82 protein-coding genes (1 of these 82 running past the window's edge) are annotated in these 85,716 nt (G+C 36.2%); 51 read left to right on the forward strand and 31 right to left on the reverse strand.

Going from position 1 to position 85,716, the window contains the following annotated elements; translation table 11 throughout:
• From ACM6F9_RS19960 to ACM6F9_RS19970, 3 genes are all read left to right on the forward strand, one after another.
• Positions 1–53, forward strand: partial view of a bacteriocin-like protein gene (locus ACM6F9_RS19960; protein ID WP_255813880.1) — the end only. 112 nt of this gene lie to the left of the window's left edge; the window shows 53 of its 165 coding nt (coding positions 113–165); the start codon falls outside the window, past its left edge; the stop codon is at positions 51–53.
• Positions 54–84: 31 nt separating this feature from the next.
• The gene (locus tag ACM6F9_RS19965; RefSeq protein WP_105703840.1) at positions 85–267 is read left to right on the forward strand and encodes a bacteriocin-like protein; all 183 of its coding nucleotides are present in this window, start codon (positions 85–87) and stop codon (positions 265–267) included.
• Between the two features lie 116 nt (positions 268–383).
• Positions 384–989: an IMPACT family protein gene (locus ACM6F9_RS19970; RefSeq protein WP_414847304.1), complete on the forward strand. Its 606-nt coding sequence runs from the start codon at positions 384–386 to the stop codon at positions 987–989.
• Here ACM6F9_RS19970 and ACM6F9_RS19975 read toward each other — a convergent pair.
• Complete coding sequence (locus tag ACM6F9_RS19975) at positions 986–1,696, reverse strand: zinc metallopeptidase (RefSeq protein ID WP_185126212.1); 711 nt, start codon at positions 1,694–1,696, stop codon at positions 986–988. The genes ACM6F9_RS19970 and ACM6F9_RS19975 overlap by 4 nt on opposite strands.
• Positions 1,697–1,801: 105 nt before the next feature.
• On the opposite strand from ACM6F9_RS19975, the gene ACM6F9_RS19980 reads away from it, so the two are divergent.
• The 18 genes from ACM6F9_RS19980 (at position 1,802) to ACM6F9_RS20065 (ending at position 20,367) form a co-directional block, all read left to right on the forward strand.
• Complete coding sequence (locus tag ACM6F9_RS19980) at positions 1,802–2,932, forward strand: GTP cyclohydrolase (protein ID WP_414847305.1); 1,131 nt, start codon at positions 1,802–1,804, stop codon at positions 2,930–2,932.
• A 53-nt stretch (positions 2,933–2,985) separates the two neighbouring features.
• A complete protein-coding gene (locus ACM6F9_RS19985) occupies positions 2,986–3,162 on the forward strand; it encodes a hypothetical protein (protein WP_165790554.1) in 177 nt (58 codons plus the stop codon).
• 272 nt (positions 3,163–3,434) lie between these two features.
• The gene (locus ACM6F9_RS19990; RefSeq protein ID WP_047428392.1) at positions 3,435–3,806 is read left to right on the forward strand and encodes an NADH-quinone oxidoreductase subunit A; all 372 of its coding nucleotides are present in this window, start codon (positions 3,435–3,437) and stop codon (positions 3,804–3,806) included.
• 92 nt (positions 3,807–3,898) lie between these two features.
• Positions 3,899–4,459: an NADH-quinone oxidoreductase subunit B gene (locus ACM6F9_RS19995; RefSeq protein WP_002983540.1), complete on the forward strand. Its 561-nt coding sequence runs from the start codon at positions 3,899–3,901 to the stop codon at positions 4,457–4,459.
• A 6-nt stretch (positions 4,460–4,465) separates the two neighbouring features.
• Complete coding sequence (locus ACM6F9_RS20000; RefSeq protein WP_414847306.1) at positions 4,466–4,960, forward strand: NADH-quinone oxidoreductase subunit C; 495 nt, start codon at positions 4,466–4,468, stop codon at positions 4,958–4,960.
• 77 nt (positions 4,961–5,037) lie between these two features.
• Positions 5,038–6,261, forward strand: coding sequence for an NADH dehydrogenase (quinone) subunit D (gene nuoD / locus ACM6F9_RS20005; protein WP_414847307.1), 1,224 nt, complete (start codon positions 5,038–5,040; stop codon positions 6,259–6,261).
• 105 nt (positions 6,262–6,366) lie between these two features.
• Positions 6,367–6,876: a complex I 24 kDa subunit family protein gene (gene nuoE, locus ACM6F9_RS20010; protein WP_034693429.1), complete on the forward strand. Its 510-nt coding sequence runs from the start codon at positions 6,367–6,369 to the stop codon at positions 6,874–6,876.
• Between the two features lie 110 nt (positions 6,877–6,986).
• A complete protein-coding gene (gene nuoF / locus ACM6F9_RS20015; RefSeq protein WP_414847308.1) occupies positions 6,987–8,345 on the forward strand; it encodes an NADH-quinone oxidoreductase subunit NuoF in 1,359 nt (452 codons plus the stop codon).
• 5 nt (positions 8,346–8,350) lie between these two features.
• Positions 8,351–9,226: a hypothetical protein gene (locus ACM6F9_RS20020; RefSeq protein ID WP_414847309.1), complete on the forward strand. Its 876-nt coding sequence runs from the start codon at positions 8,351–8,353 to the stop codon at positions 9,224–9,226.
• Between the two features lie 41 nt (positions 9,227–9,267).
• A complete protein-coding gene (locus ACM6F9_RS20025) occupies positions 9,268–10,266 on the forward strand; it encodes a 2Fe-2S iron-sulfur cluster-binding protein (RefSeq protein ID WP_105703835.1) in 999 nt (332 codons plus the stop codon).
• Between the two features lie 98 nt (positions 10,267–10,364).
• Positions 10,365–11,429: an NADH-quinone oxidoreductase subunit NuoH gene (gene nuoH / locus ACM6F9_RS20030; protein ID WP_105703834.1), complete on the forward strand. Its 1,065-nt coding sequence runs from the start codon at positions 10,365–10,367 to the stop codon at positions 11,427–11,429.
• A gap of 151 nt (positions 11,430–11,580) precedes the next feature.
• Positions 11,581–12,138: a NuoI/complex I 23 kDa subunit family protein gene (locus ACM6F9_RS20035; protein WP_040996950.1), complete on the forward strand. Its 558-nt coding sequence runs from the start codon at positions 11,581–11,583 to the stop codon at positions 12,136–12,138.
• Complete coding sequence (locus ACM6F9_RS20040) at positions 12,138–12,635, forward strand: NADH-quinone oxidoreductase subunit J (protein ID WP_105703833.1); 498 nt, start codon at positions 12,138–12,140, stop codon at positions 12,633–12,635. The genes ACM6F9_RS20035 and ACM6F9_RS20040 overlap by 1 nt, the downstream gene beginning before the upstream one ends.
• 4 nt (positions 12,636–12,639) lie before the next feature.
• Positions 12,640–12,969 (forward strand): NADH-quinone oxidoreductase subunit NuoK, encoded by a 330-nt coding sequence (nuoK, locus tag ACM6F9_RS20045; protein ID WP_414847310.1) that lies wholly within the window; start codon positions 12,640–12,642, stop codon positions 12,967–12,969.
• 2 nt (positions 12,970–12,971) lie between these two features.
• On the forward strand, positions 12,972–14,885 hold the full coding sequence (nuoL, locus tag ACM6F9_RS20050) for an NADH-quinone oxidoreductase subunit L (protein WP_414847311.1): 1,914 nt from the start codon (positions 12,972–12,974) through the stop codon (positions 14,883–14,885).
• 2 nt (positions 14,886–14,887) lie between these two features.
• On the forward strand, positions 14,888–16,381 hold the full coding sequence (locus tag ACM6F9_RS20055) for a complex I subunit 4 family protein (RefSeq protein WP_414847312.1): 1,494 nt from the start codon (positions 14,888–14,890) through the stop codon (positions 16,379–16,381).
• A gap of 16 nt (positions 16,382–16,397) precedes the next feature.
• The gene (locus ACM6F9_RS20060) at positions 16,398–17,777 is read left to right on the forward strand and encodes an NADH-quinone oxidoreductase subunit N (RefSeq protein WP_414847313.1); all 1,380 of its coding nucleotides are present in this window, start codon (positions 16,398–16,400) and stop codon (positions 17,775–17,777) included.
• A gap of 277 nt (positions 17,778–18,054) precedes the next feature.
• Positions 18,055–20,367: a GAF domain-containing protein gene (locus ACM6F9_RS20065; protein ID WP_414847314.1), complete on the forward strand. Its 2,313-nt coding sequence runs from the start codon at positions 18,055–18,057 to the stop codon at positions 20,365–20,367.
• Between the two features lie 8 nt (positions 20,368–20,375).
• On the opposite strand, the gene ACM6F9_RS20070 is transcribed toward ACM6F9_RS20065, so the two are convergent.
• The gene (locus tag ACM6F9_RS20070; protein ID WP_414847315.1) at positions 20,376–21,299 is read right to left on the reverse strand and encodes a bestrophin family protein; all 924 of its coding nucleotides are present in this window, start codon (positions 21,297–21,299) and stop codon (positions 20,376–20,378) included.
• A 16-nt stretch (positions 21,300–21,315) separates the two neighbouring features.
• Complete coding sequence (locus ACM6F9_RS20075) at positions 21,316–22,491, reverse strand: Pycsar system effector family protein (protein WP_414847316.1); 1,176 nt, start codon at positions 22,489–22,491, stop codon at positions 21,316–21,318.
• A 26-nt stretch (positions 22,492–22,517) separates the two neighbouring features.
• Here ACM6F9_RS20075 and ACM6F9_RS20080 point away from each other — a divergent pair, with 26 nt between their 5' ends.
• Both ACM6F9_RS20080 and ACM6F9_RS20085 read left to right on the forward strand, forming a co-directional pair.
• Positions 22,518–26,234: a metallophosphoesterase gene (locus tag ACM6F9_RS20080; protein WP_414847317.1), complete on the forward strand. Its 3,717-nt coding sequence runs from the start codon at positions 22,518–22,520 to the stop codon at positions 26,232–26,234.
• Positions 26,235–26,542: 308 nt separating this feature from the next.
• Entirely contained in the window at positions 26,543–27,262 is a 720-nt protein-coding gene (locus ACM6F9_RS20085) for a hypothetical protein (RefSeq protein ID WP_414847318.1), read from the forward strand.
• 98 nt (positions 27,263–27,360) lie between these two features.
• Here the strand turns inward: ACM6F9_RS20085 and ACM6F9_RS20090 are convergent, their stop codons facing one another.
• The 5 genes from ACM6F9_RS20090 to ruvX all read right to left on the reverse strand — a co-directional run bounded on the left by ACM6F9_RS20090 (position 27,361) and on the right by ruvX (position 30,963).
• The gene (locus ACM6F9_RS20090; protein ID WP_414847319.1) at positions 27,361–28,233 is read right to left on the reverse strand and encodes a hypothetical protein; all 873 of its coding nucleotides are present in this window, start codon (positions 28,231–28,233) and stop codon (positions 27,361–27,363) included.
• Positions 28,234–28,289: 56 nt separating this feature from the next.
• Positions 28,290–29,057, reverse strand: coding sequence for a nucleoside triphosphate pyrophosphohydrolase (gene mazG / locus ACM6F9_RS20095; RefSeq protein ID WP_121489849.1), 768 nt, complete (start codon positions 29,055–29,057; stop codon positions 28,290–28,292).
• A 287-nt stretch (positions 29,058–29,344) separates the two neighbouring features.
• Positions 29,345–29,902, reverse strand: coding sequence for a DUF5606 domain-containing protein (locus tag ACM6F9_RS20100; RefSeq protein WP_105704129.1), 558 nt, complete (start codon positions 29,900–29,902; stop codon positions 29,345–29,347).
• Between the two features lie 75 nt (positions 29,903–29,977).
• Positions 29,978–30,550 carry a peptide deformylase gene (gene def / locus ACM6F9_RS20105; protein ID WP_105704086.1) on the reverse strand — a complete coding sequence of 191 codons (573 nt, stop codon included), beginning with the start codon at positions 30,548–30,550 and terminating at the stop codon, positions 29,978–29,980.
• Positions 30,547–30,963: a Holliday junction resolvase RuvX gene (gene ruvX / locus ACM6F9_RS20110; protein ID WP_414847320.1), complete on the reverse strand. Its 417-nt coding sequence runs from the start codon at positions 30,961–30,963 to the stop codon at positions 30,547–30,549. The genes def and ruvX overlap by 4 nt, the downstream gene beginning before the upstream one ends.
• Before the next feature lie 115 nt (positions 30,964–31,078).
• Between ruvX and ACM6F9_RS20115 the strand changes: the two genes are divergently transcribed.
• The gene (locus tag ACM6F9_RS20115; protein ID WP_103234333.1) at positions 31,079–31,555 is read left to right on the forward strand and encodes a SixA phosphatase family protein; all 477 of its coding nucleotides are present in this window, start codon (positions 31,079–31,081) and stop codon (positions 31,553–31,555) included.
• A complete protein-coding gene (locus ACM6F9_RS20120) occupies positions 31,536–32,429 on the forward strand; it encodes a Zn-dependent protease (protein ID WP_414847321.1) in 894 nt (297 codons plus the stop codon). The genes ACM6F9_RS20115 and ACM6F9_RS20120 overlap by 20 nt, the downstream gene beginning before the upstream one ends.
• 282 nt (positions 32,430–32,711) lie before the next feature.
• Here the strand turns inward: ACM6F9_RS20120 and ACM6F9_RS20125 are convergent, their stop codons facing one another.
• Positions 32,712–34,256 carry a serine hydrolase gene (locus ACM6F9_RS20125; RefSeq protein WP_414847322.1) on the reverse strand — a complete coding sequence of 515 codons (1,545 nt, stop codon included), beginning with the start codon at positions 34,254–34,256 and terminating at the stop codon, positions 32,712–32,714.
• A gap of 88 nt (positions 34,257–34,344) precedes the next feature.
• On the opposite strand from ACM6F9_RS20125, the gene ACM6F9_RS20130 reads away from it, so the two are divergent.
• The 6 genes from ACM6F9_RS20130 to ACM6F9_RS20155 all read left to right on the forward strand — a co-directional run bounded on the left by ACM6F9_RS20130 (position 34,345) and on the right by ACM6F9_RS20155 (position 37,820).
• Positions 34,345–34,812 carry a hypothetical protein gene (locus ACM6F9_RS20130; protein ID WP_414847323.1) on the forward strand — a complete coding sequence of 156 codons (468 nt, stop codon included), beginning with the start codon at positions 34,345–34,347 and terminating at the stop codon, positions 34,810–34,812.
• Positions 34,813–34,873: 61 nt separating this feature from the next.
• On the forward strand, positions 34,874–35,323 hold the full coding sequence (locus ACM6F9_RS20135; protein ID WP_414847324.1) for a hypothetical protein: 450 nt from the start codon (positions 34,874–34,876) through the stop codon (positions 35,321–35,323).
• Entirely contained in the window at positions 35,323–35,820 is a 498-nt protein-coding gene (locus tag ACM6F9_RS20140; protein WP_414847325.1) for a metallophosphoesterase family protein, read from the forward strand. The genes ACM6F9_RS20135 and ACM6F9_RS20140 overlap by 1 nt, the downstream gene beginning before the upstream one ends.
• Positions 35,821–35,933: 113 nt before the next feature.
• Positions 35,934–36,428, forward strand: a complete 495-nt coding sequence (locus ACM6F9_RS20145) for a Smr/MutS family protein (RefSeq protein ID WP_414847326.1) — start codon at positions 35,934–35,936, stop codon at positions 36,426–36,428.
• Between the two features lie 18 nt (positions 36,429–36,446).
• A complete protein-coding gene (locus ACM6F9_RS20150) occupies positions 36,447–37,163 on the forward strand; it encodes a DUF3822 family protein (protein WP_414847327.1) in 717 nt (238 codons plus the stop codon).
• 84 nt (positions 37,164–37,247) lie between these two features.
• Positions 37,248–37,820, forward strand: a complete 573-nt coding sequence (locus ACM6F9_RS20155; protein ID WP_414847328.1) for an RsmD family RNA methyltransferase — start codon at positions 37,248–37,250, stop codon at positions 37,818–37,820.
• Here ACM6F9_RS20155 and ACM6F9_RS20160 read toward each other — a convergent pair.
• Complete coding sequence (locus tag ACM6F9_RS20160) at positions 37,817–38,164, reverse strand: winged helix-turn-helix transcriptional regulator (RefSeq protein ID WP_414847329.1); 348 nt, start codon at positions 38,162–38,164, stop codon at positions 37,817–37,819. The genes ACM6F9_RS20155 and ACM6F9_RS20160 overlap by 4 nt on opposite strands.
• A gap of 84 nt (positions 38,165–38,248) precedes the next feature.
• Here ACM6F9_RS20160 and ACM6F9_RS20165 point away from each other — a divergent pair, with 84 nt between their 5' ends.
• Positions 38,249–38,848, forward strand: coding sequence for a nitroreductase family protein (locus ACM6F9_RS20165; protein WP_414847330.1), 600 nt, complete (start codon positions 38,249–38,251; stop codon positions 38,846–38,848).
• Positions 38,849–38,926: 78 nt separating this feature from the next.
• On the opposite strand, the gene murI is transcribed toward ACM6F9_RS20165, so the two are convergent.
• From murI to ACM6F9_RS20190, 5 genes are all read right to left on the reverse strand, one after another.
• A complete protein-coding gene (gene murI, locus ACM6F9_RS20170; RefSeq protein WP_105704130.1) occupies positions 38,927–39,757 on the reverse strand; it encodes a glutamate racemase in 831 nt (276 codons plus the stop codon).
• 60 nt (positions 39,758–39,817) lie between these two features.
• Complete coding sequence (hemW, locus tag ACM6F9_RS20175) at positions 39,818–40,942, reverse strand: radical SAM family heme chaperone HemW (protein ID WP_414847331.1); 1,125 nt, start codon at positions 40,940–40,942, stop codon at positions 39,818–39,820.
• A gap of 51 nt (positions 40,943–40,993) precedes the next feature.
• The gene (locus tag ACM6F9_RS20180) at positions 40,994–41,944 is read right to left on the reverse strand and encodes a PorP/SprF family type IX secretion system membrane protein (RefSeq protein WP_047377725.1); all 951 of its coding nucleotides are present in this window, start codon (positions 41,942–41,944) and stop codon (positions 40,994–40,996) included.
• A gap of 51 nt (positions 41,945–41,995) precedes the next feature.
• A complete protein-coding gene (locus tag ACM6F9_RS20185) occupies positions 41,996–43,069 on the reverse strand; it encodes an RluA family pseudouridine synthase (RefSeq protein WP_414847332.1) in 1,074 nt (357 codons plus the stop codon).
• Positions 43,070–43,142: 73 nt separating this feature from the next.
• The gene (locus ACM6F9_RS20190) at positions 43,143–44,234 is read right to left on the reverse strand and encodes a PASTA domain-containing protein (protein ID WP_414847333.1); all 1,092 of its coding nucleotides are present in this window, start codon (positions 44,232–44,234) and stop codon (positions 43,143–43,145) included.
• A 156-nt stretch (positions 44,235–44,390) separates the two neighbouring features.
• On the opposite strand from ACM6F9_RS20190, the gene ACM6F9_RS20195 reads away from it, so the two are divergent.
• The 3 genes from ACM6F9_RS20195 (at position 44,391) to ACM6F9_RS20205 (ending at position 46,673) form a co-directional block, all read left to right on the forward strand.
• Entirely contained in the window at positions 44,391–45,374 is a 984-nt protein-coding gene (locus tag ACM6F9_RS20195) for a D-alanine--D-alanine ligase (RefSeq protein ID WP_414847334.1), read from the forward strand.
• Positions 45,375–45,470: 96 nt separating this feature from the next.
• A complete protein-coding gene (coaD, locus tag ACM6F9_RS20200; RefSeq protein WP_105704101.1) occupies positions 45,471–45,935 on the forward strand; it encodes a pantetheine-phosphate adenylyltransferase in 465 nt (154 codons plus the stop codon).
• A 105-nt stretch (positions 45,936–46,040) separates the two neighbouring features.
• On the forward strand, positions 46,041–46,673 hold the full coding sequence (locus ACM6F9_RS20205; protein ID WP_414847335.1) for a trimeric intracellular cation channel family protein: 633 nt from the start codon (positions 46,041–46,043) through the stop codon (positions 46,671–46,673).
• 64 nt (positions 46,674–46,737) lie between these two features.
• On the opposite strand, the gene ACM6F9_RS20210 is transcribed toward ACM6F9_RS20205, so the two are convergent.
• Complete coding sequence (locus ACM6F9_RS20210) at positions 46,738–47,307, reverse strand: hypothetical protein (RefSeq protein ID WP_105704103.1); 570 nt, start codon at positions 47,305–47,307, stop codon at positions 46,738–46,740.
• Positions 47,308–47,382: 75 nt separating this feature from the next.
• Entirely contained in the window at positions 47,383–47,877 is a 495-nt protein-coding gene (locus ACM6F9_RS20215) for a dihydrofolate reductase (protein ID WP_414847336.1), read from the reverse strand.
• A gap of 75 nt (positions 47,878–47,952) precedes the next feature.
• Between ACM6F9_RS20215 and ACM6F9_RS20220 the strand changes: the two genes are divergently transcribed.
• The 5 genes from ACM6F9_RS20220 (at position 47,953) to ACM6F9_RS20240 (ending at position 52,401) form a co-directional block, all read left to right on the forward strand.
• Positions 47,953–48,558, forward strand: a complete 606-nt coding sequence (locus ACM6F9_RS20220; protein WP_105704105.1) for a LemA family protein — start codon at positions 47,953–47,955, stop codon at positions 48,556–48,558.
• A gap of 2 nt (positions 48,559–48,560) precedes the next feature.
• Entirely contained in the window at positions 48,561–48,989 is a 429-nt protein-coding gene (locus ACM6F9_RS20225) for a TPM domain-containing protein (protein WP_185126224.1), read from the forward strand.
• Positions 48,970–49,788 (forward strand): TPM domain-containing protein, encoded by an 819-nt coding sequence (locus ACM6F9_RS20230; RefSeq protein WP_414847337.1) that lies wholly within the window; start codon positions 48,970–48,972, stop codon positions 49,786–49,788. The genes ACM6F9_RS20225 and ACM6F9_RS20230 overlap by 20 nt, the downstream gene beginning before the upstream one ends.
• 198 nt (positions 49,789–49,986) lie before the next feature.
• The gene (locus ACM6F9_RS20235) at positions 49,987–50,508 is read left to right on the forward strand and encodes an NAD(P)H-dependent oxidoreductase (protein ID WP_414847338.1); all 522 of its coding nucleotides are present in this window, start codon (positions 49,987–49,989) and stop codon (positions 50,506–50,508) included.
• 3 nt (positions 50,509–50,511) lie between these two features.
• Positions 50,512–52,401 carry a monovalent cation:proton antiporter-2 (CPA2) family protein gene (locus ACM6F9_RS20240; RefSeq protein ID WP_414847339.1) on the forward strand — a complete coding sequence of 630 codons (1,890 nt, stop codon included), beginning with the start codon at positions 50,512–50,514 and terminating at the stop codon, positions 52,399–52,401.
• A 1-nt stretch (position 52,402) separates the two neighbouring features.
• On the opposite strand, the gene ACM6F9_RS20245 is transcribed toward ACM6F9_RS20240, so the two are convergent.
• Entirely contained in the window at positions 52,403–53,230 is an 828-nt protein-coding gene (locus ACM6F9_RS20245) for a GIN domain-containing protein (RefSeq protein ID WP_414847340.1), read from the reverse strand.
• Positions 53,231–53,486: 256 nt separating this feature from the next.
• Here ACM6F9_RS20245 and ACM6F9_RS20250 point away from each other — a divergent pair, with 256 nt between their 5' ends.
• Together ACM6F9_RS20250 and ACM6F9_RS20255 are read left to right on the forward strand one after the other, a co-directional pair.
• Positions 53,487–55,628, forward strand: a complete 2,142-nt coding sequence (locus tag ACM6F9_RS20250; protein WP_414847341.1) for a M3 family metallopeptidase — start codon at positions 53,487–53,489, stop codon at positions 55,626–55,628.
• A gap of 245 nt (positions 55,629–55,873) precedes the next feature.
• Entirely contained in the window at positions 55,874–56,251 is a 378-nt protein-coding gene (locus tag ACM6F9_RS20255) for a YchJ family protein (protein WP_414847342.1), read from the forward strand.
• Between the two features lie 174 nt (positions 56,252–56,425).
• Here the strand turns inward: ACM6F9_RS20255 and ACM6F9_RS20260 are convergent, their stop codons facing one another.
• Together ACM6F9_RS20260 and ACM6F9_RS20265 are read right to left on the reverse strand one after the other, a co-directional pair.
• A complete protein-coding gene (locus ACM6F9_RS20260; protein WP_414847343.1) occupies positions 56,426–56,926 on the reverse strand; it encodes an FKBP-type peptidyl-prolyl cis-trans isomerase in 501 nt (166 codons plus the stop codon).
• Between the two features lie 115 nt (positions 56,927–57,041).
• Entirely contained in the window at positions 57,042–57,293 is a 252-nt protein-coding gene (locus tag ACM6F9_RS20265) for a VF530 family DNA-binding protein (protein ID WP_414847344.1), read from the reverse strand.
• 122 nt (positions 57,294–57,415) lie between these two features.
• Between ACM6F9_RS20265 and ACM6F9_RS20270 the strand changes: the two genes are divergently transcribed.
• Genes ACM6F9_RS20270 through ACM6F9_RS20280 form a run of 3 tightly spaced genes read left to right on the forward strand, consistent with a single transcriptional unit; the run spans position 57,416 to position 61,855 of the window.
• Positions 57,416–57,568, forward strand: coding sequence for a hypothetical protein (locus ACM6F9_RS20270; RefSeq protein ID WP_255813836.1), 153 nt, complete (start codon positions 57,416–57,418; stop codon positions 57,566–57,568).
• A gap of 42 nt (positions 57,569–57,610) precedes the next feature.
• Positions 57,611–58,816 (forward strand): metallophosphoesterase family protein, encoded by a 1,206-nt coding sequence (locus ACM6F9_RS20275; protein WP_414847345.1) that lies wholly within the window; start codon positions 57,611–57,613, stop codon positions 58,814–58,816.
• A gap of 3 nt (positions 58,817–58,819) precedes the next feature.
• Complete coding sequence (locus tag ACM6F9_RS20280) at positions 58,820–61,855, forward strand: SbcC/MukB-like Walker B domain-containing protein (protein ID WP_414847346.1); 3,036 nt, start codon at positions 58,820–58,822, stop codon at positions 61,853–61,855.
• Between the two features lie 48 nt (positions 61,856–61,903).
• On the opposite strand, the gene ACM6F9_RS20285 is transcribed toward ACM6F9_RS20280, so the two are convergent.
• From ACM6F9_RS20285 to ACM6F9_RS20300, 4 genes are all read right to left on the reverse strand, one after another.
• Entirely contained in the window at positions 61,904–62,731 is an 828-nt protein-coding gene (locus ACM6F9_RS20285; RefSeq protein WP_414847347.1) for a universal stress protein, read from the reverse strand.
• A gap of 45 nt (positions 62,732–62,776) precedes the next feature.
• A complete protein-coding gene (locus ACM6F9_RS20290) occupies positions 62,777–64,189 on the reverse strand; it encodes an inorganic phosphate transporter (protein ID WP_414847348.1) in 1,413 nt (470 codons plus the stop codon).
• A gap of 371 nt (positions 64,190–64,560) precedes the next feature.
• Entirely contained in the window at positions 64,561–65,586 is a 1,026-nt protein-coding gene (locus tag ACM6F9_RS20295) for an LLM class flavin-dependent oxidoreductase (protein ID WP_414847349.1), read from the reverse strand.
• Between the two features lie 379 nt (positions 65,587–65,965).
• A complete protein-coding gene (locus ACM6F9_RS20300; RefSeq protein ID WP_414847350.1) occupies positions 65,966–68,104 on the reverse strand; it encodes a DPP IV N-terminal domain-containing protein in 2,139 nt (712 codons plus the stop codon).
• Positions 68,105–68,443: 339 nt separating this feature from the next.
• On the opposite strand from ACM6F9_RS20300, the gene ACM6F9_RS20305 reads away from it, so the two are divergent.
• On the forward strand, positions 68,444–68,956 hold the full coding sequence (locus tag ACM6F9_RS20305) for a YceI family protein (RefSeq protein ID WP_129042148.1): 513 nt from the start codon (positions 68,444–68,446) through the stop codon (positions 68,954–68,956).
• 79 nt (positions 68,957–69,035) lie between these two features.
• Positions 69,036–69,863 carry a 4,5-DOPA dioxygenase extradiol gene (gene ygiD / locus ACM6F9_RS20310; protein WP_414847351.1) on the forward strand — a complete coding sequence of 276 codons (828 nt, stop codon included), beginning with the start codon at positions 69,036–69,038 and terminating at the stop codon, positions 69,861–69,863.
• Positions 69,864–69,933: 70 nt separating this feature from the next.
• Here the strand turns inward: ygiD and ACM6F9_RS20315 are convergent, their stop codons facing one another.
• The 3 genes from ACM6F9_RS20315 to hutH form a co-directional block, all read right to left on the reverse strand.
• Positions 69,934–71,415, reverse strand: coding sequence for a S8 family peptidase (locus tag ACM6F9_RS20315; RefSeq protein ID WP_414847352.1), 1,482 nt, complete (start codon positions 71,413–71,415; stop codon positions 69,934–69,936).
• Positions 71,416–71,505: 90 nt separating this feature from the next.
• On the reverse strand, positions 71,506–71,952 hold the full coding sequence (locus ACM6F9_RS20320; RefSeq protein ID WP_414847353.1) for a GNAT family N-acetyltransferase: 447 nt from the start codon (positions 71,950–71,952) through the stop codon (positions 71,506–71,508).
• Positions 71,953–72,040: 88 nt separating this feature from the next.
• Positions 72,041–73,528 (reverse strand): histidine ammonia-lyase, encoded by a 1,488-nt coding sequence (hutH, locus tag ACM6F9_RS20325; protein ID WP_414847354.1) that lies wholly within the window; start codon positions 73,526–73,528, stop codon positions 72,041–72,043.
• A 136-nt stretch (positions 73,529–73,664) separates the two neighbouring features.
• Between hutH and ACM6F9_RS20330 the strand changes: the two genes are divergently transcribed.
• A complete protein-coding gene (locus ACM6F9_RS20330) occupies positions 73,665–74,420 on the forward strand; it encodes a hypothetical protein (RefSeq protein ID WP_414847355.1) in 756 nt (251 codons plus the stop codon).
• A gap of 86 nt (positions 74,421–74,506) precedes the next feature.
• Entirely contained in the window at positions 74,507–76,300 is a 1,794-nt protein-coding gene (gene uvrC / locus ACM6F9_RS20335) for an excinuclease ABC subunit UvrC (protein WP_414847356.1), read from the forward strand.
• 426 nt (positions 76,301–76,726) lie between these two features.
• Here the strand turns inward: uvrC and ACM6F9_RS20340 are convergent, their stop codons facing one another.
• From ACM6F9_RS20340 to ACM6F9_RS20355, 4 genes are all read right to left on the reverse strand, one after another.
• The gene (locus ACM6F9_RS20340) at positions 76,727–79,594 is read right to left on the reverse strand and encodes a T9SS type A sorting domain-containing protein (RefSeq protein WP_414847357.1); all 2,868 of its coding nucleotides are present in this window, start codon (positions 79,592–79,594) and stop codon (positions 76,727–76,729) included.
• A gap of 63 nt (positions 79,595–79,657) precedes the next feature.
• The gene (locus tag ACM6F9_RS20345; protein ID WP_414847358.1) at positions 79,658–80,422 is read right to left on the reverse strand and encodes a hypothetical protein; all 765 of its coding nucleotides are present in this window, start codon (positions 80,420–80,422) and stop codon (positions 79,658–79,660) included.
• A gap of 10 nt (positions 80,423–80,432) precedes the next feature.
• Positions 80,433–81,515, reverse strand: coding sequence for a PorV/PorQ family protein (locus tag ACM6F9_RS20350; RefSeq protein WP_047428571.1), 1,083 nt, complete (start codon positions 81,513–81,515; stop codon positions 80,433–80,435).
• A 13-nt stretch (positions 81,516–81,528) separates the two neighbouring features.
• Positions 81,529–82,407, reverse strand: a complete 879-nt coding sequence (locus ACM6F9_RS20355; protein ID WP_414847359.1) for a DMT family transporter — start codon at positions 82,405–82,407, stop codon at positions 81,529–81,531.
• Between the two features lie 173 nt (positions 82,408–82,580).
• Here ACM6F9_RS20355 and ACM6F9_RS20360 point away from each other — a divergent pair, with 173 nt between their 5' ends.
• Together ACM6F9_RS20360 and ACM6F9_RS20365 are read left to right on the forward strand one after the other, a co-directional pair.
• Positions 82,581–83,102, forward strand: a complete 522-nt coding sequence (locus ACM6F9_RS20360) for a GNAT family N-acetyltransferase (RefSeq protein WP_414847360.1) — start codon at positions 82,581–82,583, stop codon at positions 83,100–83,102.
• A gap of 281 nt (positions 83,103–83,383) precedes the next feature.
• Positions 83,384–85,012, forward strand: coding sequence for an acyl-CoA carboxylase subunit beta (locus ACM6F9_RS20365; RefSeq protein ID WP_414847361.1), 1,629 nt, complete (start codon positions 83,384–83,386; stop codon positions 85,010–85,012).
• Positions 85,013–85,716: the final 704 nt, after the last annotated feature.

Below are 85,716 nucleotides of genomic sequence, written 5' to 3' on the forward strand. Positions count from 1 at the left end.
CATCCAGCATGAGCTGTCCACCACCTTGGGCAGATGGAACATTCCCATGTTAATATTACCAAATTAATCAAATAAAATATTATCATGAAAAATTTGAAAAAAGTATCCCGAGCCAATATGAAAACCATCAAAGGAGGTATTTTTGTAACCTGTACACTGCCTAATGGTGAGCCTACAAGATGTAGAGACAGATGCCCTCAGGATTTCTGCGGTCCAACAAGCTATATGTGCCTGATCCCAATGGATCTGTGCGGAGAAGTAATGTAAGAGATTAATTTTACATTAAAAAAGATAAGCCGTCAAAATTTGACGGCTTAATTTATGATTATGATGCAGAATAGTAAAGCATTTAATATTTTTGCATAAACAAAGCAGGAACTCCAATGACGTTTGAATACAAAACCATAGAAAAACCCATAGAAAATACTCTTTTAAAAGAAAAAGGAAGCAAGTTTATCGGATTTGCTTACCCGGTTACCAATGAAAAAGAATTAAAGGGTGCACTGGAGAAAGTGAGAGAAGAACATCCAAAGGCTACCCACCACTGCTATGCCTTCAGAATGGGTTTAAATGGCGAAAACTATCGTGCCAATGATGACGGTGAACCTTCCGGAAGTGCTGGATTACCTATTTATAACCAACTGCTGGCTCATGAAATCACAAATATTCTTGTTATTGTCGTCCGTTATTATGGTGGAACCAAGCTGGGGGTTTCAGGATTGGTAAAGGCTTATAAGGAATCTGCAAAAATCACACTGGAAGAAGCTGATATCATTACCAGAGAACTGGAAACTGAAGTTGAAATTCAGTTTAACTTCAATCAACAAAACACCATCTTCACCCTGCTTTCAAAATTTGATGCTAGGGTTGTGAATTTCGATGCGAATGAAAACTGCATTCTTACTGCATCTTTGAAGCTTGCACAAAAAGAAAACATCTCGGAAAAACTCTCCGAGATGCAATATGTTTCATTTGAATTTAATGATTAATCCCTTCTTCCACCAAGAAGCAAAGATCCCCAGTAGAGAAGCTGTGCCAGTGAACCTAAAGCTGCAACAACATACGTTCTTGCTGCCCATTTTAAGCTGTCCTGTACGCCTACAAACTCTTCCGCAGTTACAGTTCCAGTATCTTTAAGCCATTTCATAGCTCTGTTACTTGCATCATACTCCACTGGAAGCGTTACAAAAGCAAAAAGTGTTGTCATTGCGAACATGGCTACCCCGATGGCAAGAACTGTAGTATTTCCATTCGGATTCTCAATTGTTCTTGACGCTGCCATTACTGCGATCCCCGCAATAAGGACAAACTGCATCAGGTTAGAACTTATATTAACAATAGGAACCAGTTTCGAACGTAAATTCAACATAGAATATCCTACCGCATGTTGTACTGCGTGCCCACACTCGTGAGCTGCAACTGCCGCTGCTGCTGCGTTTCTCTGCATATAAACTCCTTCAGAAAGGTTAACTGTTTTATCTGCCGGATTATAGTGGTCCGTCAACTGACCGGGAACTGAAATTACCTGAACATCATTGATCCCGTTGTCTCTCAACATTTTTTCTGCTACTTCTTTCCCCGAAAGTCCATTTCGAAGGTGTACATTGGAATAATATTCAAATTTAGATTTCAACCTGGACGAAACCCACCAGCTCACCAGCATCGAAATACCAATAATGATATAATAACCTATCATTTTTTATAAATTTTGTGTTTACTTTTTACCCATAATGATGTAAAAACTGTGCCAAAGTATAAGATAATATTATTTATATTTGTCACTAAATTACCATCAAAAGTTATGTCTAAGGTTTCAATTATTGAAGTAAAAACAGCCGATCAACTCAAGCAATTCGTAAAATTCCCGATGGATTTGTACAAAAATAATCCGTACTATGTCCCATCCTTTATAAAAGACGAAATGAAAATCTGGGATCCTAAAGAAAATCCGGCTTTACAATATTCGGAATCCAAACAGTTTTTGGCAACAAAAGACAATAAGGTGGTGGGCAGAATTGCGGTAATCATTAATCATAAAGAAGAAAGAGAGCTAGGAATTAAAAAAGTCCGTTTTGGATGGATAGACTTTATCGACGATACAGAAGTTTCTAAAGCTTTAATTCAAGTAGCAAAGGATTACGCCAAAGAACATGATATTGACAAAATTGAAGGCCCCATGGGTTTCACCAATCTGGACAAAGCAGGTATGCTGACAATGGGATTCGATAAACTGGCAACGATGATTGGAATCTACAATCATGAATATTATCCAAAACATCTTGAAAATTTAGGTTTAACCAAAGAAAAAGAATGGGTTGAATATGAAATGAATTTTCCAAAAGTACTCCCGGAAAAAGTTGAAAAGTTCAGCGGCCTGATTGCTCAAAAATACAAACTAAGTGTTCTTAACTTCAAATCAAAAGAAGAAATTCTTCCTTATGTGGAGCCAATGTTTAAGCTTTTAGATGAAACTTATAAACATCTTTCTACTTATACTCCTATTTCAGATGAGCAGATTAAAACATACAGAGAAAAGTATTTTCCTTTCATCAATAAAAATTATGTAATCTGTGTTGTAGATGAAAACCAGCAACTGGTTTCGTTTGCTATCACAATGCCTTCCTATTCCAAAGCTCTACAGAAATCAAAAGGGAAATTATTTCCATTCGGATGGTGGCATTTTTTACAGGCAGGGAAAAAGAATGACCGTGCCAATTTTTATCTTATCGGTATTCATCCGGAATATCAGAGACGTGGAGTGACAGCTATTATTTTTAAAGAAATTTTTGTAAGGTTTACCAGCATGGGAATTGATTTTGCGGAAACCAACCCTGAACTGGAAGAAAACAAAAGCGTTCAGGTTCTTTGGCAGGATTACAACCCTGTGAACCATAAGAGAAGAAGAACATACTCAATGGAGGTGAACAAGTAATATTGCATTTATACAATATAAAAGCAATCCTACAAATCTAAACTTTGAACTTTATGAAACCACAACTCATCATTTTTGCCATTTTAATCGTTGGATTTATCAGTTACAACCTCTTTTTCCAATCACCGGATGACAGAACAAATACGGTAATCAATATTACCTTTGCCAGTATTCTTTTTGGTTATATTTCATTTATGGCTTATATCCTTTTAAAAAAAATGAAGAAATAACTAAGAAAATGGCCGTTTACAAGTCTTATAATAATCAAAACCTTCCCTTATTAAAGAAATCACAAGCATCCTGATTGAACTTCATTAAGCATTTTCCTCTGTACTTACTACAAAAAATGGGGAAAAATATGTTTAAAAAACAATGACAAAATGCTAATTTTTATTGATTCTAAATTACCGATTTAACTCATTTTCATCCCACTTTTAAGCTGATTAATTTCATGCTTTCTTGTTTATTCGCTAAATTTGCAAATTGAGATAATAATGCAAAAATGAATTTACCTGAAAGTTATATTCCAATCCTTATCCAGGCTGGTGTAGCAGTAGGATTTGTAGCTGTTTCTTTGCTTGGGGCACATTTCTTGGGTCCACAACAGAAAAAAGGAGACTCTGTAAAAAACCAAAGCTGGGAATGTGGAGTTCCTGTAGAAGGAAATGCGAGAACACCGTTTTCTATCAAGTACTTCCTGACTGCGGTATTGTTTGTCCTATTCGATATTGAAATCGTATTCTTTTATCCTTACGCTGTAAATTTCAGAGAATTTGGTATGGAAGGATTCCTTGCTGTACTTACATTCGTTGCGATATTCTTCGTGGCGTTTTTCTATGTCTGGAAACGCGGTGCGCTGGATTGGGATAAATAAATTTTAACATTAAAAGATTGAACAGTTTAATCGTTAAAATGACCAATGATTGAATTTTAATGCTTTAGTCTTTAAATATTTAACAAAAGAAAATGTCAGATAAAAAACCAGTAATAAGAACAGATGCACCTGCTCCCGAAGGATATGAAGGAGAAGGGTTTTTCGCAACAAAACTGAGCAGTGTAATCGGGATGGCAAGAAAGTTTTCACTTTGGCCATTACCATTTGCAACCTCTTGTTGTGGTATTGAGTTTATGGCTACCCTGAACCCAACTTATGATGCTTCAAGATTTGGTATGGAAAGAAACTCTTTCTCTCCAAGACAAGCAGATATGCTGATGGTTTGCGGAACTATATCAAAGAAATTGGGACCTGTCCTGAAAGAAGTGTACACTCAGATGGCTGAGCCGAAATGGGTGGTAGCAGTTGGAGCTTGTGCTTCCAGCGGTGGTATTTTTGATACGTATTCTGTACTTCAGGGAATTGATAAAATTATTCCGGTAGACGTATATGTTCCCGGATGTCCTCCAAGACCTGAACAGATCATTGAAGGCGTAATGCAGGTACAGGCTCTTGCAGAAAGCGAAAGCATCAGAAGAAGAGATATGCCTGAATATCAGAAATTATTAGATTCTTACAACATAAGCAACTAAACGGGAATGACAAACGAATTTGTATTAGAAGCCATCACAAGAGAATTTCCGGAATCTGTCATTTCAAGCTCAGAACCTTATGGAATGCTGACGATTGAAGTGAAGAAAGATGATATTAAGAAAATTATTCACTATCTGAAAGATTCATCACTGGAATTTAACTTCCTTACGGATATCTGTGGTATTCATTATCCTGAATTCCCTGAAAAGGAAATTGGTGTTGTCTACCATTTGCATAATATGATGGCCAATTTCAGATTACGTCTGAAAATCTTTATGTCCAGAGAAAACATTGAAGTAGACTCTCTTGTGGAGCTATATGTGGGAGCTAACTGGATGGAAAGAGAAACGTATGATTTTTATGGGATTAAATTTAAAGGACACCCGGATCTGAGACCTATTTTGAATATGGAAGATCTAGGATACCACCCAATGTTAAAGGAATATCGCCTTGAAGACGGTACAAGAACCGACAAGAACGATAGCATGTTCGGAAGATAAAAATAAAATATAAATGATAAATGATGATAGATAAATGATTATCGATTATCAACTATCAATTATCAATTATAATACTTATGAAAGATAACTCATTATCTAATATACTAAACCAGTACGAAAGTAAGGAACAGATTGACGGACAATTATATACCCTGAATCTAGGACCTACCCACCCTGCTACTCACGGGATTTTCCAGAATATCTTAACGATGGACGGAGAAAGAATTCTTCATGCAGAGCAAACAGTAGGATATATCCACAGAGCATTTGAGAAAATTTCTGAAAGAAGAAACTACTCTCAGATCACTACCCTTACAGACCGTATGAATTACTGTTCTGCACCCATCAATAACTTAGGTTGGCACATGACAGTAGAAAAGCTGATTGGCGTAAAAGTCCCAAAACGTGTAGACTATATGCGTGTTATCTTGATGGAGCTTGCCAGAATCGGTGACCACCTGATCTGTAACGGAGTAACCGGAATGGACTCAGGAGCTATTACAGGTCTTACTTATATGTTCATCGAAAGAGAACGTATTTATGACATGTATGAGCAGATCTGCGGAGCCAGAATGACGACCAATATGGGAAGAATCGGAGGATTTGAAAGAGATTTCACTCCTAAGTTTCATGAGTTATTAAAAGATTTCTTAAATACTTTCCCGGCAAGGTTTAAAGAATTCGGTACTTTATTAGAAAGAAACAGAATTTTTATGGACAGAACCATCGGGACAGGAGCTATTTCTGCCGAAAGAGCTTTAAGCTATGGTTTCACAGGTCCCAACTTACGTGCAGCAGGAGTAGATTACGATGTAAGAGTTGCACAGCCTTATTCCTCATACGAAGATTTCGACTTCATTATTCCTGTAGGAACTTCAGGAGATACTTACGACCGTTTCATGGTTCGTCAACAGGAAATCTGGGAATCACTTAAAATTATCAAACAAGCATACGAAAATCTTCCGGAAGGACCATTCCATGCGGATGTTCCTGATTTTTATCTTCCTGAAAAGGCAGATGTATATCAAAAAATGGAAGCATTGATCTACCATTTCAAAATCGTAATGGGAGAAACTGATGTACCGAAAGGAGAAGTATATCATGCTGTAGAAGGAGGAAACGGAGAATTAGGTTTCTATCTTGTAAGTGATGGAGGAAGAGCCCCTTACAGACTTCACTTCAGAAGACCATGTTTCATCTACTATCAGGCATATCCTGAAATGATTACAGGTTCTGTAATCTCAGATGCCATTGTAACGATGTGTAGCATGAATATTATTGCGGGAGAATTAGACGCATAAAAAAGAAGATGTCAGACATCAGATTTCAGATGTTAGACTCTTCGCTTTATATATAAATTTAAAATCTGATGTCTGAAATCTGGCATCTGAAATCTTAGATAAAAAATGAGCGAAACAATAGCTTTTAAACCGGAAAGTTTAGCACAGGTACACAAAATTATCGCAAGATATCCTGAAGGAAGACAGAAATCTGCTCTTCTTCCTGTACTTCACCTGGCACAGAAAGAATTCGGAGGATGGTTAGATGTTCCTGTGATGGATTATGTTGCAGGATTATTGAGTATCCAGCCGATCGAAGTATATGAAGTGGCTACTTTCTATACCATGTTCAATATGAAGCCGGTAGGTAAATATGTGTTGGAAGTTTGCAGAACAGGACCTTGTATGGTTTGTGGAAGCGAAAAAATTCTGGATCATATCAGAACCAAACTGAACATTAAAGACGGAGAAACTACTGAAGACGGTATGTTTACATTAAAGCCAGCTGAATGTCTTGGAGCATGCGGATATGCACCAATGCTGCAGCTTGGAAAATTCTTTCATGAAAATTTAACGATAGAAAAAGTAGATGAAATCCTTGATCTTTGCAGACAGGGACAAGTTGCTTTAGACTAATAAAAATTTTGAATCCTTGATGTTGAATTTTGGATTTAAACTTAGTTAATTTTTTTAATAATTATAAAAAGCTAGAAGTCAAAAGCCTATAGCTAAAAGCATAATAAACAATGAGTAAAAAACTTTTACTTAAAGACGCACATATAGAAGGTATTCGCTACTTTGAAACGTACCGTAAACAGGGAGGTTATACAGCAGCTGAAAAAGCCTTGAAGATGACTCCTGACGAAATTCTTGAAGAAGTAAAAGCTTCAGGACTGAGAGGTCGTGGTGGAGCTGGATTCCCAACAGGAATGAAATGGAGCTTTTTGGCAAAGCCGGAAGGCGTTCCAAGACACCTTGTTGTGAATGCGGATGAATCTGAGCCTGGAACATTCAAGGACAGATATCTGATGGAGTTCCTTCCTCATTTATTGATCGAAGGAATGCTAATTTCTTCTTACTGTTTAGGTTCCAATACTTCTTATATCTACATCCGTGGAGAATATTCATGGATTCCGGATATCCTTGAAGAAGCCATTGAAGAAGCTAAAGCAGCAGGATTTTTAGGTAAAAATATTTTAGGAACTGGTTTCGACTGTGAAATCTATGTACAGAGAGGTGGTGGAGCATACATCTGCGGTGAAGAAACTGCATTGCTGGAATCCCTTGAAGGAAAAAGAGGTAACCCAAGATTAAAACCGCCATTCCCGGCTGTAAAAGGGCTATGGGAAAGACCAACGGTAGTAAATAACGTTGAATCTATTGCGGCAATCGTTCCAATCATTGATATTACAGGTGCTGAGTATGCTAAAATAGGTGTTGGAAGATCTACAGGAACGAAATTGATTTCTGCTTGTGGAAATATCAACAAACCTGGTGTATACGAGATCGATATGACGATCACGGTGGAAGAATTTATCTACTCTGATGAATATTGTGGTGGTATTAAAGACGGTAAAAAATTAAAGGCTTGTATTCCTGGAGGAAGTTCTGTTCCGATTGTTCCTGCAAATCTATTGCTGAGAACCGTGAACGGAGAGCCAAGATATATGAACTATGAATCATTGGCAGATGGTGGTTTTGCTACCGGAACTATGATGGGTTCAGGAGGTTTCATCGTTTTGGATGAAGACCAGTGTATTGTAGATCACACCATGACTTTGGCAAGATTCTACAACCACGAAAGCTGCGGACAATGTACTCCTTGCCGTGAAGGAACAGGATGGATGTACAAGATTTTAAAGAAAATCGAGAAAGGAGAAGGAAAAATGGAAGATATCGATCTGCTTTGGGATATCCAGAGAAAAATCGAAGGAAATACAATTTGTCCATTGGGTGATGCAGCAGCTTGGCCGGTTGCAGCAGCAATCCGTCACTTCAGAGATGAATTTGAGTGGCATATCAAAAACCCAGAATTGTCTCAGACACAAAATTATGGATTGGCACATTATGCGGATCCTATCCCTGCTGTAGAAAAGAATGCATAGGTAACATGAAAAAATTGTTGGTTGTCGGCTTAATGATGTCGAGTTTTGTTTTCGGACAAAATAAAGAAAAGGATACTTTAATAGATAGAAGTTCAGATAAAGGAGCATTGGTTTCCAGAAAGAAGCCTGAACCTTTAAGCAAAAAGGGGCAAATGTTCGTTTTCTTTGGATGGAACAGAGCAGCGTTCAGTAATTCTGATATCCGTTTCACAGGAAATGGCTATGATTTTCAGCTGAATAATGTATCTGCACAGGACAGACCTACCAAGTTTGGTATTGTTTATATCAACCCGGGATGGTTTACTGTAGTTCAGTACAACTTTAGAGCAGGTTATTTTATTAAAGATAATTTAGCTTTAGTTTTAGGGATTGACCACATGAAATATGTGATGGATCAAAACCAGACAGTTAATTTTAAAGGTCATATTTCAGATCCTGAATATGCCGGAATGGTACAGAACGGACAGGTAAACCTGGCAGATGAGAAGTTCCTTACTTTTGAACATACAGATGGACTTAACTATGAAAACTTAGGTCTTGAAAGATATCAGAATCTTATCAACAAAAAAAATGTTGACTTGGTTTGGTCTTATGGAGCCGGAATCGGATTCATGTTCCCGAAAAGTAATGTAAAGCTTTTTGGAAATGAAAGAAGTGACCGTTTTCACGTAGCAGGTCTTGGAACCGACTTAAGAGCCAGTCTTAACCTTGTTCTTTGGGATCACGTAATGGTAAGATTAGAAGGAAAAGCAGGTTATATCAATATGTGGGATATTAAAACTACATTGAATAACAAGCCGGACAAGGCCCAACAGGATTTCGTTTTCGGACAGGTCCTTGCAGGAATTGGATATACATTTAATACTAAGAAATATAAATAACAAAGCCTATTGCTTAATGCATAAAGCTTAAAGCATACAATATGAGCGAAGAAGTTAAAAAATTCACAATAACTATAGACGGACAGACTACCGAAGTTCTGCCTGGTACTTCTATCTTGGAAGCTGCTAGACAAATCGGTGGAAAATCTGTACCTCCTGCAATGTGTTACTACAGTAAACTAGAAACCAGTGGGGGTAGATGTAGAACTTGTCTGGTAGAAGTTTCTAAAGGATCTGAAGCAGATCCGCGCCCTATGCCAAAATTAGTAGCAAGCTGCAGAACTAATGTAATGGACGGTATGGAAGTAAAAAATCTTACTTCTGAGAAAGCTCAGGAAGGAAGAAAAGCGGTTACCGAATTCTTATTGGTAAATCACCCGCTGGACTGCCCTGTCTGTGATCAGGCCGGAGAATGTCATCTTCAAGACTTAGGGTATGAGCATGGTGTAGACAGTACAAGAACAGAATTCGAAAGAAATACTTACGAAGCTGATGATCTTGGACCCAACATCAAATTAAATATGAACCGTTGTATTCTTTGTGCAAGATGCGTACTGACAGCTAACCAGCTTACAGAAACAAGAGAACACGGTATTCTTTTCAGAGGAGATCACGCGGAAATTTCAACCTATTTAAATAAAGCTTTAGACAATGACTTCATTGGAAACGTTATCGACGTTTGTCCTGTAGGAGCATTAACAGACAGAACAGCTCGTTTTGCAAGCAGAGTATGGTTTACAAAACCTATGAACGCTTCTTGTAAATGTGACAAATGTTCAGGAAAAGCTTTAGTATGGATGAAGGGTGACGAAATTGTAAGAGTAACTGCAAGAAAAGACCAGTGGGGTGAAGTAGAAGAATTCATCTGTGATACATGCCGTTTCGAAAGAAAAGCATTATCAGACTGGAATATCGAAGGTCCTAGACATATCGACAGACATTCTGTAATTTCATTGAACCACTACGAAAAACCAAAGGATGAGCTAAGAGTTTTAGACAATCCAATGGCTAAAGAAATCAGTGAAAAAGACGAAAAATAATTTTAATAAAGACAATTAGATTTCAGACACAAGACATCAGACTTAACCTCATATCTAGTATCTGACATCTCACATCTAAAAATCTTTGCAATAAAAAAATGGATTTACTTACATTTAAACTTATACTTGTATTAGCACTTTTCCTGCTATCGCTAACGATTGCAGCCTACTCTACATGGGCAGAAAGAAAAGTTGCCTCTATCATGCAGGATAGAATTGGTCCCAACAGAGCCGGACCTTTCGGATTACTGCAGCCTCTTGCTGACGGTGGAAAGTTTTTCTTTAAAGAAGACTTCACCCCTGCTAATGCAGAAAGGTTTCTTTTCGTATTAGGACCAGCTTTGGTAATGTTTATTTCATTGATTACAGGAGCTGTAATTCCTTGGGGTAAAAGTTTAAATATTGCAGGTACTTCTTTTGATCTTCAGGTAGCAAACATTGATGTTGGTGTACTTTTCATCATCGGTATGGCTTCCATCGGAGTTTACGGAATCATGATCGGAGGTTGGGCTTCGAATAACAAATATTCATTACTAGGTGCTATCCGTGCTTCTTCTCAGATGATTTCTTACGAATTGGCGATGGGATTAGCACTTCTTTCTATCATCATGATGACAGGAAGTTTAGATTTAAAAGAAATCACTGAAAGTCAGACTACCGGAAAATTATGGGGCGTTATTCCTTGGGTTTCAGGATTGAACTGGAATATTTTCTACCAGCCGATTGCATTCCTTGTTTTCTTTGTAGCTGCATTAGCAGAAACCAACAGACACCCGTTCGATTTACCTGAATGTGAATCTGAATTGGTAACAGGATATTCTACAGAATACTCTTCCATGAAATTAGGGTTATATATGTTTGGAGAATATGTGAACATGTTTATTTCCAATGCTTTTATGGTCGTTCTTTTCTTCGGAGGCTATAACTATCCTGGTATTGAATGGGTAACTCAGAACTGGGGTGAAAATGCTGCAGGAATCTTGAGCGTTGTAGCATTCCTTACAAAAACAGTAATCGGAATTCTGATCTTCATGTGGATCAGATGGACGCTACCTAGATTCAGATATGACCAGTTAATGCACTTAGGATGGAAAACATTAATCCCAATGGCATTGGTAAACCTATTAATTACAGGAGCTGTAATTTTAGCATTTGCAAACTAAGAAATTTGAAAATGAGCTGATTTGAAAATTTGATAATGAAATCAAAGTTTTATCTTTAGCGTATCATATTCAATCATCAATATTAAATAATTAAGATAACAGACAAGATTAGTCTAAAATCTAATGTCTAACATCTAATATCTATAATTAAATGAAACTTACAAACAGATCAAAAGTTGTTTCCAATAAAGAAATGACCCTTGCTGAAAAAATCTACCTTCCTGCCATCTTTACAGGGATGGGGATTACATTTAAGCATGCTGTAAGAACCGTGATAAAGGGTGCTCCCGCAGTATATTCGTATCCGGAAGTACAGAAACCAAGAACCACCATCTGGAGAGGCCAGCACGTTTTGAAAAGAGACGAAGAAGGCAGAGAAAGATGTACAGCTTGTGGACTTTGTGCGGTAGCTTGTCCTGCAGAAGCCATTACAATGACTGCTGCTGAAAGAACTAAAGAGGAAAAAGGTCTTTACAGAGAAGAAAAGTACGCTTCAGTATATGAAATCAATATGCTAAGATGTATTTTCTGCGGTATGTGTGAAGAAGCTTGTCCTAAATCTGCCATCTATCTTACAGACAGATTGGTAGACGTGGAAACCAACAGAGGTTCTTTCATTTACGGAAAAGATAAATTAGTTGAAAAAATAAATGAAAGGATTGATATCACAACAAGACAATCCGAGAAACAAAAAAATGCGGTAAAATAATGGATCAGTTTTTATTTTTCTTGGTGGCGTTTTTAGCAGTGGCAAGTGCTGTATATTTTGTATTTGCAAGAAATCCTTTATATGCTATTTTGTCATTGATTGTTACGATGTTTTCAATTGCCGGAATGTACATTCTTCTCAATGCACAGTTCCTTGCAATTATCCAGATCATAGTGTACGCAGGTGCCATCATGGTACTTTTCCTTTACATCTTAATGATGCTTAACCTTAATAAAGGAGACGAAAGTAAGAAGAACAATACTTTAAAATTTGTTGGAGTTTTTACAGCAGGTATTCTTTTAGTAGGAGTATTAGGGGTTTTCAGAGGAATAAAAGATAACCACATAGTTGTTGAAAATGTAGACAGAGGAGTGGGTCTTACAAAAAATCTGGGTAGACTTTTGTTTAATGAATATGTTTTACCGTTTGAGCTTGCTTCCATCCTAATTTTGGCAGGTATTGTAGGCGCGGTATTAATCGGTAAAAAAGATTTATAAAATTATGGGAGAAGTAAATACATTTATACAAAGCGTCCCTTTGGAATACTTCGTCATTCTTTCCTCAGTATTGTTCTGCTTGGGAGTAATGGGAGTATTGCTTAGAAAAAATGCTATTGTGATTCTGGGCTGTGTAGAGCTTATGCTGAATTCTGTAAACCTTTTATTGGCAGCTTTTTCAGCGTATAAAGGCAACGGCGACGGACAACTTTTAGTTTTCTTCATTATGGTGGTAGCAGCTGCGGAAGTAGCGGTAGGTCTGGCAATTATTGCTATGCTATATAGAAATACCCGTTCTGTAGATGTGAGTATATTTAATAAATTAAGAGGATAAGAATGGAGAATCTAGTATATGCAATAGTACTTTTACCACTTTTAGGGTTTCTTATTAACGGGCTATTCGGAAAAAATCTTCCAAAAATATTCGTAGGATCTTTGGCTACTGCAGCTGTATTCGGATCTTTCTGTATTGCGGTAAGTCTTTTCATGAATTTCAATTCTGAAAGCCAGCCTGTAATTGTAAAAGCTTTTGAATGGTTTAGAGTAAATGGTGTTCAAATCAATTTTGGATTCCAGATTGATCAGCTTTCATTAATGATGGTAATGATCATTACGGGTATCGGTTCACTGATCCACTTATACTCTATCGGATATATGAGTCATGATAAAGGATTCTACAAGTTTTTTACTTACCTGAATCTTTTCATCTTCTCCATGTTACTTTTAGTAATGGGAAGCAACTACCTTATTCTATTCATCGGATGGGAAGGTGTAGGTCTTTGTTCTTACCTGTTAATCGGATTCTGGTATACCAACGAAGAATACGGTAAAGCAGCAAGAAAAGCTTTCATCATGAACAGAATTGGTGACCTTGCGTTATTGATCGGTATCTTCATGATTGCTTCTCAAACCAATGCTGTAGATTATCTTTCTGTAGCAGAAAATGCTTCAAAATTTGAATTAGACGGAACAGTGATTATCTTTATCACAGCGAGTTTATTTATTGGTGCTACCGGTAAATCTGCTCAGGTTCCATTATATACATGGTTACCGGATGCGATGGCCGGACCAACTCCTGTTTCTGCGTTAATTCACGCAGCAACGATGGTAACTGCTGGTATCTATTTGGTAGTAAGATCCAACTTCTTATTTACTTTAGCTCCAACAGTACAGGGAGGAATTCTATTAATCGGATTCTTAACGGCTGCTTTGGCAGGATTCTATGCACTACGTCAGAACGACATCAAAAAAGTATTAGCATACTCTACCGTTTCACAACTTGGATTTATGTTCATCGCTTTAGGTCTTGGAGCCTATACAACAGCAATGTTCCACGTAATGACACACGCATTCTTTAAAGCATTGTTATTCTTAGGTGCAGGTTCTGTAATCCACGCTATGAGCAACGAACAGGATATGCGTTTCATGGGAGGTCTTAAAAAATATATTCCTCTTACCCACGCTACATTCCTTATCGGAACATTAGCCATCTCAGGTTTCCCTTTATTATCAGGGATGATCTCTAAAGACGAAATTTTAGTAGCAGCTTTCGCTAAAAACCCTGTTTACTGGGTGATCTTATTTGTTTTAGCGGCAATGACTGCAACCTATATGTTCAGACTGTATTATCTGACATTCGACGGAGAATTCAGAGGTACTGAAGAACAAAAACACCACTTACATGAAAGCCCGTCTAATATGACATTACCATTGATCGTATTGGCTATCCTTTCTGTAATCGGAGGTTTTATCAACCTGCCACACTTCATCGGTCACGGGCACTATGCTAAACTGATGGAATGGTTAAAGCCGGTTCTTACAGAACAAAGCTACAGCCAAATGGAAGCTACTCTTTCAGGAGTACCTTTCAATACTGAAATGATATTATTAGCAGCAACAATTCTGATGTTCTTCTCTGTTTGGTTCATCGTTAGAAACACTTACGTGAAAAAGAAAAAGATGGCTGTTGCAGAGGAAAGCTATACCGGATGGGAGAAACTTTCTGCTAAGAAATTATACGTTGACGAACTTTACAACGCATTGATTGTAAAAACTGTTGAAGGATTAGGACGCGGAGGAAAAATGTTTGATAAGGGTATCTTAGACCGTTTTGTAAACTTTGTAGGTGATGGTGCTGAAGACAGCGGAAAAGCTATGAAGCGTGTACAGAACGGAAATGTAGAGACATATATCCTTATCATGTCTTTAGCTGTGGGAATTATATTAATTGTTAACTTTTTATTACAATAATAATGTCTTGTTTATTATTAACATTATTACTTTTACCTCTAGTAGGTTCGGGATTAGTTTTTGCATGGAAGAGTAATTCCAGCAAATATTTGGCGCTTGGAATTGCATTGGTACAGATGCTCCTTACGTTCTACATGCTTTCGGATTTCAATTTTGGACCGACAGTAGACAGTAAGCTTCAGTACGAAATCACTTATCCTTGGTCTCAATTCATTAAAAGTTCTCTTCACTTCGGTATCGATGGGATGAGCATGCTTCTTTTAGTATTGACCAATATTCTGGCTCCAATCATTATTTTATCATCTTTCAATGAAAGTGTAAACTACAGAAATACATTCTACGGATTGATTCTGTTGATGCAGTTTGGTCTTGTGGGAGTATTCACTTCTTTAGACGGATTGTTATTCTACATTTTCTGGGAAGTAACTTTGATTCCAATTTGGTTCATTGCCGGACTTTGGGGACAAGAGAATAAAAGGTTTGAGTTCACGACGAAATTCTTCGTATATACATTCGTTGGATCATTATTTATGTTAGCCGGATTGATCTATGTGTACAATCACTCTGCATCATTCGCTTTAACAGATTTATATAATGCCCAGCTGAACGAAGTGCAACAGACTGTGGTATTCTGGTTTATTTTCTTTGCTTTTGCAGTGAAATTACCGGTATTCCCTTTCCATACATGGCAGCCTGATACCTATACTTACTCTCCTACTCAGGGATCCATGTTATTATCCGGGATTATGCTGAAGATGGCAGTATATGGGGTAATGCGTTATTTGCTTCCAATTACTCCGCTTCCGATAGCAGGGATTTCTGGACAGATCGTAATTATTCTTGCCATTGTAGGAATTGTTCATGGTGCTTTGATCGCTATTATCCAGACGGATATGAAGAGAATCATTGCGTATTCATCTTTCTCTCACGTAGGATTGATGGTAGCAGGGATCTTCGCTTCTGCAGTAGTTACTCTTAGAGGAACTTTCAATGTGGAAGGAGCTGAAGGAGCTTTGGTACAGACTTTCGCTCACGGTATCAACGTAGTAGGTTTATTCTACTGTTGTGATATTCTATATAAGAGATTTAAATCAAGAGACATCAGACAAATGGGTGGTTTAGCTAAAGTAGCGCCTAAGTTTGCGGTGTTGTTCCTGATCATTATATTAGGTTCAATGGGAGTTCCATTAACGAATGGATTCATCGGGGAATTTATTTTGTTGAAATCAGTATATGATTTTAATGGAACAGCAGCAGTAATTGCTGGTCTTACGGTAATTCTTTGTGCTGTGTATTTATTGAGATTCTACGGAAAAGCAATGTTTGGAGAAGGAGATGAAGCAGTTTTAAGTACAGCAAAAGATTTATCAGGAGTAGAATTTTCTGTATTGGCAAGTTTAGCGGTTTTTGTGATTTTACTAGGTATTTTCCCACAACCGGTAATCGACATGGTGAGTAGTTCGGTGAAGTTTATCTACCAATCAATGGTAAGTTAATTTGATATTTTAAGAGATGAGTGTTTTAATTATTGTTTTCCTAACGGCAGTTATTGCGTTATTTTCAGGAGTTTTTGAACAAGGAAAATTCGCAAGATACATTGGGATTTTGGGATTAATCATTGCATTGTATGTAAGTTTTATGCCGGAATGTTCGTTCTTCGACCATTACAAGCATATGTACGAGTACAGTGACAATACCGCATTATTCACTAAAATATCAATCGTAACAACTTTATTATTATTCTTCCTGGGAGGTTTTGCGTTCAGCAATCACAGAAGCCACCAGTCAGAATTATATGCATTGATGCTATTCGCATTATGTGGAGGGATTATCCTTTTCGGATATCAGAACTTAGTGACGATGTTCTTAGGAGTTGAAATCCTTTCTATTCCATTATATGTGATGGCTGGAGCTAACAAAACTGATCTTAGATCCAACGAAGCTTCTATTAAATATTTCCTTATGGGTGCATTTGCAACAGGTTTCTTACTGTTCGGAATTGCGTTCATCTATGGAAGTGCAGGAAGTTTTGATCTTTATAAGATTCATGATTTTGGAGTAGCCAATTCAGGGAATGTAATGTTCATCTTAGGAGTATTACTGATTCTTTGTGCATTGGCATTCAAAGTAGCTTTAGCACCTTTCCACATGTGGAGTCCTGATGTATATGCAGGTTCTCCATCATTAATCACAGCTTTCATGGCAAGTGTGGTGAAAATTTCAGGATTCTTTGCCCTATTCAGATTGATGACGCTTGGTTTCACTGGAGTGACTCATGAGTGGATCAACGTTTTAGGAGTATTCTTAATCATTACATTACTTTTGGCAAACGTTATGGGTCTTGCTCAGACAAATGCAAAAAGAATGTTGGCATACTCTTCAGTTTCTCACGCAGGATATATCGGATTGGTATTCTTCGGAATGACAAGCCTTTCTACTTATAACCTGGCGTTCTATTTATTTGCTTATTCTTTATCTACAGTAGGTGTTTTCATGTGTCTGATCTGGGTAGAGAAATTAAAGAGAGAAACTTCTTTCGGAGCATTCAAAGGATTGGCAAAAACTGAACCTTTATTAGCTACAGCTGCAACAATCTCCATGCTTTCAATGGCTGGAGTTCCGCTAACAGCTGGTTTCATGGGGAAATTTGCTTTATTCTCCCAGGCAATGAATGGTGCAGCTTTCTTAGTATTGGTAGCTGTGTTAGGTTCTGCCCTATCTATCGCTTACTATTTAAGACTGATTATCGCGATGTTCTTCTTTAAAGAATCAACATTCAAATCATCAGAAAAAGTAACACTTACTTACAATATCATTGGAGTAGTTGTTATTGTTTTAATTGTTATCCTTGGAGTTTTCCCAGATTTTTTTGCAAAAATGTTCGGATTGTAAAATCCAAACAACACAATATAAAAAGCACAACTTTCCGGTTGTGCTTTTTTATTATATATAACTGGAATATAAAATAAAAACAGACGAGAAAAAAGAACTGATGTATCTAAAAAGCAATACGATTTACTAATCAGTAATCCAATAATCTGTCTTTCTAAAAAAGAAAAAATACCTTGCAAAATTCCCTTAAACACAAGTGAATAATATACAATAAAATAAATTTTTCATCCCAACAATATTCTCCTTTTTTCATAACTTTACTCCAAATTTCCAGCTCTTGGCTAATCTGTATAAAAAAGACTCTCCTTTTCAAGTTTATATATCGTTCAAAAAGTATTTGGATGTTCTGGAGCATATCCGGTATAATGACAGACTGGAATATAGAGTCAACTATGCAGAGTCTCTGATTGAGAGCACCAGAAATTTTAAAGAGCTTAGAGAAGGCTTTCAGGATACAGCATTTCTCGAACAGCATGAAGACCTCATCAGACTTCTTCTTGCAGATCTTTTCCCAACAGGTCTTACCAGAAATGAAATAAAAGCGGCAAGCATTCCTCTTTCCAACATCACGTTCAATTATACCGAAAGGTTTAAAGACATCCTTAAAGATGCAGGAAAAGACTTCGAAATAGAACTAAGAAACATTTCAGATAATGAGTTTTATGTATTCTGCTGCTGTGTGATTCTTCAGAGCTATTTCAAAAAAGATATAAAAAGTACCATCCCATTATACTATGATATCCCTAATAAACAGGGAATCATGAAACATTATAAGATTACTGTTAATTCAGACTTTACGGAAATCATCCCTACAGAAGATGCCAAAATCCCATCTGATGATATTTTGGATATGCTTTTGGAAAACCTTGATGATTTTAAATTGTGGAAAAAATATTTCCCTTCGGAATCCTGGATACTGAAAGGATTTACCATCATTTCACTGGTTGACTGTACTTCTGAGGTGGCTCTATCTGATCTGAAATCAAGTATGATAGAGATTGATCCTGAAGATTTGAATCCCAATGAAAATCTGACGGAAATTTTCAAATCCTATTTTGATGTTTCGGAATTGAATTTTGGGCTGATGACTTTTAATAAAAAAGAACAGAAACTGGATAAGCTTCCCATTTACGAAAGTCTTCTTACGAATCATATCCTGGATTTCTGGATCAATGCATTTGACGAAGATACGCGTAAGAGTACGTTTAATAACTTAAATCATAATTCAAAACCAGTGGTTGTTTCCAATGTGAATAACCTGGATGAAAATGTAAAGCAGCTTCCTTCTTTTAGCATTTTAAAGGACAATAATGTCAACAGTTTCATGGTAATTCCTATCATGAAAGATGGTGAGCTCCTTGCCATTATGGAGTTTACGTCACCTATTTCCGGAAGTTTCAATGGTTTAAAACTTAAAAAACTAGAGTTTTTCACGGATATGGTTCTTTTCTCTCTGAACAGGTTCTACTTTGAGAAAAACTATCAGATAGAAGCGATTATCCAGCGTGAATATACTACTATCCACGACAGTGTAGTATGGAAATTCAGGAATGAAGCTGAAAAATATTTTACGGCCTCACTCGGAAAGAAAATATATACGTTAAAGCAGATTGCCTTTAAAAACCTGACTCCACTGTTTGGTGTTTCAGATATCCGTTCTTCATCGGAAAAACGTTATAATCTGATGTTGCAGGATCTTAATCAGCAGATTGAATGGCTTAATGAGATTTTTGTATTGACAAATTCCGATTCTGAAAAATTTCTGCTGGCATTGGATGTTTTTGAAAATGAACTGAATAATGAAATCAAAGCCGATACGGAACAGCGATTTCAAAGGCTATTAAGAGACGAAATTCATCCTTTTTTACAGGGAAAACTGGAAATAAAAACAGCAAGAGATATAAAGGCTAAAATCAAAGATTATTTTTCACATATATTCGCCCCTACCGACCTGTTTTATCATCACAGAAAAAACCTGGATGATTCTATTACGCTGGTCAACCGAAAACTGGCAGATATGCTGGACGAAAGCCAGGTAAAAGCACAGGAGATTTTCCCACATTATTATGAAAGATTTAAGTCTGATGGTGTGGAACATAATCTGTACATAGGCCCAAGCATCGCTCCCGAGCTTCATTATACCTCAAAAGTTGTTCACAAACTGAGATATTGGCAACTGAAAACCATCTGTAAAATGGAACTTGAATTTCAGTCGTTCAAAAAGTATCTTCCTGTACAGCTGGATATCGCTTCGTTGATCTTTGTGTATAATGAAAAAATAGACATCCGTTTCAGAATGGATGAAAAACGCTTTGATGTAGACGGAGCGTATAATTCCTATTACGAAATTATCAAAAAACGTCTGGATAAGGCACATGTCAAAGATTCTTCTGAACGCATCACTGCTCCCGGGAAAATCACCATCGTCTATTTCGGAATGGAAAACCAGAAAGAATACCTTGATTACATTTCAAAACTTCAGAAAAAAGGAGTTCTACAAAATGATATAGAATTCTTAAAGGTAGAGGATCTTCAGGGAATTACAGGATTGCTCGCACTGAGGGTTTCTTTTACGCTTCCCCAAGAATAGAAAAATTACTAATCCACAAAATAAGTATCCGGCTTCTTCAATTCCCCTTGAGGAATTCCAGCCTGTTCAAAAATAGAAAACTCAATCGTGCGGCAGATGCTATTCAGGGCGAGATCATTTTCTTCTTCACCAAAAGGTTCTCCAATCTCCTGAATAATGGCATCAAGAGCTATAAAGGTATAACTGATCAGCAAAACAATTAAAGGCATCATCCATCCCAAAGAATCTACCAGCCCGAAAGGAAGCCAGAAACAGTACAGATACACAGTACGATGTAAAAGAACGCTATAAGCAAAAGGTAACGGAGTGTTATAAATTCTCTCACACCCACCGGAAATATTAGAAAACTGATTCAGCTGATGATCCATAGAAGTCATCACGATGGTATCAATATTACCTTTTTTGTTCTGTTTATTAAGCCAGTCGGCAATAAACCCAAGAATAATACTGGGAATAAATTTTTTATGCTTCACCTGTTCCAATTGTTCAGGAGAAAGTAGCCGTTCAAGATGTTCTGTGCCTGTTTTATCTCTCAGCTGAAAGTTCAGAGACCAACTGAATGCAGAGATCAGTTTGATCATTTTTTGTTTTTCTTCCTGAGCATCGGGAGAAGAATCATTCACTAATGATAAGATTTGTCTCGTTAGCGATCTGGTTTCGATAACAAGTAATCCCCAAAGTTTTCTTCCTTCCCAAAAACGATCATAACTTGCAGAATTACAGAAACCCATAAATATAGCAAGAGCCAGCCCTATCAATGTAAAAATCGTAGGATTGAGATGTACTTTATAATCAAAGATTCTTCCTTTGAAAATATAGATAGCCAAGGAAAACAGCGTGATAATAGAGAGCTGAACAACAATTTTCTTCAATACGGATCCTCTCCATATAAATAACATTTTCAGCCAATTCGTTCGCTGTCTGACTATCATTTGTGTATATTTTTAATTAAAGACTCAGAAATGCCACCCCGAAAGACAGAACGGAAATAATAATCCCTGCCATAAAAATCTTATAAGTAATGGATAAAAGTTTGTATTTTCTGTTAAGAACTTTTCCAAGATAATACAAATCCTTCACCATAGAATCGTAGATATAATCTCTGTCTTTGATAAGATCTTTCATCGCATTATGATAGTCATCAAACAACATTTGCTGGAAGTTTCCGAAGAAAAGAAGATTCACTTTTCTGTTAACAATATCCTGAGAAGTAAATGTAGTCTTTGTTACATTCGGTTTTGTGGATAAAATCGCAAATATGATGGTCAGTACACTTGATAGCAATAATATAAAACTAGGAAGAATCAGGTGAGAATTCTTAGGAGCATCCAGCTTCGGAACCAAAACGGAAAGACATACTGAAATGATGATCGCGTTTACCGATAAAAGGATATTGGCTTTACTATCTGCGATATCACTTAGTCTCGTATGATTATTAAGCGTTACTCTGAATAAAGTATCTACACTTCTGTCTGATTTTTCTTTGTCTTTTTTACCTTCTGAACTTTCCTTTTTATTTTCCTTTTTCTCCTCTTCTTTTTCCAGTTTCTTTTCGATCTTTTTAATGTTTTTCTTTTTCAGGGGTTCCCAGTTTTCTTTAGCATAATCTGTATAAAAAGTATGCTTATTTTTCAGCATATCCAGATTTCCGGCATTCCACTCTTCATTGGAAAAACATCTTACATTGGTTAGCTCCCATTCTTTTCTCAAGGCATCGGAAATATCACTGTAATCATGACCTGCAAAATGGCTGAAATCTGCATCCTTTACAATTTTCTCCAGTAAATTCTGAGGTTCGTATTGTATTTTAGTAGCCAGAATCAGCTTTTCAACATCTGTAATATAGTTTTCCGGATAATTTTCCTGCTGTAAAAAAGTTTTCATGACTTCTACACTCCTCTCCTCATGATTCAAGGCACATTCTATATACCCCGTATCATGAAACCATAATGCTACGAGTACTTTCTCCTGATCCTCTTCAGAAACAGGGGTGTTTTTCATGATTTCCTCCGCCTTATTGACAGTATAGGCAGTATGGATAAAATTATGATAAAAATATACTGAAGATAACTTATCTTTGAATAAGATTTCAACATAATTTTTAGCTTTTTGTAAAATGCTCATCCCTGAAATTTTGTTAATGTAAATTTATGAATTTATCCTTTAAAACTCATCTAAAAAATACTTCTATTGTTCTTCGAACGGTAATGTCCGCAGGAGTCCTTTATTCCTGTGCTACCTATGACGTTCAAAAGGGCAAAAACTTATATGAAGTAAAAGATTCCGAAATAAAATCCGATAATGATTTTAAACTCTTTCTGATCGGAGATGCTGGAAACTCGGATGAACCGCAGGCACAAAAAACACTGAATTTGCTGAAAAGTAAACTGGATTCTGCCGACAGTAATTCTATGCTGATCTTTCTTGGAGACAATATCTACCCGAATGGGATGCCCAAAGAAACAGATAATGAGTATGCTCTGGCAAAACAAAAACTGGAAAACCAGCTTGCCATAACCAAAAATTTCAAGGGGAAAACATTGGTTATTCCCGGAAATCATGACTGGTACAACGGACTGGAAGGATTGAACACCCAGGAAAGTCTGGTAAAAAAATATCTTGACGATAAAAAAGCATTTCTGCCTAAAAACGGATGTCCTATTGACGACATCAACATTTCTAAAGATATTAAGCTTATTGCCATTGATACAGAATGGGTAATTACAAACTGGGACAATCACCCGGGAATTAACAAGAACTGCAATATTAAAACCCGTGAAGTTTTTTTTGATGAATTTAAAGATCTCATTATCAAAAATCAGGGTAAAAAAATCATTGTTGCTCTGCACCACCCTATTATCAGCAGTGGAACCCATGCAGGTTTTAATTCCGCAAAGTCTCATCTTTATCCTTTCAAAAGTAAAGTTCCGGTTCCTGTAGTGGCAAGTGTTGTCAATATACTAAGGAGTTCCTCCGGAGCAAGCCCGGAAGATATCAATAACCAGCATTATGCAGATCTGGCTAACAGATTAAAAAGTATTGTTCAGGACAAGGAAAATATTATTTTCGTTTCCGGACATGATCATAACCTGCAATATCACGAAGATGGAAATCTAAGACAGATCATCAGTGGTGCAGGCTCTAAAATAGACCCGTCTACCATTGTAGAAAAAACTGATTTTTCTTACGGAGGCAGCGGTTTTGCTGTTTTAAATTTCAGAAAAGATGAAAGTACTGATGTTGAATATTTTTCTACAAAAGATGCACAGCTTAAAAAACTGACTCATATTTCCGTTATTTCCAAGCCGGATGTATTCATCAATAATTTTCCCAATTCTTTTCCGGCAACATTTTCATCAACCATTTATCCGGTCGCGCTTACTGAAAAGAGAAAATTTTACAGATGGCTCTGGGGAGATCATTACAGAAGATATTATGGAATTCCGATTGAAGCTCCAACTGCCAATCTTTCAGAATTGAATGGCGGATACACGCCTTTCAGAGAAGGTGGAGGAAACCAATCCAACAGCTTACGATTGAAATCTTCTGACGGGCAGGAATTTGTGATGCGTGGCGTGAAAAAAAGTGCCATTCGTTTTCTAAATAATATGGCTTTCACAAAAAGTACATTAGGAGAAGAACTTGCGGATACATTCCCAGAGAAATTTCTATTGGATTTTTATACCACCAATCATCCGTTTACTCCTTTTACGATCGGAAATATGTCTGAAAAGCTGAATATCTTCCACAGTAATCCAAAACTGTATTATATTCCTAAGCAGCATGCTTTGGGAAGGTACAACGAAGATTACGGGGATGAAATGTATATGATTGAAGAACGTTTTTCTTCGGATCCGAAAACATTAGCTGATCTCGATCATGCAAAAGATATTGTTTCTACGGATGATGTATTAAAAAACCTCAACAAAAGCGATAAATATTCTGTTGACAGAGAATCCTACATCAGAGCAAGATTATTTGATATGCTGATTGGTGACTGGGACAGACACTCTGATCAGTGGAAGTGGGCTGAATATGAAGTAGGTGACAAAGTAATCTATAAACCTATTCCGAAAGACAGAGATCAGGCGTTCAGTAAATATGACGGAGCTGCATTTAAACTTATTATGAATGTTCCGGCTATCCGCCATATGAAAACCTTTACAGAAGATATAAGCAGTGTAAAGTGGCTTGCCATGGAACCTTACCCGATGGATCTCGTTTTCTTAAAAGGTGCAGACCAAAGTGAATGGGAAGCACAGGCAAAATATATCCAGGAACACCTGACTGATGCAGATATTGATGATGCCTTCCACAATCTTCCGAAAGAAGTACAGGACGATACTATTGCTGAAATCCAGAGAAAACTGAAAGCAAGAAAAACAAAACTTGTGAGCTACGCCAGCCAGTATTATGATGTATTGCAGAAAAAAGTACCACTGGCAGGAACCATACATCCTGATAAATTTGTTATCACGAAAAACGGACATACTGTCCTCGTACAACAATATAAACTGGGCAAGGATAAAGATAAGAATGAACTGGTTTTTGAAAAGACTTATCATGACTCAAAAACAAAAGAACTGTGGATCTACGGATTGGAAGATGATGATACTTATATAGTAACGGGAAGCGGAAATCCTAAAATGACAATCAGACTGATTGGTGGATATAATCATGATACCTACAATGTTGCAGATGGACGAAAAGTAAAGATTTATGATTTTAAATCTCAAAAAAACACTTACAATTCCGGAAACGCAACCAAAAATATCACTGATGATTATGACATTAACAGTTATAATTATAAGCATCCGAAATACAATTCTTTTGCGGGGTACCCCAATTTGGACTACAACCCGGATGATGGTGTTATTGTAGGGGTTCTGGCTAATTATACTGTAAATAATTTCATCCGTGATCCTTTCACTCAAAGACACAGCTTAAAAGCTAATTTTTATACGGCTACAGCCGGGTTCAGCCTTACCTATAAGGGAATATTTAAAAAGGCGATCTCCGGTTGGGATTTCAATCTTGATGCATTTTATACTACGCCAAGATTCTCCCAAAACTTCTTTGGCCTTTCCAATGAAAGTGAATACGACAAAGAAGATACAGAAAGAGAATACAACAGAGCCAGAATTTCAAAGTTCAACTTTGCACCTTCCATTTATAAGAAAAGCTGGATGAACCTCAGCCACCAGTTTCAATTAACTTTTGAAGATAATAAAGTACAAAGAAAGGCGGACCGTTTTATCAATCAGTCTCCGGATGTAAGACCGGGGGTATTTAACAGCCAGCAGTTCGTAGGAGCCAATTATACATTTGGTTATAAAAATGCGGATAATGCGGCCTTCCCTACTCTTGGCCTTGAATTCATGCTTAACGCAGACTGGAAAGCAACGCTTTCTGATTTTAATAAAAACTTTGTAACCGTAAAAGGAAAATTGGCTGTTGACCACAGAATTGATAAGAGAGGAAAATTTGTATTTGCCAATTCCAGTAACGTGATGTGGATCAACAATAATAATTTTGAGTTCTATCAGGCGGCAACCATTGGAGGCAACAACGGAATGAGAGCATTCAGAAATGAAAGATTTGCCGGAAGATCCTATTTTACTAATAACTCGGAAATCCGATGGGATTTTGGGAGGGTAAGAAATAATATTGCTCCTGCCAACATGGGAATCCTTATCGGGTACGATATTGGCCGAGTATGGAATGACACTGAAAATTCCAGAAAATGGCATCAGTCTGCCGGTGCCGGAGTATGGTTAAGTATTGTAGAAATGATGTCTGCAAGATTAAACTATTTCTATGGTTCTGATGGGGGAAGACTTTCTGCGGGGATAGGAATGAAGTTTTAAATGATCTTTCTAAAAAGAAATTAATTCAAATTTACACAGCAACATTTAAAACGCAAACACCTGTAAATAAGTTATTTAAACTCAATTAAAATAATTATTCGAAAAAAAATCAATTTTAATTGAATTTAATAATTCTAATTTTCAGCTAACATTTTTTATCAATAATATAAATATGGCTTTTATTTAAAAGCCATATTTTCAGTCATATAGATCAAACTTAGACATAGCTTTATATGTTTATTAATTTATTAAAAAATAGACATTTTAAAAACATTCTATATTTGTTTCAATAAAAAATCAACAATTGAATGAAAAAAAAGCTATTCTATATGGCGTTATTCGTCATGTTCGTAAACTTAAGTGCACAAATAGGGATTAAAACATCCACGCCGCAAAACACCTTACACGTTAACGGCTCCCTTCAAGTTGTGAAAGACCTGAATGTAGGTGGAGATGATAAAACAAAAGGAAATTCAGGAAACAAAGGTGAAGTCCTGATGTCAAATGGAGTTGGTAATGCTCCGGTTTGGAAAACGATTGAATCAGAAAACTTTCTCAAAGTAGTATATGTTGGTAATAAAACAGACATCAGCCCAGCAAGCGGAAGCTACACAGGAACACATTCTACACCAGTGAACACTCACGAAAGTTATTCGCAAACGTATGTTTTCAATGTAAGCAATAAGATTGACACTGCCTATTTAACTTACAATTCCACAACGGGTCTTTTCACAGTAGTAAAGCCCGGATTTTATAATATTGTTCCCTATGCTACTTATGATCTTAATCTGAACCCTTCAGGACAAACCGCTGGAACGGCTAATTCCTATATCCAGAAAGTTTCCCCAAACCAAATAACACTAGCTGGTATATCAACAGGACACGGAGAGCGCACTACAGGATTGAATCACAATCTTTCATCCATTAACTTTTTCAATACGGGCGAGACTTTCAGAATACGCTGTCGTTATACTCAGAATTTCAGATTGTCAAGTGGTAATATTCATATATCTTACCTTACTCCATAACCGATACAAACATCAATCACTTTAATACTTTCATATATTCAAAAACCCCACAGATTTATGCTGTGGGGTTTTAATTTTATTGAAATAAAATATATTATTTAAAGAGAAAACGTATACACATTTCCACCTTCATCTTTGCCCTTCTCATCAGCAATCATTAATGTCTTATCATCAAGAAAAACAATGGCTTCTTTCTGAGAATTATGATGTAAAGGAATTTTTTGAATTTTTGCAGCATTGAAATTATCGGCAGTAAATCCGGAAAGAACATGCACATTTTTGTGGGTTAGCAACACAATTTTATCTTTCGTCCTGTTGATGGTAGCAGAGGTAATTGCCGCATCATTATAACCTCCTTCAAGCTTTAATGTTCCAATTAACTTCGCTTCAAAATTTCCTTCTTTATTAGGCACTTGAAATACAAGGAAAGTTCCGTCAAAACCTTTGCTCCTGTTTTTAGTAAACAAATAGAAATTTCCATCCATTTCTACAAAAGCTTCACAATCGTATAATAGATTTGATTTTTTAGGTGGAAATTCAGTCTGTCCCTGATAATGGAATTTTGTAGTCTGAACCACTTTCGTCACGGTTTGCTTACTATCTTTCAAATCTGTTTTTAAGATAGCCAGATCCTGCCGGTTATTATCATTATTTCCAAAATCTCCAATATAAATATTTCCCTGAGTATCTGATATGATATCTTCCCAGTCTGTATTCTCAGTATTTTCTACCGGTACTTTTGCTACCATTTCCCCTTTATTATTTACCCCGTATATTGCATTTTTATTCCCTCTGTCTTCGATCAGCCAAATAGTATTTTTATCTTTAGACAAAGTAATTCCGGAAACTTCCTTCAACTTTTTGGGTAAAGAAAACTGAACTTTCAGTTCATCTTCTTTAGCAGGAGAATTCTGAGCTTTTGGATTGCAGCTCAATAAAAGCAGAGCAGGTAAAATAAGAAAACGTAGCATATTTATTTTTTATTTTTTAACTGAATATAAGAAGCATTAATTATTCCAATCAGGAATTATGAAAGTTTTTTTGCCTTTTCCCAGAGAACATCCATTTCTTCAAGAGACATATCTGCCAATTTCAGATCCTGATCCTCTGCAAGTCCTTCCATTTTTTGAAATCTCGAAATAAACTTCAGATTGGTTCTTTCCAGAGCAGAATCCGGATTGATTCCTGAAATTCTTGCATAATTGATCAGAGAGAAAAATACATCACCCAATTCCTGTTCTTTTTTATCCAAATCAGTCTCTGCATGAAACTCCTGAATCTCTTCATCTACTTTTTTCCATGCATCTTCAGCATCGTGGAATTCGAAACCGATTCCTTTTACCTTATCCTGAATTCTGTAAGCTTTTACCAAACTCGGCAGGCTTTTCGGCACTCCCCCTAAAATGGATTTGTTACCTTCTTTTAATTTTAATTTCTCCCAGTTCTGTTTCACTTCTTCTTCGTCTTTCACTTCAACATCTCCATAAATATGGGGATGACGGAAGATCAGTTTTTCATTCAGAGAATTAATGACATCTGCAATATCGAAACTTTCTTTTTCGGAACCAATTTTAGCATAAAAAACCAGATGAAGCAGAACATCACCCAATTCCTTTTTTATTTCCTGTAAATCGTTCTGCAAAATAGCATCCGAAAGTTCGTAAGTCTCTTCAAGCGTAAGATGACGAAGGGATTCTAACGTTTGTTTCTGATCCCATGGACATTTTTCACGCAAATCATCCATAATATCCAGTAATCTGCCAAAGGCTTCCAGTTTCTCCTGTTTCGTATTCATAAGTTATGGGAAATTCAATCTTATACAAATGTAAGGGATATTTTGGGTCTGTGGTAGAGGTTGGATGGGAAAGTTGGGAGTTTGGGGTGCGAGATGCGGGGTTCATGGTTTAATGTTTAATGTTTAATGTTTAATGTTTAAAGATAAAACATCAAATTTGAGCATGACAGAAAATCCCGCCCTAATCCCTGCAACCTATCCTCTAATACCTGCTACCTGCCTAAAACAAAAAGCCTTGTCCGGAACTTCCAGACAAGGCTTTGTATTTTTAATTCAAATTAAATGAATTATCCTTGTTTTCTATGTGTACTTTTAGGAGCTGATTTTGCAGCTGAAGTAGCTTTTACTTTTGGAGCAGCTGGTTTCTCTGCTTTTGGAGCTTTCTTAGCTTCTTTTTCAATGCTTACTTCTTCTGTTGCTGGCTCTCCGTCCAAAGTTTCAGGCTCTGCTTTTACAAAGCTATCCGGAGTGATATATCCTGCTTTATGAAGGATGTTATACCACTGAGCCAATTTCTTGATATCAGAAGAATATACTCTTTCTGTATCATAGTTAGGAAGAGAAGCTAGCATGAAATCTTTCAAATCTGCATCAGAAGATTTGTGAGAAATAGTTTCCTTATAATCATTGTTTTTAGCAATATTTTCAAATACTTCAAACAAAGGAACTTCTTTCTCAAATGTAAACATAGCAATATTGTCCAGTAAGCTTACCTGGCTTGAGTTTCCAATGCTTACTTTTTTCTTGTTGGTAACATCTTCAATGATGAATCCGTTTCTTAATTGAGAAACTAATTTGAAAAGTCCTGGTTTTCCAGAAATTGAAATTATTTTTTCTAACAGCATAATTTTATTTTTTGTAAATTCTGCAATCAGCACTAGCTTTTTGCTTTTTATTATTCGTTTTAATCCTTGTTTAAATTACTTTGGAAATCTCATTTTGTAACCGATGTTTACGTCACCCTGAGAGATTTTTGTCAGTTTACCTTTTACCAGTTTCTTTTTCAAAGAACTCAGGTGGTCAGTAAATAAAACCCCTTCAATGTGGTCATATTCATGCTGAATTACGCGGGCTCTAATATCGGAAAAAGTTTCTGTATGTTTCACAAAATTTTCGTCATAATATTCAATAACGATAGTCCCTTTTCTTTTCACGTCTTCTCTTACATCCGGAATAGAAAGACAACCTTCATTGAACTTCCATTCTTCACCAGACTCTTCAAGAATTTGGGCATTGATAAATACTTTTTTGAACTCTGCCAATTCATCTTTAATATCTTCATAATCCTCATCTTCTGCAAGAGGCGTCACATCTATTACAAACAGACGGATATCCAAACCAATCTGAGGCGCTGCAAGACCTATGCCATTTGCGCTGTACATGGTTTCGAACATGTTATCTATCAGTTCCTGTAATTCGGGATAGTCTTTTTCTATATCTTTTCCCACTTTTCTCAAAACAGGATCCCCAAAAGCTCTTATCGGTAATATCATCTTAATCTTTGTTCTAAAAAATTCTGCAATATGATGGTTGCACTTACTTTATCTATTAATCCTTTTTCCTGCCTCTTTTTCTTATTTTTTCCACTTTGGGAAATAAAAAACGAAGCCATTTTGGAAGTAAATCTTTCATCAAAACGATGAACCGCAATATCCGAAAATTCTTTTTTAAATTCTTCAATGAATTTTAAAATATCGGTTTCAACTTCCGAAACATTTCCTTTCAAATCTATGGGAAGCCCAACTACAACTCCATCTACTTTGTTTTCACTGAAATATTTTTTCAAAAATTCCATTAAAAAACGGTTCTCTACAGTCTCCAGCCCACTGGCTATAATCTGCATATCATCAGTTGCGGCAATACCACAACGAGCTTTTCCGTAGTCTATTGCAAGAATTTGTCCCATAAGTCTGCAAATTTAGTAAAATTTACTGATTTTATTCATAACGCAGTTTTTTTATATAAATCATGTTTTATTCCATTATTTTTTTTATAATTTTAATCTTCCAAAAAACAATTATATGAAGAAACTCATCCTCGTAAGACATGCGAAAAGCGACTGGCCGGAGGAAACGGAGGATTTTGACAGACCCTTGGCAGACAAGGGTTTGGAGGATGCTATGCATATGTCCAGATTCCTGAAAAGCAATAATATTTCCATTGATCATTTTGTGTCCAGCCCTGCGGTACGTGCACTGAATACCTGTAAAATTTTTAACCAGGCTTATCAACTCAACTGTTCCACTGATGAAAAATTGTATAATCCTTCGGAAAGAAGTTTTGAATCTGTGATCTACGATCTGGATGATAACCTGAATTCGGTTGCTTTCTTCTCCCACAATAATGGAATTTCCAATTTTGCCAATTCCATTTCTGAAGATATTTTCCATTTCCCCACCTGCGGAGTGGCCGGTTTTGAAGTAGACTGTGAATCCTGGTCTGAATTCGACGGTGCTAAAAAGAAATTGCTTTTCTTTTATGAACCCGGGAAAATTTAATTTCACTTCATTATTTTTTTATGTTACAACACTGATCCTTCTTTTCTCATGCCAGAAACAGAAGAAAACTTATTATGAATCTATTTCACTGAATGATATCAAGCTTTCTTCTTCACCAAAACCTGGAAGCTGGCGGTATAATCATGATGAACATTTCCAGACGTTTGAAGATTTTCAAAAATTAAAAAAGATAAAACCAGAACCTGGAAAAAACACCATCTACCTTCAGCCTATCGGAACTTTTGATGAGCTTCAGAAAAAGGAAATAGCTCTCACAAAAGAATACTTAAAAATATATTATCAGCTGGAAACAAAAATACTGCCTGCTCTACCCAATACCATCTTTCCTGAAAAAGTGAAAAGAATTTCAAAAGAAGGTCAGGAACAGATTCTTGCAGGATATGTGCTGGACAGCATTCTGATCAAAAGAAAGCCTAAAGATGCTGTAGTACTAATGGGAATTACGGAAAAAGATCTTTTCCCAAAACCGGAATGGAACTACATTTTCGGACTCGCATCCTATGAAGATGGTGTAGGAGTAACTTCGATGTACAGATTTTCAAATGGACATTTAACCGATTCAAATTTCAATGAGAGTCTTTTAAGATTAATAAAAATAAGTTCACACGAAATTGGACATATGTTCGGAATCAGCCACTGCCTGAATGCTAGCTGTGTGATGAATGGAACCAATTCATTACCGGAAACCGATTATCATCTGGCCAGAGCCTGCTCACTTTGCCAAAGAAAATTGAATTCAAGCATCCATTATGACAATAAAAAAAGGCTTCTTGAACTCAAAAATTTCTTTGAGAAACAACATCTTAATACGGAACTTTCCTTAGCACAGCAGGATCTGAATCTTGTACAGTAAACCAGTATTTCTATTACCGACTGCATATTCCCCTCCTCCAGAGGGGTGGCGAAAATTCAAAAAATTTTTGACGGGGTGGTTAGTTTCGGCTAAAGCCATTATCGTTATAAACATGAAAAAACGGGCTAAAGCCCGTTCCTATTGAATTATTTCAGTTCTAATTTTCAATGATCATTAAAATTAGTGTTATCTGTGAATAAATTAGTGGCATTCGTGTTTGAGCAACAAAAAAGAACGGACCAATGCCCGTTCTTCATAGAATATCTTTTATGCTTTCGCTTTTTACTTCTTCTTCAAATCCAGATCATCAAAATCAAAACTGAAATCCGTCACATCAGAGATCGCTTTCAATTTTGCAGATTCTGCTTTTCCGTTTTCATCATAGTTGAAAATAATATAAGCATCGGCATCATAGCTTCTGTCGTCCCATTTAATGATAAAAGAATTGTTGGAATAAGGAAGTAATTCTCCTTTTAATCTTGGAGAGTTTTTACATGAAATTCTGTACGTTTTTCCCTGCTGGGCAATTTCTACATCACCAAACCAAACGTCATTATAGGTTCCTGTAAACTGCTCTGCCTTTGGCTGCAGAGATTTTTCTTTTTTGAATGCTTCAGATTTTGCAAAAGCATCTTTCTTCTGCTTATTAAATTCTGCTTCCATTTTAGACATTCTGTCGCCGTATGTTTTCAGCCAGTTTCTATCTGCTACACCAAGATAAGAATCTTTAACAGTATTCGTAATGGTATTAAAAGCGGCACCGGACTGCTGGTTTGTCAATACGACAATCCCTAGTTTCATATCCGGAATTAAAGTAAACTGAGTTACCGTACCAATCAAACCTCCGGTATGTTGTACTTGTTTGTGACCTTTAACATCACTTAGGAACCAGCCTAAACCATATCCGTAAAAACTTGTATCATAAGGATTCTTCGCAGCTACTCTGTCTGGAATCTGAAGGCTCCAAAGTTGTTGAACATTCTTATCAGAAACCAGCTTTTTCCCGTCTTTTGTGGTGAAGTTATTCAATAGACATTCTGCCCAGGTTGTCATATCTTTGATATTACTCATGATTCCTCCTGCAGCATTGCCTGTCTCGTTCCAGTCATGAGGAACCGCGATTGCTTTTCCGTCTACCGGAGCGTGTGCATCAATTTTATTGGCTATAGTTTTTGCTCTGTTGTAACTTCCGAAACTTGAAGTCATTCCTACAGGTTTCATAATTCTCTGTTCAATAAATTCTGCCCAGCTTAATCCGGAAACTCTGTGAATCACTTCTCCGGCTACAATAAACATGATATTATTATAATCCAGTTTTGTTCGGAATGGATTCTCTGGTTTAAGGTATCTCACATTGTGAACGATATCATTCACTGTCATGCTTCCTCCTTCCGGAAAAAACATAAGATCTCCCTGACCAAGGCCTAATCCTGCTCTATGTGTGATAAGATCTTTGATCGTTACATTTTGAGAAACGTAGGGGTCATACATTTGGAACTCAGGAATATATTTTGAAACTTTATCATCCCAGTTCAGTTTTCCTTCATCCGCTAATATTGCTAATGCTGTACACGTAAAACCTTTAGAATTGGAAGCAATACCTACTAATGTATTATCATCCATAGGCTTTTTAGAAGTAAGAGAACGTACACCAAAACCTTTGGAATAGATCATTTTGCCATCTTTCACAATCCCTACAGACATTCCAGGTACATCAAAGGTTTTCAGGGTATTTTGGATCAGTTCGTCCAGTTTTTTTTCTTCAACCTGCGCATTCGCCAATCCTACGGTTAAAAGAAAAATGAAAAAAGAAAGTTTCTGTTTCATTGTTTATTTTAATTTTCCCAAATTTACTAAATATTAAGCGATGCTAATTTTAGCAATGTTAAAACTTTACAATAAATCAGTTGTATTCATGAAAAAGCCTATTTGTATCTGTATTTTCTCTTTTTTCGCTATTATTGGTATCAAAGCCCAGGACAAAACTGCCAATCCTTTTCTTTTGCAAACTTGGAATCTCAGTAAAATGGATTCCTATATTTATACCTATGAAAAACAGGATGGCTTTGAAGCAAGAAGAGAAGGAATAAGATTTCAGAAAAACGGAAAAATAACTGGGAATCTCATTAAATCTACCTTGAGGTATGATGCTCTGGAGGAACCTGTAACTAAAAAAAATGAAAAACCAGACCGTTATATCGGAAGCTGGAAAAAAGCTTCAGATTCTACACTGACTATACTATTTCCTTACAATACCAATATGACCGGTACTTTTGTGATTTCAAAACTTACAGAGAATCAATTGAAATTAAAAAAAGTTTTCAGCGCGGATATTGAAAAGAAACTGGATTCTATCAGGAAAACAAAAAATATTACGGACTAAAATCTCCTATGAATTGATGAATGCTTCTTTATATTTGCAATCTTAAAAAATAATAGTAAAAATGACAATAAAAAGGTTATTGGCTTTCTTCTTACTGATGATAAGCTGTAATTTATATTTTTCTCAGGATGTCACCATCAAAGACAATAAAGTTTTACTGGATGGAAAACAGATCCTGAAAGCTGAAAAGATCAACGTGGCACAGTATTCATTCTTCTCGATGAAAGATGATGAGGAAATCCTCCTTTACCGATACATGGATAATGAAACTCCAAGATATGTAAGTGATGATTATTTTATTCTGAATTTTCTCACAGAAAAAACAAAAGTAGAATCTACTGACCTAGGCAAAATCTCCAATTTCATGAATTCCAAAAAAGGAATGGAAAAGCTGGTAAAATGGTTACTGAAAGAAAGAGTAATCAATCATGATGGAGAACTTAATCCTGACCGCGTAGCAATATTCAAAGATAAATACCACGAAAATATCACTGAAAGAACCCTTAGATAATGACAAAAGTTCTTCTCCTCTCCGACTCTCATTCGTATATTGATGACAGAATTCTGGAATATGCTTCTCAGGCTGATGAAATATGGCATTGCGGAGATTTCGGAAGTCTGGATGTAATTGAACAGCTGGAAAAAATAAAACCTTTAAAAGGAGTCTACGGAAACATTGATAACGCTAAAATTCAAGCTGAATTTCCTGAAGTAAACCGTTTCTTTTGTGAAAAGCTGGAAGTTTTGATGATCCACATCGGAGGGTATCCCGGAAAATATACCCCACTCACAAAGAAAGAAATTGCAGAAAAAGCTCCGAAATTGTTTATTTCAGGGCACTCTCATATTTTGAAAGCGATGTATGACGAGAAAAATAAGCTTCTTCATCTAAATCCCGGTGCCTGTGGAAAACAGGGATGGCATAAAGTAAGAACCATGATGCGCTTTGTGGTAGACGGTGAGGAAATCAAAGATCTGGAAGTGATTGAACTGGGACCGAGAGTTTGATGAGTGAGAGCCTATAAGAGTTGGAGGGGTTTGAGCGTAAAGGAGTTTGTTTTCTATACGTTTTACTTTTTACCTTTGCACCAATAATGGATTCAGACAATTCTTAAAAAATTATGAAGATCGGCGACAAAGTTTCGGTAGTAGATGAAGATTTAAGCGGAGTAATTACTTCCGTCAAGGGAAATATTGTCGTTTTTAAAGATGAATATGGCTTTACCCATCAATATCCAAAAGAAAAACTGGTTCCTAAGGATGCTGATCTCTATGAAAATATGAGAGTAGTAAGAAAAGCAGAACCTAAAAAAGTGATTTCTAAGAAACATCAGAAAAATCATTTGGTTTTAGACCTGCATTTTCATAATTTGGTAAAGAACCCCAATGATTACGACAGCTTTGAAAGACTGTTTATTCAAAAGGAAAAACTGATTGAGGTGATTGAATTTTGCAGAAGGAACAACCTGAAGAGGCTGGAAATTGTTCATGGCATTGGCGATGGCACTTTGCAGAGGATGGTTCGGGACGTTTTGGAAAGCCAGGTCAATATTGATTTTTATAATAAGGAAATACTTCACCATCAATCGGGTGCGGTAATGGTAGAATTTCACTAAATTTGCAGGAATTGAAATATGAACGTACTTAATTTACTTTTTACCAAAGACGGATTAATCTATCAGATTGTTAAAAACAAAAACATTCTGGAGGAAAAGTCTTATTTCGTGACTGAAGAGACACCAGCCAATCTTATTGAGCAAAAACTGGACGAGGTTCTTATTAAGCAGCGCTTTGATGAGATCCAGGTAATTTCAGCATTTAATCATTTTACCCTGATGCCGGAAGGTTTTTCTGAGCATGAGGCAGGATTTGATCTGATTGCCTTCAATGCTCCTGCCAACAGAGAACAGGAAGAACTGATGCTTTCTATCAACAAAAAATTCAACATTCAGTTTTATTATACTTTCCCGAAAAATTATTATAAAAAAATAAAAGAGCTGGCAATACCGGTTCATTTTAATTTCTCCGGAGAAAAGTTCCTAAGTTCGATCAATAATAAAACCAATAAGGAAATTCATATCAATCTTTACCATAACCAGTGTGAGTTTTTTGCGATTGACAATAAAAAAATCATCCTTTATAATAATCTGGATGTCAACTCTGAAGTAGATTTCCTTTATTTCATCATGTTTACATTGAGCAAAATAGGTTTTGGAATCAATGAAACTACTTTTTATGCTTATGGAGAAACTACAGAAAATGAAACATTCATCTCCGAACTTCAGAAATTTGTTAAAAACCTGAAAATTGTTTTTGACAATATTCCAAATAAGAATTTTATACTTAACTAGGTTGCAGGCCGCAGGTAATAGGAATTAGATCCTAAACACAATCACCTGCCACCTATAATCTACAACCTAAACCCTAACAAAAATATGTTCAGAATCATATCAGGCAAATGGAAAGCCAAAAAAATTGCCGCTCCCAAAAACTTTGATGTAAGACCTACCACCGATTTTGCGAAGGAGGCTTTATTCAGCATTCTGGAAAACAAATACGATATGCAATCCATCTCCGTGCTTGATCTTTTTGCCGGAATTGGCTCTATTACCCTTGAATTTGCTTCCAGAGGATGCCAGAATATTACTTCTGTGGAATTGAATCCAAAGCATACAGCATTTATCAATTCTACAGCAGCAGAACTTGATATGGCACTTCAGATCAATATGCAGAGAGGTGATGTATTTGACTGGCTAAAAAAATTCAGAAATAAAAAATCATTTGAGATTGTTTTCTCTGATGCCCCTTTTGAAATGGAAGAGAAAAAGTATCACGAACTGATTTCTCTGGTTTTAAACAATAAGTACCTTAAAGAAAACGGAGTTCTTATTGTAGAGCATCAAAGCCGTATGAAGCTGGATCATCCCAATTTAATAGATACCCGAAAATACGGAAATGTAAGTTTCAGTTTTTTTGAACCGAATAAAGAAGATAATCAGGAACTTTAATTCCTGATTATTTTTTTTGAGATAACCGGAGCGGCTTCGCCCCATTTTGTGATCGCTTCCAGAACAGGCAAAAGCGTTTTTCCAAAGTCTGTCAATTCATATTCCACCACTAAAGGAGGTTTTTCCGTAAAAACTTTTCTTTCTACAATTCCGTCTTCTTCCAACTGCTTTAGCTGTAAACTTAATGTCCTTTCTGTAATGGTCGGAATTGATTTTCTTATCTCATTATACCGCTTAGCTCCACTAATAAGATGGTGCAAAATTACTGCTTTCCATTTCCCTCCTATAAACTTCATGGTAACACTGGTGCAGCAGGGATAGGATTTATTATCTATTGTATACATTTTTATACTATCATTTTTTACCGTTATTGCAAAGTTAATAAACTTAAATTACTTTTGTAACTATAAAAATGATAGTATAAAATTATGAACTTTTTAGACAAAATGAAAAACAGGTATACTGTAAAAAAGTATAACCCACAGGGAAAAATCAGTGAAGAACAAATTGCAACGCTTCAGGAGATTTTAAATTTAAGTCCTTCATCCATAAACAGCCAGCCTTGGAACTTTATTTTCGTAAATGATCCGGAACTGAAGAAACAATTGGGTGATAAGTCTTACTTTAATAAAGAAAAAGTGTTGGATAGCAGCCATGTTATTGTTTTCCAAGTGATCAAAAACATAGAAAGCTTTGAAAAACAAATTGAAGAAAATCTTCCGGAAGGCTCTGTTAATTATTATAGAACGATGGTAAAACCTAAAGGTGAAGAGGCTATAAAATCATGGTTGGGACATCAGGTCTATTTATCATTAGGAGTACTTTTGTCTGCCTGCGCAGCAATGGGAATAGATTCTACTCCAATGGAGGGAATTGAACCTGAAGAATATGACACTATCCTGAATAATGAAAAATATGAGACGTTATTTGCTGTAGCCATCGGGGAAAGAGATGAAGCAGATGCCAACCAGCCTAAATTTAATCCGAAGAAAAGATTGAATGCTGAAAAGGTAATTGTGGAGGCGTAATTTTAAACACGAATTTCACAAATTATTTCACAAAGAACACTAATAAAAAAGTCTGCTCTAAATAGCAGACTTTTTTATTTATAGTACTTTCAATTCTAAATCAATTGTTTTTCCGAAGAATTTCTTGGAGATTTTTTCAAAATTCTTGGTAATATCGGAAAGATAGAAATGATAATTCGGTTTTGAATTATGATCATTTAAAAGATTATACTTATCCAAAATGATCTTCAAATGATTGGCTACAATATTCGGAGAGTCTATTACACGAACTCTGTTTCCGTAATACTGTTTGATTTCATCTATTAAAAGAGGATAATGGGTACATCCCAAAATCAACGTTTCAATATTCTTTAATTTATTATTACTTAAATAGTTATAAATAATAGCGTGCGTTATCGGATGATTTTTAAAACCTTCTTCAATAGCAGGAACCAATAATGGTGTAGCCAGTTCGTCTACTTTGATCCATTTATTATGTTTTCGGATGCTCTTTTTATACAATCCTGAATTCACAGTTGCTTTGGTAGCAATCACTCCTACATTAGTATGGATTTCATAAGATACCTTTTCAGCAACGGGATTAATAACGTCTATGACCGGTACTTTTCCTGCAACTGACTGCATAACCTCATTCAAAGCATTAGCCGTTGCCGTATTACAGGCAATTACAATTGCTTTACAGTTCTGCTCCAGCAGAAAATTAGTAATCTTGGTAGAATATTCAATAATCGCATCCTTGGACTTTTCTCCGTACGGAAGATGCTTAGTATCTCCAAAGTAGATCAGATCTTCGTTAGGAAGAAGTCTTTTAATTTCTTTGGCAACGGTAAGACCTCCTACCCCACTGTCGAAAATTCCGATAGGCTGGCTTGGTGAAAGATGTGAATAATCTTGTTTTTTCGTTTTCAAATGAGTTGAAATTTTATACAAAAATAGTGAATTTTATGGCATACTGTATACATCCAAACATTATACTATAAACAAATCTGAAGCAATTCCGTCTGCCATAAACCAGTGTTTCTCAGGGATTTTTAAATGACCATTTTCAATAAGTAAAATTCCGTCTTCTATTTTCGGTTTGATTTCTGCTTGAAAATGCTCCAGTTCTCTATCTGAAAATTTATTTTTTAAACTTTCCAGATCTACGCCCCAAATGGTTCGTAAGCCGATCATGATCATTTCATTAAACTGATCTTCCTTGGAAAGAATTTCTTCCTCTTTGGCAAGAAGTTTATCATTAAGTTTTTTAATGTATTGCTGATTATTGGCTACATTCCAGCTTCTGACATCAAATCCGTTATAAGAATGTGCTGAAGGCCCTATTCCAAGATATTCCTGGTATTTCCAATACGCGGAATTGTGGCGTGAGTAGAAACCAGGTTTTGCAAAATTGGAAACTTCATAATGTTCAAAACCATTATCTTTTAAAAAGTCAGATAAGTAATAGAATTCTCTGTTTTGCTCTTCTTCTTTAGGGCTTTTTATTTTCCCTTTTGATATCCAGTTTTCTAATGCCGTTTTGGGTTCTACCGTCAATGCATAAGAGGAAATATGAGGAACTTCCAGAGCAATGGTTTTATTGAGATTTTCTTTCCAGATCTCAAGATTGGAAGTGGGTGAACCGTATATAAGATCAATACTCAGGTTTTCAAAGCCAAAATCCTGAGCCCTTTTGATAGAACTTTCTGCCTCGGAAGCACTGTGAGCTCTATTCATCAATTTTAAATCTTCTTCAAAAAAACTTTGAGTACCAATGGAAAGTCTGTTTACTGGTGTTCCTGCAAGCTGTTTTAAGAAATTTTTATCCAGATCATCCGGATTAGCTTCCAGAGTGACTTCTATATCTTTTTCAAAACTGAAATATTTTAATACTTCATCTATCAAGGAACTGATCTCATCCACAGAAAGAATAGAAGGTGTTCCTCCTCCAAAGTACAGAGATTTCAAGTTTTTGTTCTGCAACTCATTTTTTCTCAATAGTATTTCAGTTTTCATCGCACGAAGCATTTCATCCTTAAAATTCAGGGATGTTGAAAAGTGAAAGTTACAATAACTGCATTTTTGTTTACAGAACGGAATGTGAATATATATCATAAAAAAAGCTCTGAAAAATTTCAGAGCTCAAATTTATTTAAATTAAATCAATTAGTATCTAAATCCTCTAGCATTAATGAAGTTGTCAAAGTTATAACCCAGACCAATCATGAAGCTGTTTCCACCATAGCTCTGGATATCAGAGATTCCAAGGTTATAAGTAGCTCCAATCATGAATTTGTTGAATCTTACTTTTACAATTGGAGAGATACTCAGGTTCTGATTGTCAAATCTGTTCTGAACCGTTCTGTAGCTTACCCCGAAAGAGAATGCGTTGATATCATTAGAGAAAGTCGCCATTAGGTTCCAGTCGATCATTCTCGTTGAGTTTGTATTAAGGTTAATCAATGCTGATGGTGCAATGGTAATATTGTCAGCAATGTTCCAGTTATATCCTAAGTTTAAAAAGAACTTAATTGGAGAAGGCTCGTAGTTGTTTACGATAGAAGCATCATTACTTAATGCAATATCATTTACGGAAACACCTCCGAATAAACCTCTGTAGGTAGCAGCCAAACCGAAGTTGGCATACACCATGAAGATATTACTTTCTTCACCTCTTAATAACGGGTCACCTCCTTCTTCAGTATTAATTTTAGAATAATCAAAGTTCATGTTATAGAAGTTAACACTAGTACCGAAAGAGAACTGGTCTTTTCTGTCTCCTTCACTACTTAGAGGAATAAAATATGAAGCACCAGCTGTAATTCCCCCTGCAGAAATAGGTCCGTTGCTATCTCTAAACACGGAAATACCAGCACCTACTCTATCAAAGATATTCGCGTTAATCCCGATTGACTGTACATTCGGAGAATTGTTGAACTTTGAAAATTGTTGTTGATAATTGGCGTTGAGCTGTACGTAATCTGTTTTTCCGTATTGAGCTGGGTTGAACAGGAACTCACCATCCAAAAGATATTGCTGATAGTATGGTAGTGATTCTTGTGCTTTGTATGCATTTGACAAAAGAGCTAAACATACGATAGCATATAGTTTTCTCATAACAAATCTTGATTTCAATTCAACAAATATAAAAAAATTCTCAATATATTTTTAGTTTTCTAAATAATTTCTCCATTTTTTTACGGCATCCGCCATATCTTTGGGCATTGGGCTCTCAAAATATAATTCCTTTTTTGTCGTCGGGTGTATAAATCCAAGGGTATGGGCATGAAGAGCGTGTCTTGGCAAAATCTCGAAAACATTTTTTATAAATTGCTTGTATTTCGGAAGATTTACCCCTCTTAAAGGCGTATGACCTTCATATCTTTCATCATTGAACAAAGTATGCCCGATGTGCCTGAAATGCGCCCTGATCTGATGCGTTCTTCCGGTCTCAAGTTTACATTCTACCCAGGTCATGTATTTGAATCTTTCAAGAACTTTATAATGCGTCACAGCGTGCTTTCCCTGACTTCCGTCCTCATAAACGGACATCTGCATTCTGTTTTTAGGATGTCTTCCGATATGGCCTCTTATGGTGCCTTCATCATCCTGCATATTTCCCCATACAAAAGCCCAATACAGCCTTTTTGTAGTACGGTTAAAGAATTGTTTTGCCAGAAAGCTCAATGCATATTCATTCTTGGCAATCACCAGCAGGCCTGATGTATCTTTATCAATCCTGTGAACAAGTCCCACTCTGTCAAGATCAGATTTTTCACCATTCTTTTCAAAATGGAACGCCAGTGCATTTACCAATGTTCCATCCCAGTTTCCGAATCCAGGGTGTACTACCATTCCGGGTTCCTTATCTACTACAACAAGATCATCATCTTCATAAATAATATTCACAGGAATATCCTGAGGAATAATAACATTCTCTCTTGGTGGATGAGTAAGCAATACAGAGATCTGATCTCCCGGTTTTACGCGATAGTTCTGCTTCACCGCAATTCCGTTCACAATAACGTTTCCGGCTCTGCAGGTCTGTGAAATTTTATTTCTTGAAGAATTCTGTCTGTATACTAAAAGGAACTTATCAATCCTTAATGGTTCCTGTTTGCTGTCCACAGTGATATTAAGATGTTCATACAATCCTTTATTTTCCTCATCAATATCGATGTTTTCAATACTGTTGGAATCTAATAATTCTTCATCTAAAAAATCTTCGTTATCTTCTGACATTGTTTTATATTTTTTACACAAAAGGCTTCAACATTTTATAGTTGAAGCCTGTATTTTTGATATTAATCTGATCTTATTCTACGACTACCTTCTTAGCTTTTGGCTTTTGAACAGGCTGTTGTGTCGTTGTTGAAGCAGCCGGCTTGGCTGTACTTCCTGTAGCAGGAGTATTGGTAGAAGTTTTAGGCTTCTCTGTACTCTGACCTGCAGGTTTAGAAGTTGTGGTCTGAGGTTTTGGAGTCTCAGTTTTCGGTACTTCAGGTTTTGGAGTTTCTCTTCTAGGAGCAGGAGCTGGTACTGGCGGAGCATCATAACTTGGCTCATTATGTACTTCTTCATATCGTACCGGAGGAAGTGAAGTATCCACTTTCATTCTATAGATAGAATTCAGCTGATCTATTTTTCCTCTCAGCTCCGCTGGAGTTTTCTTACTTGCCCAAAGGTCAATCTGCATTCCCTGATCACGAACATCTCCGGAAGCAGGATCCTGATAATAGATAATATCAGATTCATCTTTGCTGCCATCTTCATGTTCCACCAATCCTACTTCAAACATACTTTTGGTAATTACTGCTCTCGCTTCTTTTACCGTAAGTCCTACAACATTAGGAATGGAAATATTTCTCATCGGGCCAGATCCTACCACTACATCAATAATAGAGAATCTAGGGATACGGGTTCCCGGGTTTACTGCATTTCCTTTATATAATATTCTTAAAAGAGCATCTTTCTGAATACTAGGTTCATAAATAGTATCTCCGATTTTAAGTCCTACCTGATCCAATCTCTGGAAGGCAAGTCCTGAATATTTGTTGATAACATTTGGAATTGCAATAGGAGCCCATGTTCTAGGGTTTACTTTAAGGGTTACCGTTCTTCCGTCCTTTACACGGGAACCTGGTGCAGGATATACCATCAGCACCTGGAAAGGTCTGTATTTCGGGTCGTAATTGGCACTGTCTACTTCATATTCCAGCCCTGTATCATCTAATATTTTTACGGCGTCATGTACCGATTTATTTACAATATTGGGAACAGGAATTTCCTGACCGTGGTTAGTATGGTACTCCAACCATCGAAATGTAAGCCACACAAGCCCTACGAAAATACCGATGGCTACTACTAAATTGAGTAAAACTTTCCAATTGAAAAGTGATTTAAGCATACTTAAAAATACTTTAATTATAACCGCAAATATAGCTAATAATTTTAGAATGGACTTTTTATTTAACACAATTCATTTTTGACTTTAAAATTTGTGGATTTCCCATATTGCATTACATAAAATGATTAAATTTGCCTTAATTGATACTATATGGTTATGAACAAAAAAAGTGTTGCCGTAGTAATGGGGGGCTATTCTGATGAATATGTCGTTTCTTTAAAAAGCGGACAATTGATTTATGATTCTTTAGACAGAAATCTCTATGATGTATATAAAGTAGTAGTCCTTAAAGATGAATGGTATTTTTTAGGTGAGAATGATAAAAAATATGCCATCAACAGAGGAGATTTTTCTGTGACTTTAGATAATGGAGAAACTTTAAAATTTGATGCATGTTTCAATATCATCCACGGAACTCCGGGAGAAAATGGGATTCTTCAGGCATACTGGGATGCTATTGGTCAAAAATATACAGGTTGTGATTTTTATCAGAGTGCCCTTACTTTTAATAAAAAAGATACTCTTGCTGTATTATCAAAATATGGAATTCCTTCCGCAAAAAGCATTTATCTAAGAAAAGGTGAAGATATCAATGTAGATGAGATTGTATCAGAACTCAACCTCCCACTATTTGTAAAACCCAATCAGTCCGGATCTTCTCTGGGAATTTCCAAAGTAAAAGAAAAATCAGAACTGATCGCTGCTACTGAAATTGCATTCAAAGAAGATGATGAAATCCTGATTGAAAGCTTCCTGGATGGCATGGAAGTATCTGTGGGAGTTATTGATTTTAAAGGAGAAACTATCGTTTTAGGAATCACAGAAATTGTTCCTACCAATGAATTCTTCGATTATGAAGCAAAATACGAAGGAGCTTCTGAAGAAATTACCCCCGCAAGAATTGACGAAGAAACCACAAAAAGAGTGGAAGAAATCGCCAAGAGAGCATACAATTCATTAGGAATGAGCGGTTTTTCAAGAAGTGAATTTATTTTGATGAACGGAATTCCTTATATGCTTGAAATGAACACCAATCCTGGATTCTCTCCTGCAAGTATTCTTCCTCAACAGGCAAAACATTATGGAATTTCCATCATGGATCTTTGTGGAAATGAAGTAGAAAAAGCCCTTAATAAATAAAATAGAAGTTAGAAATTAGAGGTTAGAAGTTAGAAATACATTATGCTCATAGCTTTTAACAGATAATTTACCATTCAACATCATAACTCGTACAACATGAAAATTGCTGTTTTCCCGGGGTCTTTTGACCCGATTACACTAGGACATTACGACATTATAGAAAGAGCGGCACCGCTATTTGATAAATTAATTATTGCTATCGGACAGAATTCTCAGAAAAAATATATGTTCCCTCTTGAAAAAAGAAAGGAATTTATTCAGAACTCTGTAGCAGAATTTCCCAATGTGGAAGTAGATTCATTTGAAGGCTTAACGGTAGATTACTGCTTTGAAAAAAATGCTCAGTATATCATCAGAGGATTGAGAAATCCTGCCGATTTTGAATTCGAGAAAGCAATTGCTCATACCAACAGAACGTTGGCCCACAAAAAACTGGAAACCGTATTTTTACTGACCTCTTCAGGAAAATCTTTCATCAGCAGCAGCATTGTAAGGGAAGTCATTACCCACGGCGGTGAATATGAGCTGATGGTCCCGGACTCTGTGAGAGTGGAGAAATAAACAAAACCATATTTGATAAGCGATAAATGATAATTGATATAATGGTCAAGAATTTGCTTAAGCAAAAAATCATTCATCAATTATCATTTACCATTTATAATATTTATGCACGAACAGTTCAACTTTGCGATAGAAGTCCTTGGGACCATTGCCTTTTCCATGTCCGGAAGTTTTGCAGCAATGCAGAAACGGCTTGATCCGTTTGGGGTACTTATTATTGCATTTGTAACCTCTGTAGGAGGAGGAACTGTAAGAGACCTGTTACTTGATATTCCTGTATTCTGGATGCATGATCTTCTGATGTGTGCCCTGATTCTGGTAACCAGTATTTTTTCAATGGTATTCAAATCTCTTGAGAAAAACTTTAAGGTAACCTTATTTATTTTCGACAGCTTTGGTCTTGGATTATTTACTATTATCGGTGTACAAAAAGGATTAAATGCGGGAATCCATCCTATGATCTGTATCGCATTGGGTACCATTACAGGCTGTTTCGGAGGGATTATCAGAGATATTTTGCTCAACAGAATTCCATTGATTTTCAGAAAGGAAATTTATGCTACAGCATGTATATTGGGAGGCTCAGCATTTCTGTTGATGACCAGATATACTACGCTTTCTTATACTTTTATACAAATCTTCACTATTTTACTGATTGTGGCAATCCGAACATTCGCTGTGAAATACCACTGGCAGATGCCTAAGTTTTATGGCTATGATCATAATTCAGAAATGTAAAATTCACATTACAGATATAAAAAAAGCACCTTTTCAGGTGCTTTTTGAATTTTATTTTTTCTGATTAGAAGAATTTCCCTCTGTTTCTCATATTAGGATTGTGCATATGTTTCTGCATCGTCGGCATTTTCAACTGATCTTTCATCATTTTGATCTGATCTGTCATCATTCCGGCGCTGTCTAATCTTTTTGCTTCTTCAAGCAATTTCTGTCCTTCCTGCTTTCTTCCTTTAGAAATAGCTGCTGCTGCAAGGTTTAAAGTAGCCATTGCTCTGTCGTGCTTCATATTTAAACCGTACTCTAAAGCTTTCTTCATGAAAGGTTCTACTTTTGCAGGGTGATCCTGAGCTTGTGTCAATCCTGATAAATAGTGGAAATATCCGTATTGAGTTTTATGAAGCTGTCCTTTATAATCTGTTATTTTTGATAACCATTCTCCGGCCTTTTCCATATTTTGCTTTCTCAATTGCCAGAACGCCAATAGGATATACTCGTTTTTAAAGAATAGTAAGATTGGGAATGCAGCTAAAAGAAAAACAACAATTCCCCATCCAAGATTTCTTGTAAAAATCATCAATCCAAGTCCCGCCAGGATAAGAAGTGCTGCTACTGCAATTTTTATGTATTTATTCATTATTAAATTTTAAAAGTGCAAAGATAAATAAATTAGAGATTAGAAGCTAGAAGTTAGAGGCTAGAATTCCTATAACTATTCACTCTTAATTCTTTCAAACGTCTGAAAACAGAAATCATAGCCATTTTTTTCATCTTTTTCATGACAGGTTTCACTTGTTTTTTTCCAGATTTTCTCATTTATTTTAGGAAAGAATGTATCTGCTTTAAGATCTGCTTTCACCAAAGTAACTTCAAGTCTGTCTACCAGATCCATAGTCTGTTCATAGATATTTCCTCCACCAATAACGAAAACTTCTTCATCAATCTTTTTAGCAAATTTCAATGCTTCTTTGATACTTCCTACAATAAGGATTCCCTCCTCAAACCAGTCTTTCTTTCTTGACACAACAATATTGGTACGGTTCGGAAGAGGCTTTCCAATACTTTCGTATGTTTTTCTTCCCATAATAATCGGATGTCCTGAAGTAATATCTTTAAAATGTTTCAAATCTTTGGGAAGATGCCAAAGTAACTGGTTTTCAAAACCAATTTCATTTTTCTCTCCCATTGCCACCACTATTGTTGTCATTCAAATAATTTTTTACAAAATTAGCACATAATTTGTATATTTGGTTAGCACAAAAAATTTAAAAAAAAATAAACTATGAAAAATAAAGGATGTTTGGGTGCCGGAACAATTGGTATTGCCCTCCTTATCATTGTGGCTATTCTCTTCTTCTGGGGAAAAAGCGGATATAACAGCTTTGTAGAAAAAGAACAGACTGTCAATTCAAAATGGTCTAATGTAGAGACTGTATATCAGAAAAGAGCGAATCTTATTCCTAATCTGGAAAGAACAGTAAAATCGTATTCAAAATTTGAACAGGAAACTTTAACAAAGGTTGTAGAAGCGCGTTCTAAAGCTACTTCTATCAATATTGACCCTACGAACATGACTGAGGCTGATATTGCTAAATTCCAGGCAGCACAGGGTGAATTATCCGGAGCATTGAGCAGATTGATGGCTGTAGTAGAGTCTTATCCTAATTTGAAGGCAGACCAGCAGTATATCAACTTCCAAAGAGAATACACTGCTATCGAAAACAGCATCAGAACTGAAACTGTTTATTACAACGATGCTGCAAAAGATTACAACACGTCTATCAAGACTTTCCCGAATAATATTCTGGCGAATTTCACCAACTTTAAAGAAAAACCTTATTTCAAAGCTGAAGCAGGTGCTGAGAAAGCCCCTGAAGCATTCAAATAATAATGGGTAATTTCCTAACAAATCAACAGATCGCTTCCCTTGTGGAAGCGATTCAGTCTGCGGAAGATCATTCTACGGGAGAAATCAGAGTGCATATTGACTCCAATACGGAAACCCGTGATGCTAAAACGGCATTTGATGTTTTCAAAAAATTGGATATGGATAAAACTGCTGAAAGAAATGCCGTGCTTTTCCATGTCAATTTCGAACAGAAATACCTTACCATTATTGGCGATATCGGAATTCATGAAAAGGTAAGACAGTCTTACTGGGATCATCTTCACGATTATATCACCGCTGAATTTGCTAAAGGAAATTATTATCAGGCTCTGAAAAGTGCCATCCTGGAAACAGGTCTTGAACTCAAAAAACATTTTCCTGTAGAAGGAGAAAACCCAAACCAACTTCCAAATGAAATTACGTTCTCTTAAAATAGTATTTTCATTTTTACTACTCTGCTTTTACACATTTGTATCAGCACAATACACTATTCCCGAAAAGCCAGCGGTTCTTTACCCTGTTTTTGATGAAGCAGGATTGCTTTCTCAGCAGGAAAAAGATGCGCTTAATAATAAACTGATCAAATTTGCAGATTCTACCTCGACGGAAATTGAAGTAGTGATCATCCGCTCTACCAAAGGAGAAGATGTGAATTTTCTGGCAACCATGTTTGGTGAGAAATGGAAAATCGGAAAAAAAGGTGTAGATAACGGAGTTGTTTTCCTTGTTGCAACAGAAGACAGAACGATGTCTATCCAGCAAGGGCGAGCCGTAGAACAATATCTTACCGCTTCAGTAGCAGGACAGATCTTGGATTATATTGTCACACCAAATTTCAAAAAAGGGCTTTGGTATGACGGAATCAACGGTGGAACCTCAGCGATTATGGAGGCTGTACAGGGGAAATTCAAACCTGAAGCCACTACAACTCCTTCCGGTAACGGAAGTGCTTTTAAGGTACTTATCATTGCTTTTATTATTTTCATCATCATTGCTATCCTTTTTGGAAACAGAGGTGGTGGACGTGGCGGAAATAATGACGACGATGATGATGTGATCATCACCAGAAGAGGACGCAGAAATTACCCTGGCGGTTTCTTCCCATTCCCAGGCAGCTTCGGAGGAGGCGGTTTTGGTGGTGGAAGTTCTGGCGGCGGAGGTGGCGGCGGATTCGGAGGCTTCGGCGGTGGCGGAAGTTTTGGAGGCGGAGGTGCATCCGGAGGCTGGTAAATCAACAAGTCATTTTAAAATTGATATAGAAATCAGATCATCACGATCTGATTTTTTTATTTAATAAGTCAAAATAACCTCAATTCTTTAACTTTTCTTAATCTTAAATTAGCATTTAGATATTAAAAAATTAACAAAACCTCATAAAAACAATCTTTTATTCAATATTTTTTTCTTATATTTACTGAAAACAGGATTATGAAGAAGACGCTGGTAGTATTTGCACACCCTTATCTGGAGCACTCCAATTCGAATGTAGAGCTCATCAATTTCTACGTTCGCCACCAGCATTATACCCTAAGAGATCTTTATGAAGAATATCCTGACTTTCACATTGCAGCTTTTCGGGAGAGAAAACGCCTTAAAAATTACGAACGTTTTGTTTTTCAGTTTCCCTTGATATGGTTTGGGATGCCGCCTCTTCTCAGATTATGGATTGACGAAGTTTTCGACAGAGACTGGCTTAAAGAGGATGAGCATAATCCACTGGAAGGAAAAGAGGTCTATATTCTGATAACCACTGGTGGAAAAGAAAGATCTTTCAGTAAAACCGGCACTTATGAATATACTATAGAAGAACTGATCAGCGGACTGATCGTTTCGTTAAAGGTCTTTAAAGCGGATATTAAGCATATCAAAATTGTATACGAGGCCAACAAGTTGTCTAAAAAAGAAATTATTTTACATAAAAAGGAATTTACAGAACTACTCAATCAATAACGTATGGAATCCAGCTTAGCGATGAACACATTAATTTTCCTGGGTGTAGCCATTATTATGGTTCCATTGGCCAGAAAATTAGGCTTGAGTTCTGTTATTGGTTATATTTTAGGAGGAATCATCATAGGTCCTTATGTCCTTAAACTTACAGGAAATAATGTAAATGATATTATGCATGCCAGTGAGTTTGGAGTGATCATGCTATTGTTTTTGGTAGGCCTGGAACTGGAGCCCCGGAAATTCTGGGAGATGCGGAAAAAGATAATGGGCTTAGGGCTTTCTCAGATGGCACTCACCATTCTATTGCTTTTCTTAGTATTCACAAGTGTAGGCTGGAGAGTAGACAAAGCCATTGCTATTGCTATGTGTTTTGCTTTATCTTCTACAGCTATTGTTCTGCAGACCTTACAGGAAAAAAACAATCTTAAAACTACAGCTGGAGAAGCGTCATTTTCTACCTTGCTATTTCAGGATATTTCGGTAATTCCTATTTTGGCAATACTTCCTCTTATAGCTAATTTTAAAGCCAAACATCATGATAATGAAATTCAGATTCTGATTCAGAAACTCCCGGAATGGCTTCAGGCCGGAACGGTAATTTTCGGAGTTGCACTGCTTATTTTGCTGGGCAGATATGTCTTCGTTCCTTTCCTGCGTTATGTTTCAAAATCAGGAATGACAGAGCTGTTAACAGCCTCTTCCCTATTCCTCGTAATTGGGGTCTCGGAGCTTATGGTGGTTATTGGACTTTCTCCGGCATTAGGAGCTTTCCTTGCAGGCGTAATGCTTGCCAACAGTGAATTCCGTCATGAACTGGAGGCTCAGATTGATCCTTTCAAAGGATTATTACTGGCTGTTTTCTTCGTGAGTGTAGGATCAACTATCAATTTTAATATTATCCAGAAAGATCCTTTATTTATTTTCAGTACTGTTTTTGCGGTACTGGCTGTAAAATTTATTGTTTTATATGCCATTGGAAAGTTTTTCAGGATAGATACTCCTCAAAGTCTTTTTTATGCATTTGCCCTTTCTCAGGTGGGAGAATTTGCATTTGTACTGCTCAATTATGCATCGGATCTTTATCTTTTAGGTCCTGAAATGAATGCACAGATGATGGCTGTCACAGCAATTACGATGTGTATCACTCCTATTCTTCTGATCATCAATGATAAATTTATTACCCCGAAATTTATCAAAGAAATTCCTGAAGAAGAACATGATTACAATATTCTCGATAGCAACGTTACTCAAAAGAAAATCATCATTGTAGGTTTTGGGCATTTTGGAAGTACAGTGGGACGTCTTTTAAAGGCCAATAAAATATCTGCTACCGTTTTGGATCGAGATTCTGACCGTGTGAAACTGCTCAGAAGCTATGGTTTTAAAGTATATTATGGTGATGCTACCAGAATTCCTATTCTAAGAGCTGCCGGAATAGAAGATGCTGAGATTTTGGTTTTGTGTCTGGATGATCCGGATGATAATAAATTCATTGCAGAATTAGTCCGTGAACATTATCCTGAGGTGAAAATTTTTGTAAGAGCGAAAAACAGGATTGATGCTTATGACTATCTCAATAACGGAGTCAATCATATTTACCGAGAAACATTAGGAACAGCGGTAGATATGGCTGTTGATGTACTTCATGAAACAGGAATGAGAAAATATGCAGCAAGGCGTATGGGGCAAAGGTTTATGGCTATTGATAAGGCATCAATCAGAAAACTGGCCAAAATGAAGGAAAATGATGACGATATTACCCTCTTTACCACAAAAGAAATCCTCCAGCGGGAGGAGGATTTATTGGCTTATGATAATCTTAATTTTGATAATAAAAATTGGGAAGGTTCCTCATCCACCGATGAAGATGATGAGGAGGAATCTCAGGATTAGTTTATTGGATATTTACGCTTCCACCACTGCTTTCATCTTTGATCACGTTCTTAAGTTCTCCTTTTTTCGAGATGTCTACACTTCCGCCAGATGAAGCTCCTGCATTGACACTGGAAACCGCACTTATATGAATACTTGCTCCACTGGAGGCATCTGCTTCTACATTATCCGCAATAATTCCTTTAGCAGAAACACTGCTTCCTGAAGACGCGCTCACATCTGCCTTTTTCGCTTTTCCTGAAATATCAAGCGTTGATCCTGATGAAGCTTCAATACCAAGGTTTACAGCCCATATTTTACCATCGAAGCTACTGCTGCTGCTTATATTGATATCCATATCATTAGCTTCCAGATCTCCGGAAATACTTCCTGCACTTGATGCTTCGATATCTGTTTTCTCCTGAGTAAATTTGTCTTTTATAATAATTCTAGCTGCTGAATCGGCTTGAAGTTTATTAAAATCCTTCGTATAAATTTTTGCTGTCACTTTGCTGATGTTCATCACTCTGATTCCTGGTTTATAATGAATATGCAGCTTTCCGCCGTCATTGTCTACAAGAATTTCATTGATAATGCTTTGAGGGGCTAAGATCTCTACTTTTTCTGTTTCAGATTTTATAATCTCTGCCTCTATCGCTTGTGAAACCTGAATTTCATCAAAATCTCCGTTAAATTCTTTATGCTGCATCGGGCCGCTTTCTTTGCTCACTACTTTCTCTACCCAATTACTTCTGTCACCTTCTCTATCTCTGTTCCTGTTCTCATGTTTATCATTACATGAGGCTAATGCCGCTAAGGCTGAAAAAATAAATAAAGTCCTTGTTTTCATGCTTATTTCTTTTGTAAATTATTTTAATTGATTTCTTTAAATAAATAACAACTAATTTATAAAAAATATTACATTACATTTAAAAATACTGCAATGGGCTGCAATACAGATTTTTCAAAAAGACTTTTAATAATTCAAAAGACTTTATTCTTTCATTGTAAAACATTCATAAATTCATTTCAATAAATACACCTGTCAAACTATATTCTATGATACAAGTTTTTAATATCTTTATGCTTTAATAACAACTATATTTATGAAGAATATTTCATCGGTATTATTAATTTCTGCTTTGGCGTTCAATCAATCTTGTACTACAATGAAACAGACTGATATTCAACAGGAGATTCCTGCACCTGATCCCTCTTTATCTTCAAATCCTTTTATGAAGAAAAGCAAGCTTCAATACGAAGCTCCGGAGTTCGACAAAATAAAAAACGAACATTTCAAACCTGCTTTTGAGTATGGTTTAAAGCAGCATGAAGCTGAAATTATAAAAATTGCCAACAATCCGGCCTCCCCTACTTTTGAAAATACAATCGTTGCATTGGAAAAAAGTGGTGAAGTGCTGAGAAGAGCACAAATTGTTTTCTCTAATCTTACAAGTGCGAATACCAATCCTACGCTGCAGGCTTTGGATGAAGAATATGCACCTATTTTTGCTGCACATTCTGATAAACTGTACCTGAATGAAAATCTTTATAAAAGAATACAATCCATCAAAGAAGATGGTCTTGATTCTGAAAGCAAAAGACTTGTACAATATTATAAGCAAAACTTTGAAATTGCAGGAGCCAATCTTTCTGCTGCTGATAAAGAAAAATTAAAGCAACTTAATCAGGAACTGGCTTCTCTTTCTACACAATATTCCAATAAATTGCTGGAAGCAAGAAAGCAGGGAGGGGTATTTTTCTCTGATGCTAAAGAACTGGACGGACTTTCTGCTGATGAAATTGCGGCTGCAGCATCTGATGCTAAAACTGCTGGACAACCAGGAAAATATCTTCTGGCTTTACAAAACACGACACAACAACCCCTTCTTCAAAACTTAAAAAACAGAGCTACCAGAGAAAAGCTATTCAAAGCTTCATGGACAAGAGCTGAAAAAGGAGATGCCAACGATACAAGATCAACGATTGAGCAACTGGCTAAACTAAGATTGAAGAAAGCTCAGATTTTAGGTAAGAAAAATTTTGCTGAATGGAAACTTCAGGATCAAATGGCAAAAACACCTGAAGCAGCTACTAAACTGATGAATCAGATTGCAACTCCGGCAGTGGAAACAGCGGGACGTGAAGCAAAAGATATTCAGGATCTTATTGATCAGCAGAAAGGAGGTTTCAAGGTAGAGCCCTGGGACTGGAATTTCTATGCTGAGCAGGTAAGAAAAGCTAAGTTTGATCTTGACGAGAGCCAAATAAAGCCTTATTTTGAAATCACAACGGTGTTAGAAAAAGGAGTTTTCTTCGCTGCTGAAAAATTTTATGGACTGACATTCAAAAAAAGAACAGATCTCCCTGTTTACCATCCGGATGTTGTAACATATGAGGTTTTCGATCATGATGGAAAATCTATTGCAATTTATTATTTGGATTTCTATACAAGAGATTCTAAAAACGGAGGAGCATGGATGAGCAATTTTGTGGAGCAGTCTTATTTATTGGGAACAAAACCTGTAATCGTTAACTGCTACAATTATCAGAAACCGGCTCCAGGGAAACCTTCATTAATCAGCTATGATGATGTTTCAACCATCTTCCATGAGTTTGGCCACTCTATTCACGGGATGTTTGCGAGCCAGAAATACCCTTCTCTTTCAGGAACGAATGTACCGAGAGACTTCGTGGAGTTCCCGTCTCAGATTAATGAACACTGGGCTTTAGATCCTGTTGTTCTGAAAAATTATGCTGTACACTATGAAACAAAACAGCCTATTCCACAAGCTTTGGTAGACAAAATCAAAAAGGCATCAACTTTCAATCAGGGATATATGACTACTGAATTGGTTTCTGCTGCCGAACTGGATATGGATTGGCATACAGTAAGCAACGACAGCCAGTTTATTCCTGTTCTGGATTTTGAAAAGCAGTCTTTAGCGAGCCATGGATTTAATTTGGCAACGGTTCCGCCAAGATATCACACTCCTTATTTTGCACACATCTGGGGAGGTGGTTATTCTGCAGGATACTATGCTTATTTATGGTCTGAAACATTGGATAATGATGCATGGGAATGGATCAGTAAAAATGGCGGGTTAACCAGAGAAAATGGGGACCGTTTCAGAAAATATATTCTTTCTGTAGGAAATTCTGTGGATCTGAATCAGGCATTCAGAGACTTTACAGGACATGATCCGGATATCAAACCTTTATTAAGAAACAGAGGTTTTATTAAATAAATCAACGGGAAGCATTCTTTAATTAGAGTGCTTCTTTTTTTATACATATTTGCGATAAATAAAATTTTCTATGTTTCGGCTGAAGCCGATGGATTTTTGTTTGTTTATTTCGAACGGGCTAAAGCCCGTCCCTATGGGATATATTATCATTCAGCATATTAATACCATTATAAAATTCAAATATACAGAAGGCCGTTTCTAATGAGATTCATTATTTTTGCAGTTCAAAATTTAAAATACAATATATGAACTGTCCCTGCTGTTCAGGAAAATCCTACGAAGAATGCTGTAAGCCTTATCATACCGGAGAAAGACATGCTCCTACGGCTGAAGCTCTGATGCGTTCAAGGTTCTCTGCTTTTGCCATTCCGAATGGTGAATATCTGATGGAAACTACCCTTCCGGGAAAAAGAAAATACCACAACAAGAGAGATCTTCAGGAATGGGGAGAAATTAATGAATGGACAAAACTGGAGATTATCAGGACTCCCACTTTAACTCATGTGGAATTTAAGGCTTACTATACAGATCAGGATGGTCATCCGCAAATTCATCATGAGTTTTCTGCTTTTCAGAAGATGCATGAACGCTGGTATTATGTTTCAGGAGAATTTTTGGATTAGTAAATGTACAGTAATGCTTTGCTTGTAGAACCACCCCGTCAAAAAGAAAGGAATACCAGGCATTCAATAACTATTTGTACCTTATAAATAAAAATAAGCCAAAGAATTATCTTTGGCTTATTTTGTATCTTTTATCTAAAAAAATGTCCGGAAAACCAGACATTTATATTATTTTTAGTGAGCTTCGTTTCCGTCAATTCCGTGAGCATGTCCATGTGACAATTCCTCTTCTGTTGCCGGACGAGTATTTAAAACTTCAACCTGGAAGTCTAATACTTTACCTGCCATTGGGTGGTTAAGGTCTGCTACCACAACTTCAGGAGTAACTTCTACTACAAAAGCCTGGAAATTGTTTCCTTGATTATCAGACAAAGGTAAAATAGCTCCTACTGGAGGAAGCCCTGATTCTTTAAACATTTCCACTGGTAATTGTGCTATAGCATCTGGTTGTCTTTCACCGTAAGCTTCTTCAGGCTGAATTGTAAAAGCAGCTTTATCTCCAGCTTTTAAACCTAGGATATTTTCTTCAAACTTAGGAATCATCATTCCCATACCATACAAAAATGTAAGCGGATTTTCTGCTGTTGTTTCTTCTACAAGAATCTTACTTCCATCTGGTTCGATTGTGTGAAGTATATACTTTACAGCTACAACGTGATTGTTTTCGATTGTCATATTTTTTCTTTTTTTCGTGATTTCGTTTCACGATTAATCTTACAAATATACTATTTTTTGAAATGACTATTCAGGGAAAAAACCAAAGAAGAATCTGAAAGCCATGTCCTGTATTCTACTTTCCGGTGTTTTTTTCGTCTCTTTTTTTCTGTCTTAGCATAAAGAGATACAGGCTTTCCACTTTTGTTCTTGCCCATGATGTTTTCCGCAGAAACTTCAGGGAAGAACTTATACTTGGGTTATCTGTAAAACATTTTATATTGATCTGTTCGCCTAGTCCTTCGAAGCCTTTATAGTATTCTACCAGTTCTTCAAGGATAGCATCCAGTCTTTTTCCGTGTAAAGGATCTTTGGACTGTTGTTCCATCTTTTTTTTGCAAAATTAATTTATTATAAGTTTATACGGAAATCCACACCCTTTCTTCCCTTTTTGTTTCTTATTTTTGAAGAAGCTATTTCTTATCCATAAAAATTATTCTGTACAAAAATATGAGCAAAAACAACGATGCGAACAGGAAAAAAAATAAAAAGAAAATTGATCAGAAAAAACGTAAAATACAAAATGCTGAAGCAGAAAGGAAAACACGTTTAAAGCAAATCCGGGAAGACTTCAAAGCAAAAGAATCTGATAATCAACCATAAAAACAGTTGATTACTCAACTCACTTTAAACAATAATAAATTTATGAAAATTCTGCATACAGCCGACTGGCATTTGGGAAAAAGACTGGACCGCTTTTCACGACTGGAAGAGCAGGTTTTGGTCATGGAAGAGATTATAAGCATTGCTGATGAAGAACATGCAGATCTTATTCTTGTTGCCGGTGATCTCTTTGATAATTTCAATCCAAGTGTAGAGGCCGCTGAACTTTTTTATAAAACCTTAAAACGTTTATCATTGAATGGTAAACGCCCTGTGATTGCTATTTCCGGTAATCATGATTCTCCCAGCCTAATCAATGCTCCTGATCCATTGGCAAGAGAATGTGGAATCATTTTAATAGGTCATCCTAAAGCTGAAATCACTCCTTTTGGTACAGAATATTTCAACATTATCAATTCCAAAGAGGGTTTTATAGAACTTAAAATTGATGGAATTGATTTCCCTGTAAGAATTCTTCACACCCCTTTCGCGAACGAGATCCGGTTAAAGGAATACTTTGGAGAAAATAAAGAAGAGGAAATCAACAAAGTTCTTTCACAAACATGGAAAAACCTTGCTGATCAGTTTTGTGATGATTCCGGGGTGAATCTTCTGACTGCTCATTTGTATATGAATAAAAGAGGTGCAGAAGTTCTGGAAGAGCCGGAAGGAGAAAAACCCATTAAAATAGGGAATGCAGATCTGATTTTTTCAGACAGTATTCCGGAGCAGATTCAGTATACAGCATTAGGCCATCTACACGCTTTTCAGAATATCGGAACGAAGGAAAAGCCTGTTATTTATTCATCTTCTCCCCTTTGCTACAGTTTCAGTGAAGCTGGGCAGACAAAATATGTTTCCATTATTGATGCAGAACCAGGAAAAGCGGTTTCTTATGAAAAAAAAATACTGGCCAGCGGAAGAGCTTTAGTCAGAAAAACATTTACCTCTATTGATGATGCCGTTCAATGGCTAGGGGAAAATCCCAATACATTTATTGAGCTTACGCTGGAAAGCGAAACGTTTTTGACGGCTGATGAAAGAAGATTAATTTATCAGTCCCACAACGGAATTGTTCATCTGATTCCCAAAGTAAGAAATCTGGAATTAGGTGAAAATCAAACCCATGAAATCAATTTAAGTCAGGATATTGATATTTTATTCAAAGATTATTTTAAATCTAAAAACGGCGGACAGGAAGCCAATGAAGAACTGATGAATTTGTTTAACGAAATTTTAAATGCATAAGCCATGATCCCTGTTCAATTAACTATAGAAGGACTTTACTCGTATCAGGAACGCCAGACGATTGATTTCCGAAATCTTACCGAAGCGGGATTATTTGGTATTTTCGGGGCAGTGGGTTCCGGAAAATCATCAGTTCTGGAAGCTATTTCGTTCGCTTTATATGGAGAAACAGAACGTTTGAACATGCGTGATAAGAGGGCTTATAACATGATGAATTTAAAATCAAACAGTTCTTATATAGAATTTGATTTTGTGAATTATGAGAATAAGCTTTTCCGTGCTACCCGTGATTTTAAGCGAAATTCAAAAAAATTCGAAGAGGTAAAACCTAATGCGGTTACTTTTTATGAGCACATCAATGGAAAATGGATTCCTTTGGATCATTCCAATGCAGAAGCTATTATTGGTCTAAGCTATTCCAACTTCAAAAGAACCATCATTATTCCGCAGGGACAGTTTAAAGAATTCCTTGAATTGGGCGCTGCAGAAAGGACGAATATGATGAAGGAGATCTTTAATCTTCAAAAATTTGACCTTCAGAACAATGTTTCTGCGCTTAATGTAAAAAACAGATCAGAACTGGATCAGCTGGAAGGACAGCTCAAAGGTTTTGAAGAAATCAATGAAGAGAAAATCAACATTCAGAAAGAACAGCTTGCAGAAGAACAAAAACTCCTTTCTGAATCCAATGAAAAACTGGAAAAAATTTCCCAGACGTATCAACAGCTGAAAAACTTAAAAAGTGACTTCGACAGTTTACAGCAGAATAAAGAAAAGTTCAATCAACTTTCCGAAGAAAAGCCTCAAATGGATGCTCTCGAAGCACAGGCGGAATTATATGACCGGACTTTCAGACTTTTCAATCCTTTAATTATTGAGAAAAATAAACTTTCAAAAGAAATTTCGGACAAACAAAACGAGAAAGAACAGCAGATTAAATCCTGGCAGGAAACTGAAAAGGCTTTTAATGTCATAAAGGAACAGCTTAAAGTGCTTGAACCACAATTCAAGGCATTGGAGCAATCCAGAATTCAGGAAAATGACTTGAACCTCATCATTCAGATTTTGAAATCTTCTGAAGAAATTAAGACTCTGAATGAAAGAACTCAGAAAGGTTCCGAAAAAGTAAAAGAAGTAAATCTTCATAAAGAGAAGATTCAAAAGATAATTGATGAACTTTCTGCACAGATTAAAGTCTTAAAGGAACAAAAACTTGATTCTTCCCTACTTTCTGAAGTGAGCAGCTGGTTTATTCAACAAAAGAATTTTAAAAAATTACTGCAGGAACAAACCGAAAAGATTGAGAAACATCAAAAACAAATCGGAGAAATTGGAGAAGAGCTAAAGCCTTTTCATTACACCGAAAATTATAAAGAAGATTTCAAAAACAGGAAAGAAGCTCTAGAAACAAAGAAAAAGGAACTTTCGCAGAAACTGGATCATCTTAAAATACAGAAAGAGCTATCCCGTTTTGCCAGTGAGCTTCATGATGGTGAAAACTGTCCTCTTTGTGGTTCTAAAGAACATCCGCATATTGTAGAATTTCATGATGTGAATGCTGAGCTGAAGGAAATTCAGGAGAAAATAACTTCTGTAGAACAAGAAACAGCTGCTATTCAAAAGCAGGAAGCAGAAATTGATAAAATTCTGGATCGAAAAAAAATATTCGAGGAACAGCTTCTTTCGGAACAAAAAATTGTCCTTCAGATTCAGGAAAATATTGAAAAAAATATCCTGAATTTCACCTGGAAAAACTTCTCTCCTGATCAGGAAGAGGAGTTTGAGAAAAAACGTTCAGACTCATTTACTTTAGAAAAAAAGATTGAAGAAACAGAACGCAATATAGCTGTAGAAAGGGAAAATCTGGACAGAGAAACCAAAACACTGGAAAAGTATAAAAGTGCCCTGGAGACCTTTCGTCTGGAAGAAGTTTCAAAGCAGGAACAGATCAATATCAGCCGTTCCGGCCTTAAAATTCTGGATTGGAATCTGTATGCTCAAAAAGAAAAAGCTGAGATTGAAGAAACCTATCAAAAACTAGTACAATCCAACAAAGAAATTGAAGAAAGTTACCAAAAAGCATTAGAGCAGGAAAAAATTCTTTCACCAAAATTGGCAGAGCAAAAAACGATTGTCAGTCAGTCTGAGAAACAGATAGCAGCCCTAGAAAAGGAAATTTCCGCTAATGAAAACTCAATTGTCAAAGCTTTGGCAAATCACAATTTCACGGAGTTCAAAGAGGTTGAGCGTATTTTACTTCAGGAAATCAATATTGAATCAGTGAGAACAAAAGTTCAGCATTTCAAAGTTGAATTTGAATCTTTAAAGAAATTCATTGGAGAACTGGAATTGAAGCTGAAAGGTCTTTCATTCGATAATGAGCAGTTTTCTCTTGCGGAACAGCAATTTCTCGAAGCACAGAACGAACAGAAGAAAATCAGTGATTCCGTAGTTACTAAAACAGCTGAAATAAAAAGACTGGAACAGGAATTTGTAAAAAAAGAAACTCTTTTAAAAGATCTTGCAAAATTGCAAAAACGTTCAGAGAATTTAAAAATCATGATGAACTTGTTTAAAGGAGCCGGTTTTGTACAATATGTTTCGTCTATTTATCTGAGACAGCTTTGTGATCATGCCAATCTACGCTTTCACCGTATGACAAGAAATCAGCTGAGTCTTCAGCTTAATGAAAATAATGATTTTGAAATTATAGATTACCTCAACGAAGGGAAAAGCAGAAGTGTAAAAACACTTTCCGGAGGACAGGCATTTCAGGTATCGTTGAGTCTTGCTCTGGCACTGGCAGAAAGTGTTCAGTCCAACGCGAAGGCAGATAAGAATTTTTTCTTTATTGATGAAGGCTTTGGAACTCAGGATTCGGAATCTGTGAATATCGTATTTGAAACCCTCACCAATCTGATGAAAGAAAACAGGATTGTAGGAATTATTTCGCACGTTGAAGAGCTGAAAGAGAAGATCCCTACAGCTCTCAATATCATTAAAGACGAGGAAAGAGGAAGTCTGATTGAGATTGTATAATCAATCTTTAAACTTCAAAAGAAATTAAACTAAGGCTGGCTTGAAAACTTAAGCATGGAGAATCAATACAGCCTTCACAGATTTGTTCAGAATCTCATCTACGGTACTACCGGAGAATAATCGGTAAATAATATTGTGATTGTGTTTTACAAGGCATAAAATATCTGTTTTATTGGTTTCTATGAAATCAATAATTCCGCTTGATGGTTTATCGTCCTCAACGTAGTGAAAGGTGATCTCTACAGAAGAAAGCTGATCTTTTAATTTCTTTTCGCCATTTTCTATGGTTCTTGCAGCTGTATCTTTGTCCGAAATATGAAGTACTTCCAGCTTTTTAGGATCGGAAACTTTAAGAATCTGATTCAATGCTTTTACATCTCTTACGGATAGTTTTGTGGTTTTATAATCAGCAGCCAGTGTAATAACAGGTGTTGGATGAAGTATACTTTCCGCAGGAACGATTAATGTCGGGATCCGCATCTTGCTAATGGCTAAACTGGCATTGCTTCCTATAATTCCTTTAATGCCCGTAGCTCCTGTCATTCCCATTACTAAAAACGATACATCATTATATTCAATGTATTTTGTAATGACATTTCTTAAAAAGCCAACATCACAAACCGTTTTAACCGGAATATCTTTATATTCATTATTATTACAGAAGGTTTCTGTCCATTCTTTCAGAGCAGATCTTTTTCTTGCATAGTAATTTTCAATAAAAATGGCGTTGTATGTACTATTGTTGATGCCTTCCGTAGGATGAATGGCATTCAGCACCGTTACTTTCATCTTTAAGGTTTTAGCGAGGGACAGAGCATACAACAGAGCATTACCTGCGTTATTGGAAAAGTCTGAGGCAACTAATATTTGTTTCATTTTTTTTCGGTTTTAATAATAATCACTGAACTAAAAAATCTGCCATTAAATAAACAGATGGAAACATATAAATAACAGTAAAGATAATACAATAGACACCGGTAAAGTAAGTACCCAGGCAAGACCGATACTTTTTAATGTAGCCGGATTAAGGTTACTTTTACCACCGGAAGCCACCATAGAACCTGCTATACCACTTGATAAAACATGCGTGGTACTTACCGGTAATCCCAGAAATGTACTTATACCGATCGTAGATGCTGCAACAATTTCGCTGGAGGCACCCTGGGCATAATTTAAGTGTTCATTTCCTATTTTTTCACCAATGGTTACTGCAATTCTCTTCCAGCCTATCGTAGTTCCCAACCCGAGAGATACGGAGATAATAATAATTACCCATAAAGGAGCAAATTCGGTTAATTTTTTAAGTTCAGAAATCTGGCTGCTAAGTGTTGCTCTGCTGGGTTCGTCAATAGTTATGGATTTATTATCGTTCAGCTTTTTAAGAGAATCAACAAGGTTGTCTACCTGTTTTCTAAATCTGTAAGTGGCAGCTTTGTCTTTTTCATTCTTATGTATCAGATTTTCTTTTACATTTTCAACGGCCAGATTCAATGTCTTAAATTCTGCTGCATTTTGAGTATTTTGGGCCGCTGCAGCCTGTAATGTGTGTTCCGTTGTATTGAGGATGGAAATAATCTTATCATTAGGAATATCATGATTAATTGCAAACTGGGCAGGCATGAAAGCAATCAGAATCAGCATAAAAAGCCCTACTCCCTTTTGTCCGTCATTACTACCGTGAAAAAAGCTTACTAAAGTACAGGTTGTTACTAAAATGGCTCTTATAGCAAAAGGAGGTTTATCATTGGCACCTGTCGGAATATGGAAAAGTGTTTTATAGCGGATTACATATTTAAAAAACCACATCAGCAGGACAGCTAAACAAAACCCTACTATAGGGGATAAAATGAGCGACATCCCAATTTCTTCAGCTTTATGCCAATTCACCCCGCCTCCATAATACCAAGTAAATCCTAAGCCGGCACCAATCAAAGCACCAATCAGAGTGTGAGAGCTGGAACATGGTATTCCAAAATACCAGGTTCCAAAATTCCAGATGATTGAAGCCAGTAAAACAGCCAAAACCAAAGAGGCTCCTACAGCAATTGGCAGCGTTATGAGCGTATCCATAGGCACCAGTTTTAAGATTCCCATTGCAACGGCAATTCCTCCTGTAAAAACTCCCAGAAAATTCCAGAAACCAGACCACGGAATTGCAATAACAGGTTTAAGAGCTTTGGTATAAATTACGGTAGCTACAGCATTGGCTGTGTCATGAAAACCGTTTACAAACTCAAAAGCCACAACGGCTACCAGACACAGGATGAAAATAATGATAAGGCCTGTACTGAGATCCGGATCCACTGAAAAAAATAGGATATTGTTTAAATGCATGGTTTTTTGTTTTGATTTTGGAATAACTGGATCAACAATGCGTCCAGAATGTTGAGAAACGAAACCATCAGAAAGGTATCATAAGAACGATTTTTTGAATAACAATAGACTTTAGAACATCCAAACAATTTTTTGAACAAACTGGCTGTGGAAATAAACAGTTTGTCACCAGTACAATACAAAGTTTGTATTATGTGGATTATAGACAGGTCAATCATTAATAGCTATCGCTTTGTTTCATCACTGTAAAGAAATGAAGTTTAAAAGATTACGATGTTAATAAATGATTAACTGTTTATTATATTTAAAAATAAGAGAATAAAAAAAGGAGACCTTTTCTGGTCTCCTTGTCATATCTGTAAACTTCCCTATTACAGTCCTTTTATAATAGGTTTTACTTCTTTTCCGAATAATTCAATAGACTTCATCATCACGTCATGTGCAGGATCTCCCACATCCATATGCCCGATAAATCTGGTAATCCCGAAAATCTCCTTCATATAAGCAATTTTATCTGCTACTTCAGCCGGACTTCCAATAAATAATGCTCCATCTTTGCTTCTTCCACCATCATACTGTGCTTTTGTGTAAGGCGCCCATCCTCTGGAAGACCCAATTCTGTCCATCTGAGATTTATAGTTATGGAAATATCCATCCACCACTTTCTGATCATCACTCACAAATGTATGAGAATGAACCGCAATCTGCATCTTCGAAACATCATGTCCCGCTTTTTGGTATTCCTGTTTGTAGAATTCGATCAGATTTCTAAACTGAATTGGCATTCCTCCAATGATAGCCACCACTAAAGGCATTCCAAGCTGTGCTGCACTTAAAACAGACTGTGGAGTTCCTCCAACGGCTCTCCAGATTGAAAGTTTTCCGTCATTTTTTGCTCTTGGATATACGGTTTGGTTTTCCATCGGAGCACGAAGTTTTCCTGACCAGCTTACATTTTCTTCAGAATTGATTTTTAGTAATAATTCTAATTTTTCGTCAAATAGCTGTTCATAATCATTCAATGAATAACCATACAACGGAAATGACTCTATGAAACTTCCACGTCCCACGAATATTTCTGCTCTTCCATCTGAAATAAGATCCAGTGTTGAAAAATCTTCATATACTTTTACCGGCTCCGAAGAACTTAAAACAGTCACTCCACTGGCCAGTTTTATATTTTTTGTAATACTCGCTGCCGCTGCCAAAACGATCTCCGGTGAGGAAACAGCATAATCCGGACGGTGATGTTCTCCCATTGCGAAAACATCAATTCCTACCTCATCCATTAATTTTACCTGATCCAGAATTTCACGGATCTTAATTCCTGCATCTCTATATTTTCCGGTAGATTGGTCTAAAGCCAAATCCCCGAACATTCCTATTCCTAATTCCATATTGTTGATTTTAGTGATACAAAAATACCACTAAGAAAAATCAAAAGCATTGATGTTTGTTAAGATCGGAAGTGTTGAGAGAAATGAGTAGTGCTTTTGTTGGAAAACGCAAAGGCGCAAGCTTTTTTTTATCTTTATCCTGTTTTAAGGCGCAAGAAAATCAAAGATTTTCAGCAAAGATTTATCAGGAAAAATGCTCAATTTTGGAAAACGAGAAGGTGAAGATTAGTTCTTATAGTATTAGGACTATAAAATTTTATCTGTGATAAAATCCTTGCGTCTTACAACATAAAGTATTCAATAATCTTGCGCCTTTGCGTTTTCTAAAAAGACTAGCAAAAAACAAAAATCCAGTCTGGTTTTAGACTGGATTGTATTATTATTTCTTCAGATACAAATCAAAATAATCTGTTATTTTCTGCATCAGGTGAACTCTGTCTTTCCCAATCACATTATGCGGATGTCCCGGATACGTAAAATAGTCCAACTGAACCCCGTTATCCACAGCAGACTTGATAAATTTAATAGAATGCTGCCATACTACTACATCATCCTGCGCTCCATGGATCATCAGTAATTTTCCTTTCAGGTTCTGTACTTTATCCAAAAGATTAGCTGCTGCATATCCCTGTGGATTCTCCTGCGGAGTATCCATATATCTTTCACCATACATGATCTCATACATACTCCAGTCGATTACTGGTCCTCCTGCTACTCCTACTTTGAATACATCCGGCTTACGAAGCATAAAACTTGTCGTCATAAATCCTCCGAAGCTCCATCCATGGATTCCCATTTTTTCTCCATCTACATAAGGAAGAGACTTTAAGTACTCAACTCCCTTCATTTGGTCATTCATTTCTGTTGTCCCCAGATTTCTGAATACCGCCTGCTCAAACTTCAACCCGCGGTTAGAAGAACCTCTTCCATCCATCGTGAAAATGATATACCCGTTCTGAGCCATATATTCATACCAAAGGTTTCCTGAAGCAGGGAAAGTATTTGTGATCAGCTGCAAGTGTGGTCCGTTATACAGATAAACAATTGTCGGATATTTTTTATTAGGATCAAAATTTGTCGGAAGAATGATCTTTCCGTACAAAGGAGTTCCGTCATCTGCCTTTAATGCTACGTTTTTAATTTCCGGTCTCTGATAATTTTTTAATGGATTTTCAGAAGTAAGGATATTCGTAGTTTTTAAATTCGCTGTATTGATAATATTGGCAACTCTTGGTGAATTTGCATTGCTGTATGCATCATACAGATAGTTTCCGTCACTGCTCAATGTTCCGATGTGCATTCCTTCTGCATCATCCAGTCTTTGCATCTTGAAATTTGTCCAGTTGATTCTATATAAATGTCTTTCTAAAGGAGTTTCTTTTGTAGAAGTAAAATAGATTTCCTTTTTCTTTTCATTGAATCCTAAAATATCAGTTACCAGCCAGTCCCCTTTTGTAATCTGTGCTACCAGTCCTTTTTCAAGGCTATAGTGGAACAGGTGATTGTACCCCGTTCTCTGGCTCTGCCAGATGAAATCTGTATTAGAATTCGGGAAGAAAGTAAGTGGATGCTGTGGCTCCACATATTTGCTATCTGTTTCTTCAAATAACGTTTTTACCAATTCTCCTGTGCCAGCATCATACTGATTCATTTTCATATGATTCTGACCTCTGTTCAGAACCCCTACAAATATGTATTTTGAATCCGGGCTCCATGTAATTGCCGTTAGATATTGATCTTTTTCACCTTCCACTTTTAAAAAAGTAGTAGCTTGGGTTTTAATATTGAAAACTCCTAATGTCACCTGGTGAGAAGTCTGACCAGCCATTGGGTATTTGATATTGTGATTTACAGCAGGCGTTACAGACCAGTCGATGATTGGGTAATCTGCTACCATGCTCTGATCCATTTTATAGAAAGCTACACTTTCAGAGTTCGGAGCAGGGAAAATTCCGGTATCAATCCCGAATTCATTTCTATGAACCGCCTGTCCGCTGATGATATTTTCATTGGTTTCGTTGGTTACAGGAATGGTTTTCCCGTTTCTGTTGACAAATAGATTATTCTTTGCTGTGAAAGCGAAAGTCTGGCCATCACCAAACATTTTCACATTGGCAGCATCCTGATCAATTGTTGCTGTATTCTTTACTTTCCAGTCGTTTCCTGATTTTTCAATCCACGACATTTTGCCCCCTGTAGTAAAATATCCATTGGAATTTCCTGTAAATTTAATTGAAGGAACAGCTTTAAGCTTATCATTGGAAAGGTTTCTGTTCAGTTGGCTCAACGAGATCAGCGTATCCTGTTTGTTCGTTTTCAAATCTGTTATCAGATAGCCTCCTTTTACTGCCTGGATATAAGATTTTCCGTCTGCAGCCCATGAAAACTGGGAAATATTTTTCACGGCAAGGTTGGTTCTCATTCCATTTACAGCCTCCGCCATAGTAAACTTTTGGGTCTGGGCAAATGCTGAACTGCCTAAAACCAGCATCAATAAAGAAAATTTATGTAATTTCATTGTATAAAATTGAATCCACCAAAAATAAGAAATAAAAACCATTCGTTAAGAAATGTTAAATTAAAACATTCATAAAATGGAATTCATTCACAAAAAGAAATTATTCCTTAACTTAATAGTAGAATTTTTAAAGGTATTAAAGGAGCGAATTGTGAATAGGTAATCCGTTGAACTTGTCAATTTTTGATTATTGGAAACTGATAGGCATTCACTATTCTCTTGCGAATCAAAATTGACTATTAACAAAAAAATCTCATTTCTTATCCTATATCAATGACTTGTATATGCTCTCTATCCTAAATTTGCATCATTAATAACAAACAAAAAATACAAAATACAATGGCAACAAAATGGATTTTAGACCCTACGCATAGTGAAATTACTTTCAAAGTAAAACACATGATGATCTCTAACGTAAAAGGAAGTTTCAGAACTTTCAATGCAGAAATTGAATCTGAAGACGAATTCTTTGCAAATGCAAAAACTACTGCTACTATCCAGACAGATTCTGTATTCACTAACAATACAGACAGAGATAACCACTTAAAGTCTGCAGAGTTCTTCAATGCTGAAGTACATCCTACTATCACTTTTGAATCTCAGGCATTAAACAATTCTATTGTTGGAAATCTTACCATCAATGGAATTACAAAACCTGTAACGCTTGATGTAGATTTCGGAGGAATCAACGTAGATCCGTGGGGAAATACAAAAGCAGGTTTCTCTTTTGAAGGAAAAATCAGCAGAAAAGACTTTGGATTAAACTGGAATGCCGCTCTTGAAGCAGGAGGTGTAATGGTGAGTGATGATGTAAAAGTAGCCGGTGAATTACAGTTTGTAAAACAGGCATAGTAAATAACATATATTACAAAAGGTTCAGGGATTTTCTAAAAGCCTTGGACCTTTTATTTTTTTATAATCTTCAATATTTATGAACCTCAACGATCTTCAAAACATAAGCGACGGTTTCAAAAGCACACAGAGAATGCCTGTTTTATTTCTTGGACATGGTTCACCAATGAATGCCATTGAAGAGAATCAATTTGTACAGGGTTTTCGAAAAGCTGCTTCAGAAATCCCAAAGCCCAATGCAATTCTTTGTATTTCTGCCCATTGGTATACTGACGGAACTTTTGTAACGGCTATGGATATGCCAAAAACCATTCATGATTTTTATGGTTTTCCAAAAGCACTTTTTGATGTGCAGTATCCTGCTCCGGGAAGTCCGGAACTCGCTAAAGAAACCGCAGAATTACTTCTTCCTGTAGATGTGGAAGAAGATCACAGCTGGGGGCTGGATCATGGTGCATGGTCAGTGATCAAACATATGTATCCTGATGCAGATATTCCGGTGATCCAGCTAAGCATTGATCATACAAAGCCTCCACAGTATCATTACGACCTTGCCAAAAGGTTGAATAAGCTCCGTGAAAAGGGTATCCTCATCATCGGAAGCGGAAATATTGTACATAATCTCCGTCTCATCGACTGGAAAAATATAAATACAGTAGGAGCCGGCTGGGACTGGGCAGTGGAAGCCCGGGAGAAAACCAACAACTGGCTTCTTGACGGTAATTTTCAGAATATTATTGATTATCAGAAACAGGGAACTTTCTTACAATACGCTGTTCCTACTCCTGATCATTATCTGCCTTTATTGTATACATTAGGGCTGAAAGATCAGTCTGAAAAACTTACTTTATTCAATGATGAGCTTATTGGCGGATCATTGAGTATGACGAGTGTAAGGATTGGGTAAATTGATATTAAAAATAAAAAAGGAAATACCTCAGCTGAGATATTTCCTTTTCTTTTTATGAAATGATTATTTATTGTACTGCTTTCAGAACATTGATGTTTCCATAGCCGTAGCTTGAATTTACGTTAGGATAGTACGTTGCAGACTGTCTCATTTTATTAAGTACCTGCTCTCTCGTCCATGATGGGTTTTTAGCCCAAACCAAAGCTGCAATTCCTGCTGTAGCCGCTGTAGCTACTGAAGAACCACCCACATAATCTGCCTGTCCGTTATAATAGCTCAATACAGGAACGGTATTTCCTGATGGTCTCTCCATCTGGAAAGTAAAGTCGATCTGGCTTCCTGAGTGGCAGACATCACATTTTTGGTTGGATGTATTCTCTTTTACTCCTGTTATAGCCTGAGTTTCTGACATTGATGCAGGGAAAATTACCCCAACAAAATTGGTGAAGCTGGTAGAAGTACCTCCGGCACAGAAGATTAATTTTCCTTTAGAGTAGGCATACTTAACACCGTCTTCTATTTTTCCAACGGAGAAAATGTGTCCCATCGACATAGAGATGATCTTTACACTGGTATTATTCCCCAGATCTGTAAATGCTGTTTTTACAGCAGTCTGCTCACTGGAAGTTTCCAGGACAACATTTTCTGCGGCTCTGTAAGCAATCAGATTGGCATTATAAGCTACTCCTACCGGTAATCCTGAAGTATTTCTTGGAGCAGCCATTACGGAAGCCATTTTTGTTCCGTGTCCGCACTGATCACCAGATCCGTCTGAATTATACACTCCGTATTTACTGATGGTTCTTCCTGAAGAAGCACCATTATTAAAACTTCCTCCCAATAAAGTCTGTTCAGGAGAAACTCCTGTGTCAATAAGTCCTATGGTAACACCTGCACCGGTACTATAGCTCCATGCATCAGGAATATTGTGTTTTGCGAAAGCCCATGGAATTTTTGCACTTGGTGTTGTAGACGTATAGTCTGCAGTATTTAATGTTGCTGATGAAAAGCCACATCCAGAAGAACCGCTTCCTGAAGATTTCGCAGCCGCATTGTATTGAGCTTCAAATTCAAAATAATGATAGTCTGCCGGCTCTACATATCGGATGTTTTTCATTTGTCGAAGAGCAGCAATGGTTTCTTCTTTTTCAATCACAACATCCATCTGATTAAGATATTGATCTGAAAGAAGAAGGAAATTTCTCTCCTCTTTTTCTTCATATTTTCTGATAACTGAAAGAACTTCTTTCTCCATATCACTGCTGTTTGGAGATTTACTTCTGTCGAAATCATCTTTAGAAGCTCCAAAACCGATAGATACCATTTTGTTTCCGCGAAAAATAGCACTCCACACGAAATGATCGGATTCATTCTTCCAGTTGAAAGTGCCATCTGTTTTAATAGCCTGATTGATCCTTTCATTGATCTGCTTGGCAGTCAGTGGATCTTTCTGAGTCATTTCAGTTTTCACATTTTCGTTCTGAAGTTCTTCTCTGGAACACGAGTTTAAAGCAAAAAATATTGCCAGTAGGAATACAGTTTTTTTCATATGTTATAATTTTGGTTGGAGCCACAATATAACACTTTGCCGGGAATTAAAAATTTAAAAAAAATGAATTTAGCATTACATGAATATTAATTAAAATACTTTTTCGTAACACACACTTTGCTCTACGCCAATATATTGTCCATAATTAGGGATTCTGTGAAATCCTTGTCTCTCATATACGGAGATCGCACTTTTCAGATCCTGAGATGTTTCCAATACTGCTTTTTTAAAGTTCAATTCTACAGCCCAGTTTTCAAGTTCTTTTACAATGGCAGAACCCAGCCCTTTCTTTCTGAATTCCGGATTGGTAAACATTCTTTTTATTTCTACGGTATCTTTTGAAAACGGTTTGAAAGCTCCACATGCCGCCGGAATATCACCTACGTAAGCTACAATACAGTTTTTAATAGTATCAATGGTATTGAACTGAGCGAAGAAATCATCGTTCTCACCATTATGCTCAGACAAAGTGGCATCGAGGGATTTTACAAGGTTTTGAAAATCTGTGTTGGAGGAATCTGTTCTGAGGATGTGCATTTTAATTTAAAGATTTAATAAATTGAAGGATTTAAAGATTAGTAGAAACAAAAAAGCTCCCTTTCGGAAGCCTTTGTTTTATTTTAGATTAGTTGACAACAAATTTTCTTTCGTTAATCAATTCTGCAATTGCAAGCATATCTTTACCGATCAGCCTGTCATCTTCCAGCTTGGCAACTTTAGAACGAAGAATTGTGAAGTTTTCTTCAATTACTTTAGAGCATTTTGCAGGTCTTCTGAATTCTAGTCCCTGAGCTGCAAACATCAATTCAACAGACAGAATATTCACAAGATTCCCAAGAACCTGATTGAATTTTCTTCCTGAAATACTTCCCATAGAAACATGATCTTCCTGACCTAAACTTGTAGGAATGGAATCTGCTGATGCAGGGAAACATAATGTTTTATTCTCTGTCACCAAAGCTGCTGAAGTATACTGAGGAATCATAAATCCTGAATTTAATCCTGAGCTTTCCGTCAATAATCTTGGAAGCCCATATTTTCCTTCTAATAATAAATAACTTCTTCTGTCTGAAATATTACCCAATTCTGCTGCAGCCAATGTAGCATAGTCTAATGGCAATGCCATCAGTTGTCCGTGGAAATTTCCTCCAGAGATAGATTCTTCAGCACTTAATACAATCGGGTTGTCTGTCACAGAATTCAGTTCTGTTTCAGCCATACCTTTAAGATGTTCAAAAGCATTTCTGCTGGCTCCGTGAACCTGTGGTACACATCTCATGGAATAAGGATCCTGAACTCTCTCACAGTCTTCATGAGCTTTCATATTTTGGGAACCTTTCAGAAGCTTAACCATTCTTGCAGCTACTTTTTTACTGCCTTCAAAAGGTCTGATCTCGTGAAGTTCTTTCTTGAAAGGACTTTCAGAACCTCTGTAGGCTTCAATACTCATCGCAGCAGTCATATCCGCAAGATCTAGTAAATATTCAAACTTTTCAAGTCCTTTGATTGCGTGAGCAAGGATAAACTGAGTTCCATTAATTAATCCCAATCCTTCTTTTGGTCCTAAAGCTAATGGTTCAAGGTCATGTTTCTTCAGAATATCCATTGTTTCGAAAATCTGATCTCCTTCCCAAACCTGTCCTAAACCAAGCAAAGGCAATACTAAATGTGCCAGTGGGGCAAGATCTCCTGAAGCTCCTACAGATCCTTGTTCAGGAACTACCGGGATGATGTCTTTTTCCAGCATCAGGATCATTCTTTCAATAACTTCCAGAGAAACTCCGGAAAATCCTTTTGAAAGGGCATGAACTTTAGCAATCATCATGATCTTTGAAAACTCTTTATCAATGGGCTTTCCAACTCCGACTGCGTGAGAAATAATCAGATTATACTGTAACTGAGCAGTTTCATCAGCTGATATTTTGGTATCACATAATGGTCCGAATCCTGTGTTGATTCCATATACACATCTGTCGGACTCTACTATTTTCTGTACGTTTTTCTGAGATTTTAAAATTTGTTCTTTTGCAGCTTTGTTCAGCTTCGCTTTATTTGGCTTTTTACAGATTTCCAGAACATCATGGAAAGTAAAAACATCTACTCCGTATATCATTTCTAAAAAATTTTCTTAAAATTACGCATTTAACAATAATTGGAAAAACTAAATTTCAATCTTATAGATTTTTATAAAAAGAAGTAAATTAATTTATTACTTTTAGCCCCGAAAATTAAAACCAATATACATGAGAATGAAAACTCTACTGCTTGCTTTATGCGTTGCAGGTACTACTGCTTTTGCACAGAAAGTAAAATATTCTAAGGAAGAAAGAAAAGAAATGAACCGTTATCTGTTTAACGAAGGTTTCAATACAGCAACAGATAAAAAAGTTTCCACCATTATTTTAAAGGATAACACCGAACATCAGGGCTACAGTAAATCATGGGAAAGACAAAAAGGACAAATTCTTTCTATCACAATCGAAGATGTAGATACAAAAAAACCTATGAAATTTACTGCAGCAGATATTGCTGAAATGTATCTATATCCTACAGAGACTGAAAAATCTATGAAAGCTGCGAAATTCATATCAAACATGAGAAATTACAGTACCAAAAAGTATAGTAAATCAGTAACCGATGATGCTGTTCTGTATGAAAACCAGATTGTTTCTTTAAAGAACAAGAAAGAGCCCAGAGCTTTTTTAATGCAGGTTATCAACCCTGAATTTAATGAGCTTATTTCTGTTTATCATGACCCGTTTGCATCAGAAACAGCAACTACAGGCTTTGTAGGTGCTCCTGCATTTGGTGGTGGCATTATCAAATCCTATTATGTAAGAAAGGGCAATAAGGTAATGTGGCTTCACAAAGATGATTTTGAAGACAACTATGACTTTTTATTTGGAGACAACCCCGAATTCATGAAAAAATATCCAAAGAACTCTGTAGAATGGAACTATTTAAGCTTTCTAATCTACCAATATACTGAAATGAACCACGGATAAAAATAAACAATCAAAATACCGGAACCTGTAGAATCATCTGCAGGTTTTTCTTTTTTAAATAGGGAAAGTTTCCTTAATTTTGTTGTATGAATCCTTCTTTAGAACTACAGCTCAAAACCTTACCATCCGAACCAGGCGTTTATCGTTATTATGATAAAAACGAACAGCTTTTGTATGTTGGGAAAGCTAAAAACCTGAAAAAGAGGGTTCTCTCCTATTTCAACAAAAACCTTTCCGGATACAGGATCAAAATAATGGTCGGTAAAATCCAGCGACTGGAAACAACCATTGTAAACAGCGAATATGATGCACTTTTATTAGAAAATAATCTGATTAAAGAACATCAGCCGTTTTACAATGTCATGTTGAAAGATGATAAAACCTACCCTTGGATTTGCATCAAAAATGAAGATTTTCCAAGAATTTTCCTGACGAGAAATGTGATTAAAGACGGATCAGAATATTATGGTCCTTACGCAAAAGTACGTCCTGCAAAGATCTTACTGGATACTATCAAACATATTTACAAGCTCAGAACCTGTAATCTGAATCTTTCACCTTCCAAAATAGCGGACGGAAAATATAAAGTATGCCTGGAATATCATATCAAAAACTGCGAAGGTCCGTGTGAAGACCTTGAAAGCAAGGAAGATTATGATGAAAAGATAGATGCTATTCGTGGGATCATCAAGGGTGACTTCCGGAAAGCTAAAGATTATCTGGTGAATCAAATGATGAAAATGGCTTCCAATCTTCAGTTTGAAGAAGCACAGATCATTAAGGAAAGACTGGATATTCTGGAAGATTATCAGGCTAAAAATACGGTAGTGAATCCCAATATTGATGATGTGGATGTTTTCGGGATGACTAGTGATGAAACTGCAGCCTATGTGAATTTCTTCAAAATCAGAAACGGAAATATCATCCAGAGTTTTACTACAGAGATCAAAAAAATTCTTGAAGAAACAGATGAAGATATCATGGAGGAAGCTTTGATTGAGATTCGCCAAAAGTTTTCTTCAGATTCTAAAGAAGTTCTTTTACCATTTCATTTGTCTGTAGAAATTCCTAATGTAAAGCTGATTGTTCCTAAAGTAGGAGATAAAAAAAGAATTGTAGAGCTTTCTGAGAAGAATGCTAAAGAATATCGTCTGGAAAAGCTGAAACAGGTTCAGATTGTAGATCCTGAAAGGCATACCAACAGAATTATGGCCGAGATGCAGAAACTTCTGAGAATGCCCGTAGAGCCAAGGCATATTGAAGGTTTTGACAACTCAAACATTCAGGGAACCAATCCTGTGTCTGCCTGTGTTGTTTTCAAAGATGGCAAACCAAGCAAGGCAGATTACAGAATTTTCCACCCTAAAACAGTGGAAGGACCTAATGATTTTGCAACGATGGAAGAAGTGATCTACCGCCGTTATAAAAGAATGCTTGATGAGGGAGAAAGTCTTCCACAACTTATTCTGATAGACGGAGGAAAGGGGCAGCTATCCTCTGCGGTGAAAAGTCTTAGATTATTGGGACTTTACGGAAAAATTACCATTGTGGGAATCGCCAAAAGACTGGAAGAAATTTTCTTTCCGGAGGATCCTATTCCTTTATATCTGGATAAAAAATCCGAAACATTGAAAATCCTTCAGCGCGTGCGTGATGAAGCTCACCGATTTGGAGTAAAACATCACAGAACCAGAAGGAAAAATTCTACTATAAAATCTGAGCTGGAAGAAATTCCGGGGGTTGGAGAGAAAACTATTGAACTTCTTTTATCTAAATTAAAGTCTGTAAAACGTATCAAAGAGGCCAATCTAGAAACTTTGGAAGAAATTTTAGGGAAAAGTAAGGCTAAGGTGATTTGGGAGTTTTTTAATGCTAATTAATTCCCTTGTGGTATAAGCCGATAAGTTTTCACAACTAAAATGTACTTTTCATAGGATTTCACCATCATTTCCTATTTCATCAGAATGGGATAAAAAATCAACAATTTTTCAAAGTAAAAGGAAATACAATAAAGAAATTTATATTTTGATAAATATTTTATCAAATAATAGTATTATTTGTATTTTTTTCATAAATTAGTATTATCAACTAATACCAATAATATTATGTAAATCATTCAAATTTTATAAGTTTTTCACACATTCTATTTACCTATATAGGAGATTAAGTGATTTTATAAAAACCGCATGACCACTTTTTTTATTAAAATCACATCATAAATACTATTTCAATTTTTTGAGACTATGAAAAACACATCAACATATATATTATAAAAGGCTCTTTTTTTCAAGAGCCTTTTATATTTATTATTTCTTTATGATCTTACCGAGATAATCTCCTTTACTTGTCTTTATCTTCACGAAATATATTCCTGATGATAGTTCTGCAACCTTAATATTATCATTATTATAGGGTATATTTTTCACTAATTTCCCGGAAGCATCAAAAATCTTTATTGTTTCAACCTGATAGCTATCCTTCAATTTAATGGAAAAATACTCTGAAACAGGGTTAGGATAAATCTGCAGATCTATATTTCCGTTTTTATTTACGGTCTTAGGGGTTTCACTGGTTGCTAGATAAACCGGCAATGGATCTGTTGTTTCATACAGCTCACTTCCATGTTCTTTTGTAGAAATTGTCAGATATAGTTTTTCACCATCTGTTCCTATTTTCTGAATATTTTCATTAGCAAGCAGCTGATTGTCGTCGTTGGTAACAAAGATATCTAAAGGAGATACGGATGCTCCGTCACTTTTCCATACTTTTTGGGAATCTCCATTCAGGAAATAAAGATAATTGTTGGTACATATCATATCTTTTACGGAAGAAAAGTTTTGGGATAATTTCGACGTACCATTTGCAGTACCATCTGTTTTCCAAAGCTGTGTACTGTTATTATTGGTAAAAAATAACTGATTTCCACATTTTTTAAACTTAACGTCTCCATAAAAATTTCCTGCTAAAATTTCTTCTGTTCCGGCAGCTGTTCCATCTGTTGAATTTAATGCTGGAGAAGGGTACCCGGAAGTAATGTAAAACAGTTTATCATTAAATATTGCTGTTTCTCTTGAAATACTGGAAGAGCCATAAGGTACAGCGTAAGATTTTAATAATACAGCGGATGCCTGATCTCCATTTGAAGCCCAAAGTTCATTTTGCCCGGAACTATAATTACTGGATGTATTTTCCTGTTGTTTTGTAAAGAATAGTTTATTGTTAAAAGCATTTAAAACTTTTATATCACCATCTGTTCCATCCTGATAAGAGAACTGGATTGTTTTTAAGGTATTGGCTTCAGTGGCATCTGTTTTCCAAATTCCTAATTTTCCGTTTTCTTTTGCAATAAAATAAGCGAAGCCATTCAATACTGCTGTTTTAGAATCTACAGTATAAAGACTTCCCATATTATCAGCAGAAATATCCTTTATTAAAGTAACAGTATTAGCTGTATTATCCACTTTCCAAAGTTCTGTTCCTACCAGATTGTTATATCCTGCAAAAAGCAAGGTATTATCATTCAAACTGGTATATATCACTCTACTGGAAATATCCGGAGATGAGATTTTTATGGTATTAGCTATTGTTCCGTCTGTTCTGTAAGCCCCTTCAGCGGTATAAAGGTAGTTTCCAACTTTAATGAAATTATCATTAGCTTCTGTATACATTCCAACAAATGAGTTCCCCCCAAAGTTAGAGAGTCTTTCTATCTGTTGTGTATTTTTATTTCTTTTATAAATCTGGCTGTTGTACTGTCTGTCTGCAGCAATAAAAATGAGATCATTGTTCAAAGGCTGATAAGCATGAGGATTAGAACTTTCAACCCTATTGATATCAGAAGCTAATGCGACTTCCTGTGTAATCGGATCTACTGAAAATACTTCTGTGCCATATTTTGGGGTATTTCCTGTAAGGTAAATCTTAGAATTCAGGTCTATAAAGCTATTATTATAAGGCATTCCCAGTCCTGTAATCTCAAAACTCTGAGAAGAATTTCCATTCGTTACCCAATATCTGCTTCCGTAATTGGCCATGGTAAGAATTAAATGTTTGCCATCTGAACTCGTCCCGTACATCAAAGCATCCGCATGGGTATTGAACAGAACTGTTCCTGCTTCTGTACCATCGGTTTCCCAGATATAATTGCCATATGCGGAATTAACTCCATTAGCTCCGCTTTCAAAATATATTTTATTATTAAGCTTTGCAAATTTTTTCATCGCCATAGAACTTGTTGCTCCAGGCGTAAGATTTTTTAACAAATGAGTTCCTGCTGCTGTTCCATCAGAAACCCACGGCTCATATCCATTGGCAGCATCAAATCCTGTAAAAACAAAATAATTGTCTGTTGCAGCTCCGTCAAATAAAGGATTACCTATGGATTTTATTGATACTGTTCCCGCCTCTGTTCCATCTGTCTCATATAACTCATACCCCGCAGTTCCTGTACCTAAATTAGCAACAAAATAAAGCTTATTATTAAAAGCCAATGCTTTAAAATCTCCATTGATACTTCCAGATGTATTAGGAACAATATCTTTTAAAATAGATGTTCCGGCAATAGTTCCATCCGACTTCCATATTTCTTTACCATGCACCCCATCATTTGCGGCAATGAACAATGTACCATTCATGACATACATATTCATATCTCCGGAAGAATACTGAAATGTTTTCAAGAGCTGCAGGTTGTCTGTAGTTATATTGTAAACCCAAAGTTCATTATGGTGATAAAAGAAAATATTATTTCCGGCTGCTGCAGCTGTTTCTACAGCAAACTCAAAATTCAGATCTTTTACTTTTGAAGTTCCGGCAGTGGTTCCATCTGTTACCCAAAGTTGATTGTTGGATGAACTGTTGCTCTGAACAGCAATAAAATATATTTTATTATTCAGCTTCATAAAATTAGGATTTCCTGATATCCCTACACTGTATGCAGGAAAGATATCCTTCAATAAAGTTGATTTTTGGGTAGCAGGATCAAAACTCCATAGCTCTCTTCCTTCTTCAGTAAATCTTGTTGCGGGAAAGATGATGCGATCATTGAATTTGATAAAATTGGTAGGATCACTTGAACCGCCGAAATTGAATTCCTGTAATTTGGTGTTCAAAATAGTTTGTGCACTCGAAAACACTGACATGGCTGTCAGTATCGAAATATAGATTTTTCTCATTATGATAAGAGTTTATCCTTAACCCATAGAAATGAATTAAGGATAGTTTTTTAGTTTTTTTGGTTATTTAGCTGTAAAAATTTCTTTGGTATATTTTCCGTCTGTCTGCGGAATATCGATTACAATATTTCCATTTTCAAAATATCCGACAGTCGTATTTCCGTCAGCAAGTTTTACAATGAAAACAGAATCCTTAGAAGTTGCTTTAAAAACTGCAAATGGAACAGAGCTTCCAGACCTAGCCAAAATAAACTGGCTAGGATCAATCTGTATTTTCTGAAGGTTTATTTTTCCGTTCGAAAAGTTATTCGCTTCAGAAGTTACCGTAGTTGCAACGGATTCAGGAGATGAATTCTGGGTTGTTGTAGTTATAGTATTAGTAGTAGCAGTAACATTAGTAGCTACAGGTAATAATTCTACAGGATTGGATACAGGTACAGTTGCTAAAGCCTGCTTCAAAGCGTCATGAAAGCCTTCTTCAAAATCTTTGATATTTGAACTCCCTTTGGATTCCATAATCATCTTATTGTTACAGTCTTTAAATTGGACAATCAGTTTATTTTTAAACAAACTTTTATCCTTTAAAATATCAACTGTAACTACATTACAATAGTTATTTTTAGCTTCAGCAGGCCAGTTATCTTTAATTACTGGAAGTGATATATATTTTTTCCCTGCTAAGGTTTTTGTGAAAAGGTTTTTTAATCCATACTCTTCACTGAAAGTTTCAAATTTTTCAGGAACTGCGACATATTTATAGTCTGAAACTTTTTGTGCAAAAATCATTGTTGAGCATACCGCCAACAAAAATGTTGATACCTTTTTCATTTTAATTATTTTAATCGTTTCTGAATGCTCCCATATCCAGCTTCAATGAGAAGAAATTGGAATAGAAATTAGATCCACCTATCCCTGAATTCGTAATCGCATAATCCAGTGTAAGCCCTCTGTATCTGATTCCAAGACCTGCACTTGGCTGGAAAGAAACTTTTCTTTTAAGGTCTTCTATATCTGTAATGGATTGGAATCTGTTGATCCCCAATCTCACAAAAATCATCTTCTGATACCCCAATTCAGCTCCTGCATAAGGACTAATACTGGCAAAATCTGTGGAAATCAATGAAGCAGTTTTAGCAAAATCTACATTGATACCTGCTTCCGGCAATACATACACACTACTATTAATTTCAAATAATTTACTGGCACCTACGTTCAGCTTAGGCATTGTAAGTTCCAGTTTGTCTTTCGGAGCCGGGTTGAACTCTTCTCCGTTCACCACAGTTGAAAGTTCTTTCTGATTAATTGTCCAGAAGTTTACAGTAGTGGTAATATCTCTCACCATTCCCCCGAACTTCCATCCGTTATCTGCTTTATAAATAGCTCCAACATCAAAACCAAAACCATAACCGTTTGCAAATTTACCTACATTTCTGTATACAATTTTAGCGTTCACCCCTACATCCAGTTTAGGATTTCCTCCAGGTCTGAATGCATAAGAAAGGATAGCTGCATAATCGGACTGGGAAAACTTGGTGATTTTATCATAATCTATATTCCCTTCAGAGTCGATCATTTGGGTGGTATTCAAAATATTGTCTACTCCAAGTCTTACTACCGAAACACCAAAAACACCTTCTTCCAATACTTTTGCATACGCCAGATAGTCATATTTTGCAATAGACTCAAAGTATTCTGCGTGCATTGCTGCCCCTTGCCAGTCTCTTTCAATGGACATCAAACCTGCAGGGTTCCACATAGGAGAATATACATCATCCTGATTGGTGATTACAGCTCCTCCCATTGCAAGACCTCTTGCTCCTGCTCCGATGTTTAAGAATTCATTGGAATATTTCCTGATAATCTGAGATTGAGACAGCCCAAACAGCAGTGAAAATGCAAGTAAAAAATATTTTTTCATCATATAAATTTGATGCTTAGTTTAAGTTTTTAGTTTTTCTGGCTTTTATTAATCCATTTGCAATGATTGCCAGTATCATAACACCTGAAGCGATATAAAATATAGGGCTCATATGTTCTGATTCCCCAAAGATAAAAAAAGCTAGTATAATTCCGTAGACTGGTTCTAAATTAACTGTTAAAATTAAAGTAAAAGGTGATATATATTTCATTAAATTCACCGATTCCAACATTGGGAAAGCAGTAAAAACACTTGCTAACAAGCATATTAACGCCAGATCCCTGTAGTTTATTTCATTCATCTGAAAAATTTGACCTGAAAGCAGATAAAATAACATTAAAATAAACCAACCACAGAAAATTTCATAAAAAATAATATTTCCTGAGCTCGTTTTACCAAACATTTTACCATTAAAAACAGAAAAAATAGTTCCAAATACTGCACACAGGATTCCATAAATAATACCTTCTTTAAAATGAAATTCTGTTTTAAAGATCAGCAGGATACATGCAACGATAACAGTTCCCATGACTACTTCAGAAATATCAATCTTCCTTTTGAAAATAATAGGCTCCAGAATTGAAGCAAAAAGAGTAGATAAAGAAAGACAGCTTAGTGCAATAGAAACATTGGAAACTTTAATAGAATAAAAAAAGCAGTACCAATGAAGCGCCATTGCAAAACCTATGGCTGCCAGCTGAAAGAATATTTTTTTGGAAACCTTTATACTTTCCTTTTTAAAAACTCTGATAAATACAAAAAGAAAAATGGAAGCAAACAACATTCTGTAAAATACCAGAATCTGTGCATTGGCCTGAATCAATTTTCCTAAAATTGCAGTAAACCCCCACAAAAATACTATTAAGTGCAACCTGAAAAGTGCCAATTTATGCATAACCTATCTTCTTTGAATTTTTAACGTGCAAATTTACAAATACGCTTTTATAAATCTTACAAAAAAATTTAAATTTACATTAATAAAAAGATGATAAATAAAGTTTTTAATAGCTTTCCTCTTAATTCAGGACCTTTTCTATTAATTTAATAAAAAGATTAAAAAACCACCATATGATATTAAGTTCAAATATTGAAATCAAAACAGAACATCTGACATTACAACCTGTTGAACTCATACACATAGATGATATTTTTGAGCATTTTACACAGGAGGTGACTCGGTATATGCCTTTTAACCCACAAGGGAATAGACAGGATATAATCAACTTTGTTAATGAATCAAAAAGAACCTTGTTACAGAACACAGATCTGGTAATGGTTGCTCTGGACACTAATGGTGATTTTACAGGATGCTGCGGTATTCATAATATAACAGAAGAATCTGTTGAGCTTGGACTTTGGTTAAAAAAAAATTCTCAAGGGAAAGGATTCGGAACCGAAATTATAACCGCCCTCTTAAAATTCCTGGAAATAAATTTTACTTTTAAATATATTGTATATCCTGTAGATGAAGAAAATACAGCCAGCAGAAAAATTCCTGAAAAACTAGGTTTTATTCCTGCCAAAAAATACCAAAAACACAAGAATCATCTTACCGACCTGAATATTGTAGAATATAGAAAGTATTACTAACAGACCATAAAGCAATAAAAAAACCCTGAAAATGTGTTAAACTTTCAGGGCCTTCAAATAATAAACTATTAAAAAAATAAACTAGGAACAGAGTAATTTTCAGAGGTTATCACCCTCCATTACTCTTATGTAAAGTTAGAAAAAATATAAATTATTTGAAAGTATTTTTTAGTTAAAAATTTCACAATTTACTAAAAACCAAATAATTAAACATCTGTTTTACTTCCAATTCATATTCCTCATAAAAATAGTATCTTTAAGCGTAAAAAATTGAAAATTTTATGGACATCGAATTCAATAAACGAGAAGATCAGAACAGATTAAAATTATCTGAAATAAATCGCTTACTCACTGAGATCAAAAAAGGAGGCGGTGAGAAGAGGCTTCAAAAGCTTCGTGATGAAGGAAAAATGACAGCAAGAGAAAGAATAGATTATCTTCTCGATAAAGATTCAGATTCCATAGAAGTAGGAGCATTTGCAGGATATGAAATGTACAAAGAGCACGGTGGATGCCCTAGCGGAGGAGTTGTAGTAGTTATTGGCTACGTTTCCGGAAGACAGTGTATTGTTGTTGCGAATGATGCATCTGTAAAAGCAGGTGCTTGGTTTCCTATCACTGGAAAGAAAAATCTGAGAGCACAGGAAATAGCCATGGAAAACAAATTACCAATTATTTATCTGGTAGACTCTGCAGGCGTTTATCTGCCTATGCAGGATGAAATTTTCCCGGATAAAGAGCATTTTGGAAGAATTTTCAGAAATAATGCTAAAATGAGCTCTATGGGAATCATCCAGATTTCTGCCGTTATGGGCAGTTGTGTAGCTGGAGGAGCTTATCTGCCAATCATGAGTGATGAAGCTATGATTGTGGATAAAACAGGTTCTATTTTCCTTGCCGGAAGTTATCTGGTAAAGGCAGCGATCGGAGAAAGTATAGATAATGAAACATTAGGTGGAGCTACTACACATTGTTCTATTTCTGGTGTAACAGATTATAAAGCGAAAGATGATAAAGATGCTCTGAATAGAATCAAAACCATCATGAAATCTATCGGAAGTACTGAAAAAGCAGGCTTTGACAGAATAGAAAGCTTCCCGCCAAAAGAAAATCCTGAAAATATTTTTGGAATAATGCCGGTTTCAAGAGCCGAGCAATATGATACCTACGAAATTATCAAATGCATTGTAGATAACTCCGAATATGATGAATATAAGCCAGATTACGGTAAAAGTATTATCTGCGCAACAGCAAGAGTTGATGGCTGGTCTGTAGGAATTGTAGCCAATCAGAGAAAGCTGGTTAAAAGTGGAAAAGGAGAAATGCAGTTTGGGGGAGTGATTTACTCTGACTCAGCGGATAAAGCTACCCGATTCATTGCCAACTGCAATCAAAGAAAAATACCATTGATCTTCTTACAGGATGTTACCGGATTCATGGTAGGCTCAAAATCAGAACATGGCGGAATCATCAAAGATGGTGCTAAAATGGTAAATGCTGTTTCTAATTCTGTAGTTCCTAAATTCACCATCATTACAGGTAACTCTTATGGAGCAGGAAATTACGCAATGTGTGGAAAAGCTTATGACCCTAGATTAATTGTTGCATGGCCTTGGGCAGATTTGGCTGTAATGGGCGGTGCACAGGCAGCAAAAGTATTAGCTCAGATCCAGGAATCAACCTTAAAAAAACAAGGAAAAGAGATTTCCGAAGAAGAGCACAACGAAATTTTGGATACCATTTCAAAGAAGTATCAGAAACAAACAGAATCTACTTATGCTGCTGCAAGATTATGGACAGATGCCATTATCAACCCAGCAGATACAAGAAAATGGATTTCTATGGGAATTGAGGCAGCAAATCACTCTCCTATCACTGAGAAATTCAACTTAGGAGTAATACAGGTATGATCTATTTATAGATAAGATAAGAAAATCGGCTATCTCAATTCTGAAATAGCCGATTTTTTATTTATATTGTAAAAGTAGAACGTATCCTACTTCCCATATTCTTCTTTACAAAATTCTACAGGCCCACCAAGTTTCATGCAGCACTGATAATAGCTCAAACAAATACCATTAGGCCATCCTGGAGGATAACACATTCTAAACTGCAGTTCTTCCAGACATGCAGGTCCTCCACTCCCTTTAAGTGATTTTAAACTCTCTCTTGAAATCTTCACTAGATTTTTCATAGTTATTTTAGTTTTAATTGTTTCCTACTCTATTTAAGCTTTTCGGATAACGCTGCTCTAAAATACTGATTTTTCCTCGAACAGTGAAATTTAATTAAAAATAGAGATAACCCAATTTGGGTTCTTGAAATTTGAATAATTCGGTTCCAGTTTCCGGCTTGCACAGGAATATGTTACAAGATTGTGAATTTCAGGATTATGAATCAGGAAATATCAGTTGGAAGTTTTAAAATCCTGATTCCTTATAGAATTCCCTTTAGCAGTGTCATGCTGAGCTGAGTCGAAGCATTTTTATTACTAGGAATAATCTTTCTGCTATCGTAATTCTATGGAAGAACTTTGTTTAGACTCCTTCGGAGTGACAATGGGATGGCATAGATAACAGTAATGATGGTAAAGACTCATTAAAGGATAAAGATG

The organism is Chryseobacterium sp. IT-36CA2 (genome assembly GCF_949767875.1).
Lineage (GTDB): Bacteria > Bacteroidota > Bacteroidia > Flavobacteriales > Weeksellaceae > Chryseobacterium.

Excerpts from the sequence above, each read along its gene's own strand:
- ACM6F9_RS19965 (WP_105703840.1), top strand. The coding sequence starts at position 85 with ATGAAAAATTTGAAAAAAGTATCCCGAGCCAATATGAAAACCATCAAA.
- ACM6F9_RS19970 (WP_414847304.1), top strand. The coding sequence starts at position 384 with ATGACGTTTGAATACAAAACCATAGAAAAACCCATAGAAAATACTCTT.
- ACM6F9_RS19975 (WP_185126212.1), bottom strand. The coding sequence starts at position 1,696 with ATGATAGGTTATTATATCATTATTGGTATTTCGATGCTGGTGAGCTGG.
- ACM6F9_RS19980 (WP_414847305.1), top strand. The coding sequence starts at position 1,802 with ATGTCTAAGGTTTCAATTATTGAAGTAAAAACAGCCGATCAACTCAAG.
- ACM6F9_RS19985 (WP_165790554.1), top strand. The coding sequence starts at position 2,986 with ATGAAACCACAACTCATCATTTTTGCCATTTTAATCGTTGGATTTATC.
- ACM6F9_RS19990 (WP_047428392.1), top strand. The coding sequence starts at position 3,435 with ATGAATTTACCTGAAAGTTATATTCCAATCCTTATCCAGGCTGGTGTA.
- ACM6F9_RS19995 (WP_002983540.1), top strand. The coding sequence starts at position 3,899 with ATGTCAGATAAAAAACCAGTAATAAGAACAGATGCACCTGCTCCCGAA.
- ACM6F9_RS20000 (WP_414847306.1), top strand. The coding sequence starts at position 4,466 with ATGACAAACGAATTTGTATTAGAAGCCATCACAAGAGAATTTCCGGAA.
- nuoD (WP_414847307.1), top strand. The coding sequence starts at position 5,038 with ATGAAAGATAACTCATTATCTAATATACTAAACCAGTACGAAAGTAAG.
- nuoE (WP_034693429.1), top strand. The coding sequence starts at position 6,367 with ATGAGCGAAACAATAGCTTTTAAACCGGAAAGTTTAGCACAGGTACAC.
- nuoF (WP_414847308.1), top strand. The coding sequence starts at position 6,987 with ATGAGTAAAAAACTTTTACTTAAAGACGCACATATAGAAGGTATTCGC.
- ACM6F9_RS20020 (WP_414847309.1), top strand. The coding sequence starts at position 8,351 with ATGAAAAAATTGTTGGTTGTCGGCTTAATGATGTCGAGTTTTGTTTTC.
- ACM6F9_RS20025 (WP_105703835.1), top strand. The coding sequence starts at position 9,268 with ATGAGCGAAGAAGTTAAAAAATTCACAATAACTATAGACGGACAGACT.
- nuoH (WP_105703834.1), top strand. The coding sequence starts at position 10,365 with ATGGATTTACTTACATTTAAACTTATACTTGTATTAGCACTTTTCCTG.
- ACM6F9_RS20035 (WP_040996950.1), top strand. The coding sequence starts at position 11,581 with ATGAAACTTACAAACAGATCAAAAGTTGTTTCCAATAAAGAAATGACC.
- ACM6F9_RS20040 (WP_105703833.1), top strand. The coding sequence starts at position 12,138 with ATGGATCAGTTTTTATTTTTCTTGGTGGCGTTTTTAGCAGTGGCAAGT.
- nuoK (WP_414847310.1), top strand. The coding sequence starts at position 12,640 with ATGGGAGAAGTAAATACATTTATACAAAGCGTCCCTTTGGAATACTTC.
- nuoL (WP_414847311.1), top strand. The coding sequence starts at position 12,972 with ATGGAGAATCTAGTATATGCAATAGTACTTTTACCACTTTTAGGGTTT.
- ACM6F9_RS20055 (WP_414847312.1), top strand. The coding sequence starts at position 14,888 with ATGTCTTGTTTATTATTAACATTATTACTTTTACCTCTAGTAGGTTCG.
- ACM6F9_RS20060 (WP_414847313.1), top strand. The coding sequence starts at position 16,398 with ATGAGTGTTTTAATTATTGTTTTCCTAACGGCAGTTATTGCGTTATTT.
- ACM6F9_RS20070 (WP_414847315.1), bottom strand. The coding sequence starts at position 21,299 with ATGATAGTCAGACAGCGAACGAATTGGCTGAAAATGTTATTTATATGG.
- ACM6F9_RS20075 (WP_414847316.1), bottom strand. The coding sequence starts at position 22,491 with ATGAGCATTTTACAAAAAGCTAAAAATTATGTTGAAATCTTATTCAAA.
- ACM6F9_RS20080 (WP_414847317.1), top strand. The coding sequence starts at position 22,518 with ATGAATTTATCCTTTAAAACTCATCTAAAAAATACTTCTATTGTTCTT.
- ACM6F9_RS20085 (WP_414847318.1), top strand. The coding sequence starts at position 26,543 with ATGAAAAAAAAGCTATTCTATATGGCGTTATTCGTCATGTTCGTAAAC.
- ACM6F9_RS20090 (WP_414847319.1), bottom strand. The coding sequence starts at position 28,233 with ATGCTACGTTTTCTTATTTTACCTGCTCTGCTTTTATTGAGCTGCAAT.
- mazG (WP_121489849.1), bottom strand. The coding sequence starts at position 29,057 with ATGAATACGAAACAGGAGAAACTGGAAGCCTTTGGCAGATTACTGGAT.
- ACM6F9_RS20100 (WP_105704129.1), bottom strand. The coding sequence starts at position 29,902 with ATGCTGTTAGAAAAAATAATTTCAATTTCTGGAAAACCAGGACTTTTC.
- def (WP_105704086.1), bottom strand. The coding sequence starts at position 30,550 with ATGATATTACCGATAAGAGCTTTTGGGGATCCTGTTTTGAGAAAAGTG.
- ruvX (WP_414847320.1), bottom strand. The coding sequence starts at position 30,963 with ATGGGACAAATTCTTGCAATAGACTACGGAAAAGCTCGTTGTGGTATT.
- ACM6F9_RS20115 (WP_103234333.1), top strand. The coding sequence starts at position 31,079 with ATGAAGAAACTCATCCTCGTAAGACATGCGAAAAGCGACTGGCCGGAG.
- ACM6F9_RS20120 (WP_414847321.1), top strand. The coding sequence starts at position 31,536 with ATGAACCCGGGAAAATTTAATTTCACTTCATTATTTTTTTATGTTACA.
- ACM6F9_RS20125 (WP_414847322.1), bottom strand. The coding sequence starts at position 34,256 with ATGAAACAGAAACTTTCTTTTTTCATTTTTCTTTTAACCGTAGGATTG.
- ACM6F9_RS20130 (WP_414847323.1), top strand. The coding sequence starts at position 34,345 with ATGAAAAAGCCTATTTGTATCTGTATTTTCTCTTTTTTCGCTATTATT.
- ACM6F9_RS20135 (WP_414847324.1), top strand. The coding sequence starts at position 34,874 with ATGACAATAAAAAGGTTATTGGCTTTCTTCTTACTGATGATAAGCTGT.
- ACM6F9_RS20140 (WP_414847325.1), top strand. The coding sequence starts at position 35,323 with ATGACAAAAGTTCTTCTCCTCTCCGACTCTCATTCGTATATTGATGAC.
- ACM6F9_RS20145 (WP_414847326.1), top strand. The coding sequence starts at position 35,934 with ATGAAGATCGGCGACAAAGTTTCGGTAGTAGATGAAGATTTAAGCGGA.
- ACM6F9_RS20150 (WP_414847327.1), top strand. The coding sequence starts at position 36,447 with ATGAACGTACTTAATTTACTTTTTACCAAAGACGGATTAATCTATCAG.
- ACM6F9_RS20155 (WP_414847328.1), top strand. The coding sequence starts at position 37,248 with ATGTTCAGAATCATATCAGGCAAATGGAAAGCCAAAAAAATTGCCGCT.
- ACM6F9_RS20160 (WP_414847329.1), bottom strand. The coding sequence starts at position 38,164 with ATGTATACAATAGATAATAAATCCTATCCCTGCTGCACCAGTGTTACC.
- ACM6F9_RS20165 (WP_414847330.1), top strand. The coding sequence starts at position 38,249 with ATGAACTTTTTAGACAAAATGAAAAACAGGTATACTGTAAAAAAGTAT.
- hemW (WP_414847331.1), bottom strand. The coding sequence starts at position 40,942 with ATGATATATATTCACATTCCGTTCTGTAAACAAAAATGCAGTTATTGT.
- ACM6F9_RS20180 (WP_047377725.1), bottom strand. The coding sequence starts at position 41,944 with ATGAGAAAACTATATGCTATCGTATGTTTAGCTCTTTTGTCAAATGCA.
- ACM6F9_RS20185 (WP_414847332.1), bottom strand. The coding sequence starts at position 43,069 with ATGTCAGAAGATAACGAAGATTTTTTAGATGAAGAATTATTAGATTCC.
- ACM6F9_RS20190 (WP_414847333.1), bottom strand. The coding sequence starts at position 44,234 with ATGCTTAAATCACTTTTCAATTGGAAAGTTTTACTCAATTTAGTAGTA.
- ACM6F9_RS20195 (WP_414847334.1), top strand. The coding sequence starts at position 44,391 with ATGAACAAAAAAAGTGTTGCCGTAGTAATGGGGGGCTATTCTGATGAA.
- coaD (WP_105704101.1), top strand. The coding sequence starts at position 45,471 with ATGAAAATTGCTGTTTTCCCGGGGTCTTTTGACCCGATTACACTAGGA.
- ACM6F9_RS20205 (WP_414847335.1), top strand. The coding sequence starts at position 46,041 with ATGCACGAACAGTTCAACTTTGCGATAGAAGTCCTTGGGACCATTGCC.
- ACM6F9_RS20210 (WP_105704103.1), bottom strand. The coding sequence starts at position 47,307 with ATGAATAAATACATAAAAATTGCAGTAGCAGCACTTCTTATCCTGGCG.
- ACM6F9_RS20215 (WP_414847336.1), bottom strand. The coding sequence starts at position 47,877 with ATGACAACAATAGTGGTGGCAATGGGAGAGAAAAATGAAATTGGTTTT.
- ACM6F9_RS20220 (WP_105704105.1), top strand. The coding sequence starts at position 47,953 with ATGAAAAATAAAGGATGTTTGGGTGCCGGAACAATTGGTATTGCCCTC.
- ACM6F9_RS20225 (WP_185126224.1), top strand. The coding sequence starts at position 48,561 with ATGGGTAATTTCCTAACAAATCAACAGATCGCTTCCCTTGTGGAAGCG.
- ACM6F9_RS20230 (WP_414847337.1), top strand. The coding sequence starts at position 48,970 with ATGAAATTACGTTCTCTTAAAATAGTATTTTCATTTTTACTACTCTGC.
- ACM6F9_RS20235 (WP_414847338.1), top strand. The coding sequence starts at position 49,987 with ATGAAGAAGACGCTGGTAGTATTTGCACACCCTTATCTGGAGCACTCC.
- ACM6F9_RS20240 (WP_414847339.1), top strand. The coding sequence starts at position 50,512 with ATGGAATCCAGCTTAGCGATGAACACATTAATTTTCCTGGGTGTAGCC.
- ACM6F9_RS20245 (WP_414847340.1), bottom strand. The coding sequence starts at position 53,230 with ATGAAAACAAGGACTTTATTTATTTTTTCAGCCTTAGCGGCATTAGCC.
- ACM6F9_RS20250 (WP_414847341.1), top strand. The coding sequence starts at position 53,487 with ATGAAGAATATTTCATCGGTATTATTAATTTCTGCTTTGGCGTTCAAT.
- ACM6F9_RS20255 (WP_414847342.1), top strand. The coding sequence starts at position 55,874 with ATGAACTGTCCCTGCTGTTCAGGAAAATCCTACGAAGAATGCTGTAAG.
- ACM6F9_RS20260 (WP_414847343.1), bottom strand. The coding sequence starts at position 56,926 with ATGACAATCGAAAACAATCACGTTGTAGCTGTAAAGTATATACTTCAC.
- ACM6F9_RS20265 (WP_414847344.1), bottom strand. The coding sequence starts at position 57,293 with ATGGAACAACAGTCCAAAGATCCTTTACACGGAAAAAGACTGGATGCT.
- ACM6F9_RS20270 (WP_255813836.1), top strand. The coding sequence starts at position 57,416 with ATGAGCAAAAACAACGATGCGAACAGGAAAAAAAATAAAAAGAAAATT.
- ACM6F9_RS20275 (WP_414847345.1), top strand. The coding sequence starts at position 57,611 with ATGAAAATTCTGCATACAGCCGACTGGCATTTGGGAAAAAGACTGGAC.
- ACM6F9_RS20280 (WP_414847346.1), top strand. The coding sequence starts at position 58,820 with ATGATCCCTGTTCAATTAACTATAGAAGGACTTTACTCGTATCAGGAA.
- ACM6F9_RS20285 (WP_414847347.1), bottom strand. The coding sequence starts at position 62,731 with ATGAAACAAATATTAGTTGCCTCAGACTTTTCCAATAACGCAGGTAAT.
- ACM6F9_RS20290 (WP_414847348.1), bottom strand. The coding sequence starts at position 64,189 with ATGCATTTAAACAATATCCTATTTTTTTCAGTGGATCCGGATCTCAGT.
- ACM6F9_RS20295 (WP_414847349.1), bottom strand. The coding sequence starts at position 65,586 with ATGGAATTAGGAATAGGAATGTTCGGGGATTTGGCTTTAGACCAATCT.
- ACM6F9_RS20300 (WP_414847350.1), bottom strand. The coding sequence starts at position 68,104 with ATGAAATTACATAAATTTTCTTTATTGATGCTGGTTTTAGGCAGTTCA.
- ACM6F9_RS20305 (WP_129042148.1), top strand. The coding sequence starts at position 68,444 with ATGGCAACAAAATGGATTTTAGACCCTACGCATAGTGAAATTACTTTC.
- ygiD (WP_414847351.1), top strand. The coding sequence starts at position 69,036 with ATGAACCTCAACGATCTTCAAAACATAAGCGACGGTTTCAAAAGCACA.
- ACM6F9_RS20315 (WP_414847352.1), bottom strand. The coding sequence starts at position 71,415 with ATGAAAAAAACTGTATTCCTACTGGCAATATTTTTTGCTTTAAACTCG.
- ACM6F9_RS20320 (WP_414847353.1), bottom strand. The coding sequence starts at position 71,952 with ATGCACATCCTCAGAACAGATTCCTCCAACACAGATTTTCAAAACCTT.
- hutH (WP_414847354.1), bottom strand. The coding sequence starts at position 73,528 with ATGATATACGGAGTAGATGTTTTTACTTTCCATGATGTTCTGGAAATC.
- ACM6F9_RS20330 (WP_414847355.1), top strand. The coding sequence starts at position 73,665 with ATGAAAACTCTACTGCTTGCTTTATGCGTTGCAGGTACTACTGCTTTT.
- uvrC (WP_414847356.1), top strand. The coding sequence starts at position 74,507 with ATGAATCCTTCTTTAGAACTACAGCTCAAAACCTTACCATCCGAACCA.
- ACM6F9_RS20340 (WP_414847357.1), bottom strand. The coding sequence starts at position 79,594 with ATGAGAAAAATCTATATTTCGATACTGACAGCCATGTCAGTGTTTTCG.
- ACM6F9_RS20345 (WP_414847358.1), bottom strand. The coding sequence starts at position 80,422 with ATGAAAAAGGTATCAACATTTTTGTTGGCGGTATGCTCAACAATGATT.
- ACM6F9_RS20350 (WP_047428571.1), bottom strand. The coding sequence starts at position 81,515 with ATGATGAAAAAATATTTTTTACTTGCATTTTCACTGCTGTTTGGGCTG.
- ACM6F9_RS20355 (WP_414847359.1), bottom strand. The coding sequence starts at position 82,407 with ATGCATAAATTGGCACTTTTCAGGTTGCACTTAATAGTATTTTTGTGG.
- ACM6F9_RS20360 (WP_414847360.1), top strand. The coding sequence starts at position 82,581 with ATGATATTAAGTTCAAATATTGAAATCAAAACAGAACATCTGACATTA.
- ACM6F9_RS20365 (WP_414847361.1), top strand. The coding sequence starts at position 83,384 with ATGGACATCGAATTCAATAAACGAGAAGATCAGAACAGATTAAAATTA.